Origin of the sequence: Caballeronia hypogeia (assembly GCF_001544875.2) — a bacterium.
GTDB lineage: Bacteria > Pseudomonadota > Gammaproteobacteria > Burkholderiales > Burkholderiaceae > Caballeronia > Caballeronia hypogeia.
The window spans coordinates 1-102,646 of the sequence record NZ_FCOA02000027.1; the positions used below are offsets into that span (position 1 = coordinate 1).

The 102,646-nt window shown below is 61.8% G+C and carries 110 protein-coding genes, 5 tRNA genes and 1 riboswitch; of the genes, 106 read left to right on the forward strand and 9 right to left on the reverse strand.

The features are described 5' to 3' along the window. Window positions 1-219: 219 nt before the first annotated feature. The 49 genes from AWB79_RS29020 to dsbD all read left to right on the forward strand — a co-directional run bounded on the left by AWB79_RS29020 (window position 220) and on the right by dsbD (window position 38,033). A tRNA-Tyr gene (locus AWB79_RS29020) sits at window positions 220-305 on the forward strand. A 30-nt stretch (window positions 306-335) separates the two neighbouring features. After that, window positions 336-409: transfer RNA gene (locus AWB79_RS29025), tRNA-Gly, on the forward strand. A 15-nt stretch (window positions 410-424) separates the two neighbouring features. Beyond that, window positions 425-499 (forward strand) — tRNA-Thr (locus AWB79_RS29030). A 61-nt stretch (window positions 500-560) separates the two neighbouring features. Further along, complete coding sequence (tuf, locus tag AWB79_RS29035) at window positions 561-1,751, forward strand: elongation factor Tu (RefSeq protein WP_061170913.1); 1,191 nt, start codon at window positions 561-563, stop codon at window positions 1,749-1,751. 67 nt (window positions 1,752-1,818) lie between these two features. Next, window positions 1,819-1,894: transfer RNA gene (locus AWB79_RS29040), tRNA-Trp, on the forward strand. 35 nt (window positions 1,895-1,929) lie between these two features. Next, the gene (gene secE / locus AWB79_RS29045) at window positions 1,930-2,310 is read left to right on the forward strand and encodes a preprotein translocase subunit SecE (RefSeq protein WP_061170914.1); all 381 of its coding nucleotides are present in this window, start codon (window positions 1,930-1,932) and stop codon (window positions 2,308-2,310) included. Between the two features lies 1 nt (window position 2,311). After that, window positions 2,312-2,869, forward strand: coding sequence for a transcription termination/antitermination protein NusG (gene nusG / locus AWB79_RS29050; protein ID WP_014192489.1), 558 nt, complete (start codon window positions 2,312-2,314; stop codon window positions 2,867-2,869). Between the two features lie 147 nt (window positions 2,870-3,016). Continuing rightward, complete coding sequence (gene rplK / locus AWB79_RS29055; RefSeq protein WP_061163555.1) at window positions 3,017-3,448, forward strand: 50S ribosomal protein L11; 432 nt, start codon at window positions 3,017-3,019, stop codon at window positions 3,446-3,448. After that, window positions 3,449-4,147 carry a 50S ribosomal protein L1 gene (gene rplA, locus AWB79_RS29060; RefSeq protein WP_061170915.1) on the forward strand — a complete coding sequence of 233 codons (699 nt, stop codon included), beginning with the start codon at window positions 3,449-3,451 and terminating at the stop codon, window positions 4,145-4,147. It begins immediately after the preceding gene. Between the two features lie 303 nt (window positions 4,148-4,450). Next, complete coding sequence (rplJ, locus tag AWB79_RS29065) at window positions 4,451-4,948, forward strand: 50S ribosomal protein L10 (RefSeq protein WP_061170916.1); 498 nt, start codon at window positions 4,451-4,453, stop codon at window positions 4,946-4,948. An 83-nt stretch (window positions 4,949-5,031) separates the two neighbouring features. Continuing rightward, window positions 5,032-5,406, forward strand: a complete 375-nt coding sequence (rplL, locus tag AWB79_RS29070) for a 50S ribosomal protein L7/L12 (protein WP_061170917.1) — start codon at window positions 5,032-5,034, stop codon at window positions 5,404-5,406. Between the two features lie 368 nt (window positions 5,407-5,774). Beyond that, window positions 5,775-9,881, forward strand: coding sequence for a DNA-directed RNA polymerase subunit beta (gene rpoB, locus AWB79_RS29075; protein ID WP_061170918.1), 4,107 nt, complete (start codon window positions 5,775-5,777; stop codon window positions 9,879-9,881). 21 nt (window positions 9,882-9,902) lie between these two features. Further along, the gene (rpoC, locus tag AWB79_RS29080; protein WP_061170919.1) at window positions 9,903-14,150 is read left to right on the forward strand and encodes a DNA-directed RNA polymerase subunit beta'; all 4,248 of its coding nucleotides are present in this window, start codon (window positions 9,903-9,905) and stop codon (window positions 14,148-14,150) included. A gap of 167 nt (window positions 14,151-14,317) precedes the next feature. Further along, window positions 14,318-16,165 carry a DNA helicase RecQ gene (gene recQ / locus AWB79_RS29085; protein ID WP_061170920.1) on the forward strand — a complete coding sequence of 616 codons (1,848 nt, stop codon included), beginning with the start codon at window positions 14,318-14,320 and terminating at the stop codon, window positions 16,163-16,165. 219 nt (window positions 16,166-16,384) lie between these two features. Continuing rightward, the gene (gene rpsL, locus AWB79_RS29090; RefSeq protein ID WP_006053290.1) at window positions 16,385-16,765 is read left to right on the forward strand and encodes a 30S ribosomal protein S12; all 381 of its coding nucleotides are present in this window, start codon (window positions 16,385-16,387) and stop codon (window positions 16,763-16,765) included. A 185-nt stretch (window positions 16,766-16,950) separates the two neighbouring features. After that, the gene (rpsG, locus tag AWB79_RS29095) at window positions 16,951-17,421 is read left to right on the forward strand and encodes a 30S ribosomal protein S7 (RefSeq protein ID WP_006053291.1); all 471 of its coding nucleotides are present in this window, start codon (window positions 16,951-16,953) and stop codon (window positions 17,419-17,421) included. Between the two features lie 119 nt (window positions 17,422-17,540). Next, the gene (fusA, locus tag AWB79_RS29100; protein WP_061170921.1) at window positions 17,541-19,643 is read left to right on the forward strand and encodes an elongation factor G; all 2,103 of its coding nucleotides are present in this window, start codon (window positions 17,541-17,543) and stop codon (window positions 19,641-19,643) included. Between the two features lie 68 nt (window positions 19,644-19,711). Next, window positions 19,712-20,902: an elongation factor Tu gene (gene tuf / locus AWB79_RS29105; protein WP_061170913.1), complete on the forward strand. Its 1,191-nt coding sequence runs from the start codon at window positions 19,712-19,714 to the stop codon at window positions 20,900-20,902. 137 nt (window positions 20,903-21,039) lie between these two features. Further along, a complete protein-coding gene (rpsJ, locus tag AWB79_RS29110) occupies window positions 21,040-21,351 on the forward strand; it encodes a 30S ribosomal protein S10 (RefSeq protein ID WP_006998489.1) in 312 nt (103 codons plus the stop codon). 220 nt (window positions 21,352-21,571) lie between these two features. Beyond that, on the forward strand, window positions 21,572-22,231 hold the full coding sequence (gene rplC, locus AWB79_RS29115; RefSeq protein ID WP_061170989.1) for a 50S ribosomal protein L3: 660 nt from the start codon (window positions 21,572-21,574) through the stop codon (window positions 22,229-22,231). After that, complete coding sequence (gene rplD, locus AWB79_RS29120; RefSeq protein ID WP_061170922.1) at window positions 22,231-22,851, forward strand: 50S ribosomal protein L4; 621 nt, start codon at window positions 22,231-22,233, stop codon at window positions 22,849-22,851. Before rplC ends, rplD begins: the two co-directional genes overlap by 1 nt. Next, on the forward strand, window positions 22,848-23,162 hold the full coding sequence (gene rplW, locus AWB79_RS29125) for a 50S ribosomal protein L23 (protein WP_035967599.1): 315 nt from the start codon (window positions 22,848-22,850) through the stop codon (window positions 23,160-23,162). Before rplD ends, rplW begins: the two co-directional genes overlap by 4 nt. 2 nt (window positions 23,163-23,164) lie before the next feature. Beyond that, on the forward strand, window positions 23,165-23,992 hold the full coding sequence (gene rplB, locus AWB79_RS29130; protein ID WP_061126158.1) for a 50S ribosomal protein L2: 828 nt from the start codon (window positions 23,165-23,167) through the stop codon (window positions 23,990-23,992). A gap of 10 nt (window positions 23,993-24,002) precedes the next feature. Continuing rightward, window positions 24,003-24,278, forward strand: a complete 276-nt coding sequence (rpsS, locus tag AWB79_RS29135) for a 30S ribosomal protein S19 (RefSeq protein WP_008343850.1) — start codon at window positions 24,003-24,005, stop codon at window positions 24,276-24,278. A gap of 12 nt (window positions 24,279-24,290) precedes the next feature. Continuing rightward, on the forward strand, window positions 24,291-24,620 hold the full coding sequence (gene rplV, locus AWB79_RS29140) for a 50S ribosomal protein L22 (RefSeq protein WP_007730533.1): 330 nt from the start codon (window positions 24,291-24,293) through the stop codon (window positions 24,618-24,620). 11 nt (window positions 24,621-24,631) lie between these two features. Further along, a complete protein-coding gene (rpsC, locus tag AWB79_RS29145) occupies window positions 24,632-25,426 on the forward strand; it encodes a 30S ribosomal protein S3 (RefSeq protein ID WP_061170923.1) in 795 nt (264 codons plus the stop codon). A 2-nt stretch (window positions 25,427-25,428) separates the two neighbouring features. Further along, window positions 25,429-25,845 carry a 50S ribosomal protein L16 gene (gene rplP / locus AWB79_RS29150; RefSeq protein WP_061170924.1) on the forward strand — a complete coding sequence of 139 codons (417 nt, stop codon included), beginning with the start codon at window positions 25,429-25,431 and terminating at the stop codon, window positions 25,843-25,845. Window positions 25,846-25,855: 10 nt separating this feature from the next. Then, window positions 25,856-26,050: a 50S ribosomal protein L29 gene (gene rpmC / locus AWB79_RS29155; protein ID WP_008343853.1), complete on the forward strand. Its 195-nt coding sequence runs from the start codon at window positions 25,856-25,858 to the stop codon at window positions 26,048-26,050. Beyond that, on the forward strand, window positions 26,047-26,319 hold the full coding sequence (gene rpsQ / locus AWB79_RS29160) for a 30S ribosomal protein S17 (RefSeq protein ID WP_008343854.1): 273 nt from the start codon (window positions 26,047-26,049) through the stop codon (window positions 26,317-26,319). The genes rpmC and rpsQ overlap by 4 nt, the downstream gene beginning before the upstream one ends. Window positions 26,320-26,615: 296 nt before the next feature. Continuing rightward, window positions 26,616-26,984 (forward strand): 50S ribosomal protein L14, encoded by a 369-nt coding sequence (gene rplN, locus AWB79_RS29165; RefSeq protein ID WP_006998478.1) that lies wholly within the window; start codon window positions 26,616-26,618, stop codon window positions 26,982-26,984. Window positions 26,985-26,993: 9 nt separating this feature from the next. Then, window positions 26,994-27,302 (forward strand): 50S ribosomal protein L24, encoded by a 309-nt coding sequence (gene rplX, locus AWB79_RS29170; protein ID WP_061170925.1) that lies wholly within the window; start codon window positions 26,994-26,996, stop codon window positions 27,300-27,302. Between the two features lie 14 nt (window positions 27,303-27,316). Beyond that, window positions 27,317-27,856 (forward strand): 50S ribosomal protein L5, encoded by a 540-nt coding sequence (rplE, locus tag AWB79_RS29175; protein ID WP_014192474.1) that lies wholly within the window; start codon window positions 27,317-27,319, stop codon window positions 27,854-27,856. Window positions 27,857-27,863: 7 nt separating this feature from the next. Further along, on the forward strand, window positions 27,864-28,169 hold the full coding sequence (rpsN, locus tag AWB79_RS29180; RefSeq protein WP_008343864.1) for a 30S ribosomal protein S14: 306 nt from the start codon (window positions 27,864-27,866) through the stop codon (window positions 28,167-28,169). Between the two features lie 14 nt (window positions 28,170-28,183). Next, window positions 28,184-28,579, forward strand: coding sequence for a 30S ribosomal protein S8 (rpsH, locus tag AWB79_RS29185; RefSeq protein WP_035506756.1), 396 nt, complete (start codon window positions 28,184-28,186; stop codon window positions 28,577-28,579). Between the two features lie 18 nt (window positions 28,580-28,597). Continuing rightward, window positions 28,598-29,128, forward strand: a complete 531-nt coding sequence (rplF, locus tag AWB79_RS29190) for a 50S ribosomal protein L6 (RefSeq protein ID WP_061170926.1) — start codon at window positions 28,598-28,600, stop codon at window positions 29,126-29,128. 12 nt (window positions 29,129-29,140) lie between these two features. Next, window positions 29,141-29,506, forward strand: a complete 366-nt coding sequence (gene rplR, locus AWB79_RS29195) for a 50S ribosomal protein L18 (protein ID WP_061170927.1) — start codon at window positions 29,141-29,143, stop codon at window positions 29,504-29,506. A gap of 14 nt (window positions 29,507-29,520) precedes the next feature. Beyond that, window positions 29,521-30,039: a 30S ribosomal protein S5 gene (gene rpsE, locus AWB79_RS29200; protein WP_061170928.1), complete on the forward strand. Its 519-nt coding sequence runs from the start codon at window positions 29,521-29,523 to the stop codon at window positions 30,037-30,039. 10 nt (window positions 30,040-30,049) lie between these two features. Then, window positions 30,050-30,232, forward strand: coding sequence for a 50S ribosomal protein L30 (rpmD, locus tag AWB79_RS29205; protein ID WP_006400644.1), 183 nt, complete (start codon window positions 30,050-30,052; stop codon window positions 30,230-30,232). Between the two features lie 29 nt (window positions 30,233-30,261). Next, complete coding sequence (gene rplO / locus AWB79_RS29210; protein WP_061170929.1) at window positions 30,262-30,696, forward strand: 50S ribosomal protein L15; 435 nt, start codon at window positions 30,262-30,264, stop codon at window positions 30,694-30,696. Between the two features lie 42 nt (window positions 30,697-30,738). After that, window positions 30,739-32,085 (forward strand): preprotein translocase subunit SecY, encoded by a 1,347-nt coding sequence (gene secY / locus AWB79_RS29215; protein WP_008343935.1) that lies wholly within the window; start codon window positions 30,739-30,741, stop codon window positions 32,083-32,085. 8 nt (window positions 32,086-32,093) lie between these two features. Then, entirely contained in the window at window positions 32,094-32,312 is a 219-nt protein-coding gene (infA, locus tag AWB79_RS29220) for a translation initiation factor IF-1 (protein ID WP_004521905.1), read from the forward strand. 21 nt (window positions 32,313-32,333) lie between these two features. Beyond that, complete coding sequence (rpmJ, locus tag AWB79_RS38555; protein WP_004199844.1) at window positions 32,334-32,450, forward strand: 50S ribosomal protein L36; 117 nt, start codon at window positions 32,334-32,336, stop codon at window positions 32,448-32,450. A 41-nt stretch (window positions 32,451-32,491) separates the two neighbouring features. After that, window positions 32,492-32,857 carry a 30S ribosomal protein S13 gene (rpsM, locus tag AWB79_RS29225; RefSeq protein ID WP_008344037.1) on the forward strand — a complete coding sequence of 122 codons (366 nt, stop codon included), beginning with the start codon at window positions 32,492-32,494 and terminating at the stop codon, window positions 32,855-32,857. A gap of 28 nt (window positions 32,858-32,885) precedes the next feature. Beyond that, the gene (gene rpsK / locus AWB79_RS29230) at window positions 32,886-33,290 is read left to right on the forward strand and encodes a 30S ribosomal protein S11 (protein WP_006052224.1); all 405 of its coding nucleotides are present in this window, start codon (window positions 32,886-32,888) and stop codon (window positions 33,288-33,290) included. 160 nt (window positions 33,291-33,450) lie between these two features. Next, window positions 33,451-34,074 (forward strand): 30S ribosomal protein S4, encoded by a 624-nt coding sequence (gene rpsD / locus AWB79_RS29235; protein WP_061170930.1) that lies wholly within the window; start codon window positions 33,451-33,453, stop codon window positions 34,072-34,074. A 136-nt stretch (window positions 34,075-34,210) separates the two neighbouring features. Further along, window positions 34,211-35,188 carry a DNA-directed RNA polymerase subunit alpha gene (locus tag AWB79_RS29240; protein ID WP_008344045.1) on the forward strand — a complete coding sequence of 326 codons (978 nt, stop codon included), beginning with the start codon at window positions 34,211-34,213 and terminating at the stop codon, window positions 35,186-35,188. A gap of 138 nt (window positions 35,189-35,326) precedes the next feature. After that, entirely contained in the window at window positions 35,327-35,722 is a 396-nt protein-coding gene (gene rplQ / locus AWB79_RS29245; RefSeq protein WP_008344047.1) for a 50S ribosomal protein L17, read from the forward strand. Window positions 35,723-35,890: 168 nt separating this feature from the next. Continuing rightward, window positions 35,891-36,223: a divalent-cation tolerance protein CutA gene (cutA, locus tag AWB79_RS29250; RefSeq protein ID WP_061170931.1), complete on the forward strand. Its 333-nt coding sequence runs from the start codon at window positions 35,891-35,893 to the stop codon at window positions 36,221-36,223. After that, entirely contained in the window at window positions 36,216-38,033 is a 1,818-nt protein-coding gene (gene dsbD / locus AWB79_RS29255; protein WP_074169447.1) for a protein-disulfide reductase DsbD, read from the forward strand. Before cutA ends, dsbD begins: the two co-directional genes overlap by 8 nt. Before the next feature lie 57 nt (window positions 38,034-38,090). Here dsbD and hemB read toward each other — a convergent pair whose 3' ends face one another. Both hemB and yihA read right to left on the reverse strand, forming a co-directional pair. Further along, a complete protein-coding gene (gene hemB / locus AWB79_RS29260; protein ID WP_061170932.1) occupies window positions 38,091-39,089 on the reverse strand; it encodes a porphobilinogen synthase in 999 nt (332 codons plus the stop codon). Between the two features lie 253 nt (window positions 39,090-39,342). Next, window positions 39,343-40,005, reverse strand: coding sequence for a ribosome biogenesis GTP-binding protein YihA/YsxC (gene yihA, locus AWB79_RS29265; RefSeq protein ID WP_061170933.1), 663 nt, complete (start codon window positions 40,003-40,005; stop codon window positions 39,343-39,345). A gap of 350 nt (window positions 40,006-40,355) precedes the next feature. Here yihA and AWB79_RS29270 point away from each other — a divergent pair, with 350 nt between their 5' ends. From AWB79_RS29270 to msrQ, 5 genes are all read left to right on the forward strand, one after another. Continuing rightward, entirely contained in the window at window positions 40,356-41,030 is a 675-nt protein-coding gene (locus AWB79_RS29270) for a c-type cytochrome (protein WP_061170934.1), read from the forward strand. 170 nt (window positions 41,031-41,200) lie between these two features. Continuing rightward, window positions 41,201-43,426, forward strand: a complete 2,226-nt coding sequence (locus tag AWB79_RS29275) for a cytochrome c biogenesis protein ResB (RefSeq protein WP_061170935.1) — start codon at window positions 41,201-41,203, stop codon at window positions 43,424-43,426. Between the two features lie 4 nt (window positions 43,427-43,430). Then, window positions 43,431-44,636 (forward strand): c-type cytochrome biogenesis protein CcsB, encoded by a 1,206-nt coding sequence (gene ccsB / locus AWB79_RS29280; RefSeq protein WP_061170936.1) that lies wholly within the window; start codon window positions 43,431-43,433, stop codon window positions 44,634-44,636. Window positions 44,637-44,770: 134 nt separating this feature from the next. Then, a complete protein-coding gene (gene msrP, locus AWB79_RS29285) occupies window positions 44,771-45,760 on the forward strand; it encodes a protein-methionine-sulfoxide reductase catalytic subunit MsrP (RefSeq protein WP_061170991.1) in 990 nt (329 codons plus the stop codon). Beyond that, window positions 45,760-46,404, forward strand: a complete 645-nt coding sequence (gene msrQ, locus AWB79_RS29290) for a protein-methionine-sulfoxide reductase heme-binding subunit MsrQ (RefSeq protein WP_061170937.1) — start codon at window positions 45,760-45,762, stop codon at window positions 46,402-46,404. Before msrP ends, msrQ begins: the two co-directional genes overlap by 1 nt. Window positions 46,405-46,455: 51 nt before the next feature. On the opposite strand, the gene lysA is transcribed toward msrQ, so the two are convergent. Both lysA and lptM read right to left on the reverse strand, forming a co-directional pair. Beyond that, entirely contained in the window at window positions 46,456-47,718 is a 1,263-nt protein-coding gene (gene lysA, locus AWB79_RS29295; protein ID WP_061170938.1) for a diaminopimelate decarboxylase, read from the reverse strand. A gap of 42 nt (window positions 47,719-47,760) precedes the next feature. Then, window positions 47,761-48,069: an LPS translocon maturation chaperone LptM gene (gene lptM, locus AWB79_RS29300; RefSeq protein WP_061170939.1), complete on the reverse strand. Its 309-nt coding sequence runs from the start codon at window positions 48,067-48,069 to the stop codon at window positions 47,761-47,763. Between the two features lie 35 nt (window positions 48,070-48,104). On the opposite strand from lptM, the gene cyaY reads away from it, so the two are divergent. Continuing rightward, window positions 48,105-48,422, forward strand: coding sequence for an iron donor protein CyaY (gene cyaY, locus AWB79_RS29305; protein WP_061170940.1), 318 nt, complete (start codon window positions 48,105-48,107; stop codon window positions 48,420-48,422). A 59-nt stretch (window positions 48,423-48,481) separates the two neighbouring features. Here cyaY and AWB79_RS29310 read toward each other — a convergent pair whose 3' ends face one another. Then, a complete protein-coding gene (locus tag AWB79_RS29310; RefSeq protein ID WP_061170941.1) occupies window positions 48,482-50,890 on the reverse strand; it encodes a penicillin-binding protein 1A in 2,409 nt (802 codons plus the stop codon). 259 nt (window positions 50,891-51,149) lie between these two features. Here AWB79_RS29310 and pilM point away from each other — a divergent pair, with 259 nt between their 5' ends. The 12 genes from pilM to ugpQ all read left to right on the forward strand — a co-directional run bounded on the left by pilM (window position 51,150) and on the right by ugpQ (window position 63,268). Further along, window positions 51,150-52,151 (forward strand): type IV pilus biogenesis protein PilM, encoded by a 1,002-nt coding sequence (gene pilM, locus AWB79_RS29315; protein WP_061170992.1) that lies wholly within the window; start codon window positions 51,150-51,152, stop codon window positions 52,149-52,151. Beyond that, window positions 52,148-52,816, forward strand: coding sequence for a PilN domain-containing protein (locus AWB79_RS29320; RefSeq protein WP_061170942.1), 669 nt, complete (start codon window positions 52,148-52,150; stop codon window positions 52,814-52,816). Before pilM ends, AWB79_RS29320 begins: the two co-directional genes overlap by 4 nt. Continuing rightward, window positions 52,813-53,694, forward strand: a complete 882-nt coding sequence (locus tag AWB79_RS29325; protein ID WP_061170943.1) for a type IV pilus inner membrane component PilO — start codon at window positions 52,813-52,815, stop codon at window positions 53,692-53,694. Before AWB79_RS29320 ends, AWB79_RS29325 begins: the two co-directional genes overlap by 4 nt. 26 nt (window positions 53,695-53,720) lie before the next feature. After that, window positions 53,721-55,226, forward strand: a complete 1,506-nt coding sequence (locus AWB79_RS29330) for a type IV pilus secretin PilQ (protein ID WP_061170944.1) — start codon at window positions 53,721-53,723, stop codon at window positions 55,224-55,226. 148 nt (window positions 55,227-55,374) lie between these two features. Next, the gene (locus AWB79_RS29335; RefSeq protein WP_374728571.1) at window positions 55,375-55,881 is read left to right on the forward strand and encodes a shikimate kinase; all 507 of its coding nucleotides are present in this window, start codon (window positions 55,375-55,377) and stop codon (window positions 55,879-55,881) included. Continuing rightward, window positions 55,881-56,978 (forward strand): 3-dehydroquinate synthase, encoded by a 1,098-nt coding sequence (gene aroB / locus AWB79_RS29340; protein WP_061170946.1) that lies wholly within the window; start codon window positions 55,881-55,883, stop codon window positions 56,976-56,978. Before AWB79_RS29335 ends, aroB begins: the two co-directional genes overlap by 1 nt. 42 nt (window positions 56,979-57,020) lie before the next feature. Then, complete coding sequence (locus AWB79_RS29345; protein WP_061170947.1) at window positions 57,021-58,244, forward strand: deoxyguanosinetriphosphate triphosphohydrolase; 1,224 nt, start codon at window positions 57,021-57,023, stop codon at window positions 58,242-58,244. A gap of 44 nt (window positions 58,245-58,288) precedes the next feature. Further along, a complete protein-coding gene (ugpB, locus tag AWB79_RS29350; RefSeq protein WP_061170948.1) occupies window positions 58,289-59,614 on the forward strand; it encodes a sn-glycerol-3-phosphate ABC transporter substrate-binding protein UgpB in 1,326 nt (441 codons plus the stop codon). Window positions 59,615-59,670: 56 nt separating this feature from the next. Then, the gene (gene ugpA / locus AWB79_RS29355; protein WP_061170949.1) at window positions 59,671-60,555 is read left to right on the forward strand and encodes a sn-glycerol-3-phosphate ABC transporter permease UgpA; all 885 of its coding nucleotides are present in this window, start codon (window positions 59,671-59,673) and stop codon (window positions 60,553-60,555) included. Next, window positions 60,552-61,397: a sn-glycerol-3-phosphate ABC transporter permease UgpE gene (gene ugpE / locus AWB79_RS29360; RefSeq protein WP_061170950.1), complete on the forward strand. Its 846-nt coding sequence runs from the start codon at window positions 60,552-60,554 to the stop codon at window positions 61,395-61,397. The genes ugpA and ugpE overlap by 4 nt, the downstream gene beginning before the upstream one ends. Before the next feature lie 16 nt (window positions 61,398-61,413). Beyond that, the gene (locus tag AWB79_RS29365; RefSeq protein ID WP_061170951.1) at window positions 61,414-62,499 is read left to right on the forward strand and encodes a sn-glycerol-3-phosphate import ATP-binding protein UgpC; all 1,086 of its coding nucleotides are present in this window, start codon (window positions 61,414-61,416) and stop codon (window positions 62,497-62,499) included. A 13-nt stretch (window positions 62,500-62,512) separates the two neighbouring features. Beyond that, the gene (ugpQ, locus tag AWB79_RS29370; protein ID WP_061170952.1) at window positions 62,513-63,268 is read left to right on the forward strand and encodes a glycerophosphodiester phosphodiesterase; all 756 of its coding nucleotides are present in this window, start codon (window positions 62,513-62,515) and stop codon (window positions 63,266-63,268) included. A gap of 34 nt (window positions 63,269-63,302) precedes the next feature. On the opposite strand, the gene AWB79_RS29375 is transcribed toward ugpQ, so the two are convergent. Further along, on the reverse strand, window positions 63,303-63,680 hold the full coding sequence (locus AWB79_RS29375) for an ElaB/YgaM/YqjD family protein (protein WP_061170953.1): 378 nt from the start codon (window positions 63,678-63,680) through the stop codon (window positions 63,303-63,305). A gap of 299 nt (window positions 63,681-63,979) precedes the next feature. Next, window positions 63,980-64,705: an OmpW/AlkL family protein gene (locus AWB79_RS29380; RefSeq protein ID WP_061170993.1), complete on the reverse strand. Its 726-nt coding sequence runs from the start codon at window positions 64,703-64,705 to the stop codon at window positions 63,980-63,982. 204 nt (window positions 64,706-64,909) lie between these two features. Here AWB79_RS29380 and AWB79_RS29385 point away from each other — a divergent pair, with 204 nt between their 5' ends. The 3 genes from AWB79_RS29385 to AWB79_RS29395 all read left to right on the forward strand — a co-directional run bounded on the left by AWB79_RS29385 (window position 64,910) and on the right by AWB79_RS29395 (window position 72,191). After that, window positions 64,910-65,617, forward strand: a complete 708-nt coding sequence (locus AWB79_RS29385; RefSeq protein WP_061170954.1) for a transposase — start codon at window positions 64,910-64,912, stop codon at window positions 65,615-65,617. A gap of 325 nt (window positions 65,618-65,942) precedes the next feature. Then, entirely contained in the window at window positions 65,943-70,646 is a 4,704-nt protein-coding gene (locus tag AWB79_RS29390) for a glutamate synthase-related protein (protein ID WP_061170955.1), read from the forward strand. Window positions 70,647-70,724: 78 nt separating this feature from the next. After that, the gene (locus AWB79_RS29395) at window positions 70,725-72,191 is read left to right on the forward strand and encodes a glutamate synthase subunit beta (RefSeq protein ID WP_061170956.1); all 1,467 of its coding nucleotides are present in this window, start codon (window positions 70,725-70,727) and stop codon (window positions 72,189-72,191) included. Window positions 72,192-72,257: 66 nt separating this feature from the next. Here the strand turns inward: AWB79_RS29395 and AWB79_RS29400 are convergent, their stop codons facing one another. Then, entirely contained in the window at window positions 72,258-74,000 is a 1,743-nt protein-coding gene (locus AWB79_RS29400; protein WP_061170957.1) for an ABC transporter ATP-binding protein/permease, read from the reverse strand. Between the two features lie 252 nt (window positions 74,001-74,252). After that, window positions 74,253-74,377: riboswitch (TPP riboswitch) on the forward strand. Between the two features lie 235 nt (window positions 74,378-74,612). Between AWB79_RS29400 and AWB79_RS29405 the strand changes: the two genes are divergently transcribed. From AWB79_RS29405 to tatC, 29 genes are all read left to right on the forward strand, one after another. Beyond that, window positions 74,613-75,758: an FAD-dependent oxidoreductase gene (locus AWB79_RS29405; RefSeq protein WP_061170958.1), complete on the forward strand. Its 1,146-nt coding sequence runs from the start codon at window positions 74,613-74,615 to the stop codon at window positions 75,756-75,758. 12 nt (window positions 75,759-75,770) lie between these two features. Continuing rightward, on the forward strand, window positions 75,771-75,968 hold the full coding sequence (gene thiS / locus AWB79_RS29410) for a sulfur carrier protein ThiS (protein ID WP_061170959.1): 198 nt from the start codon (window positions 75,771-75,773) through the stop codon (window positions 75,966-75,968). Window positions 75,969-75,992: 24 nt separating this feature from the next. Further along, the gene (locus AWB79_RS29415) at window positions 75,993-76,799 is read left to right on the forward strand and encodes a thiazole synthase (RefSeq protein ID WP_061170960.1); all 807 of its coding nucleotides are present in this window, start codon (window positions 75,993-75,995) and stop codon (window positions 76,797-76,799) included. Then, window positions 76,796-77,869 (forward strand): thiamine phosphate synthase, encoded by a 1,074-nt coding sequence (thiE, locus tag AWB79_RS38560; RefSeq protein ID WP_074169448.1) that lies wholly within the window; start codon window positions 76,796-76,798, stop codon window positions 77,867-77,869. Before AWB79_RS29415 ends, thiE begins: the two co-directional genes overlap by 4 nt. Before the next feature lie 97 nt (window positions 77,870-77,966). Next, window positions 77,967-78,782 (forward strand): ABC transporter ATP-binding protein, encoded by an 816-nt coding sequence (locus AWB79_RS29425; protein WP_061170961.1) that lies wholly within the window; start codon window positions 77,967-77,969, stop codon window positions 78,780-78,782. Continuing rightward, entirely contained in the window at window positions 78,779-79,546 is a 768-nt protein-coding gene (gene mlaE / locus AWB79_RS29430) for a lipid asymmetry maintenance ABC transporter permease subunit MlaE (RefSeq protein WP_061170962.1), read from the forward strand. The genes AWB79_RS29425 and mlaE overlap by 4 nt, the downstream gene beginning before the upstream one ends. Before the next feature lie 93 nt (window positions 79,547-79,639). Next, entirely contained in the window at window positions 79,640-80,188 is a 549-nt protein-coding gene (mlaD, locus tag AWB79_RS29435; RefSeq protein WP_061170963.1) for an outer membrane lipid asymmetry maintenance protein MlaD, read from the forward strand. Window positions 80,189-80,198: 10 nt separating this feature from the next. Continuing rightward, complete coding sequence (locus AWB79_RS29440; RefSeq protein WP_061170964.1) at window positions 80,199-81,131, forward strand: MlaA family lipoprotein; 933 nt, start codon at window positions 80,199-80,201, stop codon at window positions 81,129-81,131. Between the two features lie 124 nt (window positions 81,132-81,255). After that, on the forward strand, window positions 81,256-81,885 hold the full coding sequence (locus AWB79_RS29445; protein ID WP_061170965.1) for an MlaC/ttg2D family ABC transporter substrate-binding protein: 630 nt from the start codon (window positions 81,256-81,258) through the stop codon (window positions 81,883-81,885). Then, the gene (locus AWB79_RS29450) at window positions 81,882-82,178 is read left to right on the forward strand and encodes an STAS domain-containing protein (RefSeq protein ID WP_061170966.1); all 297 of its coding nucleotides are present in this window, start codon (window positions 81,882-81,884) and stop codon (window positions 82,176-82,178) included. The genes AWB79_RS29445 and AWB79_RS29450 overlap by 4 nt, the downstream gene beginning before the upstream one ends. Window positions 82,179-82,373: 195 nt before the next feature. After that, the gene (locus AWB79_RS29455) at window positions 82,374-83,300 is read left to right on the forward strand and encodes an ABC transporter ATP-binding protein (protein WP_061170967.1); all 927 of its coding nucleotides are present in this window, start codon (window positions 82,374-82,376) and stop codon (window positions 83,298-83,300) included. Next, window positions 83,297-84,052, forward strand: coding sequence for an ABC transporter permease (locus tag AWB79_RS29460; protein ID WP_061170968.1), 756 nt, complete (start codon window positions 83,297-83,299; stop codon window positions 84,050-84,052). Before AWB79_RS29455 ends, AWB79_RS29460 begins: the two co-directional genes overlap by 4 nt. Window positions 84,053-84,069: 17 nt before the next feature. Next, window positions 84,070-84,309 (forward strand): BolA family protein, encoded by a 240-nt coding sequence (locus AWB79_RS29465; RefSeq protein WP_061170969.1) that lies wholly within the window; start codon window positions 84,070-84,072, stop codon window positions 84,307-84,309. A 152-nt stretch (window positions 84,310-84,461) separates the two neighbouring features. Continuing rightward, window positions 84,462-85,733 (forward strand): UDP-N-acetylglucosamine 1-carboxyvinyltransferase, encoded by a 1,272-nt coding sequence (murA, locus tag AWB79_RS29470; protein WP_061170995.1) that lies wholly within the window; start codon window positions 84,462-84,464, stop codon window positions 85,731-85,733. Next, window positions 85,730-86,422, forward strand: a complete 693-nt coding sequence (gene hisG / locus AWB79_RS29475) for an ATP phosphoribosyltransferase (RefSeq protein ID WP_061170970.1) — start codon at window positions 85,730-85,732, stop codon at window positions 86,420-86,422. Before murA ends, hisG begins: the two co-directional genes overlap by 4 nt. Before the next feature lie 46 nt (window positions 86,423-86,468). Continuing rightward, on the forward strand, window positions 86,469-87,791 hold the full coding sequence (gene hisD / locus AWB79_RS29480) for a histidinol dehydrogenase (RefSeq protein ID WP_061170971.1): 1,323 nt from the start codon (window positions 86,469-86,471) through the stop codon (window positions 87,789-87,791). A gap of 73 nt (window positions 87,792-87,864) precedes the next feature. Then, window positions 87,865-88,938, forward strand: coding sequence for a histidinol-phosphate transaminase (hisC, locus tag AWB79_RS29485; protein WP_061170972.1), 1,074 nt, complete (start codon window positions 87,865-87,867; stop codon window positions 88,936-88,938). A gap of 32 nt (window positions 88,939-88,970) precedes the next feature. Continuing rightward, the gene (hisB, locus tag AWB79_RS29490) at window positions 88,971-89,558 is read left to right on the forward strand and encodes an imidazoleglycerol-phosphate dehydratase HisB (protein ID WP_008344136.1); all 588 of its coding nucleotides are present in this window, start codon (window positions 88,971-88,973) and stop codon (window positions 89,556-89,558) included. Between the two features lie 43 nt (window positions 89,559-89,601). Continuing rightward, window positions 89,602-90,222 carry a YchE family NAAT transporter gene (locus AWB79_RS29495; RefSeq protein WP_061170996.1) on the forward strand — a complete coding sequence of 207 codons (621 nt, stop codon included), beginning with the start codon at window positions 89,602-89,604 and terminating at the stop codon, window positions 90,220-90,222. Beyond that, entirely contained in the window at window positions 90,219-90,860 is a 642-nt protein-coding gene (gene hisH, locus AWB79_RS29500) for an imidazole glycerol phosphate synthase subunit HisH (RefSeq protein ID WP_061170973.1), read from the forward strand. Before AWB79_RS29495 ends, hisH begins: the two co-directional genes overlap by 4 nt. A 152-nt stretch (window positions 90,861-91,012) precedes the next feature. Continuing rightward, entirely contained in the window at window positions 91,013-91,765 is a 753-nt protein-coding gene (gene hisA / locus AWB79_RS29505) for a 1-(5-phosphoribosyl)-5-[(5-phosphoribosylamino)methylideneamino]imidazole-4-carboxamide isomerase (protein ID WP_061170974.1), read from the forward strand. Window positions 91,766-91,843: 78 nt separating this feature from the next. Then, window positions 91,844-92,617, forward strand: coding sequence for an imidazole glycerol phosphate synthase subunit HisF (gene hisF, locus AWB79_RS29510; protein ID WP_061170975.1), 774 nt, complete (start codon window positions 91,844-91,846; stop codon window positions 92,615-92,617). A gap of 3 nt (window positions 92,618-92,620) precedes the next feature. Then, a complete protein-coding gene (gene hisI / locus AWB79_RS29515; protein WP_061170976.1) occupies window positions 92,621-93,025 on the forward strand; it encodes a phosphoribosyl-AMP cyclohydrolase in 405 nt (134 codons plus the stop codon). Further along, window positions 93,022-93,390 (forward strand): phosphoribosyl-ATP diphosphatase, encoded by a 369-nt coding sequence (locus AWB79_RS29520; protein WP_061170977.1) that lies wholly within the window; start codon window positions 93,022-93,024, stop codon window positions 93,388-93,390. Before hisI ends, AWB79_RS29520 begins: the two co-directional genes overlap by 4 nt. Window positions 93,391-93,422: 32 nt before the next feature. Further along, complete coding sequence (locus tag AWB79_RS29525; protein ID WP_061170978.1) at window positions 93,423-93,806, forward strand: DUF4870 family protein; 384 nt, start codon at window positions 93,423-93,425, stop codon at window positions 93,804-93,806. Window positions 93,807-93,853: 47 nt separating this feature from the next. Further along, window positions 93,854-94,216 (forward strand): histidine triad nucleotide-binding protein, encoded by a 363-nt coding sequence (locus tag AWB79_RS29530; protein ID WP_061170979.1) that lies wholly within the window; start codon window positions 93,854-93,856, stop codon window positions 94,214-94,216. Window positions 94,217-94,368: 152 nt separating this feature from the next. Then, window positions 94,369-94,605: a Sec-independent protein translocase subunit TatA gene (tatA, locus tag AWB79_RS29535; protein WP_061170980.1), complete on the forward strand. Its 237-nt coding sequence runs from the start codon at window positions 94,369-94,371 to the stop codon at window positions 94,603-94,605. A gap of 34 nt (window positions 94,606-94,639) precedes the next feature. Continuing rightward, a complete protein-coding gene (tatB, locus tag AWB79_RS29540) occupies window positions 94,640-95,167 on the forward strand; it encodes a Sec-independent protein translocase protein TatB (RefSeq protein WP_061170981.1) in 528 nt (175 codons plus the stop codon). Between the two features lie 44 nt (window positions 95,168-95,211). Further along, window positions 95,212-95,991, forward strand: a complete 780-nt coding sequence (gene tatC / locus AWB79_RS29545) for a twin-arginine translocase subunit TatC (protein ID WP_061170982.1) — start codon at window positions 95,212-95,214, stop codon at window positions 95,989-95,991. Between the two features lie 118 nt (window positions 95,992-96,109). Here the strand turns inward: tatC and AWB79_RS29550 are convergent, their stop codons facing one another. After that, complete coding sequence (locus tag AWB79_RS29550; RefSeq protein WP_061170983.1) at window positions 96,110-97,336, reverse strand: S1C family serine protease; 1,227 nt, start codon at window positions 97,334-97,336, stop codon at window positions 96,110-96,112. Between the two features lie 20 nt (window positions 97,337-97,356). On the opposite strand from AWB79_RS29550, the gene AWB79_RS29555 reads away from it, so the two are divergent. From AWB79_RS29555 to AWB79_RS29585, 7 genes are all read left to right on the forward strand, one after another. Continuing rightward, the gene (locus tag AWB79_RS29555) at window positions 97,357-98,103 is read left to right on the forward strand and encodes a Nif3-like dinuclear metal center hexameric protein (protein ID WP_061170984.1); all 747 of its coding nucleotides are present in this window, start codon (window positions 97,357-97,359) and stop codon (window positions 98,101-98,103) included. Between the two features lie 217 nt (window positions 98,104-98,320). Further along, entirely contained in the window at window positions 98,321-98,941 is a 621-nt protein-coding gene (petA, locus tag AWB79_RS29560; protein WP_061170985.1) for a ubiquinol-cytochrome c reductase iron-sulfur subunit, read from the forward strand. Beyond that, window positions 98,942-100,324, forward strand: coding sequence for a cytochrome b (locus AWB79_RS29565; RefSeq protein WP_061170986.1), 1,383 nt, complete (start codon window positions 98,942-98,944; stop codon window positions 100,322-100,324). A 23-nt stretch (window positions 100,325-100,347) separates the two neighbouring features. Next, window positions 100,348-101,103, forward strand: a complete 756-nt coding sequence (locus AWB79_RS29570; protein WP_061170987.1) for a cytochrome c1 — start codon at window positions 100,348-100,350, stop codon at window positions 101,101-101,103. A 94-nt stretch (window positions 101,104-101,197) separates the two neighbouring features. Next, window positions 101,198-101,809: a glutathione S-transferase N-terminal domain-containing protein gene (locus tag AWB79_RS29575; protein WP_014192402.1), complete on the forward strand. Its 612-nt coding sequence runs from the start codon at window positions 101,198-101,200 to the stop codon at window positions 101,807-101,809. A gap of 61 nt (window positions 101,810-101,870) precedes the next feature. Continuing rightward, a complete protein-coding gene (locus tag AWB79_RS29580; protein WP_061170988.1) occupies window positions 101,871-102,380 on the forward strand; it encodes a ClpXP protease specificity-enhancing factor in 510 nt (169 codons plus the stop codon). 18 nt (window positions 102,381-102,398) lie between these two features. After that, window positions 102,399-102,474: transfer RNA gene (locus tag AWB79_RS29585), tRNA-Thr, on the forward strand. The last annotated feature ends 172 nt before the right edge of the window (window positions 102,475-102,646 follow it).

The following is a 102,646-nucleotide window of genomic DNA, read 5'->3' on the forward strand; positions in this document are numbered from 1 at the left end:
AGGACCGTGAAACGACTCCACGCCGATGATAGTGCGGATTCCCGTGTGAAAGTAGGTAATCGTCAGGCTCCTCATGCTTAAAGCAGAAAAAGGCCCCAGCTCGTTGAGTTGGGGCCTTTTTGCTTTTCATCGTACTATAAGTGAGAGCCTCGATTGTTTCGGGACGTAAGAAACGCTTGACAAGAGTGTGTTGTTACCCCATAATCGATAGTTCTCTGCGGAGGGGTGCCCGAGTGGCTAAAGGGGGCAGACTGTAAATCTGTTGGCTTACGCCTACGTTGGTTCGAATCCAACCTCCTCCACCAGAATTCAAGCGGTAAGGGAATCCAACCCAAGCGGGTGTAGCTCAATGGTAGAGCAGAAGCCTTCCAAGCTTACGACGAGGGTTCGATTCCCTTCACCCGCTCCAGTGTCGGTTTGTAGTGCCCATGTGGCTCAGTGGTAGAGCACTCCCTTGGTAAGGGAGAGGTCGGCAGTTCGATCCTGCCCATGGGCACCAGCTGTTCAGTCTAGTAAGTTGCGCGCGGCGCAAGGTGCGAAAATCCTGTTAGGAGTCGAAAATGGCCAAAGGTAAATTCGAGCGGACCAAGCCGCATGTGAACGTGGGCACGATCGGTCACGTTGACCACGGCAAGACCACGCTGACGGCAGCAATCACGACGGTGCTGACCAAGAAGTTCGGCGGCGAAGCAAAGGCGTACGACCAGATCGACGCAGCGCCGGAAGAAAAGGCGCGTGGTATCACGATCAACACCGCGCACGTCGAGTACGAAACGGCTAACCGCCACTACGCGCACGTCGACTGCCCGGGCCACGCTGACTATGTGAAGAACATGATCACGGGCGCGGCGCAGATGGACGGCGCAATCCTGGTGTGCTCGGCCGCTGACGGCCCGATGCCGCAAACGCGTGAGCACATCCTGCTGGCTCGCCAGGTCGGCGTGCCGTACATCATCGTGTTCCTGAACAAGTGCGACATGGTGGACGACGCCGAACTGCTCGAGCTCGTCGAAATGGAAGTGCGCGAACTTCTGTCGAAGTACGACTTCCCGGGCGACGACACCCCGATCATCAAGGGTTCGGCGAAGCTGGCGCTGGAAGGCGACGCGGGCGAACTGGGCGAAGTGGCGATCATGAGCCTGGCCGACGCGCTGGACACGTACATCCCGACGCCGGAGCGCGCGGTTGACGGTTCGTTCCTGATGCCGGTGGAAGACGTGTTCTCGATCTCGGGTCGCGGCACGGTGGTGACGGGTCGTATCGAGCGTGGCCTGGTGAAGGTCGGCGAGGAAATCGAAATCGTCGGTATCAAGCCGACGGTGAAGACGACCTGCACGGGCGTGGAAATGTTCCGCAAGCTGCTCGACCAAGGTCAGGCAGGCGACAACGTTGGTATCCTGCTGCGCGGCACGAAGCGTGAAGACGTGGAGCGCGGCCAGGTTCTGGCCAAGCCGGGTTCGATCACGCCGCACACGCACTTCACGGCTGAAGTGTATGTGCTGAGCAAGGACGAAGGCGGCCGTCATACGCCGTTCTTCAACAACTACCGTCCGCAGTTCTACTTCCGTACGACGGACGTGACGGGCTCGATCGAGCTGCCGAAGGACAAAGAAATGGTGATGCCGGGCGACAACGTGTCGATCACGGTGAAGCTGATCGCTCCGATCGCCATGGAAGAAGGTCTGCGCTTCGCCATCCGTGAAGGCGGCCGTACCGTCGGCGCCGGTGTCGTGGCAAAGATTATCGAGTAAGAGCCAGAGATCTTCTCGGTAGTTAGCGGTTTCGGGGTCGGCTAAACCGGTCGGCCCCAAATGGTTTAGGGGTATAGCTCAACTGGCAGAGCGTCGGTCTCCAAAACCGAAGGTTGGGGGTTCGATTCCCTCTGCCCCTGCCAAAATTCTTGCGCCAAGTGGCGCTGTTTAAGGTGTTATGGCGAATCCTTCCGTCGAAACTGTAAATACTTCCGGCGACAAGTTGATGTTGGTGGCGGGCGTATTGTTGGTCTTGGCCGGGTTCGTAGGGTTCTTCTGGCTGAATGGCCAAGAGTGGTACGTCCGCGGCGCAGCGCTTGCTGTTGGTGTTATCGCGGGTGTCGCAGTCGGTCTTTTCTCTGCGCCGGGCAAAGGCTTTATCGCCTTCGCCAAAGACTCGTACAAGGAAGTCCGCAAGGTGGTCTGGCCAACTCGCAAAGAGGCCACGCAAACAACCTTGGTGGTCTTCGCGTTTGTTCTGATCATGGCCATATTCCTTTGGCTTAGCGATAAGTCGATCGAATGGGTGATTTTCTCGGCGATTCTGGGTTGGAAATGATATGAGCGATACTCCGACATCCCCGAGCGGAAAGCGTTGGTATGTGGTGCACGCCTACTCCGGTATGGAGAAGAGCGTGCAACGCGCGCTTCAAGAGCGCATCGAACGCGCTGGCATGCAAGATCAATTCGGTCAGATTCTCGTCCCGACCGAAGAGGTGGTGGAAGTAAAAGGCGGTCACAAGTCGGTCACTGAGCGTCGTTTCTTCCCGGGCTACGTCCTGGTTGAAATGGAAATGACGGACGAAACCTGGCACCTGGTCAAAAACACGGCCAAGGTTACCGGTTTCGTTGGCGGTGCCCGCAATCGCCCAAGCCCCATCTCGCCGCGTGAAGTCGAAAAGATCATGTCGCAGATGCAGGAAGGCGTTGAGAAGCCGCGGCCGAAGACGCTTTTCGAAGTGGGTGAAATGGTCCGCGTGAAGGAAGGTCCGTTCACGGACTTCAACGGCAACGTCGAAGAAGTGAACTACGAAAAGTCCCGGGTCCGAGTTTCTGTCACGATTTTCGGGCGCTCGACACCGGTCGAACTCGAGTTCGGTCAGGTCGAAAAGCTTTAATCGAATACATCGCGCGTGGCTTTCGAGCCATCGCGCGATTCGCGCTTACGGTCCGCGTTATGACCGTTGAGGAGCGTCAGTACGCGGTAACGCAGAACGCGCGCTATCACTCACCGAACGCTCGCGCGTTCAGCAGAGGTTTTCAACATGGCAAAGAAAATCATCGGCTTTATCAAGCTGCAGATTCCTGCAGGTAAAGCCAACCCGTCGCCGCCGGTCGGTCCGGCACTGGGCCAGCGCGGCCTGAACATCATGGAGTTCTGCAAGGCGTTCAACGCGCAGACTCAGGGCATGGAGCCGGGTCTGCCGGTGCCGGTCGTCATCACGGCATTCGCGGACAAGAGCTTCACGTTCATCATGAAGACGCCGCCGGCTACCGTTCTGATCAAGAAGGCAGCCGCTGTGCAGAAGGGTTCGGCAAAGCCGCACACCGACAAGGTCGGTAACATCACCCGCGCTCAAGCGGAAGAAATCGCGAAGACCAAGATGCCTGACCTCACGGCAGCTGATCTGGACGCAGCCGTGCGCACGATCGCCGGCAGCGCGCGTTCGATGGGCATCACTGTGGAGGGCGTGTAAATGGCTAAGCTTTCTAAGCGCCTTCAGGCATTCGCAAGCAAGGTCGATCGCCAGAAGCTGTACGCGATCGACGACGCACTGGCTCTCGTGAAGGAATGCGCGAGCGCAAAGTTCGACGAGTCGATCGACGTTGCTGTTCAACTCGGCATTGACGCGAAGAAGTCGGACCAGGTCGTTCGTGGTTCCGTGGTTCTGCCGGCTGGTACCGGCAAGTCGGTTCGCGTGGCAGTCTTCGCGCAAGGCGACAAGGCTGAACAAGCTCGCGCAGCAGGCGCGGATGTGGTCGGCATGGAAGATCTGGCTGAGCAAGTCAAGGCCGGCAACCTGAACTTCGACGTCGTGATCGCATCGCCGGACACGATGCGCGTGGTCGGTACGCTGGGTCAGATCCTGGGCCCGCGTGGCCTGATGCCGAACCCGAAGGTCGGCACCGTGACGCCGGACGTCGCTCAAGCTGTGAAGAACGCGAAGGCCGGTCAGGTGCAATTTCGTGTCGACAAGGCCGGTATCATCCACGGCACGATCGGTCGCGCATCGTTCGAGCCGGCATCGCTGCGTCAGAACCTTTCGGCGCTGATCGAAGCGCTGCAAAAGGCAAAGCCGGCGACGAGCAAGGGCGTGTACCTGCGCAAGATCGCGGTGTCGAGCACGATGGGCGTTGGCGTTCGCGTGGATCAAGCCACGCTGGCGCAACAGTAAGAATCTTAGGCGCGGTCGAATGGCCGCGTCTCTTAAAGGGCTTTGGGCGGTTGTTTTGCAGCAAGTCAGCGGAGCAACCGGTTGTCAAAGACCGTTGGTGGCGGTGCAGTAAGCAGGCAGCGCCTTAATTCAAGCCAACGCAGATGGCGAACCCGAAACAGTTTTGCAGTGGTTGAAGTCGGTTGTCGAACGTCGTGAGACGATTCACCAATCGATCGAAATACTCCTAACAGTCGGACGCCGTTGTTGAACGTGGTGCATGAGGGTAGTTCGCCCGAGTGCATCGAATCTGGAGGTTTAACCGTGCCACTGAACAAAGAAGATAAGCAGGCAGTCGTCGCTGAAGTCGCCGCGCAAGTCGCGAAGGCTCAGACGATGGTGCTCGCTGAGTATCGTGGGATCACGGTTGGCGATCTGACCAAGCTGCGCGCGAAAGCGCGTGAGCAACAAGTGTATCTCCGCGTGTTGAAGAACACGCTGGCGCGTCGCGCCGTCGAAGGTACGCCGTTCGCTCCGCTGGCTGAGCAGATGACTGGTCCTCTGATCTACGGCATCTCGGAAGATGCCATTGCCGCTGCCAAGGTCGTCAACGACTTCGGCAAGAGCAATGACAAGTTGATCATCAAGGCTGGTTCCTACGAAGGCAAAGTGATGGACAAGGCAGGCGTGCAAGCGCTGGCCAGCATCCCGAGCCGCGAAGAACTGCTCTCCAAGCTGCTGTTCGTCATGCAGGCTCCTGTTTCCGGCTTTGCGCGCGCTCTGGCCGCGCTGGCTGAAAAGAAGCAGAGCGAAGCTGCGTAACGACCGCGCTTGGGCGCCAGTCGCTTAAGTTAGGCAAAGCTAGATCGCTAGCTCGATCCGAATTCAATTTAGGAGTATTTCAAATGGCAATCGCAAAAGAAGACATCCTGGAAGCCGTTGGCTCGATGTCCGTTCTGGAACTGAACGAGCTGGTCAAGGCGTTCGAAGAGAAGTTTGGCGTGTCGGCAGCTGCTGTTGCAGTCGCTGGCCCGGCAGGCGGCGGCGCTGCTGCTGCTGCTGAAGAGCAAACCGAGTTCACCGTGAACCTGCTCGAAGCAGGCGCGAACAAGGTTTCCGTCATCAAGGCAGTTCGCGAACTGACGGGTCTCGGCCTGAAGGAAGCGAAGGACCTGGTTGACGGCGCACCGAAGCCCATCAAGGAAGCGGTGCCCAAGGCTGCTGCTGAAGAAGCGAAGAAGAAGCTGGAAGACGCTGGCGCGAAGGCTGAAATCAAGTAAGTTTCATTGCGCTATGCGAAGGCTGGCGGTTTTTACCGCCGGCCTTTTTGTGCTTTATGGGGACGTCGTTTTGATGCCATTGGGCATGTAAAAATGTCTCGATAGAGGCCAAAGAAAACACCGCGGAGCGGAAGAAGTTTCCGATTGTTTTCTTTGTCTTCTGAAGCGACTGCAGAAGGCAAGTTTGGTCGGGTAGCGGGAAACACAGGCATCCGCTGCCGTCAGCCAGCGGTTGGTAGCGGCCAACCACCAAGCTTCTAGATTCGCGCGTCCTCCCCGGACACTCGCGCGGGTCTCAGTCGGTGAACACCGGGTCGTGACATCGAGGTATCCCGCCTCGGTAACACCCGCCGTGATTCGGAGATCGTATGCAATATTCCTTCACCGAGAAGAAGCGTATTCGCAAGAGTTTCGCGAAGCGCCCCATCGTTCACCAAGTTCCCTTTTTGCTGGCGACCCAGCTTGAATCATTCCAGACGTTTCTGCAAGCAGAGACGTCTTCTTCGCAGCGCAAGGCAGAAGGCTTGCAGGCTGCGTTCAGTTCTGTTTTCCCGATTGTCTCGCACAACGGTTTCGCGCGGCTCGAGTTCGTCAGCTACATGCTGTCGTCGCCCGCGTTCAACATCAAGGAATGCCAGCAGCGTGGCCTGACGTACTGCTCCGCGCTGCGCGCGAAAGTGCGTCTGGTTCTGCTCGACAAGGAATCCCCGAGCAAGCCGGTCGTCAAGGAAGTGAAGGAGCAGGAAGTGTACATGGGCGAAATTCCGCTCATGACGCCGACCGGCTCGTTCGTCATCAACGGCACTGAGCGCGTGATCGTGTCGCAGCTCCACCGTTCGCCTGGCGTGTTCTTCGAGCACGACAAGGGCAAGACGCACAGCTCCGGCAAGCTGCTGTTCTCGGCGCGGATTATTCCTTATCGCGGTTCGTGGCTCGACTTCGAATTCGACCCGAAAGACGTGCTGTACTTCCGCGTCGACCGTCGCCGCAAGATGCCGGTCACGATCCTGCTGAAGGCAATCGGCATGACGCCGGAGCAGATCCTCGCGAACTTCTTCGTGTTCGACAACTTCGGCCTGATGAGCGAAGGCGCGCAGATGGAATTCGTTCCTGAGCGTCTGCGCGGCGAAGTCGCGCGCTTCGATATCCAGGATCGCGATGGCAATGTCATCGTCACGAAGGACAAGCGCATCAACGCGAAGCACATTCGCGATCTCGAGAACGCCAAGACGAAGTTCATCTCGGTGCCCGAGGAGTACTTGCTTGGCCGCGTGCTGGCGAAGAACGTGATCGACCCCGAAACGGGCGAAGTGATCGCGAACGCCAACGAGGAAATCACCGAAACGGTGCTTGAGAAGCTCCGCGAGGCGAAGGTCAAGGACATCCAGACCCTCTACACGAACGATCTGGACCAGGGCCCGTACATCTCGTCGACGCTGCGTATCGACGAAACCGCCGACAAGATGGCTGCGCGCATCGCGATCTATCGCATGATGCGCCCGGGCGAGCCGCCGACCGAGGAAGCGGTCGAGGCGCTGTTCAACCGTCTGTTCTACAGCGAAGACGCGTACGACCTGTCGAAGGTCGGCCGCATGAAGTTCAACCGCCGCGTTGGTCGTGACGAGATCATCGGACCGATGACGCTGCAGGACGACGACATCCTCGCGACCATCAAGATCCTCGTCGAGCTGCGTAACGGCAAGGGCGAAGTGGACGATATCGACCACTTGGGCAATCGCCGCGTGCGTTGCGTCGGCGAACTCGCGGAGAACCAGTTCCGCGCGGGTCTCGTGCGTGTCGAACGCGCAGTCAAGGAGCGCCTCGGCCAGGCCGAAAGCGAAAACCTGATGCCGCACGACCTGATCAACTCGAAGCCGATTTCGTCGGCGATCCGCGAGTTCTTCGGTTCGTCGCAGCTTTCGCAGTTCATGGACCAGACCAACCCGCTGTCGGAAATCACGCACAAGCGTCGTGTTTCCGCACTAGGACCGGGCGGTTTGACGCGCGAGCGCGCGGGCTTCGAAGTCCGTGACGTGCATCCGACGCACTATGGCCGTGTGTGCCCGATCGAAACGCCGGAAGGTCCGAACATCGGTCTGATCAACTCGCTCGCTCTGTACGCGCACCTGAACGAATACGGCTTCCTCGAAACGCCGTACCGCAAGGTCGTGGACAGCAAGGTGACCGACCAGATCGACTATCTGTCGGCGATCGAAGAAGGCCGTTACGTGATCGCTCAGGCGAACGCGGCAGTCGGCGAAGACGGCACGTTGACCGACGAACTCGTGTCCTCGCGCGAAGCGGGCGAAACGATGATGGTCACGCCGGACCGCATCCAGTACATGGACGTGGCGCCGTCGCAGATCGTGTCGGTGGCCGCATCGCTGATTCCGTTCCTCGAGCACGACGACGCGAACCGCGCGTTGATGGGTTCGAACATGCAGCGTCAGGCCGTGCCTTGCCTGCGTCCGGAAAAGCCGGTCGTCGGTACGGGTATCGAGCGCACGGTTGCGGTCGACTCGGGTACGACGGTTCAGGCGCTGCGTGGCGGCGTGGTGGATTACGTGGACGCAGGCCGTATCGTGATTCGCGTGAACGACGATGAGGCTGTTGCAGGCGACGTCGGCGTGGACATCTACAACCTGATCAAGTACACGCGTTCGAACCAGAACACGAACATCAACCAGCGTCCGATCGCGAAGGTTGGCGACAAGGTTGCTCGTGGCGACGTGCTGGCTGACGGCGCATCGACCGATCTGGGCGAGCTCGCGCTCGGTCAGAACATGCTGGTCGCGTTCATGCCGTGGAACGGCTACAACTTCGAAGACTCGATTTTGATCTCGGAGAAGGTCGTTGCGGACGATCGCTACACGTCGATCCACATCGAAGAACTGAACGTCGTTGCTCGCGACACGAAGCTCGGACCGGAAGAAATCACGCGCGATATTTCGAACCTCGCGGAAGTGCAGCTTGGCCGACTGGACGAGTCGGGTATCGTGTACATCGGCGCGGAAGTCGAAGCGGGTGACGTGCTGGTCGGCAAGGTCACGCCGAAGGGCGAAACCCAGCTGACGCCGGAAGAAAAGCTCCTGCGCGCGATCTTCGGCGAGAAGGCCTCGGACGTGAAGGACACGTCGCTGCGCGTGCCGTCGGGCATGAGCGGCACGGTGATCGACGTGCAGGTGTTCACGCGCGAAGGCATCACGCGTGACAAGCGTGCGCAACAGATCATCGACGACGAACTGAAGCGCTATCGCCTCGACCTGAACGACCAGCTGCGCATCGTGGAAGGCGACGCGTTCTCGCGTCTCGCCCGTATGCTGAACGGCAAGATCGCGAACGGCGGTCCGAAGAAGCTCGCGAAGGGCACGGCGATCGACCTCCCGTACCTCGAAGATCTCGACCACTACCACTGGTTCGACATCCGACTGGCGGACGAAGAAGCAGCGGCACAGCTGGAAGCAATCAAGGACTCGATCGAGCAGAAGCGTCACCAGTTCGACCTCGCGTTCGAAGAGAAGCGCAAGAAGCTCACGCAAGGCGACGAACTGCCGCCGGGCGTGCTGAAGATGGTCAAGGTGTATCTCGCCGTGAAGCGTCGCCTGCAGCCGGGCGACAAGATGGCGGGCCGTCACGGTAACAAGGGTGTGGTGTCGAAGATCGTTCCGATCGAAGACATGCCGTACATGGCAGACGGCCGTCCGGCCGACGTCGTGCTGAATCCGCTCGGCGTGCCCTCGCGGATGAACGTGGGTCAGATTCTCGAAGTGCATCTGGGCTGGGCCGCGAAGGGTCTCGGCTGGCGTATCGGCGAAATGCTGCAGCGTCAGACCAAGATCGAGGAAATGCGCCAGTTCCTCACGAAGATCTACAACGAGTCGGGCCGTCAGGAAGAGCTGGAAAGCTTCTCCGACGACGAAATCCTCGAACTCGCGAGGAATCTGCGTGAAGGCGTGCCGTTCGCGACGCCGGTGTTCGACGGTGCGACGGAAGACGAAATGTCGCGCGCGCTCGATCTGGCCTACCCGGACGAAATCGCCACGAACCTCGGCATGACGCCGTCGAAGAACCAGGTCACGCTGTACGACGGCCGCACCGGCGAAGCATTCGAGCGCACGGTCACGGTCGGCTACATGCACTACCTGAAGCTGCACCACCTGGTCGACGACAAGATGCACGCACGTTCGACCGGTCCGTACTCGCTCGTCACGCAGCAGCCGCTGGGTGGTAAGGCGCAGTTCGGTGGTCAGCGCTTCGGTGAGATGGAAGTGTGGGCACTGGAAGCGTACGGCGCGTCGTATGTGCTGCAGGAAATGCTGACGGTCAAGTCGGACGACGTGACGGGCCGGACCAAGGTTTATGAGAACCTCGTCAAGGGCGACCACGTGATCGACGCGGGCATGCCGGAATCCTTCAACGTGTTGGTGAAGGAAATCCGCTCGCTCGGTATTGATATCGATCTGGACCGCAACTAATCGGACTACGGAGAGAAAGCAATGAAAGCTCTGCTCGATCTATTCAAGCAAGTCCAACAAGAAGAAGTTTTTGATGCGATCAAGATCGGCCTCGCGTCGCCTGACAAGATTCGTTCTTGGTCGTTCGGCGAAGTGAAGAAGCCGGAGACCATCAACTACCGCACGTTCAAGCCGGAGCGGGATGGTCTGTTCTGCGCGAAGATCTTTGGTCCGATCAAGGACTATGAATGCCTTTGCGGCAAGTACAAGCGCCTGAAGCATCGCGGCGTGATCTGCGAGAAGTGCGGCGTCGAAGTGACGCTGGCGAAGGTGCGTCGTGAGCGGATGGGCCACATCGAACTGGCCTCGCCGGTCGCGCACATCTGGTTCCTGAAGTCGCTGCCGTCGCGTCTGGGCATGGTGCTCGACATGACGCTGCGCGACATCGAGCGCGTGCTGTACTTCGAAGCATACGTGGTGATCGATCCGGGCATGACGCCGCTGAAAGCGCGGCAGATCATGACGGAAGAGGATTACTACAACAAGGTCGAAGAGTACGGCGACGAATTCCGTGCCGAAATGGGCGCGGAAGGCGTGCGCGAACTGCTGCGCGCGATCAATATCGACGAACAGGTCGAGATGCTGCGCACCGAACTCAAGAACACGGGTTCGGAAGCGAAGATCAAGAAGTATGCGAAGCGCCTGAAGGTGCTCGAGGCGTTCCAGCGTTCGGGCATCAAGCCTGACTGGATGGTGCTCGAAGTGCTGCCGGTGCTGCCGCCGGAACTGCGTCCGCTCGTGCCGCTGGACGGCGGCCGTTTCGCGACGTCGGACCTGAACGACCTGTATCGCCGCGTGATCAACCGTAACAACCGGTTGAAGCGTCTGCTCGAACTGAAGGCGCCTGAAATCATCGTCCGCAACGAAAAGCGGATGCTGCAGGAAGCCGTCGACTCGCTGCTCGACAATGGCCGTCGCGGCAAGGCGATGACCGGCGCGAACAAGCGTCCGCTGAAGTCGCTCGCTGACATGATCAAGGGTAAGGGCGGTCGTTTCCGTCAGAACCTGCTCGGTAAGCGCGTGGACTACTCGGGCCGTTCGGTGATCGTGGTCGGCCCGACGCTCAAGCTGCATCAGTGCGGTCTGCCGAAGCTGATGGCGCTCGAACTGTTCAAGCCTTTCATCTTCAACAAGCTGGAAGTGATGGGCGTTGCTACGACCATCAAGGCCGCGAAGAAGGAAGTCGAGAACCAGACGCCGGTGGTGTGGGACATCTTGGAAGAGGTGATCCGCGAACATCCAGTCATGCTGAACCGCGCGCCTACGCTTCACCGTCTCGGCATTCAGGCTTTCGAGCCGGTGCTGATCGAAGGTAAGGCGATTCAGCTTCACCCGCTCGTCTGCGCGGCGTTCAACGCCGACTTCGACGGTGACCAGATGGCCGTTCACGTGCCGCTGTCGCTCGAAGCGCAGATGGAAGCGCGCACGCTCATGCTGGCGTCGAACAACGTCCTGTTCCCGGCGAACGGCGATCCGTCGATCGTGCCGTCGCAGGATATCGTGCTGGGCCTGTACTACGCATCGCGTGAAGCGGTGAACGGCAAGGGCGAAGGCATGACGTTCACGGGCGTGTCGGAAGTGATCCGCGCGTACGAGAACAAGGAAGTCGAGCTGGCTTCGCGCGTCAACGTGCGTATCACCGAAATGGTGGCGAACGAGGACACGAGCGAAGGCGCGCCGAAGTTCGTGCCGAAGATTTCGCTGTACGCGACGACCGTCGGCCGTTCGATCCTGTCGGAGATTCTGCCGCCGGGTCTGCCGTTCACGGTGCTGAACAAGCCGCTGAAGAAGAAGCAGATCTCGCAGCTGATCAACACGGCGTTCCGCAAGTGCGGTCTGCGCGAAACGGTGATCTTCGCCGACCAGCTGATGCAGATGGGTTTCCGTCTTGCAACGCGCGCCGGTATCTCGATCTGCGTGGACGACATGCTCGTGCCGCCGCAGAAAGAGACGATCGTCGGCGACGCCGCGAAGAAGGTGAAGGAATACGACCGTCAGTACATGTCGGGTCTCGTCACCGCGCAGGAACGCTACAACAACGTGGTCGACATCTGGTCGGCGACGTCGGAAGCGGTCGGCAAGGCGATGATGGAGCAGCTCGCAACCGAGCCGGTCACGGATCGTGACGGCAACGAAACGAAGCAGGAGTCGTTCAACTCCATCTACATGATGGCTGACTCGGGCGCGCGTGGTTCCGCGGTGCAGATTCGTCAGCTGGCCGGTATGCGCGGCCTGATGGCGAAGCCGGACGGTTCGATTATCGAAACGCCGATTACCGCGAACTTCCGCGAAGGCCTGAACGTGTTGCAGTACTTCATCTCCACGCACGGTGCTCGTAAGGGTCTGGCGGATACGGCGTTGAAGACCGCGAACTCGGGTTACCTGACGCGTCGTCTCGTGGACGTGACGCAGGATCTGGTCGTCGTCGAAGATGATTGCGGCACGTCGAACGGCGTGGCGATGAAGGCGTTGGTCGAAGGCGGTGAAGTCGTCGAAGCGCTGCGTGATCGTATTCTCGGTCGCGTCGCGGTGGCGGACGTCGTCAATCCGGAAACGCAGGAAACGATTTACGCTTCGGGCGACCTGCTCGACGAAGACGCGGTCGAGAAGATCGAAAGCCTCGGCATCGACGAAGTGCGCGTGCGCACGCCGCTCACCTGCGAAACGCGTTATGGCCTGTGCGCCGCGTGCTACGGCCGCGACCTGGGCCGCGGCTCGCGCGTGAACGTCGGTGAGGCAGTCGGTGTGATCGCTGCTCAGTCGATCGGCGAGCCGGGCACGCAGCTGACGATGCGTACGTTCCACATCGGTGGTGCGGCATCGCGTGCGGCGGTGGCTTCGACGGTGGAAGCGAAGTCGAACGGTACGGTGCGCTTCACGGCCACGATGCGTTATGTCACGAATGCGAAGGGTGAGCAGGTCGTCATCTCGCGTTCGGGCGAGGCGATCATCGCGGACGACTTCGGTCGCGAACGTGAGCGTCACAAGGTGCCGTACGGCGCGACGCTGCTGCAGCTCGACGGCGCGCAGATCAAGGCCGGTGCGCAACTGGCACAATGGGATCCGCTGACCCGTCCGATCATCACCGAGTGGGGCGGTACGGTGAAGTTCGAAAACGTCGAGGAAGGCGTGACCGTTGCGAAGCAGATCGACGACGTGACCGGTCTTTCGACCCTGGTCGTGATCGACGTGAAGCGTCGCGGTTCGCAAGCCTCGAAGAGCGTGCGTCCGCAGGTGAAACTGCTCGACGCGAACGGCGAGGAAGTGAAGATCCCGAACACCGAGCATTCGGTGCAGATCGGCTTCCAGGTCGGCGCGCTGATCACCGTGAAGGATGGTCAGCAAGTGCAGGTCGGTGAAGTGCTGGCGCGTATCCCGGTTGAAGCGCAGAAGACGCGTGACATTACCGGCGGTCTGCCGCGCGTGGCCGAACTGTTCGAAGCGCGCTCGCCGAAGGACGCGGGTATTCTCGCGGAAGTCACGGGCACGACGTCGTTCGGTAAGGACACGAAGGGCAAGCAGCGTCTCGTCATCACGGACCTCGAGGGCAATCAGCACGAGTTCCTGATCGCGAAGGAAAAGCAGGTGCTGGTGCACGATGGTCAGGTCGTCAACAAGGGCGAAATGATCGTGGACGGCCCCGCCGATCCGCACGACATCCTGCGTCTGCAGGGTATCGAGGCGCTGTCGCGCTACATCGTGGACGAAGTGCAGGACGTGTACCGTCTGCAGGGCGTGAAGATCAACGACAAGCACATTGAAGTGATCGTGCGTCAGATGCTGCGCCGCGTGCAGATTACCGACAACGGTGATACGCGTTTCATCCCTGGCGAACAAGTCGAGCGTTCGGACATGCTCGACGAGAACGACAAGATGATCGCGGAAGACAAGCGTCCGGCTTCGTATGACAACGTGCTGCTCGGTATCACGAAGGCATCGCTCTCGACCGACTCGTTCATCTCGGCGGCGTCGTTCCAGGAAACGACGCGCGTGCTGACCGAAGCGGCGATCATGGGCAAGCGCGACGATCTGCGTGGCCTGAAGGAAAACGTGATCGTCGGCCGTCTGATTCCGGCCGGTACGGGTCTCGCGTTCCACAAGGCGCGCCGTGCGAAGGAGTCGTCGGATCGCGAGCGTTTCGACCAGATCGCAGCCGAAGAGGCTTTCGATTTCGGTACGCCGGAAACCCCGGCAGCGGAACAGCAGCAGCCGCATACGACCGGCGAGTAAGCTTCGCTTTGTCGCAGTAGCATCGAACCGCCCGGCCTCGGCTGGGCGGTTTTTTTTCGCCTGCACGGTTCGCCGCGTGGCCTCTGCCGTTCGGCCAACGCGGTTTTCACGCGTGCATGCGTTGGTAGAATTCGTTATCTCTCACGCCGCATTGCGTCTTTCCGCTCATGTCCCGTTCGCTCGAAATACTCAACGAAATCTTCGGCTATCCCGCGTTTCGCGGCCAACAGGCGGAGATCGTCGAGCATGTCGCGAACGGCGGCGATTCGCTCGTGTTGATGCCCACGGGCGGCGGCAAGTCGCTGTGCTATCAGATTCCATCGCTCGTGCGGCGCGAAGAAGGGTTCGGCGCGGGCATCGTCGTGTCGCCGCTCATCGCGTTGATGCAGGATCAGGTCGCCGCGTTGACCGAAGTCGGCGTGAGGGCGGCGTATCTGAATTCCACGCTGTCGGGCGCGGAAGCCGCCGCGACTGAGCGCGCGTTGCGCAATGGCGAGATCGATTTACTGTACGTCGCGCCCGAGCGCCTCATGACGCCGCGTTTTCTCGATCTGCTCGACAGCGCGCCGGTCGGGCTGTTCGCGATCGACGAAGCGCACTGCGTATCGCAATGGGGCCACGATTTCCGTCCCGAATACATTCAGCTTTCCGTGCTGCACGAGCGTTTTCCGGAGGTGCCGCGCATCGCGCTGACGGCAACCGCGGACGCCATCACGCGCGACGAAATCGTGCATCGGCTCGCGCTCGACGACGCGCGCATCTTCGTTTCGAGCTTCGATCGGCCGAATATTCGTTACCGGATCGTCGAAAAGGACAATGCGCGCTCGCAATTGCTCGACTTCATACGCGCCGAGCACACAAACAAGGACGGCACGACCGACGCCGGCGTTGTGTACTGCCTGTCGCGCCGCAAGGTCGAGGAAACCGCGGAATGGCTGAAAGGCCAGGGCGTTCGCGCGTTGCCGTATCACGCGGGCATGGAGTTCGAGATCCGGCAGAAGCATCAGGAGATGTTTCAGCGCGAGGAGGGCATCGTCATGTGCGCGACGATCGCGTTCGGCATGGGCATCGACAAGCCGGATGTTCGCTTCGTCGCGCATCTGGATTTGCCGAAGAGCGTCGAAGGCTACTATCAGGAGACCGGCCGCGCGGGCCGCGACGGCATGCCGGCGAACGCGTGGATGGCCTACGGTCTGGGCGATGTCGTGCAGCAGCGCAAGATGATCGACGAATCCGAGGCCGACGATGCGCACAAGCGCGTACAGACCGGCAAGCTCGACGCGCTGCTCGGATTGTGCGAGGTGGCGTCGTGCCGTCGCGTTCGACTGCTCGCTTACTTCGGCGAGGCGAGCAAGCCGTGTGGCAATTGCGACACGTGTCTGGAGCCGCCCGCATCGTTCGACGCCACGCGTGAGGCGCAGATGGCGCTGTCGTGCGTCTATCGTGCGCAGAAGGCGAGCGGTTTTCACTTCGGCGCGGGACATTTGATCGACATTCTGCGCGGCACTCGCAGTGAGAAAGTGCTGCAGCGCGGACATGAAAAGATTTCGACGTTCGGCGTGGGCGCGGCGCTCTCCGAAGCCGAATGGCGCGCCGTGTTCCGCCAATTGGTCGCGTTTGGCTATCTTGCCGTCGATCACGAAGGATTCGGCTCGCTCGTGCTGACCGACGCTAGCAAGTCGGTGCTCAAGGGTGAAGAGCCGGTCACGTTGCGCAAGTACGTGAAGCCGGTGCGTACGCGGCAGTCATCGGCTCGCACGGGCGAGCGTGCCGATCCGACCGCCGGCATGTCGCCGCGCGAGAAGTCGCGCTGGGAGCGTCTGCGCGCGTGGCGGGCGGAAACGGCGAAGAGCGACGGCGTGCCCGCCTATGTCATCTTCCACGACGCGACGCTGGCGGAAATCGCGCGAAGCGATCCCGACACCATCGAAGATTTGCGACACATTCCCGGCATCGGCGTGCGCAAACTCGAGCGTTTCGGCGACGAGTTGCTCGATGTCGTAGGCTCCGACTGACAACCTCCGCCGCAAAAGCCGCGGAAATCCCCGCAACGTATTGACCCAATTGGGATTTTCGGAATATCATGCTTGGTTCTCGTTCTTGGTCCGCCTTCGGATCCGGCTTAGGGCTGGATGCGCGATGTGGAATTCATCGGCGAGATTGTTAAACGCGCAATTCTTTTCGCTTTGCCCGTAAGAAGCTGCGCGGAAATTGTTCATTTTTAGGATTAGACAATGCCAACCATCAATCAACTGGTTCGCAAAGGCCGCACGTCGGAAACGACGAAGAGCAAGTCGCCGGCCCTGCAGGACTGCCCTCAGCGTCGTGGCGTGTGCACCCGTGTGTACACGACGACGCCGAAGAAGCCGAACTCGGCACTCCGTAAGGTCGCCAAGGTTCGTCTGACGAACGGCTTCGAAGTCATTTCGTACATCGGTGGTGAAGGCCACAACCTGCAAGAGCACTCGGTCGTGCTGATCCGCGGCGGCCGTGTGAAGGACTTGCCTGGTGTGCGTTATCACATGGTTCGTGGCTCGCTGGATACCCAGGGCGTCAAGGATCGTAAGCAGGCTCGCTCGAAGTACGGCGCGAAGCGTGCCAAGGCTGGCAAGTAAGTCGCCCGCCTGCAGTAGAAGAATCAGGTCGCCGCAAGGCGGTTTAGGCGGTGGTGCCGGAATTGCCGGTGCTATCGAGTAAGTGGTCACCCGGCCAAGCTGGTTTAGTCGAATAGATGGATCGGGTTAGTTGGTGGCCGCGGGGCGGGAAAATCCGCTCCAACTGAAAAAGTAAAGGAAGAATCATGCCGCGTCGTCGCGAAGTCCCCAAGCGGGAAGTGTTGCCGGATCCGAAGTTCGGCAACGTAGATGTAGCCAAGTTCATGAACGTGCTGATGCTCTCCGGCAAGAAGTCGGTTGCCGAGCGTATCGTGTACGGCGCTTTTGAACAAATCCAGACCAAGGGTGGCAAGGACCCGCTGGAAGTGTTCACGGTTGCGCTCAACAACGTGAAGCCGGTGGTCGAAGTGAAGAGCCGTCGCGTTGGTGGTGCCAACTATCAGGTTCCGGTCGAAGTGCGTCCCTCGCGTCGTATGGCATTGGCGATGCGTTGGTTGCGTGAAGCCGCGAAGAAGCGCAGCGAAAAGTCGATGGCCCTGCGTCTCGCAGGTGAACTCTCGGAAGCCGCGGAAGGCCGCGGCGGCGCAATGAAGAAGCGCGACGAAGTTCACCGCATGGCGGAGGCCAACAAGGCATTCTCGCACTTCCGTTTCTAAGCTCCCGCTCATAGGGCAAACGGAAAAATCAGGGCGGGTGCGCTACTCCAGGCGCCTCGCCCGTTTGTGTTAGAACGCACGGGCACTCGCTGGTGCGTTGACCGAAAAAGGATTCCAAAGTGGCTCGCAAGACACCTATCGAGCGCTACCGCAATATCGGTATTAGCGCTCACATCGACGCCGGCAAAACGACGACGACCGAGCGCATTCTGTTCTACACGGGCGTGAACCACAAGATCGGTGAAGTTCACGACGGCGCAGCAACGATGGACTGGATGGAGCAGGAGCAGGAGCGCGGCATCACCATTACGTCGGCTGCTACCACGGCCTTCTGGAAGGGCATGGGCGGCAACTACCCCGAGCACCGCATCAACATCATCGACACGCCGGGACACGTCGACTTCACGATTGAAGTGGAACGCTCGATGCGCGTTCTCGACGGCGCGTGCATGGTCTACTGTGCAGTGGGCGGCGTGCAGCCGCAGTCGGAAACGGTGTGGCGTCAGGCGAACAAGTACAAGGTTCCCCGTCTCGCGTTCGTCAACAAGATGGACCGTACCGGTGCGAACTTCTTCAAGGTCTATGACCAGTTGAAGAACCGCCTGAAGGCGAACCCGGTTCCGGTCGTGGTGCCGATCGGCGCGGAAGAAAACTTCAAGGGCGTCGTCGATCTGCTGAAGATGAAAGCGATCATTTGGGACGAAGCGTCGCAAGGCACGAAGTTCGATTACGTGGACATCCCGGCCGAACTCGTTGACACGTGCAACGAGTGGCGCGAAAAGATGATCGAGTCGGCTGCCGAAGCCAGCGAAGAGCTGATGGAAAAGTACCTCGGCGGCGAAGAGCTGAGCGAAGCGGAAATCGTCAAGGCGATCCGCGACCGGACCATCGCGTGCGAAATCCAGCCGATGCTGTGCGGCACCGCGTTCAAGAACAAGGGCGTGCAGCGCATGCTCGACGCCGTGATCGACTTCCTGCCGTCGCCGGTTGACATTCCCCCGGTCACGGGCGAGCTCGAAAGCGGCGAGAAGGGCGAGCGCCGTGCATCCGACGACGAAAAGTTCTCGTCGCTGGCATTCAAGATCATGACGGACCCGTTCGTCGGTCAGCTGATCTTCTTCCGCGTGTATTCGGGCGTCGTGAATTCCGGTGACACTGTGCTGAACGCAACCAAGGACAAGAAGGAGCGCCTTGGCCGTATTCTGCAGATGCACGCGAACCAGCGCGAAGAAATCAAGGAAGTGCGCGCGGGCGACATCGCGGCAGCCGTTGGCCTGAAGGAAGCGACGACGGGCGACACGCTGTGCGATCCGCAGCATCCGATCGTGCTCGAGCGCATGATTTTCCCGGAGCCGGTGATCTCGCAGGCCGTCGAGCCGAAGACCAAGCCGGACCAGGAAAAAATGGGTCTCGCGCTGAATCGTCTCGCACAGGAAGATCCGTCGTTCCGGGTTCAGACGGACGAAGAGTCGGGCCAGACCATTATTTCGGGCATGGGCGAACTGCACCTCGAAATCCTGGTTGACCGGATGCGCCGCGAGTTCAACGTGGAAGCGACTGTCGGCAAGCCGCAGGTTGCTTACCGCGAGACGATCCGCAGCAAGGCTGAAGATGTCGACGGCAAGTTCGTCAAGCAGTCGGGTGGTCGCGGCCAGTACGGTCACGCGGTCATCACGCTCGAGCCGAACGAGCAGGGCAAGGGCTACGAGTTCCTGGACGAGATCAAGGGCGGCGTGATTCCGCGCGAATACATCCCGGCCGTGGACAAGGGTATCCAGGAAACGCTGAAGTCGGGCGTGCTGGCAGGCTTCCCGGTGGTGGACGTGAAGGTGCACCTGACGTTCGGTTCGTACCACGACGTGGACTCGAACGAAAACGCGTTCCGCATGGCCGGTTCGATGGCCTTCAAGGAAGCAATGCGCAAGGCAAGCCCGGTCATCCTCGAACCGATGATGGCTGTGGAAGTCGAAACGCCGGAAGACTACATGGGCAACGTGATGGGCGACCTGTCTGGCCGTCGCGGTATCGTCCAGGGCATGGAAGACATGATTGGTGGCGGCAAGATTGTTCGCGCCGAAGTGCCGCTGTCGGAAATGTTCGGCTACTCGACCTCGCTGCGCTCGCTGACGCAAGGCCGTGCAACGTACACGATGGAGTTCAAGCATTACGCTGAAGCCCCGCGCAACGTCGCCGAAGCGATCATCAACGCCAAGGGTAAGTAATTCCCGCATGTAATTCGGCGCAAGCCACAAGCTTTAAACCGATAACCAAACTTTGAAAGAAGGTAATCATGGCAAAAGGTAAATTCGAGCGGACCAAGCCGCACGTGAACGTGGGCACGATCGGTCACGTTGACCACGGCAAGACCACGCTGACGGCAGCAATCACGACGGTGCTGACCAAGAAGTTCGGCGGCGAAGCAAAGGCGTACGACCAGATCGACGCAGCGCCGGAAGAAAAGGCGCGTGGTATCACGATCAACACCGCGCACGTCGAGTACGAAACGGCTAACCGCCACTACGCGCACGTCGACTGCCCGGGCCACGCTGACTATGTGAAGAACATGATCACGGGCGCGGCGCAGATGGACGGCGCAATCCTGGTGTGCTCGGCCGCTGACGGCCCGATGCCGCAAACGCGTGAGCACATCCTGCTGGCTCGCCAGGTCGGCGTGCCGTACATCATCGTGTTCCTGAACAAGTGCGACATGGTGGACGACGCCGAACTGCTCGAGCTCGTCGAAATGGAAGTGCGTGAGCTTCTGTCGAAGTACGACTTCCCGGGCGACGACACCCCGATCATCAAGGGTTCGGCGAAGCTGGCGCTGGAAGGCGACGCGGGCGAACTGGGCGAAGTGGCGATCATGAGCCTGGCCGACGCGCTGGACACGTACATCCCGACGCCGGAGCGCGCGGTTGACGGTTCGTTCCTGATGCCGGTGGAAGACGTGTTCTCGATCTCGGGTCGCGGCACGGTGGTGACGGGTCGTATCGAGCGTGGCCTGGTGAAGGTCGGCGAGGAAATCGAAATCGTCGGTATCAAGCCGACGGTGAAGACGACCTGCACGGGCGTGGAAATGTTCCGCAAGCTGCTCGACCAAGGTCAGGCAGGCGACAACGTTGGTATCCTGCTGCGCGGCACGAAGCGTGAAGACGTGGAGCGCGGCCAGGTTCTGGCCAAGCCGGGTTCGATCACGCCGCACACGCACTTCACGGCTGAAGTGTATGTGCTGAGCAAGGACGAAGGCGGCCGTCATACGCCGTTCTTCAACAACTACCGTCCGCAGTTCTACTTCCGTACGACGGACGTGACGGGCTCGATCGAGCTGCCGAAGGACAAAGAAATGGTGATGCCGGGCGACAACGTGTCGATCACGGTGAAGCTGATCGCTCCGATCGCCATGGAAGAAGGTCTGCGCTTCGCCATCCGTGAAGGCGGCCGTACCGTCGGCGCCGGTGTCGTGGCAAAGATTATCGAGTAAGATATCGGGCTTGCTCGATTTGAAGTCGCAGTAATGCAGTAAACCGGGGCCGGATGTCCGTCTCAACGGATATCCGGTCCTACGCTCTTTTGCCCATGTGCGGTGCAATACCGCCTCGCTCTTTTCAAGGAATCGTCATGCAGAACCAAAAAATCCGCATTCGTCTGAAGGCTTTCGACTATCGCCTGATCGATCAATCGGCAGCCGAGATCGTCGACACGGCGAAGCGGACTGGCGCGATCGTCCGTGGCCCGGTGCCGCTGCCGACGCGTATTCAGCGTTTTGACATCCTGCGTTCGCCGCACGTCAACAAGACGTCGCGCGACCAGCTCGAAATCCGCACCCACCAGCGCCTGATGGACATCGTCGATCCGACGGACAAGACCGTCGACGCGCTGATGAAGCTCGACCTGCCGGCAGGCGTCGACGTCGAAATCAAGCTGCAGTAAGTCCCAAAAGCTCTGCTGATCGGCAACAACAAGGTCGGACAGAGCTAAGTCTTTGATTGCTTGCAGGATTCGAAAAGCCTTGTTATACTCCAAGGCTTTTCGCGCCCATGCGCTTCAAAGGCGCAGAAAGTGGTGCAAGAATAGCCGACCCAGTTTCCCGTAACGAAGCCGGCATTTGTAAATCAGCCCCGACCAATCGCAGTTGGGAATGGAGAAAACGATGAGCCTTGGACTCGTAGGTCGCAAGGTTGGCATGACCCGTATCTTCACGCCTGAGGGGGATTCGATCCCCGTCACCGTGCTGGACGTGTCGGACAACCGCGTGACGCAGATCAAGACCGTTGAAACGGATGGTTATACCGCCGTTCAGGTTGCATTCGGTACTCGCCGCGCATCGCGTGTGACGAAGCCGTTGGCGGGCCACCTCGCCAAAGCCGGCGTTCAAGCCGGTGAAATCCTCAAGGAATTCCATATCGATGCAGCCAAGGCAGGCGAACTGTCGAACGGCGCTGTCATCGCTACGGATATTTTCGAAGTCGGCCAGAAGGTCGATGTGCAAGGCACGTCGATTGGTAAGGGCTACGCCGGCACGATCAAGCGCTACAACTTCGCATCCGGTCGCGCGACGCACGGTAACTCGCGTTCGCACAACGTTCCGGGTTCGATCGGTATGGCGCAGGATCCGGGTCGCGTGTTCCCGGGCAAGCGCATGACGGGTCACCTCGGTGACGAGACCGTCACGGTTCAAAACCTCGAAATCGCCCGCATCGACGCTGAGCGCAATCTGCTGCTCGTCCGCGGTGCTGTTCCGGGTGCGAAGGGCGGCAAGGTCTTCGTGACCCCGGCCGTCAAGACGCGTGCTGTGAAAGGAGCGAAATAATGGAACTTAAGCTCCTGAATGCCAATGGTCAGGAAGGCGCTGGCGTGAACGCATCGGACACCGTGTTCGGTCGCGATTACAACGAAGCCCTGATTCACCAGATCGTCGTCGCTTATCAGGCGAACGCACGTAGCGGCAACCGCGCGCAGAAGGACCGCGAGCAGGTCAAGCACACCACCAAGAAGCCGTGGCGTCAGAAGGGTACGGGCCGCGCTCGTGCCGGTATGTCGTCGAGCCCGTTGTGGCGTGGCGGTGGTCGTATCTTCCCGAATTCGCCGGAAGAGAACTTCTCGCACAAGGTCAACAAGAAGATGCATCGCGCAGGTCTGCGCTCGATCTTCTCGCAGTTGGCTCGCGAAGGCCGTATTGCAGTCGTCGAAGACTTCGTACTCGAAGCTCCGAAGACCAAGCTGCTGGCCGAAAAATTCAAGGCGATGGGTCTCGACTCCGTGTTGGTGATTACCGATACGGTCGACGAAAACCTGTACCTCGCGTCGCGCAACCTGGCCCACGTGGCAGTTGTCGAGCCGCGTTACGCCGACCCGCTCTCGCTGATCTACTTCAAGAAAGTGCTGATCACGAAGGCTGCGGTCGCTCAGATCGAGGAGTTGCTGTCATGAGCGAAGTTCGCAAAAACGATCATCGTTTGATGCAAGTTCTGCTCGCGCCGGTGATCTCCGAAAAGGCGACGCTGGTTGCCGACAAGAACGAACAAGTCGTGTTCGAAGTCGCACCGGACGCCACGAAGCAGGAAGTGAAGGCTGCTGTCGAGCTGCTGTTCAAGGTCGAAGTCAATTCCGTCAACGTGCTCGTCACGAAGGGCAAGGCAAAGCGCTTTGGCCGCTTCAACGGTAAGCGCAAGGACGTGAAGAAGGCGTACGTCTGCCTGAAGCCCGGCCAGGAAATCAACTTTGAAGCGGAGGCCAAGTAATCATGGCAATCGTGAAAGTTAAGCCGACCTCGCCGGGTCGCCGCGCGATGGTCAAGATCGTCAACAAGGATCTGCATAAGGGCAAGCCGCACGCAGCGCTGCTCGATTCGCAATCCAAGTCGGCGGGCCGTAACAACAACGGCCGTATCACCACGCGTCACCAGGGTGGTGGTCACAAGCAGCATTACCGTATCGTCGATTTCCGTCGCAACAAGGACGGCATCCCGGCAAAGGTCGAGCGTCTCGAGTACGACCCGAACCGTAGCGCGAACATCGCGCTGGTTCTGTACGCAGACGGCGAGCGTCGCTACATCATCGCGCCGAAGGGCGTGGCGGTTGGCGCACAGCTGATGTCCGGTTCGGAAGCGCCGATCCGCGCAGGCAACGCTCTGCCGATCCGCAATATCCCGGTCGGTACGACGATCCACTGCATCGAGATGCTGCCCGGCAAGGGCGCGCAAATGGCGCGTTCGGCTGGCACGTCCGCCATGCTGCTGGCTCGCGAGGGCGTCTACGCTCAAGTGCGTCTGCGCTCGGGCGAAATCCGCCGCGTGCACGTCGAGTGCCGCGCGACGATCGGTGAAGTGGGCAACGAAGAGCATAGCCTCCGTCAAATCGGTAAGGCTGGCGCGAACCGCTGGCGCGGTATCCGCCCGACGGTGCGCGGCGTTGCAATGAACCCGGTCGATCACCCGCACGGCGGTGGTGAAGGTAAGACGGCAGCAGGTCGCGATCCGGTGAGCCCGTGGGGCACGCCGACGAAGGGCTATCGCACCCGCAGCAACAAGCGCACGACGACGATGATCGTCCAGCGCCGTCACAAGCGTTAAGGAGTAGGCAATGACACGTTCTGCTAAAAAAGGTCCGTTCTGCGACGCTCATTTGCTGAAGAAGGTTGAAGCGGCTGCGTCTACGCGTGACAAGAAGCCGATCAAGACCTGGTCGCGTCGTTCGACGATTCTGCCGGACTTCATCGGTCTGACGATCGCTGTTCACAACGGCCGTCAACACGTTCCGGTGTACGTCACGGAAAACATGGTCGGCCATAAGCTTGGCGAGTTCGCACTGACCCGTACGTTCAAGGGTCACGCGGCCGACAAGAAGGCCAAGAAATAAGGGGCAATCAAGATGGAAGTGAAGGCAATTCATCGCGGTGCCCGCATCTCGGCGCAGAAAACGCGCCTTGTGGCTGACCAGATCCGTGGTCTGCCGGTCGACAAGGCGCTGAACGTCCTGACGTTCTCGCCGAAGAAGGCGGCGGGTATCGTCAAGAAGGTCGTGCTCTCTGCGATCGCGAATGCGGAACACAACGAAGGCGCCGATATCGACGAGCTCAAGATCACGAGCATCTACGTCGACAAGGCTGCTTCGCTGAAGCGTTTCACCGCACGCGCCAAGGGTCGCGGTAACCGCATCGAGAAGCAATCCTGTCACATCACTGTGACGGTCGGGAATTAAGGAGCCATACGATGGGACAGAAAATTCATCCGACTGGCTTCCGTTTGGCCGTCAGCCGCAATTGGGCTTCGCGCTGGTACGCGAACAACAACAATTTCGCGGCAATGTTGCAGGAAGACATCGGTGTTCGTGAATATCTGAAGAAGAAGCTGAAGAACGCTTCGGTTGGCCGCGTCGTCATCGAGCGTCCTGCGAAGAACGCGCGCATCACGATTTACAGCTCGCGTCCGGGCGTTGTCATCGGCAAGAAGGGTGAAGACATCGAACTGCTGAAGGCCGAGCTGCAAAAGCGCATGGGCGTTCCGGTTCACGTCAACATCGAAGAAATCCGCAAGCCGGAAACCGATGCTCAGCTGATCGCTGACTCCATCACGCAGCAGCTCGAGCGCCGGATCATGTTCCGCCGCGCGATGAAGCGCGCGATGCAGAACGCGATGCGTCTTGGTGCCCAGGGCATCAAGATCATGAGCGCGGGCCGTCTGAACGGTATCGAAATCGCTCGTACCGAGTGGTATCGCGAAGGTCGCGTGCCCCTCCATACGCTGCGTGCCGATATCGACTACGCGACGTCCGAAGCCAAGACGACGTACGGCATCATCGGCGTGAAGGTGTGGGTCTACAAGGGCGACACCCTCGGCCGTAACGAAGCGCCGGTCGTGGAAGAAGTGGCGGAAGAAAAGCGTCCGCGCCGTAACGCACGTCCGGGTGGCGATCGCCGTCCGCGTCGCGATGGCGAAGGCGGTGGCCCGGCAGGTGCACGCCGTGGCGGCCCGCGCCGTGGCGGTGACGCGAAGACTGGAGAATAACGATGCTGCAACCGAAACGCAGAAAGTATCGCAAAGAGCAAAAGGGTCGTAACACCGGCAAGGCGACGCGCGGCAACGCGGTGTCGTTCGGTGAGTACGGTCTGAAGGCCATCGGTCGTGGCCGTTTGACCGCGCGTCAAATCGAAGCGGCGCGTCGTGCAATGACGCGTCACATCAAGCGTGGCGGCCGGATCTGGATCCGTATCTTCCCGGACAAGCCGATTTCGCAAAAGCCGGCCGAAGTGCGTATGGGTAACGGTAAGGGTAACCCTGAGTACTACGTCGCTGAAATTCAACCGGGCAAGATGCTGTACGAAATGGACGGTGTCACCGAAGAACTGGCGCGCGAAGCGTTCCGTCTGGCTGCAGCGAAGCTGCCGCTGAAGACGTACTTCGTCGTCCGTCAGCTCGGCGCCTAAGGAGTAAATGATGAAGGCAACTGAACTTCGCCAGAAAGACCAGGCCGCGCTCAACAAGGAGCTGTCGGACCTGCTCAAGGCGCAATTTGGCTTGCGTATGCAGCTCGCGACCCAGCAGCTCACGAACACGAGCCAGCTGAAGAAGGTCCGTCGCGACATCGCACGTGTGCGCACCGTCATGACCGAGAAGGCGAACCAGAAATGAACGATAGCGTAAAAACCTCGCTCAAGCGGACGCTGGTCGGCAAGGTCGTCAGCAACAAGATGGACAAGACGGTCACCGTGCTGGTCGAGCACCGCGTGAAGCATCCGATCTACGGCAAGTACGTCGTGCGCTCGAAGAAGTATCACGCGCATGATGACGCGAACACGTACAACGAAGGCGATCTCGTCGAAATCCAGGAAACCCGTCCGATTTCGAAGACGAAGGCCTGGGTTGTGTCGAAGCTGGTTGAAGCCGCTCGCGTGATCTGAAGCCGAAGTTAGGCGATGCTGTAAGTAGTTGTATCGCAGTAAGTTTCGCTTGCAAGACCGGGATTATTTGTTATAATCTCGGTCTTCCCTCTTTGTGGGAGCCCCGTCGCGGGCGAAATTGGTGGGGGAAGCCGGCTTGGGCGCCAGCCTGAGTCGACAGATTCACCGGATTGCGATGGCGGGTTTCGTCTGCCGTTGCTGCCTGTTCTAACCCAAGCAGCCATTTGGCTGACGGGACCAAGACTGACCGGCTGTGCCATGGTGGTGCAATCGGATTAAGTTGGGAAAGATAAACCATGATCCAGACCGAAACTCGGCTTGAAGTGGCCGACAACACGGGTGCGCGTGAAGTCATGTGCATCAAGGTGCTCGGCGGCTCGAAGCGTCGTTACGCAAGCATTGGCGACATCATCAAGGTGACCGTCAAGGAAGCGACGCCGCGCGGACGCGTGAAAAAGGGCGAAATTTACAACGCCGTGGTCGTTCGTACGGCCAAGGGCGTGCGTCGCCAAGATGGCTCGCTCATCAAGTTCGATGGCAATGCCGCCGTTCTGTTGAACACGAAGCTCGAGCCGATCGGCACGCGTATTTTTGGGCCGGTTACGCGTGAACTGCGTAGCGAACGATTCATGAAGATCGTTTCGCTCGCGCCGGAAGTGCTGTAAGGAGTCGCGATGAACAAGATTCGCAAGGGTGACGAAGTCATCGTCACCACCGGCAAGGACAAGGGCAAGCGCGGCACCGTGCTGGCCGTTGGGGAAGATCGTGTGACGGTCGAGGGTATCAACCTCGTCAAGAAGCACGTGAAGCCGAACCCGATGAAGGGTACGACGGGCGGCGTGGAAGCCAAAACGATGCCGCTGCATATTTCGAACGTCGCATTGGTCGACGCGAACGGCAAGGCATCGCGCGTTGGCATCAAGGTCGAAGACGGCAAGAAGGTTCGCTTCTTGAAGTCGACCGGCGCCACGCTCAACGCCTGACGCGGAGTTAAAAAATGGCTCGTCTGCAAGAGATTTACAAAGAAAAGGTTGTGCCGCAACTGGTTGAAAAGTTCGGTTACAAGTCGGTCATGGAAGTGCCGCGCCTCACCAAGATCACCCTGAACATGGGTCTTGGCGAAGCCGTCGCTGACAAGAAGGTCCTTGAGCACGCCGTTGGCGACCTCACGAAGATCGCCGGCCAGAAGCCGGTTATCACCAAGTCGCGTAAGGCAATCGCTGGTTTCAAGATCCGCGAAGGCTACCCGATTGGCACGATGGTTACCCTGCGTGGCAATGCCATGTACGAATTCCTGGACCGTTTCGTGACGGTTGCGCTGCCTCGCGTGCGTGACTTCCGTGGCGTGTCGGGAAAGGCGTTCGACGGCCGTGGTAACTACAACATCGGTGTGAAAGAGCAGATCATTTTCCCCGAAATCGACTACGACAAGATCGACGCGCTGCGTGGGCTGAACATCAGCATCACGACGACTGCGAAGACCGACGAAGAAGCAAAGGCATTGCTCGCCGGCTTCAAGTTCCCGTTCAGAAACTGAGGTTACCGTGGCTAAACTGGCACTGATCGAACGTGAAAAGAAGCGCGCGCGCCTGGCAGCCAAGTACGCTCCGAAGCGTGCTGAGCTGAAGGCTGTGATCGACGACGCAAGCAAGTCGGACGAAGAGCGTTACCTCGCGCGTCTGGCGCTGCAACAACTGCCCCGTAATTCGAACCCCACTCGCAAGCGCAACCGCTGCGCGATCACGGGTCGTCCGCGTGGCACGTTCCGCAAGTTCGGACTCGCACGCGGCAAGATTCGTGAAATCGCTTTCCGCGGCGAAATCCCTGGCCTGACCAAGGCGAGCTGGTAATAGGAGAAACATAAATGAGCATGAGTGATCCTATCGCCGATATGCTGACTCGCATCCGCAATGCGCAGATGGTTGAGAAGGTTTCGGTGACTATGCCCTCGTCGAAAGTCAAGGTTGCGATTGCGCAGGTTTTGAAGGACGAAGGTTATATCGACGACTTCGCGGTGAAGGCTGAAGGTGCGAAGATCGAATTGAACATCGCGTTGAAGTACTACGCTGGCCGTCCGGTTATCGAGCGCCTCGAGCGCGTCTCGAAGCCTGGTCTGCGCGTGTACCGCGGTCGCAACGACATTCCGCAGGTCATGAACGGCCTGGGCGTTGCCATCGTCTCGACGCCGAAGGGTGTGATGACCGATCGCAAGGCGCGCCAGAACGGCGTCGGCGGCGAAGTCATCTGCTACGTCGCTTAACGCCTAAGGAGAAGATACATGTCTCGAGTAGGTAAAAGCCCGATCGCGCTGCAAGGCGCGGAAGTGGCGATCAAGGGCGACGTCATCACCGTGAAGGGTCCGCTCGGCACGATCTCGCAATCGGCTAACAAGCTGGTCGCCGTGACGAACGAAGATGGCACGCTGAAGCTGGCTCCGACGGACGAAAGCCGCGAAGCGAACGCGATGTCCGGCACGATGCGCGCCCTCCTGGCGAACATGGTGCAGGGCGTTACCAAGGGTTTCGAGCGCAAGCTGACGCTGGTTGGCGTTGGTTATCGTGCGCAAGCGCAAGGCGACAAGCTGAACCTGTCGCTGGGTTTCTCGCACCCCGTGGTGCACCAGATGCCGGAAGGCGTCAAGGCTGAAACCCCGTCGCAGACCGAAATCGTGATCAAGGGGATCGACAAGCAGAAAGTCGGACAGACCGCAGCAGAAGTGCGCGGCTATCGTCCGCCTGAGCCGTACAAGGGCAAGGGCGTGCGTTATTCCGACGAGGTCGTGATCCTCAAAGAAACGAAGAAGAAGTAAGGGTGCGCAATCATGGATAAGACTCAATCTCGCCTGCGCCGCGCTCGTCAGACGCGTATCAAGATCGCTGAGCTGCAGGTTCCGCGTCTGGCCGTGCATCGCACGAATACGCATATCTACGCGCAAGTGTTCTCGGCATGCGGCACGAAGGTCGTGGCAAGCGCCTCGACGCTGGAAGCTGAAGTGCGTGCTGAACTGGCCGACAAGTCGGGCAAGGGCGGCAACGTCACCGCTGCGACCCTGATCGGCAAGCGTATCGCCGAAAAGGCCAAGGCAGCCGGCATCGAATCCGTCGCCTTTGACCGCTCGGGTTTCCGCTACCACGGCCGCGTGAAGGCGCTGGCTGATGCGGCGCGCGAAGCCGGGCTCAAGTTCTAAGGGAAGAATTCGTCATGGCAAAGATGCAAGCGAAAGTTCAGGCTGACGAACGCGACGATGGCCTGCGCGAAAAGATGATTTCGGTCAACCGCGTGACCAAGGTCGTGAAGGGTGGCCGGATTCTCGGTTTCGCCGCACTGACCGTGGTTGGCGACGGTGATGGCCGCGTCGGCATGGGCAAGGGCAAGGCAAAGGAAGTTCCGGTTGCCGTTCAGAAGGCAATGGAACAAGCCCGCCGCAACATGTTCAAGGTGCCCCTGAAGAACGGCACGCTGCAACACGAAGTGCACGGTAAGCACGGCGCATCCGCAGTCCTCCTCGCTCCGGCGAAGGACGGTACCGGTGTGATCGCTGGCGGCCCGATGCGCGCAGTGTTCGACGTGATGGGCGTGCAAAACGTCGTGGCCAAGAGCCACGGTTCGACGAACCCGTACAACCTCGTTCGTGCGACGCTGGACGGCCTGCGCAAGCAGTCGACCCCGGCAGACATCGCGGCGAAGCGTGGTAAGTCCGTCGAAGACATTCTGGGCTAAGGTGGTCACCATGTCTGAAAAAACTGTCAAGGTTCAGCTCGTCAAGAGCCTGATCGGGACCCGCGAATCGCACCGCGCAACGGTGCGTGGCCTCGGCCTGCGCCGCCTGAACTCGGTTTCCGAGCTGCAGGACACGCCGGCAGTGCGCGGGATGATCAACAAGGTTTCGTACCTCGTTAAGGTCATCGCTTAAGCGCGACCCACGGATCCAAGGAGTTGAACATGGAATTGAATAACCTGAAGCCGGCAGAAGGCGCGAAGCACGCTAAGCGTCGCGTCGGTCGCGGTATCGGTTCGGGCCTCGGCAAGACCGCGGGCCGCGGCCACAAGGGTCAGAAATCGCGTTCGGGCGGCTTTCACAAGGTCGGCTTCGAAGGCGGTCAGATGCCTCTGCAGCGTCGTCTGCCGAAGCGTGGCTTCACCTCGCTGACGAAGGAATTCGTCGGTGAAGTGCGCCTGGCTGATCTGGAAAAGCTGCCGGTCGACGAGATCGATCTCCTGGCGCTGAAGCAAGCGGGTCTGGTCGGCGAGCTCATCAAGAGCGCGAAGATCATCAAGACCGGCGAAATCACGCGCAAGGTCACGGTCAAGGGTCTGACGGCAACGGCAGGCGCCCGTGCAGCGATCGAAGCCGCTGGCGGCTCGATCGCCGAGTAACTGGCTCATCGCCGTTACTAGCACTAGCATCGGAGAAGGTACTTGGCTAACAGCCCGAGTCTCGCAAAAACCGGTCGAAGCGCGGCGAAATTCGGCGATCTGCGTCGGCGTGCAGTGTTCCTGCTGCTGGCGCTGATCGTCTACCGCATTGGTGCGCATATTCCGGTACCCGGCATCGATCCGGATCAACTGGCGAAGCTGTTCCAAAGCCAGTCGGGCGGCATCCTGGGCATGTTCAACATGTTCTCGGGTGGCGCGCTGTCGCGATTCACGATCTTTGCGCTGGGCATCATGCCCTACATTTCGGCGTCGATCATCATGCAGTTGCTGTCGATCGTCTCGCCGCAGATGGAAGCGTTGAAGAAGGAAGGACAGGCGGGGCAACGGAAGATCACGCAGTACACGCGTATCTTCACCGTGGTTCTGGCGACCTTCCAGGCGTTCGGTATCGCAGTTGCGCTGGAAAATCAGCCAGCTCTGGTTCTGGACCCCGGCATGGTGTTCCGGCTGACGACGGTCGTCACGCTGGTGACGGGCACGATGTTCCTGATGTGGCTGGGTGAGCAGATCACGGAGCGCGGTCTCGGCAACGGCATTTCGATCATCATCTTCGGTGGTATCGCGGCGGGTTTCCCGAATGCGATCGGTGGTCTGTTCGAGCTGGTTCGCACCGGTTCGATGAGCATCATCTCGGCGATCATCATCGTGGTGCTGATCGCGGCGGTCACGTATCTGGTCGTGTTCATCGAACGCGGTCAGCGCAAGATCCTCGTGAATTACGCGAAGCGCCAGGTCGGTAACAAGATTTACGGCGGACAGTCGTCCCATCTGCCGCTGAAGTTGAACATGTCGGGTGTGATTCCGCCGATCTTCGCGTCGTCGATCATCCTCTTCCCGGCAACCATCCTGAACTGGTTCAGTTCGGGTACGCGCACCAACTGGTTCGCGAACACGCTGCACAATGTGGCCGAAGCGCTCAAGCCCGGTCAACCTGTGTACGTGCTGCTGTATGCGTTGGCGATCGTCTTCTTCTGCTTTTTCTACACCGCACTGGTGTTCAACAGCCGGGAGACCGCCGACAACTTGAAGAAAAGCGGTGCTTTCGTTCCGGGTATCCGTCCGGGCGATCAGACTGCACGGTATATCGACCGCATCCTCACGCGTCTGACGCTGGCCGGTGCGATCTACATCGTATTCGTGTGCCTGCTGCCTGAGTTTCTGGTGTTGCGCTGGAACGTGCCGTTTTATTTTGGTGGAACGTCGCTGCTGATCATTGTCGTCGTCACGATGGACTTCATGGCTCAGGTACAGTCGTACGTTATGTCGCAACAGTATGAGTCGCTGCTCAAGAAGGCAAACTTCAAGGGCGGCAACGTCCCGATGCGTTAATTAGGACTATGGCCAAAGACGATGTAATCCAGATGCAGGGTGAGGTCATCGAAAACCTGCCCAACGCTACTTTCCGGGTGAAATTGGAAAATGGCCATGTGGTCCTGGGGCATATTTCCGGAAAGATGCGGATGCACTACATCCGCATCCTGCCGGGCGACAAGGTTACGGTTGAATTGACGCCTTACGATCTGTCTCGTGCGCGGATCGTGTTCCGGGCGAAGTGATTTAGAAAAAAGGGTAATATCATGAAAGTGATGGCATCGGTTAAGCGCATTTGCCGCAATTGCAAGATCATCAAGCGCAAGGGCGTTGTGCGCGTGATTTGCAGCTCTGATCCGCGCCACAAACAGCGTCAAGGCTGAACGCCGCGCTTTTGCTTGCGCTTTTTGTTTGAGGAAAAACAATGGCTCGTATCGCAGGGGTTAACATCCCGAATCACCAGCATACCGAGATCGGCCTGACGGCAATCTTCGGCATCGGCCGCACGCGTTCGCGTGGCATCTGCACCGCTGCTGGCGTGGAATTTTCGAAGAAGGTCAAAGACCTCACCGACGCAGACCTCGAAAAGCTGCGTGACGAAGTGGGCAAGTTCATCGTCGAAGGCGATCTGCGCCGTGAAGTGACGATGAACATCAAGCGCCTGATGGACTTGGGTTGCTACCGCGGCATGCGCCATCGCAAGGGTCTGCCCCTGCGTGGCCAGCGTACGCGTACGAACGCACGTACCCGCAAGGGTCCGCGTCGTGCAGCGCAATCGCTGAAGAAGTAAGCGGAACTGACAGTTACAGGAAAACGTAATGGCTAAGGCTTCGAACAACTCCGCGGCGCAACGCGTTCGCAAGAAGGTCAAGAAGAACGTCGCCGAGGGCGTGGTTCACGTTCACGCGTCGTTCAACAACACCATTATCACGATCACCGATCGTCAAGGTAACGCGCTGGCATGGGCGACCTCGGGCGGTCAGGGCTTCAAGGGCTCGCGTAAGTCGACGCCGTTTGCAGCCCAGGTCGCAGCCGAATCGGCTGGCCGCGTGGCAATGGAATACGGCGTGAAGAACCTCGAAGTGCGGATCAAGGGCCCCGGTCCTGGCCGTGAATCGGCGGTGCGCGCGCTGCATGGTCTTGGCATCAAGATCACCGCGATCTCCGACGTTACGCCGGTCCCGCACAACGGCTGCCGTCCGCCGAAGCGCCGTCGTATCTAATACGCCGACGCAAACCGCATGTTTCCTGTCGATGCGTAAGTATCGGCGGGTTTCGTGCGTTATGCAGTTTTACTAAGCCCACCGTTCGACCCAAAGGGTTCGGACTAGCGCAGATCGAAGTACCTCGTTAGTCTGCGTGATCAATATTTAAGGATGCAAAGTGGCACGCTATACCGGTCCCAAAGCCAAGCTGTCCCGCCGTGAAGGCACCGATCTGTTCCTGAAGAGCGCACGCCGCTCGCTCGCCGACAAGTGCAAGCTCGACAGCAAGCCCGGCCAGCACGGCCGCATCTCGGGCGCGCGTACGTCCGACTACGGCACCCAATTGCGCGAAAAGCAAAAAGTGAAGCGTATCTACGGCGTTCTGGAGCGTCAGTTCCGCCGCTACTTCGCTGAAGCCGACCGCCGCAAGGGCCCGACGGGCGAAAACCTGCTGCAATTGCTCGAGTCGCGTCTCGACAACGTCGTCTATCGCATGGGCTTCGGCTCGACGCGCGCGGAAGCACGTCAGCTCGTGAGCCACAAGGCGATCATGGTGAACGGCCAAGTCGCGAACATCCCCTCGCTGCAAGTGAAGTCGGGTGACGTCGTGTCCGTGCGCGAACAGTCGCGCAAGCAGGCACGTATCGTCGAAGCCCTCTCGCTGGCGCAGCAAGGCGGCATGCCGAGCTGGGTGTCGGTCGACGAGAAGAAGTTCGAAGGCACGTTCAAGTCGATGCCCGAGCGTAGCGATATCGCCGGCGACATCAACGAAAGCCTGATCGTCGAATTGTATTCGCGTTAATCGCGGCGGTAATCGGATAGACAGCCGGGGGAGCCTGATTGCTCGTGGCAAGGGGTGGCCTCGGCTGTTTATTTTCAGGTTGTTACCGGTCAGCCTTATCGGTGTAACGAGCCGAGGGTATTGAAAAGGAAAACCTATGCAAACCAGTTTGTTGAAGCCCAAGATCATTGCAGTTGAATCGCTTGGTGAGAACCACGCGAAAGTGGTTATGGAGCCGTTTGAACGCGGCTATGGCCACACCTTGGGTAACGCGCTTCGGCGCGTGCTGCTGTCGTCGATGATCGGCTACGCGCCGACCGAAGTGACGATCGCAGGCGTCGTGCACGAATACTCGACGCTCGATGGTGTGCAAGAGGATGTGGTCAACCTGCTGTTGAACCTGAAGGGCGTCGTCTTCAAGCTGCACAACCGCGACGAAGTCACGGTGACGCTGCGCAAGGAAGGCGAAGGCGTCGTCACGGCCGGCGATATCGAACTCGCGCACGACTGCGAGGTCATCAATCCGGAACACGTGATCGCGCACCTGTCGAAGGGCGGCAAGCTCGACGTTCAGATCAAGATTGAAAAGGGCCGCGGCTACGTGCCGGGCAACGTGCGTCGTTACGGCGAAGAGTCGGCGAAGATCATCGGCCGCATCGTGCTGGACGCGTCGTTCTCGCCGGTTCGCCGCGTGAGCTATGCCGTGGAAAGCGCGCGTGTCGAACAGCGTACCGACCTCGACAAGCTCGTGATGAACATCGAGACCAACGGCGTGATTTCGCCGGAAGAAGCGATCCGCCAGTCGGCTCGCATTCTGGTCGATCAACTGTCCGTGTTCGCGGCGCTGGAAGGCACCGAAGCGGCAGCGGAAGCGCCGTCGCGCGCACCGCAGATCGATCCGATCCTGCTGCGTCCGGTCGATGACCTCGAACTCACGGTTCGTTCCGCGAACTGCCTGAAGGCCGAGAACATCTACTACATCGGCGATCTGATCCAGCGTACGGAAAACGAACTGCTGAAAACGCCGAATCTGGGCCGCAAGTCGCTGAACGAGATCAAGGAAGTGCTCGCTTCGCGTGGCCTGACGCTCGGTATGAAGCTCGAAAACTGGCCGCCGGCCGGTCTCGACAAGTAAGACCAGAGTCGAAGCGTTGTTGTCAAAGACGCGGATTTTGCTTTAAAATCCGCGTCTTGCTTTTCTCCGACCGGCCCGTGCCCCGAATCAGGGAGCAATAGAAGAGCTGGCTCTAAACTCGTTATAGGAAGCTGAAAAATGCGTCACAAGCATGGTCTGCGGAAACTGAACCGCACGAGCAGCCATCGTCTGGCAATGCTCCGCAATATGTCGAATTCGCTCATCGAGCACGAAGTCATCAAGACGACGCTGCCGAAGGCCAAGGAACTGCGCAAGGTTGTCGAGCCCCTCATCACGCTGGGCAAGAAGCCGTCGCTCGCGAACCGCCGTCTGGCGTTCAACCGCCTGCGCGATCGTGATTCCGTCGCGAAGCTGTTCGACGTCCTCGGCCCGCGCTACGCGAACCGCCCGGGTGGCTACCTGAGCATCCTGAAGTTCGGTTTCCGCGTCGGCGACAACGCACCGATGGCGCTGGTCCAGCTGATGGATCGCCCGGAAGTCGAAGAGACGGAAGAAGTGCAAGAAGCGGAATAAATCCCGTCTTCGGTTGTTAGTAGAAAGGCCAGGCTCGAAGTCTGGCCTTTTTGCTTTGTGCGTGTTCCATTTTTGCCGCGACCCTTCAGCGCGCCGGAGCGTAAAAGTGCGTGCCAGCCGCCGATGCTACGATACGTAATTGGCCTGCTCGCCTTCACGGAGTCCTGTGTGAACGTTCCCGTCGTTTTGATGTTGTCGACGCTGCCCGATGCCGCCGCAGCCGATGCGCTCGCGCAGGCGGTTCTGGAAACGCGGCTCGCCGCGTGCGTGACCAATCTGGGCGCGGTGTCGTCGCAATATCACTGGAAGGGCGCGCTGGAGTCGTCGCAGGAAGTGCAGTTGCTGTTCAAGACGAGCGTCGCGCGCAGCGATGAGTTGCAGCGCTTCATCGACGTCCGGCATCCGTATGAAACGCCCGAAATCCTCGTCTGGCAGGTCGATGCCTCGCCGGGCTACGGTCAGTGGGTCAACGTAGAAACGCAGCGTCCTCTTCATGTTTGAGTTTTCTCGTCTCATCACGCGGCGGTTTTTCGGCGCGTTCCTGTTCCTGATCGCGTTCGCGCTGCTCTCCGGCGCCGCGCGCGCAGCCGACGATTTCCTCGATCCCGACGTCGCGTTCAAGTTCAGCGCGACCGAAAAGCCCGGCGAAATCGATGTCCGCTACAAGATCGCGGACGGCTATTACATGTACCGCGAGCGCTTCGCCTTCGCGGTGAAGAGCGGTGATGCGACGATCGGTGCGGCGCAATTGCCTGCCGGAAAGGTGCACTTCGATCAGACGTTCAACAAGGACGTCGAGACGTATCGCGGCGAGTTGCTTATCCGCATTCCGGTCACGGAGGCGAAGGGTCCGTTCGAACTGGCGGTGACATCGCAAGGTTGCGCGGATCAGGGCATCTGTTATCCGCCGATGGAAAAGACGTATCGCGTGCGCGGCGATGCGCTTCAGCCGGCCGGTGTCGCTCCGAGCGCGCCCGCGACCGATTCGCAAACCTCGTGGTTCGAGCGCGTGACCAGCGCCGATTACGCGCAATCCATGCTCGAAGGCGGCGGATTTTTCACCATCGTCGGACTGTATTTTCTGGCGGGCGTGGTGCTGAGCTTGTTGCCGTGCTCGTACCCGATGATCCCGATTCTTTCCGCGATCATCGTCGGCGAAGGCGCGCGCGTGACGCGTTCGCGCGGATTCGCGTTGTCGGTGTCGTATGTGATCGGCATGGCGCTCGTCTATACGGTGCTCGGCGTGGCCGCGGCGCTGATCGGCCAGAGTCTCGGTGCGTGGCTGCAGAATCCGTGGGTGCTCGGCGCATTCGGCGTGCTGCTCGCGGCGTTCGCGATCGCGCTGATTTCGGGCGTGGATATCGCTTTGCCGGCGCGCTGGCAGAGCGGCGTGAACGAGGCGTCGCAGAAGCGCAGCGGCGGCAAGTTCGCGGCGGTCGCGGTAATGGGCGCGCTTTCCGCGCTCGTTGTCGGCGCGTGCATGACGGCGCCGCTGTTCGCCGTACTCGCGTTCATCGCGCATACCGGCAACGCCGTGCTCGGCGGTTCGGCGCTCTTCGCGATGGGCGTCGGACTCGGCGTGCCGCTGCTGGTCATCGGATTGGGCGCGGGCGCGATCCTTCCGCGCGCCGGCGCGTGGATGGACGGCGTGAAGGTGTTCTTCGGCGTCGTCCTGCTTGCGGCGGCGCTGTGGATCGTGTGGCCGGTGCTCGGCGTCGTCGCGCAAATGCTGCTCGCGGCGCTCTGGCTGCTGATCGCGGCGGTGTCGCTAGGGCTGTTCGCGCCGGCTGCGTCGGGGAGCGTCTGGACGCGACTCGGACGCGGGCTCGGCGCCGCGTTCGCGATCTGGGGGGCAGCAGTGCTCGTCGGCCTCGCTGCGGGTTCCACGGATCCGCTGCGCCCGCTCGCGGTGCTGGCTTCACGCGGGGATTCATCGTCGGCCGCTAGCACGCAAGCGCAAGGACCGACGTTCGCGCCGGTGCGCTCATCATCGGAACTCGATTCGGCGGTCAAGGCTGCCGCGAAACCCGCGATGCTCGACTTCTACGCCGACTGGTGCGTGTCGTGCAAGGAAATGGAGAAGCTCACATTTTCCGACGCCCGCGTGCAGGCGCGTCTCGCGCAACTGAATCTCCTGCGCGCGGACGTCACCGCCAACAACACGGACGACCAGGCCCTGCTCAGGCGCTTCAAGCTGTTCGGCCCGCCCGGCATCATCTTTTTCGATGCGCAGGGCAACGAGGTTGCGCGCGTGGTTGGCTACGAGTCGGCGGACAGGTTCCTGAAGAGTCTCGACAAAGTCAGCGGATAAACAAAAAGGGCGATGCATTCGACGCATCGCCCTTTTCACATCCGACGCCCGGTCGTGTTACTTCGACGCCCGCAGGATGCGCGCGGCGTCCAGCGCGAAGTACGTCAGCACGCCATCCGCGCCCGCGCGCTTGAACGCTAGCAGCGCTTCCATCATCACCTTGTCGTGATCGATCCAGCCGTTCTGTGCGGCGGCCTTGATCATCGCGTACTCGCCGCTCACCTGATACGCGTACGTCGGGAAGCGGAACTCGTCCTTCACGCGGCGCACGATATCGAGATACGGCATGCCGGGCTTGACCATCACCATGTCCGCGCCTTCCTCGATATCCATGCGCACTTCGCGCATCGCTTCGTCGGTGTTGGCGGGGTCCATCTGATACGTCATCTTGTTGCTCTTGCCCAGATTCGCGGCCGAGCCGACGGCATCGCGGAACGGGCCGTAGAACGCCGACGCGTATTTCGCCGCGTAAGCCATGATGCGCGTGTGGATATGGCCGTCGCTTTCCAGCATTTCGCGAATCGCGCCGATGCGCCCGTCCATCATGTCCGACGGCGCGACGATATCCACGCCCGCCTCAGCCTGCACGCGCGCCTGATCGACGAGGATTTCGCTCGTTTCGTCGTTCTTCACGTAGCCTTCTTCGTCGAGCACGCCGTCCTGGCCGTGGCTCGTGTACGGATCGAGCGCGACGTCGGTGAGCACGCCGAGCATCGGGAAGTTTTTCTTCAACTCGCGCACGGCGCGCGGAATCAGGCCTTCGGGATTGGTGGCTTCGCGGCCATCCGGCGTCTTGAGCGACGGCTCGATAGCCGGGAACAGCGACAGCACCGGCACGCCCAGTTCGACGCACTGCTCGGCGACCTTCATCAGCAGGTCGACGGACGTGCGCTCGACGCCGGGCATCGACGCGACATCTTGCCGCACGTTCGTTCCCTCGACGATGAACACCGGATAAATGAGATCGTTCGTCGTGAGGACATTTTCGCGCATCAGCCGACGCGAGAAGTCATCGCGGCGCATGCGGCGCGGGCGATGGTGGGGATAGAAGCTCATGGTTCGACTCGAATTGGATGGTCTTCAGGGGAGGTCGAAAACGTGTTTCGAAACGCGTAAAGCCTTGCCGAACAAGTACTTGGCGGCGTCTGAAACCGTTTTGAGACAATGGTATATCATACCGATCGAGCGAGGCGCTTGCCGCCGGACTCCCCGCTTCTCCTCCCTGAGCGGGTGCCTGTCGATATTCGATTAGGCTATTAACCCGCCGTCATGCGGCGGGTTTTTTTATGCCGCCGCCATTCGGCGAACGTCACTCGGCGGCGTCTTCTTCCGCGTTCTTGCCCGCTTCCTCAGGGATCAGCCAGCTTTCGATCTTTTCATGCGCTTCATCGAGACCCACGCGCTTCATCGCGGAGAAAAGCTGCGTGGTCAGCTCGCCGCGATAACCCGCGTCCCTGAATTCAGCGAAAGACTTCTTGGTCGCGCGCAGGGCGTTGGTCATCTCCTGTCGCGTCAATTTGTCGCATTTTGTGAGGAGCGCGTGGATCGGCTTACCGGTGGGCGCGAACCAGTCGATCATGATGCGATCGAGATCGGTCAGCGGGCGGCGCGAATCCATCATCAGGATCATGCCGCACAGTTGCGCGCGGCTCTGCAGATACGTGGACAGCAGCCGTTGCCAGTGCTCTTTCGCGGCGCCCGGCACTTCGGCGTAACCGTAGCCCGGAAGATCGACGAGAAAGCCGGTCGGCGCGTCTTGCGGGCCGACCGAAAAGTAATTGATGTGCTGCGTGCGCCCCGGTGTCTTGCTCGCGAACGCGAGCCGCTTCTGGTTGCACAACACGTTGATAGCGGTCGATTTACCCGCGTTGGAACGTCCACCAAAGGCGATTTCGGGCTGCGGCGTGGGCGGCAGGTCGCGCAGATGATTGACGGTCGTGAAGAAGCGGGATTGGTGAAGCAGAAATGACATTGGCGGACCCAATCGAGTGAGGGGTGAATACCAGAAGCCTTGAGAAGCCGGCGAATACTGGGCATGCCCCGACTGGCGTCTTTGCGTGTAGCGGGTTATTGTACAATACGACGGATTTTTAAAGATCAGCACGGGCACGCAAGACCCACGCCGCAGGCTTCACCCACAGCTTTGCACGGGATCGGAGTAAGGCGCTAAAGCGCCAACTCTTATCGACAGGAGCGAGACAGTTTCGGGGCACTTTTTGAGCCTCTTCGTTCAGCGAGTTCGGGTATCTTGCGGCGATAATCGGTCGCCGTCGTTTTTTGCAGAACCTCACATTCTCACAAGACGAAAAACAGGGTACGCGAATGAACCGACTGTACAGGTCTCTGGTGGTGATTCGGGCAGCGGCGGCTTTCGGTGCAGGTTTGAGTGGTTTAGCGGTAGCGGTGTCAGCGAGCGCGGCGGAACCCGCGCAACCGGCGAAGCCGGATGTGGCGAGGGGGCAGGCCATCGCAACCCAGGTGTGCGCGGCGTGTCACGCAGCGGACGGAAACAGTGCCGGAGCGGCGTTTCCGAAACTCGCGGGCCAGCACGCGGAATACATCGTCAAGCAACTGAAGGATTACAAGACGCAGCCGGGCGCGAAGGCACCGGCGCGCAACAATCCGATCATGGCGGGCATAGCGGGCGCGCTGTCGGATCAGGACATGTTGAACGTCGCGACATACTTCTCCCAGCAGAAGGCCAAGCCCAACTACGCGCGCGACAAGAATGACGTCGCGCTGGGTCAGAAGATTTATCGCGGCGGCATCGCGGACAAGGGCGTGCCGGCGTGCGCGGCGTGCCACGGCGCGACGGGCATGGGCATTCCGGTGCAGTATCCGCGGCTGTCGTGGCAGTGGGGCGATTACACGGTGGCCCAGTTGAACGCCTTCGCATCGGGGCAGCGCAACAACAGCGAGCCGATGCACCAGATTTCCTCGCGCCTGAACGAAGCGGAGATGAAGGCGGTGGCGGATTACATCGCCGGTTTGCATTAACCGCAGCAAGCAGCGTCCAGCGGTTCCCAGCCAACACGGGAGCCGCCCACAAACACGAAGCCGGTCCCGGATATCCGAGAAGACCGGCGCGAAAACAAGAAAAGGGTGGGACGTCGGTCTGTCAGACCGCCAGCGTCTCCACCCTTTTTTGCTGTCCAGTCGGAGTTTGAATGAGCGTCACCACATCGGGTATGCAGTCGAAGTCGAGTCGCCGCGCAGTCAGGCATTTCGTCGAACTCGTGAGTTCCATGCGCTTCGCCATCGCGCTGCTGGTCATCCTGGCGATCGCGAGCATCATCGGCACGGTGCTCACGCAGGACGATCCGTATCCCAACTACGTCAATCAGTTTGGCCCGTTCTGGGCGGACATCTTCCGGGGCTTGAGCATCTACACCGTGTATAGCGCATGGTGGTTCATGCTGATCCTCATCTTCCTCGTGATCTCGGTTTCGCTGTGCGTGATCCGCAACAGCCCGAAGATGATCGCGGACATCAAGAGCTGGAAGGATCGCGTGCACGAAGGTGGCCTGCGCGCGTTCCACCACAAGGGCGAGTTCACGGTTTCGAGCAACCGCGCGCAGACGGCCGCGACGCTCGAGCGTCTCGCCGCCAAGATGGGCTATCGCACCGTCACGCGGCAGACCGACAACGGAGCGACGCTCATCGCGGGCAAGCGCGGCGCGATGACGAAGATCGGATATATCTCGGCGCATCTGGCGATCGTCGTGATCTGCATCGGCGGGCTGCTCGACAGCAATCTGCCCATCAAGCTGCAGATGTGGATGTTCAACAAGACGCCGATCAACTCCAACGCCGTTATCAACGACATTCCGCCGGAGCATCGCCTGTCCACGTCGAACCCGACGTTCCGCGGCTACGCGTGGGTGCCGGAAGGGCAATACGTCGGCACGGCGATTCTGAACCAGCAGGACGGCTCGATCATTCAGGATCTGCCGTTCTCCATTCAGCTCAACAAGTTCATCGTCGATTACTACTCGACCGGCATGCCGAAGCTCTTCGCGAGTGACATCGTCGTGATCGATCACAAGACCGGCAAACGCATTCCGGCGCGCGTCGAGGTGAACAAGCCGTTCACGTACGACGGCGTGTCGATCTATCAGTCGAGCTTTCAGGACGGTGGCTCGAAGCTCGAAATGACCGCGTGGCCGATGACCGGCGGCAGCGCGAAGACCGCGCCGTTCAGCGGCACGATCGGCGGCACGGCGCCCATCGGCGCGCAGTTCGTGGGCGCGCAGGGCGAGACGGTCGAGTTCACCGATTTCCGAGCGATCAACGTCGAGAACATGACCGACGGCAACGGCGCGCCCGACGCGCGCGGCGTCGGCAAGAAGGAGACGCTGCGCGACGCGTTCGACGAACGTTTAGGCTCCGGCGCGAAAACCTCGAAGCCGACCGATCTGCGCAATATCGGCCCGTCGGTGCAATACAAGGTGCGCGGCACGGACGGCCAGGCGCGCGAATACAGCAACTACATGCTGCCGGTCGATGTCAGCGGCCAGCGCATGTTCCTCGCGGGCATGCGCCTGAGCCCGAACGATCCGTTCCGTTATCTGCGCATTCCCGCCGACGAGCAAGGCACCGTCAAGCAGTGGATGGATCTGCGCGCCGCGCTCGCCACGCCTGCGACGCGCGCCGAAGCGGCGCATCGTTTCGCACTGCGCTCCGTGCCGCAGGAAAACGGCGATCTTCAGAAGCATCTGGAAGAGAGCGCCAATCGCGTGCTGAATCTGTTCGCCGGCGTGGACGAAAACGGCAAGGCAGTCGCGAATCCTCAGATGATTGGCGGTTTCCAGAGCATCGCGATGTTCATCGACCGCTCGGTGCCGAAGGGCGAGCAGGAGAAAGCCGCCGGTCTGTTGATGCGCATGCTGGAAGGCGCGATGTGGGACGTATGGCAGATTTCCCGAGAGCAAAACGGCCTTCCCGCGGCTAAAGTGGATGAGAAGAACTCGGCGTTCGTGCAGGCGTCCATCAATGCGCTTTCTGACAGCTTTCTGTACGGTTCGCCGGTCTTTCTGCAACTTGACAACTTCAAGCAGGTGCAAGCTTCGGTATTCCAGTTGACGCGCGCGCCGGGCAAGAATCTGGTGTATCTTGGCAGCCTTCTGCTGGTCGTCGGCATTTTCGCGATGTTCTACGTGCGCGAGCGCCGGCTCTGGTTCTGGCTCAAAGATGCGGGACAAGGCGGCGCGAGCGTGCTGATGGCGATGTCCACCGCGCGCCGGACCCTCGACTTCGAAAAGGAATTCGTGCGTACGCGCGCGCAGATCGCTGCGGCGCTCGGCGCGAAGCCGTCCGATCCGTCCCCGGCATCCGGCGCTGCCACGGCGCAAACGCAATCCGAGGCTTCGAGCTCGGAAGTTTCAACACGGTAAGATCATGGACCTTTCTCAGACTTCCTCCCACGCATCCGCCAAGATGGAACGTCCGGCGCCGGGCGGATTGCCCGATGTCGCCACGTTCGACGACCGTCCGTTCCTGCGGCGCCTCACGCCCATCGACTGGCTGTTCGCCCTCGCGATGGTCGCGGGCGCGGGCTTCGCGCTGAATCGCTATCACGCGTACATGGACGTGTACGACACGGCCGTGCTGATCGGCGCGGTGCCGACTTTTACTGTGCTCGGCTGGCGCTGGAAACCAGTGCGTCTGCTGATCGCGATGATCGCGATCATGTCGCTCTTCTCGATCCAGCTCTACCAGCACGATCTGGCGCGCGCCGACACCAATTTCTTCCTCAAGTACTTCCTGTCGAGCCAGTCCGCGATCCTGTGGATGAGCGCGCTGTTCATCCTCGCGACGCTGTTCTACTGGATCGGCCTCGTGACGCGCTCGCAGACCGGAGGCGCGATCGGCTCGCGCATGACCTGGGTCGCGGTGCTGATGGGCTTCACCGGCATGATGGTGCGCTGGTACGAGTCGTACATGATCGGCACGGACGTCGGTCATATTCCGATCTCGAATCTGTATGAAGTGTTCGTGCTGTTCTGCCTGATCACGTCGCTGTTCTATCTCTACTACGAGCAGCATTATTCGACGCGCGCGCTGGGCGCGTTCGTGCTACTCGTGATCAGCGCGGCGGTCGGGTTCCTGATGTGGTATTCGATCGCCCGCGACGCGCAGCAGATTCAGCCGCTCGTGCCCGCGCTGCAAAGCTGGTGGATGAAGATCCACGTGCCGGCGAACTTCATCGGTTACGGCAGCTTCGCGCTCTCCGCGATGGTGTCCGTCGCGTATCTCGGGAAGCAGCGCGGCTTCATGGCGGATCGCCTGCCGTCGCTCGAAGTGCTCGACGACGTGATGTACAAGTCGATCGCCGTCGGTTTCGCGTTCTTCACCATCGCGACGATTCTCGGCGCGCTGTGGGCCGCGGAAGCGTGGGGCGGCTACTGGAGCTGGGACCCGAAGGAAACCTGGGCGCTGATCGTCTGGCTGAACTACGCGGCGTGGCTGCACATGCGCCTGATGAAGGGCCTGCGCGGCGCGGCGGCGGCATGGTGGGCGCTCACCGGCCTGGTCGTCACGACGTTCGCGTTCCTCGGCGTGAACATGTTCCTCTCGGGCTTGCACAGCTACGGCAAGCTCTGATTGGCCGACGTCGACGCGAAAAGAACCGCCATGCATCGCGCTGGCGGTTTTTTTTCGTTTTGCGCTGGAATACGGGTATTGAATCTGCTGTTCTCCTCGTATGGGCGATCAGCGCCGCAATGGAAGGAATGCACATGTGGATCAGACGAAACCGCCATCTCTACGGCGGTGATATCGCGGGTCATGAAATCACACCGCGCGAAGTGTTTGAAAATCGCCGCCGCGCGCTGCGCTCGCTCGGCGCGCTGGCGGCGACCGGTCTTGCCGGCGCGAGCGGCATCGCGCACGCGACGCTGACATCGCCCGACGCGAAAGGCCAGAAGCTCGCCGCGACGACGAACCCGAAATTCGTTGCGATCGACAAGCCCACGCCGTTCAAGGACATCACCTCGTACAACAACTTCTACGAGTTCGGCACCGACAAGGGCGATCCCGCCGATCACGCGGGCACGCTGCGGCCGCGGCCGTGGAAGGTGTCGGTGGAAGGCGCGATCAAGAATCCGAAGGTCTACGACATCGATGAAATTCTGAAGCTCGCGCCGCTCGAAGAACGCGTGTACCGGCTGCGCTGCGTCGAAGGCTGGTCGATGGTGATTCCGTGGATCGGCGTCTCGCTGTCGGAGCTGATCAAGCGCGCCGAGCCGACGGGCAACGCGAAGTACGTGCAGTTCATCACGCTCGCCGATGCCTCGCAGATGCCCGGACTTTCCACGCCCATCCTCGAATGGCCGTACTCCGAAGGTCTGCGCATGGACGAAGCGATGAATCCGCTCACGCTGCTCACGGTCGGCCTGTATGGCGAAGTGCTGCCGAATCAGAACGGCGCGCCGGTGCGCGTCGTGGTGCCGTGGAAGTACGGCTTCAAGAGCGCGAAGTCGCTGGTGAAGATCCGCTTCGTCGAGAAGCAGCCGCCGACGAGCTGGAACCTCTACGCGCCGACCGAATACGGCTTCTATTCGAACGTGAACCCAAACGTCGATCATCCGCGCTGGAGCCAGGCGACGGAGCGGCGCATCGGCGAAGACGGCTTCTTTCAGCCGAAGCGCAAGACGCTGATGTTCAACGGTTACGGCGATCAGGTCGCGTCCTTGTATCAGGGCATGGATCTGAAGAAGAACTTCTGATGTCGAGCGCAACGGATATCAAAGGTGTTCGTGCGCGCGTGGCGTCGCCGCCGCGCTGGGTCGCGCCGGTCAAGATCGCGGTGTTCGTGGCGATGCTGTTTCCGCTCGCGCGTCTCGTGTTCCTCGGTGTCAACGGCGGTCTGGGCGCCAATCCGATCGAGTTCATCACGCGCTCCACCGGCCTCTGGACGCTCGTATATCTCTGCATCACGCTGGCGATCACGCCCCTGCGACGCATGACCGGCATCACGGCGCTCGCGCGCTTTCGCCGGATGATCGGCCTGTACGCGTTCTTCTTCGCGGTGATGCACTTCACGACCTACATCTGGTTCGACAAATGGTTCGATGTCGCCGAGATGGTGAAGGACATCGGCAAGCGGCCGTTCATCACGGTCGGCTTCGCGGCATTCGTGCTGCTGATACCGCTCGCCGCGACGTCCCCGAAAGCGATGGTGCGCAAGCTCGGGCGACGCTGGCAGATCTTGCATCGCGCGATCTATCTCATCGCCGCGCTCGCGATCCTGCATTTCTGGTGGATGAAGGCAGGCAAGCACGATCTCGAGTTGCCGAAGATTTATGGCTCGATAGTGATCGTGTTGCTGGGCTGGCGTGTGATCGCCTGGCTGAAAACACGACGGGCATAAAAAAAAAGCGATGCCCTCGGAGCATCGCTTTTTCATTGGAGCACGAAAGTTTCAGTCCGGCAGAATCGATTCGCCGGCGAACAACTGCCGCACTTCCTCACGCTCGCGCACGAGTCGCGCGCGTTCGCCGTCTACCATGATTTCCGCGGCGCGCGGGCGCGTGTTGTAGTTCGAGCTCATCACGAAGCCATACGCGCCCGCCGAACCCACGGCGAGCAGATCGCCCGGCTCGACGGCCAGTTCGCGATCGCGCCCGAGCCAGTCGCCGCTCTCGCACACCGGACCGACGACGTCGTACGTGTGCGCGGGCGCATCGCGCTCAACGACCGGCACGATGCGATGGAACGCCTCGTACATCGCGGGGCGCGCGAGGTCGTTCATCGCGGCATCGACGATGGCGAAATTCTTTTCTTCGCCCGGCTTCAGGTATTCCACACGCGTGAGCAACACGCCCGCATTGCCGACCAGCGAACGGCCTGGCTCGAAATACACTTCGCGTTCGCCGTGGCCGCGCTTTTCAATGTGATCGAGCAGCGTCTTCACGAATTCGCCGATATCGGGTGGCGTTTCGTCGTCGTAGGTGATGCCGAGACCGCCGCCGACATCGACATGGCGAATGCTCATGCCGTCCGATTCGATCTGCGCGACGAGGTCGAGCAGCTTGTCGAGGGCGTCGAGATACGGGCTGATTTCGGTGATCTGCGAGCCGATATGGCAATCGATGCCGACGACATCGAGATTCGCCATTTGGTGCGCCTGCGTGTAGGTCGCACGCGCATCGCTGAAGGCCACGCCGAACTTGTTCGATTTCAAGCCCGTGGAAATGTACGGATGCGTTTTCGCATCGACATCGGGATTCACGCGCAGCGACACGGGCGCTTTCTTGCCGAGCGACTTCGCCACGTCATTGAGCGCGTGCAGCTCGGGAATCGACTCGACGTTGAAGCACTTCACGCCCAGTTCGAGCGCCTCGCGCATTTCCGCCGCCGTTTTGCCGACGCCCGAAAACACCGTGTTTTCCGCGCGGCCGCCCGCCGCCAGCACGCGCGCCAGTTCGCCCGACGACACGATGTCGAAGCCTGCGCCCATGCGCGCGAACACGTTGAGCACCGCGAGATTGCTGTTCGCCTTCACCGCGACGTGCACGGTCGCCTTGCGGCCGGCGCAGGCGTCGGCGTAAGCGTGATAGGCGCGCGTCAGCGCATCGCGCGAATAGACATAGAGCGGCGTGCCGAACTGCTCCGCGAGCGATGCGGCTGAGACGCCTTCGACGTGAAGCACGCCGTCGACGTAGTGGAATGCGGAATCGTTCATGCGTGGAATCGAAAATGCGCCGATGAGGCGAGGGCTGGCGGATCAGTAAGCGGACGAAGCGGCTTTCGGCGCCGATGCGGCGTTGGGTCCGGTCTTCAAATCCGTTTCGGGCGAAAGCGATAGCGGCTCGCCCGATGTATCCGGAACGGTGCCTCGGCGCGCTGCGGTTTCACTGCCCGGATTCACATCCGAAGGCGGCGTATTCTGGAGATCGGCGGGACGTTGCGGGAGCGGCGGCACAGTTGGCATGTAGAGCGGACCGCGTTGTCCGCAACCGCCGAGCGTGAGTGTGGCCGCGGCGCCGAGGCTCAAAGCCGCTACAATCGCGCTCATCCTGAAAACGACACGCATGACCGTCCCTGTACATAGAATCGATGGAGTTTAGCATGACAGACCAGGAATACCTGACGCTGGCGGAGGCCGCGCTGACCGCCATCGAGCGTGCGGTTGATGAAGCCGACGCCGATATCGAATTCGAGCGCAGCGGCAACGTGCTCACGCTGGAATTCGAAAACCGCACGAAGGTGATCGTCAATTTGCAGCCGCCGAAGCACGAAATCTGGCTCGCGGCGAAGGCGGGCGGATTCCACTACAAATACGTCGACGGCGCGTGGCGCGACACGCGCGACAACAGCGAATTCTTCGCTACGCTCAGCAAGTATTCGACAGAGCAGGCAGGCGAGCCGATCCGCTTCAAGGCGTAAAAAAAGCGAGCGGTTCTTTCGAGCCGCTCGCTTGGCGTTTCATGTGTCGCCGGGCCCGGTCAGTGGCCCTTGAACAGATTCATGATGTCCTGCTTTTCCTGCTCGCCGACTTCCGGCGCGGGCGCCGTCACGCCCGACACGCCTTCCTGCGGCGGCGCCTGACTCACGCCGATGGTCGCAACGAAGCCGTGGCCCGGCGTCATGTCGTCGTAGTAAAGCTCGTTGCCGAGCGACGTGATATCGGGCGGCATCGTCGGCTTGTACTCGGGCACGCCCTTGAGTGCCGTGCCCATGTAGTCCATCCACACCGGCAGCGCGAGTCCGCCGCCGGTTTCCTTGTCGCCCAGGCTGCGCGGATTGTCGTAGCCGATCCAAGCGACCGCCACCAGCGTGCGCTGATATCCGGCGAACCATGCATCGCGCGAATCGTTCGTCGTGCCGGTCTTGCCGGCGAGATCGCCGCGCTTCAACTGATTCGTTTTCGCGCCCGTACCGTGCTGCGCGACGCTCTGCAACAGGCTGTTCATGACGAACGCGTTACGCGGCGTGATCGCGAGCGGCGCGCTCTGCTGCGCGACGAGCGGCTGCGGATGCGAGACGACGCGCCCGTAGGGATCGGTGATATCGGCGATCAGATACGGATTCACGCGATAACCGCCGTTCGCGAACACCGCGTAACCGGCCGCCATCTGCAGCGGCGTGACGAGACCCGCGCCGAGCGCCATCGGCAGATAGGCGGGATGACGGTCAGCGTCGAAGCCGAAATGCGTGATGTACTGCTGCGCGTACTTCGTGCCGATGTGACTCAGAATGCGGATCGACACCATGTTCTTCGAACGCTGCAGCGCCGAGCGCATGGTCATCGGGCCGTCGAAGCCGCCGCCGTAGTTCTTCGGCTCCCACGCCTGGCCGCCGGTTTCCGCCGCGCTGAAGAACAGCGGGCCGTCATTGATGATGGTCGCGGGCGAAAGTCCCTTCTCCAGCGACGCCGAGTAGATGAACGGCTTGAAGCTCGAACCCGGCTGACGCCACGCTTGCGTCACGTGGTTGAACTTGTTCTTGTTGAAGTCGAAGCCGCCGACCAGCGCGCGGATCGCGCCGTCCTGCGGCACCATCGAAATGAGCGCGCCTTCGACTTGCGGCAACTGCGTGATGATCCAGTTGCCGTCGTCGTTCTTCATGAGACGTACGATCGCGCCCGGACGAATGCGCGCGTTCGGCTGCGCCTTGGGGCCGAGCGCGAACGCGACGAAACGCAGGTCGTTGCCGCTGATCGTCGCCGTATTGCCGTCGATGAAACTCGCCTTCACTTCCTTCGGACTCGCCGACGTGACCACCGCCGCGACAATTTCGCCGTTGTCGGGATGCTCGGCGAGCGCGTCGTCGATGGCCTGCTCACGGTCGTCCGCATTCGCCGGCAAGTCGATATAGCCTTCCGGTCCGCGATAGCCGTGGCGGTGCTCGTAGTCCATCAGACCCTTGCGCACCGCGCGGTAGGCGGCGTCCTGATCGGCGGAATCGATCGTCGTGACGACGTTCAGACCGCGCGTGTACGCTTCCTCGCGATATTGCGCGTACATCATCTGACGCACCATTTCCGCGACGTACTCGGCGTGCACGCTGAATTCGCGCCCTTGTCCCTTCACGACGAGCGGCTGTTTCGCCGCCTGCTCGAACTGGTCCTGCGTGATGAAATTCAGCTCGCGCATGCGCTGCAGGATGTATTCCTGACGCACCTTCGCCCGCTTCGGATTGACGACCGGGTTGTACGCCGAAGGCGCCTTCGGCAGACCCGCGAGCATCGCGGCCTCGGCGAGCGAGATATCCTTCAGATCCTTGCCAAAGTAGACCCGCGCCGCGCTCGCGAAACCGTACGCGCGCTGCCCGAGATAGATCTGATTCATGTACACCTCGAGAATCTGATCCTTCGTCAGCGCGCGCTCGATCTTGTATGCGAGCAGCATCTCGTAGATCTTTCGGGTGTAAGTCTTTTCGCTCGACAGGAAGAAGTTGCGTGCGACCTGCATCGTGATCGTGCTCGCGCCCTGCGATGCGTGGCCGTTGGTCAGCGCGACCGAGCCCGCGCGCAGGATGCCGGTGAGATCGACGCCGCCGTGATCGTAGAAGCGCGCGTCTTCGATCGCGAGCACGGCTTTTTTCAGATGATCGGGCACGTCCTGGATGCGCACGACGCTGCGGCGCTCTTCGCCGAATTCGCCGATCAATACGTGATCGGCCGTGTAGATGCGCAGCGGCACCTTCGGCTTGTAGTCGGTGAGCGCTTCGAGCGAAGGCAGATTCGGCATCGCGACGACGAGCGCGTAGCCGAGCACCAGCCCCGCGCACACGATGAGCGCGAATACGCTGACGAAAAAGCCTAGCAGGAGCCTCGCCCACCACGGGCGCTTGGCTTTCTTTTGCCTCTCGGGCGGCGTGGACGGCGAGTTGGTCGGGGAAGAGGATTGCATAGAACCACCAAAAACAATCTCGCGATTATAGCCGCCTGACTTTTGGACTTTTCTTAACGCTTACAGTACGCGGCGGACACGCCGGTTTGCCGCTGTCTTCAAGATACGCGCGATCGTGCGCGGAATCATCTTCTTATCGTGCGTTGGTTTCGCGTTAGCCATTCGGCCGAATGTTCGCCACCGGCGAGCGTCGCGAAAATCCTTTCACGTCAAGCGCCCGAACGGTTCGGTGCGCAAGTGAATGTGGAAGGAGCAGGTCATGAGCAAAGAAAAAGCGCTGCGCGGAAAGATGCTGACCGTCACGCGGCGCTATGCGGCGGGTATCGATGTGGACGAAGACGGCGTGCGGCTCGCCATCGTCAGCCGGCGGCTTCGGGCAAACGCGTCGGTGTGCATCGAGCATCTGGGACTGGTGCCGCTGCCGTCGGGCGCGGTGATTGACGGCGAGTTCGTGGACCGCGCGGCGATCGTGTCGGCGTTGCGCGAGACCTTCGGGCGCGTGCCTCCGAATGGCGCATGGCGGGCGCTGCGCTGTGCGATGGGCTTGCCGGCGTCGGCGACGCTCACGACCCAGGTACCGCTCGCGCGCGTCCTCGATGCATCCAGTTCCACCGCGGCAGAGATCGGTGACGATCCGCGCGGCGTGCTGGAGCCCGCCGTGCTCGCCGAGGCCGAGCGGGCGTCGGGCATCGAGCGCGGCGCGCTGGCGGTCGACTGGTCGGTGCAGACGCGCGAAGACGGCCAGGCGCAGGTGTCGATCGCCGCTACGGCGCGGCGGCATGTCGAGGCGCGCGTCGAGACGGCGGCGGAGGCGGGCGTTGCGCTATCGGCCATCGACGGCGAGCCGGCCGCGGCGCTGCGCGCGATGCGCCATACCGGCTCGGTCGAACTTCACGACGACGCGCGCTATCTCGTCTGCTGGCTCGAAAGCGCGGGGCTGCACGGCTGGCTGGTCGGCCCGCGCGGCGTCGAGAACGAGGGTCGCTATCCGGCGCCGGAGTACCGGAGCATCGCGGAGGCGCTGCACGATCTTGCGGGCGAGGACGCGCCGCTCGATTGCATCTACGCAGGCGGGCGCATCGAGTTGCTGGCGCACGCGGGTGTGCCGCTACCGGTGCTGGGCAAGACCTTCGGCTGCCCGGCATTGCCGTTCGAGGCCGCGCCGCACGGCAACGGCGCATCCGAGATCGAAGCCCCGCACCGGCATTCGCCGCGCTTCGCGGTCGCGTTCGGGCTTGCATTGCGCGAGGTGATGCAATGACCGCCGCCCTTCTCGATGGATTCAACCTCTTGCCGCATCGCGCGCGCAAGCGCCGTGAAATCCGGCGTCAGCGACTCGCGCTGCTCGGCGCGCTGAGTCTCGCCGGCTGCGCGGCCGTGGGCGCCGTCGCCGGCTGGGACATGTTCGAGCGCGCGCGTCTCGACGAGCGGCGCATCGCGCTGGAGGCATCGTTGCGCGCTTCCGGCGGGCAGATGGAGGAGCACACGCGGCTCGTTCGCGCCGAAGCCGAGCGGCGCCGCGCGCGCGACGCCGCCCAACGGCTGGCGTTGCCGCGCGACCGGTTCCTCGCGCTGCTCGAGGCGCTCGCGGATGCGCCGCCGCAACGAGGCGTCGCGCTGCAACGCGTCTCGCAGCGAAACAACGAAGTGGAGCTTGCGGCGCTTGCTCCCGATTCGCACACGGCGGCGCTCTGGCTCAAGCGGCTGGAGCGGCTGAACGGCGTGCGGGCAGTCGAAGTGACCGAGATGAAGCGTCGCGCGGAAATGGCGCCGCCCGGCAAGCGCAAGGCAATGACAGCTTTCGCGGACCGACCCGAGCACTATGAATTCATCGCACTCGTGCGCTATGCGCCGGACGGCTCGCATGCCGAAGCGCGTCCGGTCCTCGCTGCGGATCAACCGGCGACACACGGGAGGCGCCCATGAATGCAATGTCGATGCATCGCGCAACCCGGAAGCATCCGCGCGATTCCTTCGCGTGGAGGCTTCCGCTGCACCACTGGTCGTTGCTTCGAACAACGATCGTCGGCGTCGCTCTGGCGCTGATCGTTTTCGTGCTCGGCGCGAGGGCATGGCGCGTGTCGGATGCGAGCCAGTTCGAACTCAGCCGCGCGGGGTGGTCGGCGGCGCAGGCGAAAGCACAGGACGCGCGGCGCATCGCGGCGGAACTGCCGGCGTTGCGCGCGCGAGTGGCGTCGGCACGTACGGAGCCGGAGCGCTGGAGCGCCGCCGACGCATTGCGCGCCAGTGCAGATCTGGCGGCGCAGAGCGGGCTGAGAGTGGCGCAGATCGAGCCCGCGACGGCGCGGAGCGCCGATCCGAAAGCGGTCGAGCCCTTTCCGGAGCGTGTGCTCAAGCTCCACGCGGAGGGCACGTTCGCGGAGATGCGGCGCTTTCTGGAGGCGCTCGCCGGTTTGCCGCGGCTCATCGTGCCCGGGGACGTGCGGATCAGGCGACAGGCGGACGCGCTCGTCATCGAAACGGCTTTGCGCGTGTTCGAAACGCTGCCGCCCGCGGCTGTGACGACAACGGCGGAAATCGCCGCGCGCGCGAATGCGTTTGTCATCGACCCGTTCGGCAATGCGGACGCGGGCCTGCAAGGCGGCGACATGCTGCTGGTGGGCACGTTCGTCGGGCGTCGCCGCGCGATGGCGCTGCTGCAGAGCGGCCGCGATGTCGACGGTTTCGCGCCGGGTGCGAAGATTGGCGACGAGTGGCTCGGTCGCGTCGTGCCGAGAGCGGTCGAACTCGCTCGCCGCGATGGCGCGTCGCGCAAGCTGACTCTCGTGGAGGATCGCCCGTGATCCGATTCACGCAGCTTTCACGCACGATGGCGGGCGTTGGTCTGGCCGCGCTTCTGTTCGTTCACGCGCCGCTGGCGGCCGAAAGCGCCGATGCAATCGTCGCGCCGTTGCCGCCGCTGCCGGGCCTTTCCGAGGCTTCATCCGGCGATCCGCACGTGACTGCCGTGCCGGGCGAGGAGCCGCCGGGAAAGCCCACTGCGGTGACGGAAGACGCGCTCGAAGGTCCGCCGGTTCCGCTCGCTCCGCCCGCGCGGCTGAGCGTGTTGCCGTCCTCGTCCTCGTCCTCGTCCTCGTCCTCGTCTGCGGGCGCGCGGCCGCCTGCCGACGACGGCAAGCCGATCACGCTCGATCTGAAGAACGCCGATCTCGGCGCCGCGCTGCATGCGTTCGCGCGTTTCGCGGGCGTGAACATCGTCGCGAGCGAGAAAGTGCGCGGGCAGGTATCGATGAATCTCGTCGCCGTGCCGTGGCGGCGCGCCTTCGACACGCTGCTCGAAGTCCACGGCCTCGCGATGGAGCAGCACGACAACGTGATCTGGGTCGCGCCGATCGCCGAGCTCGCCGCTCGCGAAAAGCTGCGCTTCGAGGCCCACGCGCGCGCGGCCGATCTCGAACCGCTCGCGAGCCGCACGTTCGTGCTGCGCTATTCGCGAGCGGAGGAGCTGCGCAAGATGCTGAGCGGCTCGGGCAGCCAGCGTGTGCTGTCGAAGCGCGGTTCCGCGATCGCCGACACCCGCACGAATCTGCTCTTCGTCACTGATCTCGATGCGCGTGTACAGCAGATCGCCGAGCTGATCGCGCTGATCGACCGATCGACGCCGCAGGTCATGATCGAGGCGAAGATCGTCGAGGGCGAAGCGGGACTGTCGCGCAATCTTGGCGTCAGGCTCGGCGTCGCGGCGCAGGGCGACCCCGCGACCGGTTTGGCGGGCGGCAAGGACGGTGTGGTATACGATTTGTCGGCGGGGCCGATCAGCGGTTTCGACGCGGCGACGGCCGGTCTTACGCTGTTCGTTGCGCAGGCCACACGGCTGCTCAATATTGAACTGAGCGCGCTGGAGGCGGAAGGGCGCGGACAGATCGTCTCGCGGCCGCGCGTCGTCACGGCGGACCGGGTCAAATCCATCGTCGAGCAGGGCATGGAGGTGCCGTATCAGGCGAAGGTCGGCAACGGCATGTCGGGCGTGCAGTTTCGACGCGCAACGCTCAAACTGGAGGTCGAGCCGCAGATCACGCCGCACGGGCACGTCATTCTCGATCTAGACATCACGAAAGACAGTGTCGGCGAGCAGACCGCGAACGGGCCTGCCATCCACACGAAGCACGTGCAGACGCGCGTGGAAGTAGAAAACGGCGGCACAGTGGCGATCGGCGGCATCTATTCGGACGACGAGCGCAACGACACGACCGGGGTGCCGGGGCTGTCGAAATTGCCGCTGATCGGTTGGCTGTTTCGCAACGAGGCGCGGCGCGCGTCGAAGAGCGAACTGGTCATATTGGTCACGCCGCACGTTATCGCGTCGGGCAGCTGAAGCCGACGAGTCAAGGCTGACGGGCGGCGCGACTCGACAAAGCGGGCGGTTTGCCCTTAAGCTGCCGCACGAACAAATCGCATCGAACTGGAAGGAAACCGAGTTGCAGGAAGGGCACGCGAACGCGAACATCTTTTTCGTCGGACTCATGGGGGCGGGTAAAACCACCGTGGGCCGTGCGGTTGCGCGCCGTCTGCAGCGCTCGTTCATCGATTCGGATCACGAGATCGAGGCGCGCACGGGCGCCCGCATTCCAGTGATCTGGGAGCTCGAGGGAGAAGCGGGTTTCCGCCAGCGCGAGGCGAATGTCATCGACGAACTGTCGCAGCGCAGCGGCATCGTGCTCGCCACGGGTGGCGGCGCGGTGTTGCGCGCCGAGAATCGCGAACATCTGAAGAATCGCGGCATCGTCATCTATCTGCGCGCCAATCCGCACGATCTCTGGCAGCGCACGCGGCGCGACAAGAACCGGCCGCTGCTGCAGACCGAAGACCCGCGCGGCAAGCTCGAAGCGCTCTTTCAGACGCGCGATCCGCTGTATCACGAATGCGCGCATTTCGTCGTGGAAACGGGGCGGCCGACCGTGAACGCGCTCGTCAATATGGTCCTGATGCAACTGGAGGTCGCCGGCGTCGTCAAGTCGCCCGAGTCATAATGCCCGCCATGAATATCCCTACGATCACCGTCAGCGTCGAACTGGGCGAGCGCGCCTATCCCATTCATATCGGTGCGGGCCTGATCGGCCGCACGGAACTGTTCGCGCCGCATATCAAGGGCGCGTCGGTGGCGATCGTCACCAATACGACCATCGATCCGCTCTACGGCCATCAACTGCGCGCCGCGCTCGCGCCGTTCGGCAAGAAAGTGACGACCGTCGTGCTGCCGGATGGCGAGGCGCACAAGAACTGGGAAACGCTCAACCAGATTTTCGACGCGCTCCTCACCGAACGCGCGGACCGCAAGACCACGCTGATCGCGCTCGGCGGCGGCGTCGTGGGCGACATGACCGGTTTTGCCGCCGCGTGCTACATGCGCGGCGTACCGTTCATTCAGGTGCCGACCACCTTGCTGTCGCAAGTGGATTCGTCGGTGGGCGGCAAGACGGGCATCAATCATCCGCTCGGCAAGAACATGATCGGCGCGTTCTATCAGCCGCAAGCCGTGATCGCCGACATCGCCGCGTTGCATACGCTGCCGCCACGCGAACTGGCCGCGGGGATCGCCGAAGTCATCAAGACCGCCGCGATCAAGGACGCCGAATTCTTCGAGTGGATCGAAGCGAACATCGACGCGCTCAACGCTCAGGACGAAAGCGCGCTCGCGCATGCGGTGAAGCGCTCGTGCGAGATCAAGGCGTCGGTGGTGGCGTCGGATGAGCGCGAAGGCGGGCAGCGCGCGATCCTCAATTTCGGCCACACCTTCGGCCACGCGATCGAAGCCGGTCTCGGCTACGGCGAATGGCTGCATGGCGAAGCAGTAGGCTGCGGCATGGTGATGGCGGCGGACCTTTCCGTGCGCCTCGGCAAGCTCGACGAAGCCGCGCGCGCGCGACTCGTGCGCGTGATCGAGGCGGCGAAGCTGCCGGTCGTCGCGCCCAGCCTCGGCGACGACCGCTACGTCGATCTGATGAAAGTCGACAAGAAGGCCGAAGCCGGCGAGATCAAATTCATTCTGCTGACCCGCTTCGGCGCGACCGAGATCACCGGCGCGCCCGATCAGGCGGTGCGCGCGACACTCGCCGCCAGCGTCTGATCCGCGCGAGGCGGCAACCACCACGACGATGCGGAGCAGCCGGTGAGCGAACGAGAACATCAACTTCCGCCGGGCGCGCCATCTTCGCTCGCACTCGAAGCGCATCTCGCACCGTACGCGGCGCATTCGTCGCAATCGCGCGGACGTCGCTTCGCCGAGCCGCCGCCCGCCGCGCGCACCGAGTTTCAGCGCGACCGCGACCGCATCGTGCATTCGACCGCGTTTCGCCGGCTCGAATACAAGACGCAGGTGTTCGTCAATCACGAAGGCGACCTGTTTCGCACGCGCCTCACGCACAGTCTGGAGGTCGCGCAGATCGCGCGTTCGGTCGCGCGCAATCTGCGGGTGAACGAAGATCTGGTCGAAGCCATCTCGCTTGCGCACGATCTCGGACATACTCCGTTCGGCCACGCCGGACAGGACGCGCTGCACGAATGCATGCGCGATCACGGCGGCTTCGAGCACAATCTGCAAAGCCTCGCGGTGGTCGATCAGCTCGAAGAGCACTATGGCGCGTTCAATGGCCTGAATCTTTGCTTTGAGACGCGCGAAGGCATTCTCAAGCATTGCTCACGCGAGAACGCGCGCAAGCTCGGCGACCTCGGCGAGCGCTTTCTTACGGGCAAGCAGCCTTCGCTCGAAGCGCAGATCGCCAATGTCGCGGATGAAATCGCCTACAACAATCACGATGTCGACGACGGCCTGCGCTCCGGCCTCATCACGCTCGAACAGCTTTCCGAAGTGAGTCTGTGGCACACGCACTTCGAAGCGGCGCGCGCCGATTATCCGAACATCGAAGGGCGCAGGCTGATTCACGAGACCATCCGGCGCATCATCAATACGCTGATTGTCGATTTGATCGAGTCGACGAACCGCAATCTGCAGCGCGTCATGCCGCAGTCGCTCGACGATGTCCGCAACGCGCCGACGCTCGTCGCGCATGGCGATGAAGTCGCCGCGCAGGCGGCGCAACTCAAGCGCTTTCTGTTCAAGAACCTGTACCGGCACTATCGCGTGATGCGCATGGCCAACAAGGCGAAGCGCGTCGTGACCGGACTATTCGAAGCCTTCACCGAAGACCCGCGTCTGTTGCCGCCTGCGTATCAGGCGCGTTTGCCGGTCGCGGAGGAATCGGCGAACGACGCGCCTTCGTCGGGTCATGGCGACAGCTCGCAGGCGCGGCTCGTTGCGCATTACATCGCGGGCATGACCGATCGCTATGCATTGAAAGAGTATCAACGCTTATTTGTCATCGACAACAACTAAGATCGCGCGCTTTACTGCGTGAATCATCAAAAGGAGACTCATCGATGAGCTGCAAGCCCTTGTTCCCCACGATCTCGGCCGCGGCCGTTCTGGCGTTCGGCGTCAGCACAGCCGCTCACGCCGCCACGGAAATCCAGTTCTGGCACGCAATGGAAGCCGCGCTCGGCGAGCGCGTGAACGACATTGCCAGCGACTTCAACAAATCGCAGAGCGATTACAAGATCGTCCCCGTGTTCAAGGGCACGTATGACCAGACGCTCGCGGCGGGCATCGCGGCGTATCGCAGCGGCAACGCGCCGGCGATCCTGCAGGTCTACGAAGTCGGCACCGCAACGATGATGCAGGCGAAGAAGGCCGTTCTCCCGGTCTACGACGTGTTCAAGCAAGCCGGCGTGCCGCTCGACGAAAAGGCCTTCGTGCCGACCATCGCCGGTTATTACAGCGATGCGAAGACCGGTCATCTCATCTCGATGCCGTTCAACAGCTCGACGCCCGTTCTCTACTACAACAAGGACGCGTTCAAGAAGGCCGGTCTCGATCCGAACCAGCCGCCGAAAACCTGGGCCGATGTCGAAGCCGACGCGAAGAAGATCAAGGCCGCCGGTTATTCGTGCGGTTATTCGTCGGGCTGGCAGAGCTGGATTCAGCTCGAGAACTACAGCGCATGGCACGCCGCGCCGTTCGCAACGAAGAACAACGGCTTCGACGGACTCGACGCCAAGCTCGAATTCAACAAGCCGCTGCAGGTCGCGCATATCCAGTTCCTGCAGAACATGGCGAAGGAAGGCACGTTCACCTACGTGGGCCGCAAGGACGAGCCGGTGTCGAAGTTCTATAGCGGCGACTGCGGCATCATCACGAACTCGTCGGGCTCGCGCGCGACCATCGCCAAATATGCGAAGTTCGATTACGGTGTCGGCATGATGCCCTACGACGCGAACGTGAAGGGCGCGCCGCAAAACGCGATCATCGGCGGCGCGAGTCTGTGGGTGCTGTCTGGCAAGGACCCGGCCGTGTACAAGGGCGTCGCGAAGTTCCTCGCGTATCTGACGACGCCGGAAGTCGCGGCGAAGTGGCATCAGGACACGGGCTATCTGCCGGTCACGCACGCCGCGTATGAACTGACGCAAAAGCAGGGCTTCTACGACAAGAACCCGGGCGCGGACATCGCCATCAAGCAGATGATGAACAAGCCGCCGCTGCCGTACACGAAGGGTCTGCGTCTGGGCAACATGCCGCAGATCCGCACGATCGTCGACGAAGAGCTCGAACAGGTCTGGGCCGACAAGAAGACCCCGCAACAGGCGCTCGACGCCTCCGTGCAACGCGGCGACGAATTGCTGCGCCGCTTCGAAAAGACCGGCAACTAAGCCACTTTGAGCCACGCGCCCGCGCAGTCGCGGGCGCGCCGTTCAGGACACATCGAATGGAAAAACGGTCTCGTTTCGATACGAGCGTGTTGCCGTATCTGCTCGTCGCGCCGCAGCTCGCGATCACCGCGCTGTTCTTTCTGTGGCCCGCGGGCGAAGCGTTGTGGCAGGCCACGCAAAGTCAGGATGCGTTCGGCACGTCGAGCGAATTCGTCGGCTTGCAGAACTTCAGGCAACTGTTCGCCGATCCGCTCTACCTGTCGTCGTTCAACACGACAATGATCTTCTGCGCGCTCGTCACCGTGTCGGGTCTCGTGATCTCGCTACTGCTCGCCGCATGCGCCGATCGCGTGACGCGTGGCGCCAAGGCGTATCAGACGTTGCTCATCTGGCCGTATGCGGTCGCACCCGCGATCGCCGCCGTGCTGTGGTCGTTCCTGTTCAATCCGAGCATCGGGCTGGTGACATACGCGTTGAGCAAGCAGGGCATCGTGTGGAATCACGCGTTGAACGGCACGCAGGCGATGTTCCTCGTCGTGCTCGCGTCCGTGTGGAAGCAGGTCAGCTACAACTTCCTGTTCTTCTATGCGGGCTTGCAGGCGATTCCGCAATCGCTGATCGAAGCCGCGGCTATCGACGGCGCGGGTCCGGTGCGTCGCTTCTTCGGCATCGCGCTGCCGCTCCTGTCGCCGACGAGCTTCTTCCTGCTGGTCGTGAATCTCGTGTATGCGTTCTTCGACACCTTCCCCGTCATCGATGCCGCGACCGGCGGCGGTCCCGCGCAATCGACCAAGACGCTCATCTACAAGATTTTCGCGGAAGGCTTTCAAGGACTCGATATCGGTAGCTCGGGCGCGCAATCGGTCGTGCTGATGGTGATCGTCGTCGCATTGACAGTCGTGCAATTCCGCTTCGTCGAACGCAGGGTGCAATACTCATGATCGAGAACCGTCGCGGCTTCGATATCTTCTGTCATGCGGTGCTGCTCGCGGGCGTCGCGCTGATCGTGTTCCCGGTGTATGTCGCGTTTTGCGCGGCCACCATGAACTCGAAGGAAGTCTTCAGCGTGCCGCTTTCGCTCGTGCCGAGCACGCATCTCATCGAGAACGTCGCGCATATCTGGAAGTACGGTAGCGGCAACGCGGCCGCGCCGTTCGGCCTCATGCTGCTCAACAGCCTGGTGATGGCGCTGGTCATCTCCATCGGCAAGATCGCGGTGTCGATCGTGTCCGCGTATGCCATCGTGTTCTTCCGCTTCCCGCTGAAGAACCTCGCGTTCTGGCTGATCTTCATCACCTTGATGCTGCCCGTCGAAGTGCGCATCTTTCCGACGGTGCAGGTCGTCTCGTCGATGCATCTGTCGAACACGTACGCGGGCCTCACGCTGCCGCTGATCGCGTCGGCGACCGCGACGTTCCTGTTCCGCCAGTTCTTCATGACCTTGCCCGACGAACTGATGGAAGCGGCGCGCATCGACGGCGCGGGGCCGCTGCGCTTCTTCTGGGACGTCGTGCTGCCGCTCTCGAAGACGAACATCGCGGCGCTCTTCGTCATCACGTTCATCTACGGCTGGAACCAGTATCTCTGGCCAATTTTGATCACCAACGAAGTCTCGCTGCAGACGGCGGTGGTCGGCATCAAGAGCATGATCGCGTCGGGCGATACCGCGACCGAATGGCATCTCGTGATGACGGCGACGCTGCTCGCAATGCTGCCGCCGCTCGCGGTCGTCCTGACGATGCAGCGCTGGTTCGTGCGCGGACTCGTGGACTCGGAAAAATAACGGAGACATCGGATAGATGGCAGCGCTGAATCTCAAAGGCGTCAAGAAAACATACGACGGCTCGAACTACGTACTTCATGGCATCGATGTCGCGATCGAGGACGGCGAGTTCGTCGTGATGGTCGGTCCGTCGGGCTGCGGCAAGTCCACGCTGCTGCGCATGGTCGCGGGGCTCGAAAGCGTGTCGGACGGCGCGATCGAAATCGGCGGCAAGGTCGTGAACAAGCTTGAGCCGAAGGATCGCGACATCGCGATGGTGTTTCAGAACTACGCGCTCTATCCGCACATGAGCGTCGCGCAGAACATGGCGTATGCGCTGAAGATCGCAGGCACGGACAAATCGGCGATCGACCAGCGCGTGGCGAACGCCGCGCGTATTCTGGAGCTCGAGCATCTGCTCGCGCGCAAGCCGCGTGAATTGTCGGGCGGGCAGCGTCAGCGCGTGGCGATGGGCCGCGCGATCGTGCGCGAGCCGGCGGTCTTTCTCTTCGACGAGCCTTTGTCGAACCTCGACGCCAAGCTGCGCGTGCAGATGCGCCTCGAAATCCAGCGTCTGCATGCGCGGCTCGCCACGACGAGCCTTTACGTCACGCACGATCAGATCGAAGCGATGACGCTCGCGCAGCGCGTGATCGTGATGAACAAGGGCCACGCCGAGCAGATCGGCGCGCCGACCGAAGTGTACGAAAGGCCCGCGACGGTGTTCGTCGCGAGCTTCATCGGCTCGCCGGCGATGAATCTGTTGGAAGGACGTTTGTCGGATGACGGCGCGGCGTTTCAGATTGCGGGTGACGGGCCGGCGGTGCCGGTGAGCGGCGCGACCGGCGTGACGGATACGATGCACGGCCGCGAGTGGATCGTGGGCATTCGTCCCGAGCACATGACGCCGGGCAACGCGAACGCGCCCAAGGCGACGCTCGATGTCGATTCGGCCGAACTGCTCGGCGCCGACAACCTAGCGCACGGCCGGTGGGGCAAGCACGACGTCGCGGCGCGCCTGCCGCACGAGCATCGGCCGCAGCGCGGCGAGCGGCTGGAAGTGTCGTTGCCCGCGCGGCATTTGCATTTCTTCGATCCGTCGACCGGACTGCGCGCGAACTAGTGGAGGCGATGCGATGAGAACCTGGCCTTATCCTCCGATCGTCGCGCATCGCGGCGGCGGCAAGCTCGCGCCGGAGAACACGCTCGAAGCCATCGACGTGGGCGCGCGCCTCGGCCACAAGATGATCGAGTTCGACGCGAAACTTTCCTCCGACGATGTCGTGTTCCTGCTGCACGACGACGCCGTGGATCGCACGTCGGACGGGCACGGCGCGGCGAAGTCGATGACCTACGCGCAACTCGGCGCGCTCGACGCGGGCACGTGGTTCGGCGCGGAGTTCGCGCACGCGCGCATGCCGACGCTCGCGCAGGTGCGCGAACGCTGCGCCCGGCACGGCCTCGCGGCGAATATCGAGATCAAGCCGAGTCAGGGGCGTGATGTGGAAACGGGGGTGCTCGTCGCGCGCGAGGCGGCGAGTTTGTGGGCGGATGCCGAGCCGCTGCCGCTGTTGTCATCGTTTTCATACGCGGCGCTGGAGGCTGCTCGCGATGTCGCGCCGAACCTGCCGCGCGGCATGCTCTACGAGCGCGTGCCTGCCAACTGGCATACGCAGACCGCGGCGCTGTCGTGCGTTTCGCTGCATGCGAATCATCAAGCGCTAGACGCTGCCCTCGTCGCGCAAATCAAGGATGCCGGGCTTCGCATTCTCGCCTACACCGTGAACGACCCGGGGCGCGCACGGCTGCTCGCGCAATGGGGAGTCGATGCGATCTGCACGGATCGCATCGACCTCATTGGCGCGGACTTCCTGGACGTGTCGTCCGATTGATCGCGCGAAGCGCGTAGTACGTGAGCGTGAATCGTCAGCGCACGCGCGCCAGCAGCACGCCGGCGACGAGCGCGAGCCCGCCGACCAGCACGATGGTCTGCCAAGGCTTTTCGTGGATGTAATTGTCGGCGTCTTCGAAGACGGCGCCGGCGCGTTCTCGCAGCGCCGCCTGCGTATCGTTCAGACGTGCGCGCGCGCTGTCGAGGCGCTCGCCAATCTGCGCGCGCAACGCGGCGGCGTCGGCCGATGTGCCGTGTGAGAGCGTGTCTTCGAGTTCGCTAAGCAGCGAACGCAGTTCGGAACCGATGTCCTCGGCCGCTTCACGTCCATGCCGCGCGATGCGGCGGGCCCGGCGGCTCGTGGAAGTCCATGAATCTCCGATGGCGTCTCGCGTATTAGGCAATGCGTTCATAGATCGCTCCGTCGATGGATGAGTCGTGGATGACCCGCGCGTGGAGGCGGGGAAAGTTCATCATGCAGCAAATTCGATGCCGATGCCGCGATCGTGCGCGATGCCTCGGTAAGCACGACCGCGCCGCACGATACGCGCGCATCGTCGCGTAAGAACTGCAAGCGATGACGCTTTTAAAAGGTCACATTTACAAGTTCGATGAAAAAGAAAACGCCGGCATGCGTTAAACATGCCGGCGCTTTCTCTCTTATTGCAATGCTGCCTGAATCGTCATTCTGCTGAGAATCAGCAGAACTGCTTTAGAAGCGATAGCCTACTCGCAAATACGTGACGATTGGGTTGAGCGTGATTTTCGCCTTGGACTGAGCATTCAGCGTTCCGACGGGCGTTTGCGCCTGCGTGTTCAACGTCGCCGTAGCCTTCAAAGGAATGAAGGACACGGAAAACCCGGCGAACCAGTGTTCTGTGAAATTGTAAGTCGCACCGAGATTAAACACGGGCGCCCACGAACTATCCGTGTCTACCGTGGTCGGACCATGCAACACCGAGCCTTCGAATTGCTGGTTCGTGATTTGCGCGTCGGTGAACCAGGTACGTGTCACGCCAAGGCCGACGAACGGGCGGAACTTCGCCGTGGGAGCATTGAAGAAGTATTTGAACAGCAGCGTCGGACTCCACTGCTTGGCGCTGCCGAGCTTGCCGTACTGCGAAAGGTTGCCTTTGCCTTCGAGGTCGAACGTCGGCGGCACGCCCATTTCGAGTTCGGCTGCAATATGGTCGGTGGCGAAGTAACCTACGGTGAAGCCAACGGTGTCAGCACTCGAGATACCGGCGCCTGTGCCGGGAACATCGATATTGACGGGAGATCCGCCTACACTTGTTTCTTTGAGCGGACCGCTGCTGTCTTGCGGTGCAAAGTGAAACCAGCCTGCTGTTGCATAGAACGACCCAGCGGATTGGGCATGTGCCGCGGTGGACAGACACGCTAATGCGGCGATCCCCGTTACGACTTGTTTTATTTTCAATTTGTGCTCCTCCAAAAAGCACGCTCATTATGAACACAACATTTCACATAAACCATAGCGGTGCCGTAGAGCATTCTCCCTAGGGCAAAGAGCGGCTTTGGGGCTTCGTTGCACGGCAATTGCATGCGTTTCGTCATGCCGCCGCGACGGCTCCGAGAGGCCCCCGAACGGGGTAACAGAAACGCGACCAACGGAATATCCAGCATGGCACGGCTTGCACGACTCTACGTTCCCGAACAGCCGCAGCATGTCATCCTGCGTGGTCTCGACCAGCAACCCGCCTTCGTCGACGACCAGGACTACGAGCTCTTCATCGACTGCTTGAGGACTGCTTCACGTGATCATCACCTCTCCATCCATGCCTATGCGCTGATGCCGCAAGCGGTGCATCTGCTCGTCACGCCTCGCGACGAGTCCAGCTTGCCCAAAGCGATGCAGGCCGTAGGACGTCGTTACGTAGCGCACTTCAATCGTCGTTACATGCGGCGCGGCACGTTGTGGGAAGGACGCTATCGAGCCACGGTCATCGAGGGCGAGCGCTACTTCCTGCTCGCCACGCGGGTCGTCGAGATGGCGCCGGTGCGCGCGCAACTCGTCGCGGCGCCGCAAGACTACAAATGGTCCAGCTTCCGTCATCACACCGGGCTTACGCTCGATGGTCTGATCACTGACCATCCGCTCTTCTGGTCGCTCGGCAACACGCCGTTCGAGCGACAACATGCATACAAGGAGCTGTGCGAACAACCGCTCGACGAACGCGAAGCCAACCGTTTGCTGCAAGCCACCCTCAAAGGTTGGGTGCTCGGCAGCGATGCGTATCGCGAGTGGGCGTCGCATGCCGCGAACCGCCGGGTGTCGCCGCTGCCGCGCGGCCGGCCCCGCAAGATCCGCGAAACTCCACAGCCTCAATAACGGCGTTCCGCCGCGAACCTGAAGCAAAAAATGAAACGGCGTCTCGAATTTTCGGAGCTCGCCGTTTCTTTTTTATGAAGATCGATGAGGCCCCAATATATTCGGGCCCGTTTGCACCATATCGATAATTGGTGTCATATCATCAAGTTTTATTTGCCATCGCTTTGATTCGTCGCGTATATTTCGATTTCCGGCGATTGCCGCGGTGCAGCGTGCCGCGCACGACCGTGCAGTGCGACACATACAAGCTGAAAAAACACGTCGCAGGCGACAAGAAAATGGTTCAACGGCCGAGTCGGCCCCTCACAGTAGAGACGGTGTCCCCATGAACGATCATCAGCAACCGGCAGCCGGTTCGCTTCCCGCCGCGCAGGGCATGTACGACCCTGCGAACGAACACGACGCGTGCGGCGTCGGTTTCGTCGCCCATATCAAGGGGAAAAAGAGCCACGAGATCATTCAGCAGGGTCTCAAGATTCTCGAAAATCTCGATCACCGCGGCGCGGTCGGGGCCGATCCGCTGATGGGCGACGGCGCCGGCATCCTGATCCAGGTGCCGGACGGCTTCTATCGCGAAGAAATGGCCAAGCAGGGCGTGACGTTGCCGCCGGCTGGCGAATACGGCGTCGGCATGATCTTCCTGCCGAAGGAACATGCGTCGCGTCTCGCGTGCGAGCAGGAGCTCGAGCGCACGGTCAAGGCCGAAGGCCAGGTCGTGCTCGGCTGGCGTGACGTGCCCGTCGATTCCAACATGCCCATTTCGCCGACCGTGAAGGCGAGCGAGCCGCTGATCCGTCAGATTTTCATCGGCCGCGGCAAGGATATCGTCGTGACGGACGCGCTCGAGCGCAAGCTGTACATCATCCGCAAGACGGCGAGTCATCGGATCCAGGCGCTCAAGCTCAAGCACGGCAAGGAATACTTCGTGCCGTCCATGTCGTCGCGCACCGTCGTGTACAAGGGCTTGCTGCTGGCCGGTCAGGTCGGCGTGTATTACCGCGATCTGCAGGACGAGCGCGTGGTTTCCGCGCTCGCGCTCGTGCACCAGCGCTTCTCGACCAACACGTTCCCGGCGTGGGAACTCGCGCACCCTTATCGCCTGATCGCGCACAACGGTGAAATCAACACCGTGAAGGGCAACGTCAACTGGCTGAACGCCCGCACGGGCGCGATCGCCTCGTACGTGCTCGGCGACGATCTGCCGAAGCTCTGGCCGCTGATCTACCCGGGCCAGTCGGACACGGCATCGTTCGACAACTGTCTCGAACTGCTGGTGATGGCCGGCTACCCGCTCGTCCACGCGATGATGATGATGATTCCCGAAGCCTGGGAACAGCACACGCTGATGGACGACAACCGCCGTGCGTTTTACGAATACCACGCCGCGATGATGGAGCCGTGGGACGGCCCCGCCGCGATCGCGTTCACGGACGGCCGCCAGATCGGCGCGACGCTCGACCGTAACGGCCTGCGTCCGGCGCGCTATATCGTCACCGACGACGATCTCGTGATCCTCGCTTCGGAATCCGGCGTGCTGCCCATTCCCGAGTCGAAGATCGTCCAGAAGTGGCGTCTGCAGCCGGGCAAGATGTTCCTGATCGACATGGAGCAGGGCCGCATCATCCAGGACAAGGAACTGAAGGACAACCTGTCCAACGCCAAGCCGTACAAGAGCTGGATCGAAGCCGTGCGCATCAAGCTCGACGAGATCGAGCCGAAGGCGGAAGACGTCGAAACGCAACGCCGCGAAGCGGCCGTGCTGCTCGATCGTCAGCAGGCGTTCGGCTACACGCAGGAAGACCTCAAGTTCCTGATGGCGCCGATGGCGCAATCGGGCGAGGAGGCGGTCGGTTCGATGGGCAACGACTCGCCGCTCGCGGTCATGTCCAACAAGAACAAGACGCTCTACAACTACTTCAAGCAGTTGTTCGCGCAAGTGACGAACCCGCCGATCGACCCGATCCGCGAAAACCTGGTGATGTCGCTCGTCTCGTTCATCGGTCCGAAGCCGAACCTGCTCGACACGACCAACATCAACCCGACGATGCGCCTCGAAGTGTCGCAGCCCGTGCTCGACTTCAAGGACATCGCGAAAATTCGCGCGATCGATCAGTACACCGGCGGCAAGTTCAGCTCGTACGAACTGAACATCGTGTATCCGGCGTCGTGGGGCAAGGAAGGCATCGAAGCGCGTATCGCGTCGTTGTGCGCGGAAGCCGTCGATGCCGTGAAGTCCGGCTACAACATCCTGATCGTGTCGGACCGCCGTGCCGACCGCGATAACGTCGCGATTCCGGCGCTGCTCGCCACGTCCGCGATCCACTCGCATCTCGTGCAGCACGGTCTGCGCACGAGCACGGGTCTCGTCGTGGAAACGGGTTCGGCGCGCGAGACGCACCACTTCGCGCTGCTCGCGGGCTTCGGCGCGGAAGCCGTGCACCCGTATCTCGCGCTGGAAACGCTCGCCAATATGGCCGAAGGCCTGAAGGGCGATCTGTCGGCCGAGAAGGTGATCTACAACTTCACCAAGGCAGTCGGCAAGGGCCTCCTGAAGGTCATGTCGAAGATGGGCATTTCGACGTACATGTCCTACACCGGCGCGCAGATTTTCGAAGCGGTCGGTCTGTCGTCTGAACTGGTGGAGAAGTATTTCAAGGGCACGGCGTCGAAGGTCGGTGGCATCGGCATCTTCGAAGTGGCGGAAGAAGCGATCCGCCTGCATCGCGACGCCTTCGGCGACAACCCGGTTCTCGCGAACATGCTCGACGCGGGCGGCGAATACGCCTACCGCGTACGCGGCGAAGAGCACATGTGGACCCCGGACGCGATCGCCAAGCTGCAACACTCGGCGCGCAGCAACTCGTATCAGACGTACAAGGAATACGCGCACATCATCAACGACCAGACGAAGCGTCACATGACGTTCCGCGGTCTGTTCGAGTTCAAGGTCGAACCGACGAAGGCGATTCCGCTCGACGAAGTGGAATCGGCGAAGGACATCGTCAAGCGCTTCGCGACCGGCGCGATGTCGCTCGGCTCGATTTCGACCGAAGCGCACGCCACGCTGGCGGTCGCGATGAACCGCATCGGCGGCAAGTCGAACACGGGCGAAGGCGGCGAGGACGAAACGCGTTATCGCAACGAACTGCGCGGCATTCCGATCAAGAACGGCGACACGCTTCAATCGATCATCGGCAAGGAAGTCATCACGGACATTCCGCTGAAGGACGGCGATTCGCTGCGCTCGAAGATCAAGCAGGTCGCGTCGGGCCGTTTCGGCGTGACGGCGGAGTATCTGTCGTCGGCCGACCAGATCCAGATCAAGATGGCGCAGGGCGCGAAGCCGGGCGAAGGCGGTCAGTTGCCGGGCCATAAGGTTTCGGATTACATCGGCAAGCTGCGTTACTCGGTGCCGGGCGTCGGCCTCATTTCGCCGCCGCCGCACCACGACATCTATTCGATCGAAGATCTCGCGCAGCTCATTCACGATCTGAAGAACGTGAATTCGTCGTCGAGCATTTCGGTGAAGCTCGTGTCGGAAGTCGGTGTCGGCACGGTTGCAGCCGGTGTCGCGAAGGCGAAGGCGGATCACGTCGTGATCGCCGGCCACGACGGCGGCACGGGAGCGTCGCCCTTGTCGTCGCTGAAGCATGCGGGCACGCCGTGGGAACTCGGTCTCGCGGAAACGCAGCAGACGCTGGTGCTGAACCGCCTGCGCGGCCGCATTCGCGTGCAGGCCGACGGCCAGATGAAGACCGGCCGCGATGTCGTGATCGGCGCGCTGCTCGGCGCGGATGAATTCGGCTTCGCGACGGCGCCGCTCGTCGTCGAAGGCTGCATCATGATGCGCAAGTGCCATCTGAACACCTGCCCGGTCGGCGTCGCGACGCAAGATCCTGTGCTGCGCGCGAAGTTCTCCGGTCAGCCGGAACATGTCGTCAACTTCTTCTTCTTCGTCGCGGAAGAAGTGCGCGAGATCATGGCGCAGTTCGGCATCCGCAAGTTCGACGATCTGATCGGCCGCGTCGATCTGCTCGACATGAAGAAGGGCATCGACCACTGGAAGGCGAAGGGTCTCGACTTCTCGCGCATCTTCTATCAGGTGCCGGTGGCCGAAGACGTCGCGCGCAAACATGTGGATGTGCAGGATCACGGTCTCGAGAAGGCGCTGGATCACGTGCTGATCGAGAAGTCGAAGGCGGCGATCGAGAAGGGCGAGCACGTGTCGTTCATCCAGCCGGTGCGCAACGTGAACCGCACGGTCGGCGCGATGCTGTCCGGCATGATCGCGAAGAAGCACGGCCACGACGGCCTGCCCGACGACGCGATCCACATTCAGCTGAAGGGCACGGCGGGTCAGAGCTTCGGTGCGTTCCTCGCGAAGGGCGTGACGCTCGATCTCGTCGGCGACGGCAACGACTACGTCGGCAAGGGCCTGTCGGGCGGACGAATCATCATTCGCCCGACCAACGACTTCCGCGGCAAGTCCGAGGACAACATCATCTGCGGCAACACGGTGATGTACGGCGCGATCGAAGGCGAATCGTATTTCCGCGGCGTCGCGGGCGAGCGTTTCTGCGTGCGTAACTCGGGTGCGACGGCGGTCGTCGAAGGCACGGGCGATCACGGCTGCGAATACATGACGGGCGGCACGGTGGTCGTGCTCGGCGAGACGGGCCGCAACTTCGCGGCGGGCATGTCGGGCGGCATCGCGTTCGTGTACGACCCGGACGGCGCGTTCGCCGGCAAGTGCAACAAGTCGATGGTCTCGCTCGATCCGGTTCTGCAACAGGCCGAACAGGAACGCACGGTGGACCGCACGCTGTGGCACACCGGCAAGACCGACGAAGCGCTGCTCAAGGGCCTGATCGAGCGTCACTTCCAGTTCACCGGTTCGCCGCGTGCGAAGTCGCTCCTCGAAAACTGGGATTCGGCGCGCCGTCAGTTCGTGAAGGTTTTCCCGACCGAGTACAAGCGCGCGCTGGGCGAGCTTGGCGCGAAGAAGGGCAAGGAAGCCGTCGCGGCTTAAGGCCAGTTTTAAATATAGAAGGCCTTCCCGATGCGAGTGCATCGGGAAGCAGGTCCCTCACTGTACATAGAGAAAGAAATGGGCAAGGCAACCGGTTTTCTCGAGTTCGAACGCCGCCACGAGGCGTACGAAGCACCGCTGACCCGCGTCAAGCATTACAAGGAATTCGTCGCCGCGCTGACCGATGAAGATGCGAAGGTTCAAGGCGCGCGCTGCATGGACTGCGGCATTCCGTTCTGCAACAACGGCTGTCCGGTCAACAACGTCATTCCGGACTTCAACGATCTCGTGTTCCAGCAAGACTGGAAGAGCGCGATCAACGTGCTGCATTCGACCAATAACTTCCCGGAGTTCACGGGCCGCATCTGCCCGGCGCCGTGCGAAGCGGCTTGCACGCTCGGCATCAATGACGATCCGGTGGGCATCAAGTCGATCGAGCACGCGATCATCGACAAGGCGTTCGCCGAAGGCTGGGTCGTGCCGCAGCCGGCGAAGCACAAGACGGGTAAGAAGGTTGCCGTCGTGGGTTCGGGCCCCGCAGGTCTGGCCGCTGCACAGCAACTCGGGCGCGCGGGTCATGACGTGGTCGTGTTCGAGAAGAACGATCGTATCGGCGGTTTGCTGCGTTATGGCATTCCCGACTTCAAGCTCGAGAAGTGGCTGATCGACCGTCGCATGCGCCAGATGGAAGCGGAAGGCGTGTCGTTCCGTACCAACGTGTTCATCGGCAAGGACGCGCTGCCGGAATACATCGCCAACACGGCGAAGGAAACCATCACGCCGGACGAGCTGAAGGAACAGTTCGATGCGGTCGTGATCGCGGGCGGCTCGGAAACGCCGCGCGATCTGCCGGTGCCGGGGCGCGAGCTCGAAGGCATCTACTACGCGATGGAATTCCTGCCGCAGCAGAACAAGGTCAACGCGGGCGACAAGCTCACGGATCAACTGCTCGCGAAGGGCAAGCATGTCGTGGTGATCGGCGGCGGCGATACGGGTTCGGATTGTGTGGGCACGTCGAATCGTCATGGCGCGAAGGGCGTGACGCAGTTCGAGCTGCTCGCGCAACCGCCCGAAGAAGAGAACAAGCCGCTCGTGTGGCCGTACTGGCCGATCAAGCTGCGCACGTCGTCGTCGCATGAGGAAGGTTGCGAGCGCGACTGGTCGGTGGCGACGAAGCGTTTCGAAGGCAAGAACGGCAAGGTCGAGAAGCTGATTGCGGTGCGCGTCGAATGGAAGGGCGGCAAGATGGTCGAAGTTCCGAACTCCGAGTTCGAACTGAAGGCCGATCTCGTACTGCTCGCGATGGGCTTCACCCAGCCGGTTTCGCCGGTGCTGGACGCGTTCGGCGTCGAGAAGGATGCGCGCGGCAACGTGCGCGCGGCGACCGAAGGCGACAAGGCGTATTACACGTCGGTGGACAAGGTGTTCACCGCGGGCGATATGCGTCGCGGTCAGTCGCTGGTGGTGTGGGCGATTCGTGAAGGGCGTCAGTGCGCGCGTTCGGTCGATGCGTATCTGATGGGGTCGAGCGAGTTGCCGCGCTAAGCGAGCTCTGCAGGAACGAAAAGGCCACGCGAATGCGTGGCCTTTTTGCTTTCGGGAGCGGGCGGCTCAAGCCTCCGCCATCGCCCTTTCGATCTCGATCTTGTAATCATGGAACATCGCCACCGACTCGCGATGCGCCACGCTCAGGATAGCGGCCTTCGGCAGGCGCTCGGTCAGCGTGTTGTAGATATGCAGTTCGTTGTCGGCATCGAGCGCGCTGGTGGCTTCATCGAGGAACAGGAAGTCCGGCTTGTGCAGCAGCACGCGCGCCGCAGCCAGACGTTGCTGCTCGCCCGGCGAGAGACTGCGTGCCCAGTGCGCGCTCTCGTCCAGCCGGCCCGCATACGCTTCCAGATTGCACAACCGCAACGCTTCACGCGATTCGTCGTCAGTGAACGTGCCGCCCGGCGACGGATACGAAAGCGCGGCGCGCAGCGTGCCGATCGGCAAATAGCTCATTTGCGGAATGAACATCAGCTTCGCGTCGACGGGCGCGTCGATCGTGCCGTCGCCGAACGGCCACAGGCCCGCGAGCGCGCGCATCAGCGTGCTCTTGCCCGAACCGGACGGTCCGACCACGAGCCAGCGCGATCCCGGTTCGATCGAGACATCGGCCACGCGCGAAAGCGGCGAGCCGTTGGGCAGCGCGAGCATCAGGCCACGGGTCGTGAGCGCCAGGGTGCTCGTGTAATGCAGATTGATGCCGCCGCGCTCGGTGGCCGGCGAGGTTTCCTCGCGGATATGCGTCGAGCGCATCACGCGCTTGAATTCGCGAAGACGATTCACCGTGGCGCGCCATTCGACCAAGGTCGAATAACTGTTGATGAACCAGGAAAACGAATCGCTGACCGTGCCGAACGCCGATGAAATCTGCATCAGCACGCCGAATGAGAACGCGCCGGCGAAATAGCGCGGCGCCGCGACCATGATCGGGAAGATGATGGCGATCTGCCCGTAGAAACTCAGCACGAAGGTCATGCGCTTCGTGTACTTCATGATCATCCACCAGTTGTCGCGGATGCGCTGGAAGATGGTCTTCGCGTTGGCGGTCTCGGTCGCGATGCCGTCGTAGAACGCGATCTGCTCGGCGTTCTCGCGCACGCGGATCAGGCCGAAGCGGAAATCCGCCTCCACTTTCTGCTGCTGATAGTTGATCGACACCAGCGGATGCCCGACCTTCTGGATGATGAGCGAGCCGAGAATCGCATAGAGCGCGGCGGCCCAGACCATGTAGCCCGGAATGGTGATCGGCGTGGCGCCGAGCGAGAAGGTCAGCGCGCCCGCGAGCGTCCAGAGAATCGTGATGAAGGTGACGAGCGTGACGAGCGTCGAGAGCAGGTCGAGGGACAGCGAGAGCGTGGTCGTCGCGAAGGATTGCAGGTCGTCGGAGATCCGCTGGTCGGGGTTGTCGGCCAGGCGGTCGCGCTCGATGCGGTAGAACGCCTTGTCGCCGAGCCATTGTTCCAGAAACCGGTTGGTGAGCCACTGCCGCCAGCGGAACGCGAGCATCTGACGCAGATATCGGCCGTAGACCGCGAGCAGGATGTATGCGAACGCGAGGCCCGTGAAGATTAGCAGCAGATGCGGGAAGTCCTTGACGTTCTTGTTCTGCAGCGCGTTGTAGAAGTCCGCGTTCCAGCTGTTGAGACGCACGTTGATCCACACGACTGTCATGTTGATCGCAATGATCGCAACGAGCAGGCCCCACGCGACGCCGCGCTCCTCGGAGACCCAATACGGCTTGATGAGGCTCCACGCCGAGACTTGATCGGCCTTTTGCTGCGAGTTCTGGGTAGGCGAGTTGGTCATTTGTTTCCTGCTTGTGCGCCGGACGGGCGGCGGGTTGTTTCGTCATGCAGCCGTTTTCCGGCGCGCGGCGGCATGCGCGCAGCCTGTTCGCGGCCCCGCAAATTGTTCCGGGGTTCTCTTAACGCTCACTTAATATCGCGCGATCGTTCGGTGAACCATGTTCGCGGCATTGTGCCAGAGTGCCGCCGGGCGCGAAAAAACCCGGGGCAATCCCGGTTTGCAGCGCCTTCGCCTTTCATGTTCTAATGACCTCCGACGAAACAGGGGTGCTTCGCGTGCATCGGCGGCCAGAACGGTTGTCAGCGCGGCGAGGCTGAGAGAGACCCTTTGCACCCGATCCGGGTAATACCGGCGAGGGAAGTTTCCGGAGAACGCGCGACACCCGCGCCATTCCTCCAGTCTCTTCCGAGTAACTGTCTTTGCCGTCCGGCGCGCGCTGTTTCCATCGGCGACGTTCCGGGCCGGTCTCTCTCCGCTGAATTCGTCCTTGTGATGTGCCGCCGCGCCCGCATGGCCGAGATCGCGTATTGCATCTCCTCGTGCTGCGCAGCGTTACGCATGTGACCGGAGCAAGCGCTCAAGCGCCAGTTCTGGTCGACAGGAGACATCGAATTGAACAGGATCGAACAGGGTGGCGCGTGCCGGCCCGATTTCGCCGTGGTCGGCGGCGGGCTCGTCGGACGGCTCGTCGCGTGGCGGCTCGCGGGCGCCGGGCACGAGGTCGCGCTATACGAACGCGGTGACGCCGCAGGCACGCAGTCGGCTGCGTGGGTGGCCGCCGCCATGCTCGCGCCGCTTGCCGAAGCAGCGGTCGCGGAGCCGCTCGTCGTCGGGTTGGGCGTCGCATCGCTCGAACGCTGGCCGCGTCTCATCGCGCAATTGCCGGAACCGGTGTTCTTTCAGCGCAACGGCACGCTCGTCGTCTGGCACGGCGCCGACCGCGCCGAAGCGCCGCTCTTCGAACGCCGGCTGCGCGCCAATTCGCCCGCCGAATTGCTCGAAGGCGGCTTCGTGAAGCTGGCAGGCGCGCAGGTCCCGCAAGCGGAACCCGCGCTCGGCGCGCGTTTTGCGCAAGGCTGGCTGTTGCCGAACGAAGGGCAACTGGATAACCGCCAGGCGTTGAGCGCGCTCGCCGCCGGGCTCGAGGCGCGCGGCGTGCGCACGCACTGGAACACGGCCATCGAAGCCATGCCCGACGCGCGCTGGGTCATCGATTGCCGCGGACTCGGTGGCAAGCCCGCGTGGCCCGCGCTGCGCGGCATCCGCGGCGAGGTCGCGCGCGTGCACGCGCCGGGCATCGGCTTGACGCGTCCCGTGCGGCTCCTGCATCCGCGCTATCCGCTCTATATCGCGCCGAAGCAGAACGATCTATACGTGATCGGCGCGACCGAAGTGGAAGGCGAAGACATGTCGCCCGTCAGCGTGCGCTCGGCGCTCGAACTGCTGAGCGCCGCGTTCGCGGTGCATCCGGGCTTCGGCGAGGCGCGCATCCTCGAATTGAACTCACATTGCCGGCCAACCTTGCCGGATCATCGGCCGGCCGTCGTCTGGGACGGGGTGCAGACCTTGCGCGTGAACGGTCTGTACCGACACGGCTTCATGATCGCGCCGGAGGTAGCGGAAGTGGCGTGCCAACTGGCCGAGGCGCTCGTTTCTGGCGATGTCGGCAGCGCCGACAGCTTCGCCGATTTCCGCGCCGCCGCGCGCTGGCCGGAACTGCTGCACGGCGAATGCATGGCCGCGTCGGCGCTCCAGTAATCAGGAACAAACATGAACATCCACATCAATCAGCGTGTCTTCGATCTGCCCGACGCCGCCACCGTCAACGAGGCGCTCGCCGCTTTCGGCGCGAAGCCGCCGTTCGCCGTCGCGCTGAACGGCCAGTTCGTCGCGCGCGGCCAGCACGCCACGAAGACGCTCGCCGCCGGCGACAAGCTCGATGTCGTGTCGCCCGTAGCGGGCGGCTGAACCATTAAACCGAAGGATCGAACCATGACCGTATCCACCGCCGACGTCCTCACGCTCTACGGCGAGGCGTTTCCGGGCCGTCTGCTGCTCGGCACGTCGCGTTATCCGTCGCTGCAATCGCTCTCCGACTCCATCGACGCCGCGCGGCCCGGCATGGTCACCGTCGCGCTGCGCCGTCAGTCGGAGACGGGCGAAGCCGGTTTCTTCGATGTCCTGAAGCGCCACGGCGTCGCGCTGCTGCCGAACACGGCGGGCTGCCAGAGCGTCGATGAGGTGCTGACGACCGCGTATATGGCGCGCGAGGTGTTCGAGACGCCGTGGATCAAGCTCGAACTGATCGGCGACGACTACACGCTGCAGCCGGACCCGATCGGCCTCGTGGAAGCGGCGGCGAAGCTGATCCGCGACGGCTTCAAGGTGCTGCCGTACTGTACGGAAGACCTGGTGATCGGACGCCGCCTGCTCGACGCGGGCTGCGAAGCGCTGATGCCGTGGGGCGCGCCGATCGGCACCGGCCGTGGCGTGACGAATCCGTACGGCCTGCGCACCTTGCGCGAGCGTCTGCCGGACGTGCCGCTGATTGTCGATGCGGGTCTCGGGGTGCCATCGCACGCGTGTCAGGTGATGGAGTGGGGCTTCGACGGCGTGCTGCTCAATACGGCAGTGTCGCAGGCGACCTTCCCGCCGCAGATGGCGCGCGCATTCGCGCTGGGCGTCGAAGCGGGGCGCACCGCGTTCCTCGCCGGGCCGATGGCCGAGCGTGACAGCGCGCAGGCGAGCACGCCGGTCGTCGGCATGCCGTTCTGGCATCAGGACGGAGGTGCCGCGTGAGCCTCCTGAATCGCGAAGTGTTCTGGCCGCCGGCGGACGAGCTGATCGAAGTCGCCGAGCGCATCCGCGCGCGTCTGGGCGAGTGGCCTGCCGCCGAGACGCGCTGGCGAATCTGCCTGGCTATTCCGGAGACGCCGAAAGCGGACGATCTGATTGTCTTCACCGAGCCCGAGCAGACAATTGCGGCCGGCGACGCGGCGGTCCTCGAAGCGCACGATGGCCGCGTCACGCTGCATCGTGGCGGCGAAAGATTCGCGCTCGAAGGCGAATGGTCGGATGATTGGCTCGCGGCGCTCGCCGCGTTCCTCGACTGCAATTTCGAGCCGCACGACGCGCTCACGCTCGCGCTGGCGTGGCGCTCGGGCGATGAAAACAAGGACGACGCGTGGCCTGTCGATTTCGCGACCTTCCCGCGCGTGGCCGATCTGCCGCCCGCGCCCGAAGGCGGATTTCCGGCGTGTCCGGACCGGCTGGGGCTTTACCCCGTGCTGCCGAGCGCCGAATGGGTCGAGCGCGTTCTCGATCTCGGCGTGCGCACCACGCAACTGCGCCGCAAGACGACCGATCCGGCCGATCTGAAGAACGAAATCGCACGTTCGGTCGCGGCGGGGCGTCGGCATGACGCGCAACTCTTCATCAACGATCACTGGCGCGAGGCGATCGAGGCCGGCGCTTACGGCGTGCATCTGGGTCAGGAAGACGTCCAGACGGCCGATCTGAACGCCATCGCTCGAGCCGGCCTGCGCCTTGGTCTGTCGACGCACGGTTACTACGAGATGCTGCGCGCGCTGCATTTCCGGCCGAGCTACCTCGCGCTGGGCGCGGTGTTCCCGACCACCACGAAAGTCATGCCGACCAAGCCGCAAGGTCTCGCGCGGCTTGCGCGCTACGTGCAACTGCTGTCGGGGCGCGTGCCCCTCGTCGGGATCGGCGGTATCGACATGAAAGCGATGCCTCCCGTGCTCGCGACGGGGGTCGGCAGCGCGGCGGTCGTGCGCGCGGTGACCGAAGCATCCGACACGGCGGCTGCGGTCTCGACGCTGCAACAAATGTTTTCAAGTCAACGGTGAAAACTCCCAAAACCACGCGGGCACCGACCTAGGCAAAGCACCGATTGCGCGCAGGCCCTATAATTCGGCCTCTTGCGTCAACGGAATCTCTTACCCAGTGCCTGCTTCTTCCGAGACCCTGCTAGAGCTACGCGAGGTCGACTTCGGCTACGGCGACCGGCTCATTCTGTCGAACCTGAACATGCGTTTCACGCGTGGGCAGGTCGTCGCGGTCATGGGCGGCTCCGGCTGCGGCAAGACCACGACCTTGCGCCTGATCGGCGGTCTCGTGAAAGCGAGCCGGGGTCAGGTGACGTTCGGCGGACAGGACGTCGGCGCGCAGACGCGCGACGGCCTGTACGCGCTGCGTCGCAGGATGGGCATGCTGTTCCAGTTCGGTGCGCTCTTCACCGATCAGACCGTGTTCGAAAACGTCGCCTTTCCGCTGCGCGAACACACCGATCTGCCGGAAGCGCTGATCCGCGACCTCGTGCTGATGAAGCTGAATGCGGTCGGTCTGCGCGGTGCGCGCGATCTGGCGCCGTCGGAGATTTCGGGCGGCATGGCGCGCCGCGTGGCACTCGCCCGCGCGATCGCGCTCGATCCCCAATTGATGATGTACGACGAGCCTTTCGCCGGTCTCGATCCCATTTCGCTCGGCATTACCGCGCAGCTCATCCGCACGATCAACGACGCGCTCGGCGCCACCTCCATTCTGGTCACGCACGACGTGCCGGAATCCTTCGCGATCGCCGATTACGTGTATTTCATCGCGAACGGCGGGATTCACGCCGAAGGCACGCCGGCAGAACTGCGCGCGTCGCAGGACCCGACCGTGCGCCAGTTCATCGACGGCACGCCGGACGGCCCGTTCAAGTTCCACTACGCGAGCACGCCGCTCGCGGCGGATTTCGGCATCGGAGGGCAGGCATGATCAGCGCGCTCGGACGCTGGGTGCTCGACGGTTTCGGCACCGCAGGCTACGCCACGCGCATGTTCCTGCGCCTCGTGCTTGAATTCTTCCCGCTGCTGCGCCGCCCGCGCCTTGTCACGAAGCAGATCCACTTCGTGGGCAATTATTCGCTGGTGATCATCGCGGTGTCGGGTCTGTTCGTCGGCTTCGTGCTCGGCTTGCAGGGCTACTACACGCTGAGCCGCTACGGCTCGGAACAGGCGCTCGGCCTGCTCGTCGCGCTGTCGCTCGTGCGCGAGCTCGGTCCGGTCGTGACCGCGCTCCTGTTCGCAGGGCGTGCGGGCACGTCGCTGACCGCGGAAATCGGCCTGATGAAAGCCGGCGAGCAACTCACGGCGATGGAAATGATGGCGGTCGACCCCCTGCGCGTGGTTGTCGCGCCGCGCATGTGGGCGGGCATCGTCGCCATGCCGGTGCTCGCGGCCATTTTCAGCGCGGTGGGCATTCTCGGCGGCTATGTCGTCGGCGTGATGCTGATCGGCGTCGATCCGGGCGCATTCTGGTCGCAGATGCAAGGCGGCGTGGACGTGTGGCGCGACGTCGGCAACGGCGTGATCAAGAGCATCGTGTTCGGTTTCGCGGTGACGTTCATCGCGCTGTTCCAGGGCTACGAGGCGAAACCCACGCCGGAAGGCGTGTCGCGCGCGACGACCAAGACGGTCGTCTACGCGTCGCTCGGCGTGCTCGGGCTCGATTTTCTGCTGACCGCACTGATGTTCAGCTAATGCACCAGGCGCGGACGCCCGGCCGGGCGCGCGCGTTGTGAAGGGCACAGACCGTCACACGCCATCCGCGCAAAGATTCTCTTTGGGAAGACGATGAAAAAGACTGCTCTCGACTTTTGGGTCGGCATGTTCGTGGTGCTCGGTTTCGTAGCGCTGCTCTTTCTCGCGCTGAAGGCGGGCAACATGAGCTCCCTGTCGTTCCAGCAAACCTACGCGGTGAAACTCAAGTTCGACAACATCGGCGGCCTGAAGGCGCGCGCGCCCGTGAAGAGCGCGGGCGTGACGGTCGGGCGCGTGGGCAGCATCGGCTTCGACGAGCACACGTATCAGGCCGTCGTCACGATCGATATCGATCAGCAATACAAGTTTCCGAAGGATTCGTCCGCGAAGATCCTGACTTCGGGTCTGCTCGGGGAGCAATACATCGGCCTCGAACCGGGCGGCGACGATCAGATGCTCAAGAGCGGCGACACCATCTCGATGACGCAATCGGCCGTGGTGCTCGAAAACCTGATCGGCCAGTTCCTTTACAACAAGGCAGCGGATTCGGGCGCGTCGAAGGCACCATCGGCGCCGGCGGCGCCCGCTCCGGCGTTTCCGGGTGCGGCAAGCGCCATGGGCGCATCGGGCGCGGCTCAATAAGGAGAAAAAAATGCAGGCCATGGGGATGCGGCGCGCAATCATGATCGCGTGCGCAGTGGCGCTCACGGGTTGCGCGACGGTGACGACGCCGACCAAGGGCGACCCGTTCGAAAGCTACAACCGGACGATGTTCACGGTCAACGACACTGTCGACAAGTACGCGCTGAAGCCGGTGGCGAAGGGTTACGTGTGGGCCGTGCCGGAGCCGGTGCGCAACAGCGTGACCAACTTCTTCTCGAATATCGGTGACGTCTATATCGCCGCGAACAACCTGCTGCAGTTGAAGATCGCGGACGGCGTGTCGGACATCATGCGCGTCGCCATCAACACGGTGTTCGGCGTCGGCGGTCTGTTCGACGTCGCGACCATCGCGAAGCTGCCGAAGCACGCGGGCGATTTCGGCCTGACGCTCGGCCACTACGGCGTGCCCTCCGGCCCGTTCCTCGTGCTGCCGCTGCTCGGGCCGAGCACGGTGCGTGATTCGGCGGGCCTGATCGTCGACTATTACGGCAATCCTCTCACGTACGTGAGTCCGAGTTCGGTGAGCTGGGCGCTCTACGGCGTGAATCTCGTCAACGTGCGCGCGAATCTGCTGGGCGCAACTGACGTGCTGGCGGACGCCGCCCTCGACAAATACTCGTTTGTGCGTAATGCGTATCTGCAGCGCCGTCAGTATCTGATTTCGGGCGGCGGCGACGAGAGCATGCCGGATTACGGCGAAGCGCCGCTGCCGAATTACGGCGATGAAGGCGCGGCTGCAGCGGAAGGCGCGTCGGCGACGGCGGCGCCTGCCGCACCGGCATCGGCTGCGGAAAGCGCGACACCCGCATCGGGCACGGCGGCTGCACCTGCTCCGGCGAGCGAACCCAGCAGCACGGTGCCGGGCAACCAGTACGTGCCGCCGCGCGCGCCGCCTGGATTCCCTTCATTCCGCTTGCGTTGAGCGGGGTTTCGCTAACGCGCGGTAACATATCTAACGACATTTCTTACGCTTTGGAGCACGCGCCGCCTGAACTCGGTCCGGACGGCGCGCTCAAACCGAAGCCTCTATCTCTGCAGGGTTTGCGATGAAAAAACTATTTCTTCTTCCCCTCTTCGCCATGTTCGTGGCGTTCTGCAACACGGCGTCGGCCCAGTCCGTCGATGCGAGTTCGCCTGACGTGTTGATCAAGACCGTCACGCAGCAAGTGCTCGACGAAATCAAGTCGGACCCGAAGATCCAGTCGGGCGACATCAGCAAGATCACCGAGCTCGTCAATCAGAAGATCCTGCCTTACACGGACTTCACGCGCACCACGCGTCTCGTGATGGGCCGCAACTGGAACAACGCGACGCCGGAGCAGCAGAAGCAGATCGTCGAGCAGTTCAAGATGCTCCTGATCCGCACGTACTCGGGCGCGCTCGCGCAAGTGCGCAACCAGACGGTTCAGTACAAGCCGTTCCGCGCGAATCCTGACGACACCGACGTCGTGGTGCGCTCGGTCGTGATGAACAACGGTCAGCCGGTCGAACTCGACTATCGCCTTTACAAGACGGCGCAAGGCTGGCGCGTTTACGACATCAACGTGCTCGGCGCGTGGCTGATTCAGGCATATCAGCAGCAGTTCAACGAGCAGATCTCGCAGAACGGCGTCGGCGGTTTGCTGCAGTTCCTCACGCAGCGTAACCAGCAGCTCGCGAGCGGCAAGGCATCGTGAGCACGCAGGCGCAGGTCGCAAGCGGCGGCCGTTTCCAGACCGCCGCAACCTTGACCCACGAGAGCGCGAAGGCCGCGCTCGAGTCGGGTCTGTCGCGCATCGCGTCGGGCGCGACCGAAGTCGATTGCGCGCCGCTCACGCAATTCGATTCCTCCGCGCTCGCCGTGCTGCTCGCATGGCAGCGCGCCGCCGCGGCACGCGGCGCTGCGCTTGCCGTCGTCAATCTTCCTTCCGGGCTCGTGAGTCTTGCGCGAGCCTACGGCGTCGATACGCTCCTCACCTTCCGACATTGATCCTGCATTGAAGCAATGCAGCAGCGGCACGTCTGCCGCTGCGATCAGGATCGCTCCGAAGTCGGCCCCCGCCGCTTTGCCCTATAATCAAACGTTTTTTTCGCGCCCGAACCCGGCCCTTTTTGTCTGAGCCGAGTCCGCCAAGCGAAACTCCGCACAATCGAGGCGCCGCCGCGCGAGGCGCGCGCACTGTCCATGTCAGCCATAGAAATCCGAAACGTCAGGAAGCGCTACAAGGAGCTCCAGGCGCTCAAAGGCGTGAGCCTCACGGTGGAAGAGGGCGAGTTCTTCGGCCTGCTCGGCCCGAACGGCGCGGGCAAAACCACGTTGATCAGCATTCTGGCGGGCCTGGCGCGCGCCGACAGCGGCACGATCTCCGTGCGCGGTCACGATGTCGTCAGCGACTTCCGGGCGGCGCGTCGAGCGCTCGGCATCGTGCCGCAGGAACTGGTGTTCGATCCGTTCTTCACGGTGCGCGAGTCGCTGCGCATCCAGTCGGGCTATTTCGGCCTGCGCAACAACGACGACTGGATCGACGAAGTGATGGCCAATCTCGATCTCACCGAGAAAGCCGACGTCAACACGCGCGCGCTGTCCGGCGGCATGAAGCGCCGCGTGCTGGTGGCGCAGGCGCTGGTGCATCGGCCGCCGGTGATCGTGCTGGACGAGCCGACCGCGGGCGTCGATGTCGAATTGCGTCAGACGCTCTGGAAGTTCATCTCGCGCCTGAATCGCGAAGGCCACACCATCGTGCTGACGACGCACTATCTCGAAGAAGCCGAATCGCTGTGCGACCGTCTCGCGATGCTTCGCCGCGGCGAAGTCGTCGCGCTCGAGCGCACGAGCACGCTGCTGCAGCGTTTCGCGGGCATGCAGTTGTATCTGCGTTTTTCGAACGGCGTGTTGCCCGCCGAGCTTCGTTCGCTGGAAGTCGATCCGAACGCGGTCGGCGGCGCGCAACACTTGCTGCGCCTGTCGAGCTACGACGACGTCGAGCCGATTCTCGCGAAATGCCGCGCCGCCGGCTGCACGTTCGATGAAATCGAAGTCCGCAAGGCCGATCTCGAAGATGTCTTCATGCAGGTGATGAACGGGCCGGAAGTGGTCGAGGGACTTTCATGAGCGGTTTCCAGACGTTGTTCTACAAGGAGCTGCTGCGCTTCTGGAAGGTGTCGTTTCAGACCGTGCTCGCGCCGGTGATCACGGCGCTTTTGTATCTGACCATCTTCGGTCACGCCCTGTCGGGACACGTACAGGTATATCCGGGCGTCGGTTACACGAGCTTTCTCGTGCCCGGGCTCGTGATGATGAGCGTGCTGCAGAACGCGTTCGCGAACAGTTCTTCGTCGTTGATTCAGTCGAAGATCACCGGCAATCTGGTGTTCGTGCTGCTGCCGCCCATCGCGCATTGGGAAATGTTCTTCGCTTATGTGCTCGCGTCGGTCGTGCGCGGTCTGAGCGTGGGTCTGGGCGTGTTCATCGTGACGATATGGTTCATCCCGATGTCTTTTTCCGCGCCGTTCTACATTATTGCGTTCGCGATCCTCGGTTCGGGCATTCTCGGCACGCTGGGTCTGATCGCGGGCATCTGGGCGGATAAATTCGACCAGCTCGCCGCGTTTCAGAACTTCCTGATCATGCCGCTCACGTTCCTTTCCGGCGTGTTCTACTCGACGCACACGCTGCCGCCGCTGTGGCGCGCGGTGTCGCATCTGAATCCGTTCTTCTACATGATCGACGGCTTTCGCTACGGCTTCTTCGGCCTGTCCGATGTCAATCCGCTGGTGAGCCTCGGCATCGTCGGAGCATTTCTGGCCGTGCTGGCGCTGATCGCCGTGCGACTGCTCGCGAGCGGCTACAAGCTGCGTCACTAATTCAAGGAGACTCTCACATGTTGCCGACTCCGGAGCAGGTGAAGGACTACATCGCTGGCGGCCTCGCCTGCCAGCATCTCGAAGTGGAAGGCGACGGCCAGCACTTCTTTGCAACCATCGTGAGTGATGCGTTCGTCGGCAAGCGGCTGATCGCGCGTCATCAACTGGTTTATGCGGCGCTCGGCGAGCGCATGAAACAGGAGATTCATGCGCTCAGCATGAAGACCCTCACCCCCGACGAGTGGAAATCGGCCTGAATCCACCCGGCGAAGCCAACTCAGGTCATACGACTCAACCAAGCAACACCGGCATCACCGGCAGACAAAGGCTGTACATAGTGCGATTCATTCAAGATAACCGCGGCGCCGAATCCGGCACTGCAGGAAGCTCGGTCGAAGGACAAGCAAGCATGGATAAACTGGTCATCACGGGGGGCAGCAAGCTCTCCGGCGAAATCACCGTCTCGGGCGCGAAGAACGCGGCTTTGCCCATTCTCTGCGCGAGCCTTCTCACTGCCGACGACGTCCATCTGTCGAACGTGCCGAATCTCCAGGACGTGCGCACGATGGTCAAGCTGCTACGCCAGATGGGCGTGCAGTCCGAAGTGTCCGGCGACGGCCGCGTGAGCCTGAACGCATCGAAGGTCGACAAGCTGATTGCGCCGTATGAAATGGTCAAGACCATGCGCGCGTCGATTCTTGTACTCGGGCCGCTGGTCGCGCGCTTCGGCGAAGCGAAGGTGTCGCTGCCCGGCGGCTGCGCGATCGGTGCGCGTCCGGTCGATCAGCACATCAAGGGCCTGCAGGCGATGGGCGCCGAGATCAACATCGAGCACGGCTTCATCGAGGCGCGCGCGAAGCGTCTGAAGGGCGCGCGCATCATCACAGACATGATCACGGTCACCGGCACCGAAAACCTGCTGATGGCGGCGGTGCTGGCCGAAGGCGAGACGGTCATCGAGAACGCGGCGCGCGAGCCGGAAGTCTCCGACCTGGCGCACCTGCTCGTGAAGATGGGCGCGAAGATCGACGGCATCGGCACGGATCGTCTGGTGATTCAGGGCGTCGACAAGCTGCATGGCGCGAAGCACGACGTCGTGCCGGATCGCATCGAAGCGGGCACGTTCCTGTGCGCGGTCGCGGCCGCGGGCGGCGACGTCACGCTGCGTCGCGTGAGCTCGCATCTGCTCGACGCAGTAACGGCCAAGCTGCGCGAGGCTGGCGTCAGCATCGAGGAAGGCGACGACTGGATGCGTGTGCGCATGAACAAGCGCGCCGACGCGGTGAACATCCGCACCTCCGAATACCCCGCGTTCCCGACCGACATGCAGGCGCAGTTCATGGCGCTCAACACGATTGCGAACGGCACCTCGCAAGTGGTCGAGACGATCTTCGAGAATCGCTTCATGCACGTGCAGGAGCTGAACCGTCTCGGCGCGAGCATCACGATCGACGGCAATACCGCGCTCGTCGCGGGCGTCGAAAAGCTCTCGGGCGCGAAGGTGATGGCGACCGACCTGCGCGCGTCCGCGAGCCTCGTGATTGCCGCGATGTGCGCGGACGGCGAGACGCTCATCGACCGCATCTACCATCTGGATCGCGGCTACGACCGCATGGAAACGAAGCTGACGGCTGTGGGCGCGAACGTGCGCCGCATCAAGGGCAGCGGGAGCGAGCAATGAGTTCGGTGCCACAGACGTCTTCCTCGGTCGAACCCAGCGCGCCGCTCACGCTCGCGCTTTCGAAAGGGCGTATCTTCGAGGAAACCTTGCCGCTGCTCGAAGCGGCCGGCGTGCAGGTGGCCGAAGATCCTGAAAGTTCGCGCAAGCTGATCCTGCCGACCACGAACCCGAACCTGCGCGTGATCATCGTGCGCGCGACCGATGTGCCGACTTACGTCGAATACGGCGCGGCGGATTTCGGCGTGGCGGGCAAGGACGTTCTGATCGAGCACGGCGGCAGCGGCCTGTATCAGCCGGTCGATCTGGACATCGCGCGTTGCCGCATGTCGGTGGCGGTGAAGGCGGGCTTCGACTATGCGAACGCGGTGCGCCAGGGCGCGCGCCTGAAGGTCGCGACCAAGTACACGGAAACCGCGCGTCAGCATTTCGCGGCGAAGGGCGTGCACGTCGATCTGATCAAGCTGTATGGCTCAATGGAGCTCGCGCCGCTCGTGGGTCTGGCCGATGCAATCGTCGATCTGGTCAGCTCGGGCGGTACGCTCAGGGCGAACAACCTCGTCGAAGTCGAAGAGATCATGCAGATTTCCTCGCGCCTCGTCGTGAACCAGGCGGCGCTGAAGCTCAAGCGCGCGGCGCTCAAGCCGTTCCTGGACGCCTTCGAGCGCGCCACGGTCAGCAAGGGAAATTAGGCGGGCCGCACGCGGCGGCGCGCCATCAGCAAAACGGAAAACCAGCATGTCTATCAAGATTCGCAAACTCGATTCCAGCACCGGTGGTTTTCAGAAGGCGCTGCGCGCGGTTCTCGCGTTCGAAGCGAGCGAAGATGAAGCAATCGAGCGCTCGGTCGCGCAAATCCTCGCCGATGTAAAAGCGCGGGGTGACGTGGCCGTGCTCGAATACACCAACAAGTTCGATCGCCTGAAGGCCGACAGCGTCGCGGCGCTCGAACTGCCGCTCTCCGAAATGGAAGCCGCCCTCGAAGGCCTGGAGCCGAAACGCCGCGCGGCGCTCGAAGCGGCGGCGGCGCGCGTGCGCGGCTATCACGAGAAGCAGCGCATCGAGTGCGGCAGCCATAGCTGGCAATACACCGAAGCCGACGGCACCGTGCTCGGCCAGAAAGTCACGCCGCTGGATCGCGCGGGTATCTACGTGCCGGGCGGCAAGGCGGCGTATCCGTCGTCGGTGCTGATGAACGCGATTCCGGCGCGCGTCGCGGGCGTGAAGGAAATCGTCATGGTCGTGCCGACGCCCGATGGCGTGAAGAATCCGCTCGTGCTTGCGGCGGCGCTGATCGGCGGCGTGGATCGCGTGTTTACGATCGGCGGCGCGCAGGCGGTCGCGGCGCTCGCCTACGGCACGGAAAGCGTTCCGGCGGTCGACAAGATCTGCGGCCCGGGCAACGCATATGTCGCATCGGCGAAGCGTCGCGTGTTCGGCACCGTGGGCATCGACATGATCGCGGGGCCATCCGAAATTCTCGTGATTTGCGACGCCACCACCGATCCGCGCTGGGTCGCGATGGACCTGTTCTCGCAAGCGGAGCACGACGAGCTCGCGCAATCCATCCTGCTATGCCCGGACGACGACTTCATCCAGCGCGTGGAAGACGCGATCGTCGAACTGTTGCCGTCGATGCCGCGTCGCGATGTCATCCAGCGTTCGATCGAAGATCGCGGCGCGCTCATCAAGGTGAAGGACATGGCCGAAGCGTGCGCGATCGCGAACGACATCGCGCCGGAGCACCTGGAGATTTCCGCGCTCGATCCGCATCAGTGGGCCGCGCAGATTCACAATGCGGGCGCAATGTTCCTCGGTCGGTATACGAGCGAAAGCCTCGGCGATTACTGCGCCGGTCCGAACCACGTGCTGCCGACTTCGCGCACGGCGCGTTTCTCGTCGCCGCTCGGCGTGTACGATTTCATGAAGCGTTCGAGCGTGATCGAAGTGAGCGCGGAAGGCGCGCAGACGCTCGGCGAAATCGCGGCGGAACTGGCTTACGGCGAAGGCTTGCAGGCGCATGCGAAGAGCGCCGAGTATCGAATGAAAAACATCGGCTGAAGCGGGCCGGTCCGAACGAACGAGGCGGCCTGAGAGCCGCCATCCAGAACCGGTGAGAGAGCGCCGGGAAATCATGACGACTGCACAAGACATCATCCGTTCCGACGTCCTCGCGATGACGAGCTATCCCGTGCCCGATTCCACGGGCCTGATCAAGCTCGACGCGATGGAGAATCCCTACACGCTGCCCGCCGATCTTGCGCAAAAGCTTGGCGAGCATCTGGCGGGCGTCGCGCTGAACCGCTATCCCGCGCCGCGCCCCGCCGAATTGCTTGCGAAGCTCAAGCGCGCGATGAACGTGCCCGCACGCTGTGACGTGCTGCTAGGCAACGGCTCGGACGAACTGATCAGCATGCTGTCGGTCGCGTGCTCGAAGCCGGGCGCGAAGGTGGTGGCGCCGGCGCCGGGCTTCGTGATGTATGAGATGTCGGCGAAGTTCGCGCATCTGGAGTTCATCGGCGTGCCGCTCAACGCCGACTTCACGCTCGACGCCGACGCGCTCATCGCCGCCATCGAAGAACACGCGCCCGCGCTCGTCTATCTCGCGTATCCGAACAATCCGACCGGCACGCTCTACGAGGACGCCGACATGGAGCACGTGATCGCCGCGGCGAAGAAGAGTCTCGTTGTGATCGACGAGGCGTATCAGCCGTTCGCGGAGAAAAGCTGGATGCCGCGCGCGGCGGACTTCGACAACGTCGTCGTGATGCGCACGGTGTCGAAGCTCGGCCTCGCCGGCATCCGGCTCGGCTACATGGCGGGACGCCCCGAATGGATCATTCAGTTCGACAAGGTGCGTCCGCCGTACAACATCAACGTGCTCACGCAGGCGACCGCCGATTTCCTGCTCGATCACCTTGACGTGCTCGACGCGCAGGCCGCCGAATTGCGCGCCGAACGCGCGAAACTCGCGCGCGAAGTCGCCGCGTTGCCGAACATGACGGTGTTCCCGAGCGCGGGCAACTTCCTGCTCGTGCGCGTGCCGGATGCGGCCGTGGCTTTCGAAACCCTTCTGACTTCGCGGGTTTTGATCAAAAACGTGGGTAAAATGCATCCATTGCTGGCTAATTGCGTGCGTTTGACGGTCGGCACGGCCGAAGAAAACGCGCAAATGGTCGCGGCGCTCAAAAAACTCGCGCTCAACTGAATCCCACTCTCGACAAGTTCCAAGGAATCACCATGCGCATTGCGGAAGTCGTTCGCAACACCAGCGAAACGCAGATCCGTGTGAAGCTCGATCTGGACGGCACCGGCAAGCAGAAGCTCGCCACCGGCGTCCCGTTCCTCGATCACATGCTCGACCAGATCGCCCGTCACGGGCTCATCGATCTCGACATCGAAGCGCATGGCGACCTCCATATCGACGATCACCATACCGTCGAAGACACGGGTATCACGCTCGGGATGGCCATTGCGAAGGCCATCGGCGACCGCAAGGGCATTCGCCGCTACGGCCATTCGTACGTGCCGCTGGACGAAGCGCTGTCGCGCGTCGTCATCGATTTTTCGGGGCGGCCGGGGCTGGAGTTCCACGTACCGTTCACGCGCGCGCGCATCGGCACGTTCGACGTCGATCTCACCATCGAATTTTTCCGTGGCTTCGTGAATCACGCGGGCGTGACGCTGCATATCGACAATCTGCGCGGCATCAACGCGCATCATCAGGTCGAGACCGTGTTCAAGGCGTTCGGCCGCGCGCTGCGCATGGCCTGCGAAGTGGACGAACGCGCGGCGGGGCAGATTCCGTCGACCAAGGGCAGCCTCTGATCGACGCACGCGGGTTCGGCGCGTGAAACGCGTCGAAAGCACGATGGATCTGTTCAAGTCGTTTATCTCATTGCTCGCGCTGATCAACCCGATCGGCGCGATACCGTTTTTTCTCAGCCTCACCTCGCAGCAATCCGACCTCGAAAGACGCAACACGATTCGCGTCGCCTCGATTTCGGTGTTCTGCGTGATCGCTGTGACGGCGCTGCTCGGGCAGCAGATCATCGCGTTCTTCGGCATTTCGGTCGGGTCGTTCGAAGTGGGCGGCGGCATCATCATGCTGCTCATGGCGATCAGCATGTTGAACGCGCAGGTCGGCAACGCGCGCTCGACGCCGGAAGAACGCATGGAAGCCGAGGAGCGCAACAGCATCGCGGTCGTGCCGCTCGCGATTCCGCTGCTCACCGGCCCGGGTTCGATCAGCACGGTGATCGTCTATGCTGCCAATGCGCAGCATTGGTACGACCGCTTCGGGCTCGTCTTGCTGGGCGCGATCATCGCGGGACTGTGCTTCGGCGCGCTGAATCTGGCGGAGCCGATCGCGCGCGTGGTCGGGCGCACCGGAATCAATATCGGCACGCGTCTCATGGGTTTGATGTTGTCCGCGCTGGCGGTGGAGTTCATCGTCAACGGGTTGAAGGCCTTGATGCCATCTTTGAAATGAAAACTTCGATTGCGATTGTTGATTACGGAATGGGCAACCTGCGCTCGGTGTATCAGGCGCTGAAGAAGGCTGCCCCCGAGGCGGATGTGGCGATCGTCGCTCAGCCCGAAGGCATCCGCGCGGCGGATCGCGTGGTGCTGCCCGGTCAGGGCGCGATGCGCGACTGCATGGGCCATCTGGCCGAATCCGGCCTGCAGGAAGCGGTGATGCAGGCGGCGCGCGAAAAGCCGATGCTCGGCGTGTGCGTCGGCGAGCAGATGCTGTTCGACTGGAGCGAGGAAGGCGACACGAAGGGACTCGGCCTGCTGCCCGGCAAAGTGGTGCGCTTCCAGCTCGACGGCCTGCTGCAGGACGACGGCTCGCGCTTCAAGGTGCCGCAGATGGGCTGGAACCGCGTCCGGCAAACGCAGCAACACCCGATCTGGGACGGCGTCGCGGACGGCGCGTTCTTCTATTTCGTGCACAGCTATTACGTGGTGCCGGACAATCCGGCGCACACCTCGGGCGAAACCGTGTATGGCGGCGCTTTCACGTCGGCGGTGGCGCGCGACAATATCTTCGCGACTCAGTTTCATCCGGAGAAAAGCGCCGACGCCGGCCTGCGCCTGTACCGCAATTTCGTGCACTGGAACCCGTGAAACGCCGCGCACGCCTAGCGTTTTCGCTGATTACGACGTGCGCATGACCGTTGCAAGACTTGTACTACACTAGCGAGACGGCCGGCGGAAAGGCATTAAAGACCGCACCCGCGCCGTTTTGATCAACTCCACCCAGAAAATACGCGATACCTATGCTGCTCATTCCGGCCATCGATCTTAAGGACGGTCAGTGCGTGCGCCTCAAGCAGGGCGATATGGACCAGGCGACCATTTTTTCAGAAGATCCGGCAGCCATGGCCCGACATTGGGTCGATCGCGGCGCGCGGCGTCTGCATCTGGTCGATCTGAACGGCGCCTTCGCCGGCAAACCGAGAAACGGCGACGCGATTCGCGCGATCATCGACGAAGTGGGCAACGAGATTCCAGTGCAACTGGGCGGCGGCATCCGCGATCTCGAAACCATCGAGCGCTATCTCGATGACGGCCTCTCGTACGTGATCATCGGCACGGCGGCGGTGAAGAATCCCGGCTTTCTGCAGGACGCGTGCAGCGCGTTCGGGGGACACATCATCGTCGGACTGGATGCCAAGGACGGCAAGGTCGCAACCGACGGCTGGAGCAAGCTGACCGGCCACGAAGTCGTGGACCTCGCGCGCAAGTTCGAGGACTACGGCTGCGAGTCGATCATCTACACGGATATCGGCCGCGACGGCATGCTTCAGGGCATCAACATCGAAGCGACCGTGCGTCTCGCGAAAGCGGTGAAAATTCCGGTCATCGCGAGCGGCGGGCTGTCGAGCATCGCGGATATCGAATCGCTTTGCGAAGTCGAGGGTGACGGCGTCGAAGGTGTCATCTGCGGCCGCGCGATCTACTCCGGCGATCTCGATTTCAAGGCCGCTCAAACGCGCGCCGACGCGCTGCGCGAGGCCGACGGCGCTTGAAAACGCCCGGGCGCGAGCACATCTGAGCAGCACAACGGGCGGCCGCGACGCCGCCCTTACTTCGTAAGTGGCAAGAACATGGCTCTCGCTAAACGCATCATTCCCTGTCTCGACGTGACCGCGGGCCGCGTCGTGAAGGGCGTCAATTTCGTCGAACTGCGCGACGCGGGCGATCCCGTCGAAATCGCGCGCCGTTATGACGATCAGGGCGCCGACGAACTCACGTTCCTCGACATCACGGCGACTTCCGATCAACGCGATCTCATTCTGCCGATCATCGAAGCGGTCGCCTCGCAAGTGTTCATTCCGCTGACCGTCGGCGGCGGCGTGCGCGCGGTCGAAGATGTGCGCCGGCTGCTCAACGCGGGCGCGGACAAGATCAGCATGAATTCGTCGGCGGTGGCGAATCCGCAGCTCGTGCGCGATGCGTCGGACAAGCACGGCTCCCAGTGCATCGTCGTCGCGATCGACGCGAAGCGCGTGTCGGCCGAAGGCGAAGCGTCGCGCTGGGAAGTGTTTACGCACGGCGGCCGCAAGGCGACGGGCATCGACGCGATCGAATGGGCGCGCAAGATGGCCGAGTTCGGCGCCGGCGAAATCCTGCTCACCAGCATGGACCGCGACGGCACGAAATCGGGCTTCGATCTCGCACTGACGCGCGCCGTGTCGGACGCGGTGCCGGTGCCGGTGATCGCATCGGGCGGCGTCGGATCGTTGCAGCATCTGGCGGACGGCATCGTCGAAGGTCACGCGGACGCGGTGCTCGCCGCGAGCATCTTCCACTACGGCGAGCACACGGTCGGCGAGGCCAAGCGCTTCATGGCCGATCAGGGCATCTCGGTGAGGGCGTAAGCGATGAGCACCGAAAGCAACTGGCTCGACAAGGTGAAATGGGACGCGAACGGCCTCGTGCCGGTCATCGCCCAGGAACACACGACCAACGACGTGCTGATGTTCGCATGGATGAACCGCGAGGCTCTGGCGAAGACCATCGAACTCAGGCGCGCGGTGTATTTCTCGCGTTCGCGTCAGCGCCTGTGGTTCAAGGGCGAGGAATCGGGCCACGTGCAGCACGTTCACGACGTGCGCCTCGATTGCGATGAGGACGTCGTGCTGCTGAAGGTCGAGCAGGTCTCGGGCATCGCGTGCCACACCGGCCGCCATTCCTGTTTTTTCCAGAAATTCGAAGGCACGGCGGAAAACGGCGAGTGGGTCGCTGTCGAGCCGGTCCTGAAAGACCCCGAAAACATCTACAAATGACGCAAGCCAATACGCTGGACACGCTGCTGCGCCTCGCCGCCGTCATCGACAGCCGCAAGGGCGGCGATCCGGAACAATCCTACGTTTCCCGACTCTTTCACAAAGGCGACGACGCGGTCCTGAAGAAGATCGGCGAGGAAGCGACGGAAGTCGCGCTCGCCGCGAAGGACGCGCGCCACGGCGGCGCCAAGCAGGCGCTTGTCGGGGAAGTCGCCGATTTGTGGTTTCATTGTCTCGTGATGCTGTCGCATTTCGACCTGAGCCCCGCCGACGTGATCGCGGAACTGGAAAGACGCGAAGGTTTGTCGGGGATCGAGGAAAAAGCGCTGCGCAAGTCGCGCGAGCGCGAGCAGAACGGCGGCTGACGAGCAGCACGCTTCACGAAGGAGGGGCAAGCATGAACCGGCCTTACGAACCGTATCCGCCGCCTGTCGTTCAGGATTCGACCGATCCGCGCAACATGCGCACGTTCACGCATATCCTTTATGCGCTGTACGCCTTCTACTGGCTGACTGGCGGGCTCACCGGCCTCGTCGCCATCATCCTCAACTACATCAAGCGCGGCGATGCGGCTGGCACGCCGTATGAGGACCACTTCACCTGGCAAATCCGCACGTTCTGGTGGGCGGTGCTGGGTCACCTGATCGGCTTCGCGACGCTCTGGATCGGCGTTGGCTTTCTGATTCTCGGCGCGGTCAGCATCTGGACCCTCTACCGCATCATCAAGGGCTGGCTGTATCTCTACGAAAACAAGACGATCGAACCGCGCGCCTGGTTCTGATCCGACTTTGATCATCCATGCCCGGCAACGGGAGACACGGGACATTCATGAGTCAAGACAACTGTATTTTTTGCAAGATCGCTTCCGGGCAGCTTCCGAGCACGAAAGTCTATGAAGACGATGAGTTCGTCGCCTTCAACGACATCAATCCTGCCGCGCCGGTTCATGTGCTGGTGATCCCGCGCAAGCATATTGAAACACTTTCGCATTGCACAGAAAGTGACAGTCCGCTACTTGGTAGAATGGTAAGTCTCGTCGGACGTTTGGCAAAAGAACTCGGGGTCTCCTACACGGGAGGCGACACCGGCTTTCGCACGGTAATCAATACCGGACCGGGCGGCGGGCAGGAGGTGTATCACATCCACGCGCATTTGTTAGCCGGCGAGCGCCCGTGGCGCCGAATGGGGTAATGCTGCAATCTTTGTTTGCATTCTCCTTTCCAATGAAATATTGGGCGAGCAAAATCGATAGTTGAAGCTGAGGCGGTCTGCCTCGGCTGGCCGCGAGGCCGATCTTCCGCCACCGGTATCCAAATCGGGGTGGAATCACGGAGAGTTTTATCATGGGTTCGTTAAGCATTTGGCATTGGTTGATCGTTCTGCTGATCGTGGCGCTGGTTTTCGGCACGAAGAAACTGCGTAATATCGGCGGCGATCTCGGCGGTGCGGTGAAGGGCTTCAAGGAAGGCATGCGCGAAGGCGAGACGCCGGCAAATCCTGCCGATCAGCGCGAACTGCCGCGTAACGGCGCGGTGGACGTCGAGGCGAAGGACAAGTCCCGTTCGAGCGACTATCGCTGATTCGGCTCGACCGTAACCTTCCACTTTTCGTTCAATGCTCGATCTCGGTCTGACCAAAATGGCGGTCATCGGCGTCGTGGCGCTGGTGGTCCTCGGGCCAGAGCGCCTGCCCGGTGTCGCGCGCACGGCGGGAGCGCTCTTCGGGCGCGCGCAGCGCTACATCAACGACGTCAAGTCGGAGGTGGCGCGCGAAATGGAACTCGATGAGCTCAAGAAGATGCGCACCGAGTTCGAAACCGCCGCATCGAACGTCGAATCGTCGATTCACGACACGCTCAAGCGCCACGAGTCCGAGCTGAACGATGCGTGGAACGAGGGCACGTCGGTCGCACCGAGCATTGCCGGGGGCGGTGCGGAATCGGCGGACAGCGCCGCATCCGACAAACCCTGGGTGAGTACGTCCGCGTCGACGGCCAAACGCAAGAACTGGCGCGTCAAGCAAAGCGCGATCCCCAACTGGTACAAGCGCACGACCTCGCGTCGCACGCGGGTTCAATCGGGCGCGGCGCGCGTCGCTCGCCACACGCCCGCCACCTTGCGCCGGCCGACGAAGTTCTTCTGAGCGAGTCGCGCTTCCTTCATCGATGATTCCTACCGAGGGCCGGCGTGAGCGACCCGCAACAAACTAAAGAAGAGCCCGTCGAAGAGACGTTCATTTCGCATCTGGTCGAATTGCGCGACCGCATCATCCGCGCGGGCGCTTCGGTCGTCGTGGTGTTCATCGCGCTGGTGTACTGGGCGCCGGACATCTTCAAGCTGCTGGCGCGTCCGCTGATGCAGAACCTGCCCGCCGACGGCAAGATGATCGTCACCGACGTGACCGGCTCGTTCTTCGTGCCGATGAAGGTAACGATGCTCGTCGCGTTGGTGATCGCGCTTCCTATCGTGCTGTATCAGCTCTGGGCGTTTGTCGCGCCCGGTTTGTATCAGCACGAGAAGAAGTTGGTCGCGCCGCTCGTGTTCAGCAGCTATGCGCTGTTCCTGTGCGGCATGGCGTTCGCGTATTTCGTGGTGTTTCCGACCATTTTCCGCGTGATGGCGCACTACAACGCGCCGCTCGGCGCGGAAATGACCACGGATATCGACAATTACCTGAGCTTCGTGCTGACCATGTTCATCGCATTCGGCGTAACGTTCGAGGTGCCGATCGTCGTCGTGCTGCTCGCGCGCATGGGCGTCGTGTCGATCCAGAAGCTCAAGCAGATTCGTCCGTATGTGATCGTTGGCGCGTTCGTGATTTCGGCGGTCGTCACGCCGCCGGACGTGTTCTCGCAACTGATTCTCGCGATTCCGCTCATCATTCTTTATGAGGCGGGCATCGTCGCGGCGCGGCTCATGATCGGCAAGGACGGCGTCAAGAACGAGGAAGCGCCGGCGGAACAGTGATGGCGGGTGCGGCGGATTGTCGCGTTGCGCGCCGGTCTGGCCGATGAGTTTCACGCGATAAAAAAAGGCAGCTTCGATTTCGCCGAAGCTGCCTTTTTGCTTTTGCGCCGTGGCGATTTCATTCGTCGCCCTGGTCGCCTCCGTCGCCCTGATCTTCATCCGGCATCTGCGGGGCGCGCGGCGGGGCGGGACGCTTGCCGATCATCACGTTGACGTCGAGCTCCTTGTTCTTGCGCATCAGATGCACCTTCACCGACGTGCCCGGCTTGATCTGCGCGACGACGTTCAAGAGACGCGTGGTGTCGGTGATGGTGTCGTCGTTGATGGACACGAGAATGTCTCCCGGCTTGATGCCCGCCTTGTCGGCCGGGCCGCCCTGCAGCACGCCCGCGACGATCGCGCCGGACTTCTGATCCAGCCCGAACGATTCGGCGATCTCCGGCGTCACGTCCTGCGGCTCGACGCCGATCCAGCCGCGGGTGACCGAGCCGGTCGTGATGATGCTCTCCAGCACGCTGCGCGCGGTCGACACGGGAATCGCGAAGCCGATGCCGAGCGAGCCGCCGCTGCGCGAATAAATCGCAGTGTTGATGCCGAGCAGATTGCCGTTCACATCGACCAGCGCGCCGCCCGAGTTGCCGGGGTTGATGGCCGCGTCGGTCTGGATGAAGTTCTCGAACGTGTTGATGCCGAGGTGATTGCGCCCGAGCGCGCTCACGATGCCCATCGTGACCGTCTGGCCTACGCCGAACGGATTGCCGATCGCGAGCACGACATCGCCCACGCGCGTCTGATCCATCCGGCCGAGCGTGATGGTCGGCAGATTGGTCATGTTGACTTTGAGCACGGCGAGGTCGGTTTCCGGATCGACGCCGATCACTTTCGCGCTCGACGTGCGACCATCGGCGAGCGCGACTTCGATTTGATCCGCGCCGTCGACGACATGCTGGTTCGTTAGAATGTAACCTTCCGAGCTGACGATGACGCCAGAGCCGAGATTCGACGCAGGCGGCTCGTCGCTCTTGCGCTTGTTCTTGTCACCGAAGAAGTAGCGGAACAGCGGGTCTTTCGCGCGCGGGTCGGGCGGCAGGTTGCCGTCCTTGCTGGAGAACACGTTCACGACGGCCGGCATCGCTTTCTGCGCGCCTTCCGCATAGGACGATTGAACGGGGCGTGAGCCGATGCTCGGCGCCACTTCCTGCAACGCGACGATCGGCGCGGCAAGCTGCTTGCCGAATTGGCCTTGACGTTGAAGCCACTGCGGTTTCAAGGTCGCGATGATGAACATCAGGGCCAAAAGCACGGTGACCGCCTGGGCAAAAAACAGCCAGAAGCGTCTAAGCATTTGAAGGGATAGAGGAATTCATGGATCGGATCGAACTCGAATTGTATCTGAACAATCTGCTGGAAATCGGCCGCTTCAAGGACTATTGCCCGAACGGTCTGCAGGTTGAAGGCGCGCGCCGCGTCCACAAGATCGCGACCGGCGTGACGGCCTCGCTGGCCTTCCTGGAAGCCGCGCTGGAATGGGGCGCGGACTCCGTGCTCGTGCATCACGGCTACTTCTGGCGCAACGAGGCGCCGCAGATTACCGGACGCAAGCATCGACGTCTGCGCACGCTGATCGCCAACGACATCAATCTCTTCGCGTACCATCTACCGCTCGATTCGCATCCGGAGCTGGGCAACAACGCGCAGATCGGCGCACGGCTCGGGCTGATCGCGGATAGCCGTTTCGCCGATCAGGATCTCGGCTGGGCGGCGACGCTCGCCATGCCGCTTTCCCTCGAACACTTCAGCGCGATGGTTGAGAACGCGCTCGGCCGCAAGCCGCTCGTGTTCGGCGATACAAACAAGGAATTGCGCCGTGTGGCATGGTGCACGGGCGGCGCGCAAGGTTATTTCGAGGAAGCCATCGCGGCCGGCGCTGACGTCTATCTGAGCGGCGAAGTCTCCGAGCAGACCATGCATATCGCGGCGGAATCGGGCGTGGCGTACATCGCGGCCGGCCATCATGCGACCGAGCGTTACGGCGTGCAGGCGGTGGGCCAGCACTTGTCCGAGCAGTTCGACATCGAACATCTTTTTATCGATGTCGATAATCCTGTTTAATACGCTATTAAGCCGTCCGGCGCATTATTGGCGCTTGCAGTTGCCTTAAATGAATGCTTCACGAGATTGCGCGAAAAACGTGGGGAAAACCCTGAAGCATCAATCACTTCGAGTGATTTTTGCTAACTGGCCCTTGTAAATGCTAACTCCATTCGCGCACACTAACGGCGGAACACTGATGTGACGGTATAAATCCAACTCAGAAGTGGGGCGTGTGATGCGAGACAAGGAAGAAAAACGCGTCGACGGCGGCCGCCGTACCTGGCTGATTGCGACGACCGTAGCAGGTGGTTTCGGAGGTGTGGCAACCTTAGTTCCTTTCGTGGGGTCGTTTGCTCCATCGGAGAAGGCCAAGGCGGCGGGCGCGCCCGTCGAGGTCGATATCAGCGGACTCAAGCCGGGCGAGATGATGACCGTCGCCTGGCGCGGCAAGCCGGTGTGGATTCTCAACCGCACCGACGAGATGCTGGCGGACGTGAAGAAGGCCGACAACGAAGTGGCCGACCCGAAGTCCAAGATGGAATTCACGATGCCGTTGCCGGAGTACTGCAACAACGAGTATCGATCGCGCGCCGATCACAAGAATATTCTCGTGGCGGTGGCCGTGTGCACGCATCTGGGCTGCACGCCCACACCGCGTTTTCAGGAGGGTGCCCAACCCAATCTCCCCGATGACTGGCCGGGCGGTTTTCTTTGCCCGTGCCACGGCTCCACCTACGATCTGGCGGGCCGCGTCTTCAAGAACAAGCCTGCGCCGCAGAATCTGGACATTCCACCGTTCATGTTCACTTCAGCGACGCAACTCGTGATCGGCAAGGACGAAAAGGGAGAGGCGTAAATGGCGACCGCAGACAAGGAAGTGGAGACAACGGGGCTGACCGGTTGGATCGACCGCCGGTTTCCGATGACCTCGACCTGGAAGAAACACGTATCCGAGTACTACGCGCCGAAGAACTTCAACTTCTGGTATTTCTTCGGCTCGCTTGCGTTGCTGGTGCTGGTCAATCAGATCGTCACCGGCATTTTCCTCACGATGAACTACAAGCCCGACGCGACGCTCGCGTTCGCCTCGGTCGAGTACATCATGCGCGAGGTGCCGTGGGGCTGGCTGATCCGCTACATGCATTCCACGGGGGCGTCGATGTTCTTTGTCGTCGTCTATCTGCACATGTTCCGCGGGCTGATGTACGGCTCGTACCGGAAACCGCGCGAGCTGGTGTGGATCTTCGGCTGCGCGATCTTCCTGTGCCTCATGGCCGAAGCCTTCTTCGGCTATCTGCTGCCGTGGGGGCAGATGTCGTTCTGGGGCGCGCAGGTGATCGTGAACCTGTTCTCGGCGATTCCGTTCATCGGGCCGGATCTGTCGCTATGGATTCGCGGCGACTACGTGGTGTCGGATGTCACGCTGAACCGCTTCTTCGCGTTCCATGTGATCGCGATTCCGCTGGTGCTGATCGGGCTCGTCGTCGCGCACCTGGTCGCGCTGCACGAAGTCGGCTCGAACAATCCGGACGGCATCGAGATCAAGGCGAAGAAGGACGCGAACGGCATTCCGCTCGACGGCATTCCGTTCCATCCGTACTACTCCGTGCACGACTTCATGGGCGTGTGCGTGTTCCTGCTGATTTTCGCGGCGATCATCTTCTTCGCGCCGGAAATGGGCGGTTACTTCCTCGAAGCCAACAACTTCGTGCCGGCCAATCCGCTGCAGACGCCGTCGGAAATCGCGCCGGTCTGGTACTTCACCGCGTTCTACGCGATGCTGCGCGCCACCACCGACCCGTTCAAGATCGTGCTGATGATCGTGATCGCGTTGCTCGGCCTGCTCGCGCTCGTGAAGGCGCGCGGCAAGTGGAAGCTCGGCTTGCCGGTGCTCGCCGTGCTCGTGCTGATCTTCATGGCGCTTACCGAATCGAAGTTCTGGGGCGTGGTGGTGATGGGCACGGCCGTGGTGTCGCTGTTCTTTCTGCCGTGGCTGGACAGGAGCCCGGTGAAGTCGATCCGTTACCGGCCGCTGTTCCACAAGGTTTTCTACGCGATCTTCATCTTCGCGTTCCTGATGCTCGGCTTCCTCGGCACGCGACCGCCATCGCCGGCCGCGACGCTGATCGCGCAAATCTGCGCGCTGATCTACTTCGCGTTTTTCCTCGGCATGCCTTTCTGGACGCCGCGCGGCAAGTTCAAGACGCCGCCTGAGCGTGTGCACTACAAACCTCACTGAGCGCACGTCCGGAGACGAATACGATGAAAAAATGGCTCTCTGCAATATCGATGATCGGCGCGCTGATGTTCGTGTTCGGCGCGGCGCCCGTGCACGCCGAGGAAGAGGCGGTGCTCGATCGCGCGCCTGACAGTTCGGACAATCTCGCGTCTTTGCAGCACGGCGCGCAGATCTTTGTAAACTACTGCCTGAATTGCCACAGCGCGACCCTGATGCGGTACAACCGGCTGACCGATCTCGGCATCAGCGAGAAGCAGATCCAGGAAAATCTGCTTTTCACGACCGATAAGGTTGGCAACACGATGTCGATCGCCATGCGCCCGGAAGACGCGAAAGCGTGGCTCGGCGCGGCGCCGCCGGATTTGTCGGTGGAAGCGCGGGCGCGCGGCAACGACTGGCTCTATACCTACTTGCGGAGTTTCTATCGGGATCCGACACGTCCGACCGGATGGAATAATCGCGTCTACGAGAATGTCGGCATGCCGCATGTGCTGTGGACGCTCCAGGGCATTCGCGATGCGAAATTCGAGACCGATACGGACGAGAAGACGGGTGAAAAGGTAAGAAGATTCGTGGGTTACACTCAGGTAACACCTGGTGCCCTGTCGTCCGTGGATTATGATTCTAGTGTGGCCGATCTGGTTTCGTACATGTCGTGGATGGCGGAACCCGCGCAGCAGACGCGGAAGCGGCTCGGCGTCTGGGTTCTGCTGTTCCTGGCGCTCTTGAGTTTCCTCGCGTGGCGCCTGAACGCGGCATACTGGAAAGATATTAGATAGCGCGCCTTCGAAGGCGTGGGTCGGCGCGATGGCGTTTTCGTCAAAGGAAACGTCACGGCCGGCCTTTCGAGTTTACTGAAGGAACTTTAAAAACATGATGGTTCTGTATTCCGGCACTACTTGCCCCTTCTCCCAGCGCTGCCGGCTGGTGTTGTTCGAAAAGGGCATGGATTTCGAGATTCGCGACGTTGACCTGTTCAACAAGCCGGAAGACATCGCGGTGATGAACCCGTACGGCCAGGTGCCGATTCTCGTCGAGCGTGACCTGATCCTGTACGAGTCGAACATCATCAATGAATATATCGACGAGCGTTTCCCGCATCCGCAACTCATGCCGGCGGACCCGGTGCAGCGCGCTCGCGCGCGTCTGTTCTTGCTGAATTTCGAGAAGGAGCTGTTCGTTCACGTAGGCACGCTCGAGAACGAGAAGGGCAAGGCAGCAGAAAAGAATCACGAGAAGGCGCGCGGCGCGATCCGCGATCGCCTGACGCAACTCGCGCCGATCTTCCTGAAGAACAAGTACATGCTGGGCGAAGAGTTTTCGATGCTCGACGTCGCGATCGCGCCGCTGCTGTGGCGCCTGGATCACTACGGAATCGAGCTGTCGAAGAATGCGGCGCCGTTGATGAAGTATGCCGAGCGGATTTTCAGCCGTCCGGCGTATATTGAAGCGCTGACGCCTTCCGAAAAGGTGATGCGTCGATAGTTTGAGTGCGTTGGGACGCGGCGGCGCAGTTTGCGGGTCGCATTCCGACAGAGGAAAGTTGATGCAAGAGATTTCCACCAAGCCATATTTGCTTCGTGCACTGTACGAGTGGTGCACGGACAATGGTTTCACGCCCCACATCGCGGTCCGCGTCGATGCCGCGACGCGCGTCCCGCGTCAGTTCGTGCGCAACGACGAGATCGTGTTGAACATCAGTTTCGAGGCGACGAGTCAGCTTCAGATGGGCAACGAGTGGATCGAGTTCAGCGCCCGCTTCTCCGGCAAGTCGCACAAGATCGAAGTGCAGGTGGCGAACGTGCTCGCGATCTACGCGCGAGAGAACGGGCAGGGCATGGCGTTTCCGGTCGAGCCGGCTTCCCATTCGGGCGCAGATCTGACGGCGGCTCCCATTGCTTCGCGGCCAGCGGAGCGTGAGGCGCGACAGGTCGAGGAGTCGGCGAGGCCGCGGACGGATTCCAAGCCGACGTCGCAACCCGAGGAGCCGCAATCGGGAGTCGACGAGGACGCTTCGAAATCGCCTGTGCGTTCTCACCTCAAAGTCGTTAAATGAAGTAGAATCTCGGTCTTCGCCGGCTTAGCTCATCTGGTAGAGCAGTTGATTTGTAATCATCAGGTGGCGGGTTCGAGTCCTGCAGCCGGCACCAAGACTTACGCCGACGGGTCGTGAGATGTCCGCACGACCCGTTTGCTTTGAGTTGGTTTGAATGTGTAGGTTGAGTCAATAAGAATTGCTTCAAAATCTTGTTGACGAAAGCCGAAACGTTCTTCATAATCTCGTTTCTCTGCTGCTGACAACGCAGCGACGCAAGGCGGAAG

Bases quoted from the DNA above. Each gene is read 5' to 3' on its own strand.
- recQ (WP_061170920.1), top strand. From the start codon at position 14,318: ATGTCCCGTTCGCTCGAAATACTCAACGAAATCTTCGGCTATCCCGCG.
- rplC (WP_061170989.1), top strand. From the start codon at position 21,572: ATGAGCCTTGGACTCGTAGGTCGCAAGGTTGGCATGACCCGTATCTTC.
- AWB79_RS29335 (WP_374728571.1), top strand. From the start codon at position 55,375: ATGGGGGCGGGTAAAACCACCGTGGGCCGTGCGGTTGCGCGCCGTCTG.
- AWB79_RS29415 (WP_061170960.1), top strand. From the start codon at position 75,993: ATGACCGTATCCACCGCCGACGTCCTCACGCTCTACGGCGAGGCGTTT.
- AWB79_RS29275 (WP_061170935.1), top strand. From the start codon at position 41,201: ATGAGCGTCACCACATCGGGTATGCAGTCGAAGTCGAGTCGCCGCGCA.
- AWB79_RS29495 (WP_061170996.1), top strand. From the start codon at position 89,602: ATGGATCTGTTCAAGTCGTTTATCTCATTGCTCGCGCTGATCAACCCG.
- AWB79_RS29525 (WP_061170978.1), top strand. From the start codon at position 93,423: ATGAACCGGCCTTACGAACCGTATCCGCCGCCTGTCGTTCAGGATTCG.
- AWB79_RS29520 (WP_061170977.1), top strand. From the start codon at position 93,022: ATGACGCAAGCCAATACGCTGGACACGCTGCTGCGCCTCGCCGCCGTC.
- AWB79_RS29575 (WP_014192402.1), top strand. From the start codon at position 101,198: ATGATGGTTCTGTATTCCGGCACTACTTGCCCCTTCTCCCAGCGCTGC.
- rpoB (WP_061170918.1), top strand. From the start codon at position 5,775: ATGCAATATTCCTTCACCGAGAAGAAGCGTATTCGCAAGAGTTTCGCG.
- rplA (WP_061170915.1), top strand. From the start codon at position 3,449: ATGGCTAAGCTTTCTAAGCGCCTTCAGGCATTCGCAAGCAAGGTCGAT.
- rpsC (WP_061170923.1), top strand. From the start codon at position 24,632: ATGGGACAGAAAATTCATCCGACTGGCTTCCGTTTGGCCGTCAGCCGC.
- ugpE (WP_061170950.1), top strand. From the start codon at position 60,552: ATGATCGAGAACCGTCGCGGCTTCGATATCTTCTGTCATGCGGTGCTG.
- AWB79_RS29400 (WP_061170957.1), bottom strand. From the start codon at position 74,000: ATGACCAACTCGCCTACCCAGAACTCGCAGCAAAAGGCCGATCAAGTC.
- AWB79_RS29330 (WP_061170944.1), top strand. From the start codon at position 53,721: ATGGCGGGCGTTGGTCTGGCCGCGCTTCTGTTCGTTCACGCGCCGCTG.
- murA (WP_061170995.1), top strand. From the start codon at position 84,462: ATGGATAAACTGGTCATCACGGGGGGCAGCAAGCTCTCCGGCGAAATC.
- msrP (WP_061170991.1), top strand. From the start codon at position 44,771: ATGTGGATCAGACGAAACCGCCATCTCTACGGCGGTGATATCGCGGGT.
- AWB79_RS29570 (WP_061170987.1), top strand. From the start codon at position 100,348: ATGAAAAAATGGCTCTCTGCAATATCGATGATCGGCGCGCTGATGTTC.
- mlaD (WP_061170963.1), top strand. From the start codon at position 79,640: ATGAAAAAGACTGCTCTCGACTTTTGGGTCGGCATGTTCGTGGTGCTC.
- AWB79_RS29465 (WP_061170969.1), top strand. From the start codon at position 84,070: ATGTTGCCGACTCCGGAGCAGGTGAAGGACTACATCGCTGGCGGCCTC.
- rpsQ (WP_008343854.1), top strand. From the start codon at position 26,047: ATGAACGATAGCGTAAAAACCTCGCTCAAGCGGACGCTGGTCGGCAAG.
- rpmD (WP_006400644.1), top strand. From the start codon at position 30,050: ATGTCTGAAAAAACTGTCAAGGTTCAGCTCGTCAAGAGCCTGATCGGG.
- rplN (WP_006998478.1), top strand. From the start codon at position 26,616: ATGATCCAGACCGAAACTCGGCTTGAAGTGGCCGACAACACGGGTGCG.
- AWB79_RS29310 (WP_061170941.1), bottom strand. From the start codon at position 50,890: ATGCAATCCTCTTCCCCGACCAACTCGCCGTCCACGCCGCCCGAGAGG.
- AWB79_RS29580 (WP_061170988.1), top strand. From the start codon at position 101,871: ATGCAAGAGATTTCCACCAAGCCATATTTGCTTCGTGCACTGTACGAG.
- rpsK (WP_006052224.1), top strand. From the start codon at position 32,886: ATGGCTAAGGCTTCGAACAACTCCGCGGCGCAACGCGTTCGCAAGAAG.
- AWB79_RS29455 (WP_061170967.1), top strand. From the start codon at position 82,374: ATGTCAGCCATAGAAATCCGAAACGTCAGGAAGCGCTACAAGGAGCTC.
- rplV (WP_007730533.1), top strand. From the start codon at position 24,291: ATGGAAGTGAAGGCAATTCATCGCGGTGCCCGCATCTCGGCGCAGAAA.
- rpsE (WP_061170928.1), top strand. From the start codon at position 29,521: ATGGCAAAGATGCAAGCGAAAGTTCAGGCTGACGAACGCGACGATGGC.
- rpsH (WP_035506756.1), top strand. From the start codon at position 28,184: ATGAGCATGAGTGATCCTATCGCCGATATGCTGACTCGCATCCGCAAT.
- AWB79_RS29550 (WP_061170983.1), bottom strand. From the start codon at position 97,336: ATGCTTAGACGCTTCTGGCTGTTTTTTGCCCAGGCGGTCACCGTGCTT.
- AWB79_RS29390 (WP_061170955.1), top strand. From the start codon at position 65,943: ATGAACGATCATCAGCAACCGGCAGCCGGTTCGCTTCCCGCCGCGCAG.
- thiS (WP_061170959.1), top strand. From the start codon at position 75,771: ATGAACATCCACATCAATCAGCGTGTCTTCGATCTGCCCGACGCCGCC.
- dsbD (WP_074169447.1), top strand. From the start codon at position 36,216: ATGTTTGAGTTTTCTCGTCTCATCACGCGGCGGTTTTTCGGCGCGTTC.
- hisB (WP_008344136.1), top strand. From the start codon at position 88,971: ATGCGCATTGCGGAAGTCGTTCGCAACACCAGCGAAACGCAGATCCGT.
- tuf (WP_061170913.1), top strand. From the start codon at position 561: ATGGCCAAAGGTAAATTCGAGCGGACCAAGCCGCATGTGAACGTGGGC.
- AWB79_RS29325 (WP_061170943.1), top strand. From the start codon at position 52,813: ATGAATGCAATGTCGATGCATCGCGCAACCCGGAAGCATCCGCGCGAT.
- hisF (WP_061170975.1), top strand. From the start codon at position 91,844: ATGGCTCTCGCTAAACGCATCATTCCCTGTCTCGACGTGACCGCGGGC.
- tatA (WP_061170980.1), top strand. From the start codon at position 94,369: ATGGGTTCGTTAAGCATTTGGCATTGGTTGATCGTTCTGCTGATCGTG.
- rplK (WP_061163555.1), top strand. From the start codon at position 3,017: ATGGCAAAGAAAATCATCGGCTTTATCAAGCTGCAGATTCCTGCAGGT.
- hisG (WP_061170970.1), top strand. From the start codon at position 85,730: ATGAGTTCGGTGCCACAGACGTCTTCCTCGGTCGAACCCAGCGCGCCG.
- secE (WP_061170914.1), top strand. From the start codon at position 1,930: ATGGCGAATCCTTCCGTCGAAACTGTAAATACTTCCGGCGACAAGTTG.
- rplL (WP_061170917.1), top strand. From the start codon at position 5,032: ATGGCAATCGCAAAAGAAGACATCCTGGAAGCCGTTGGCTCGATGTCC.
- aroB (WP_061170946.1), top strand. From the start codon at position 55,881: ATGCCCGCCATGAATATCCCTACGATCACCGTCAGCGTCGAACTGGGC.
- ugpB (WP_061170948.1), top strand. From the start codon at position 58,289: ATGAGCTGCAAGCCCTTGTTCCCCACGATCTCGGCCGCGGCCGTTCTG.
- rplQ (WP_008344047.1), top strand. From the start codon at position 35,327: ATGCGTCACAAGCATGGTCTGCGGAAACTGAACCGCACGAGCAGCCAT.
- rplO (WP_061170929.1), top strand. From the start codon at position 30,262: ATGGAATTGAATAACCTGAAGCCGGCAGAAGGCGCGAAGCACGCTAAG.
- rplX (WP_061170925.1), top strand. From the start codon at position 26,994: ATGAACAAGATTCGCAAGGGTGACGAAGTCATCGTCACCACCGGCAAG.
- tuf (WP_061170913.1), top strand. From the start codon at position 19,712: ATGGCAAAAGGTAAATTCGAGCGGACCAAGCCGCACGTGAACGTGGGC.
- rplR (WP_061170927.1), top strand. From the start codon at position 29,141: ATGGATAAGACTCAATCTCGCCTGCGCCGCGCTCGTCAGACGCGTATC.
- nusG (WP_014192489.1), top strand. From the start codon at position 2,312: ATGAGCGATACTCCGACATCCCCGAGCGGAAAGCGTTGGTATGTGGTG.
- rplB (WP_061126158.1), top strand. From the start codon at position 23,165: ATGGCAATCGTGAAAGTTAAGCCGACCTCGCCGGGTCGCCGCGCGATG.
- rpsM (WP_008344037.1), top strand. From the start codon at position 32,492: ATGGCTCGTATCGCAGGGGTTAACATCCCGAATCACCAGCATACCGAG.
- AWB79_RS29240 (WP_008344045.1), top strand. From the start codon at position 34,211: ATGCAAACCAGTTTGTTGAAGCCCAAGATCATTGCAGTTGAATCGCTT.
- AWB79_RS29445 (WP_061170965.1), top strand. From the start codon at position 81,256: ATGAAAAAACTATTTCTTCTTCCCCTCTTCGCCATGTTCGTGGCGTTC.
- msrQ (WP_061170937.1), top strand. From the start codon at position 45,760: ATGTCGAGCGCAACGGATATCAAAGGTGTTCGTGCGCGCGTGGCGTCG.
- rplW (WP_035967599.1), top strand. From the start codon at position 22,848: ATGAGCGAAGTTCGCAAAAACGATCATCGTTTGATGCAAGTTCTGCTC.
- tatB (WP_061170981.1), top strand. From the start codon at position 94,640: ATGCTCGATCTCGGTCTGACCAAAATGGCGGTCATCGGCGTCGTGGCG.
- AWB79_RS29270 (WP_061170934.1), top strand. From the start codon at position 40,356: ATGAACCGACTGTACAGGTCTCTGGTGGTGATTCGGGCAGCGGCGGCT.
- ugpQ (WP_061170952.1), top strand. From the start codon at position 62,513: ATGAGAACCTGGCCTTATCCTCCGATCGTCGCGCATCGCGGCGGCGGC.
- rplF (WP_061170926.1), top strand. From the start codon at position 28,598: ATGTCTCGAGTAGGTAAAAGCCCGATCGCGCTGCAAGGCGCGGAAGTG.
- hisA (WP_061170974.1), top strand. From the start codon at position 91,013: ATGCTGCTCATTCCGGCCATCGATCTTAAGGACGGTCAGTGCGTGCGC.
- AWB79_RS29530 (WP_061170979.1), top strand. From the start codon at position 93,854: ATGAGTCAAGACAACTGTATTTTTTGCAAGATCGCTTCCGGGCAGCTT.
- hisI (WP_061170976.1), top strand. From the start codon at position 92,621: ATGAGCACCGAAAGCAACTGGCTCGACAAGGTGAAATGGGACGCGAAC.
- cyaY (WP_061170940.1), top strand. From the start codon at position 48,105: ATGACAGACCAGGAATACCTGACGCTGGCGGAGGCCGCGCTGACCGCC.
- AWB79_RS29395 (WP_061170956.1), top strand. From the start codon at position 70,725: ATGGGCAAGGCAACCGGTTTTCTCGAGTTCGAACGCCGCCACGAGGCG.
- yihA (WP_061170933.1), bottom strand. From the start codon at position 40,005: ATGTCATTTCTGCTTCACCAATCCCGCTTCTTCACGACCGTCAATCAT.
- infA (WP_004521905.1), top strand. From the start codon at position 32,094: ATGGCCAAAGACGATGTAATCCAGATGCAGGGTGAGGTCATCGAAAAC.
- mlaE (WP_061170962.1), top strand. From the start codon at position 78,779: ATGATCAGCGCGCTCGGACGCTGGGTGCTCGACGGTTTCGGCACCGCA.
- rpmJ (WP_004199844.1), top strand. From the start codon at position 32,334: ATGAAAGTGATGGCATCGGTTAAGCGCATTTGCCGCAATTGCAAGATC.
- AWB79_RS29385 (WP_061170954.1), top strand. From the start codon at position 64,910: ATGGCACGGCTTGCACGACTCTACGTTCCCGAACAGCCGCAGCATGTC.
- rpsS (WP_008343850.1), top strand. From the start codon at position 24,003: ATGACACGTTCTGCTAAAAAAGGTCCGTTCTGCGACGCTCATTTGCTG.
- AWB79_RS29375 (WP_061170953.1), bottom strand. From the start codon at position 63,680: ATGAACGCATTGCCTAATACGCGAGACGCCATCGGAGATTCATGGACT.
- rpmC (WP_008343853.1), top strand. From the start codon at position 25,856: ATGAAGGCAACTGAACTTCGCCAGAAAGACCAGGCCGCGCTCAACAAG.
- ugpA (WP_061170949.1), top strand. From the start codon at position 59,671: ATGGAAAAACGGTCTCGTTTCGATACGAGCGTGTTGCCGTATCTGCTC.
- hisH (WP_061170973.1), top strand. From the start codon at position 90,219: ATGAAAACTTCGATTGCGATTGTTGATTACGGAATGGGCAACCTGCGC.
- rpsG (WP_006053291.1), top strand. From the start codon at position 16,951: ATGCCGCGTCGTCGCGAAGTCCCCAAGCGGGAAGTGTTGCCGGATCCG.
- AWB79_RS29365 (WP_061170951.1), top strand. From the start codon at position 61,414: ATGGCAGCGCTGAATCTCAAAGGCGTCAAGAAAACATACGACGGCTCG.
- hemB (WP_061170932.1), bottom strand. From the start codon at position 39,089: ATGAGCTTCTATCCCCACCATCGCCCGCGCCGCATGCGCCGCGATGAC.
- AWB79_RS29565 (WP_061170986.1), top strand. From the start codon at position 98,942: ATGGCGACCGCAGACAAGGAAGTGGAGACAACGGGGCTGACCGGTTGG.
- lptM (WP_061170939.1), bottom strand. From the start codon at position 48,069: ATGCGTGTCGTTTTCAGGATGAGCGCGATTGTAGCGGCTTTGAGCCTC.
- rpoC (WP_061170919.1), top strand. From the start codon at position 9,903: ATGAAAGCTCTGCTCGATCTATTCAAGCAAGTCCAACAAGAAGAAGTT.
- AWB79_RS29460 (WP_061170968.1), top strand. From the start codon at position 83,297: ATGAGCGGTTTCCAGACGTTGTTCTACAAGGAGCTGCTGCGCTTCTGG.
- hisD (WP_061170971.1), top strand. From the start codon at position 86,469: ATGTCTATCAAGATTCGCAAACTCGATTCCAGCACCGGTGGTTTTCAG.
- lysA (WP_061170938.1), bottom strand. From the start codon at position 47,718: ATGAACGATTCCGCATTCCACTACGTCGACGGCGTGCTTCACGTCGAA.
- rplE (WP_014192474.1), top strand. From the start codon at position 27,317: ATGGCTCGTCTGCAAGAGATTTACAAAGAAAAGGTTGTGCCGCAACTG.
- AWB79_RS29320 (WP_061170942.1), top strand. From the start codon at position 52,148: ATGACCGCCGCCCTTCTCGATGGATTCAACCTCTTGCCGCATCGCGCG.
- hisC (WP_061170972.1), top strand. From the start codon at position 87,865: ATGACGACTGCACAAGACATCATCCGTTCCGACGTCCTCGCGATGACG.
- rplD (WP_061170922.1), top strand. From the start codon at position 22,231: ATGGAACTTAAGCTCCTGAATGCCAATGGTCAGGAAGGCGCTGGCGTG.
- AWB79_RS29440 (WP_061170964.1), top strand. From the start codon at position 80,199: ATGCAGGCCATGGGGATGCGGCGCGCAATCATGATCGCGTGCGCAGTG.
- pilM (WP_061170992.1), top strand. From the start codon at position 51,150: ATGAGCAAAGAAAAAGCGCTGCGCGGAAAGATGCTGACCGTCACGCGG.
- rpsL (WP_006053290.1), top strand. From the start codon at position 16,385: ATGCCAACCATCAATCAACTGGTTCGCAAAGGCCGCACGTCGGAAACG.
- rplP (WP_061170924.1), top strand. From the start codon at position 25,429: ATGCTGCAACCGAAACGCAGAAAGTATCGCAAAGAGCAAAAGGGTCGT.
- AWB79_RS29555 (WP_061170984.1), top strand. From the start codon at position 97,357: ATGGATCGGATCGAACTCGAATTGTATCTGAACAATCTGCTGGAAATC.
- rpsJ (WP_006998489.1), top strand. From the start codon at position 21,040: ATGCAGAACCAAAAAATCCGCATTCGTCTGAAGGCTTTCGACTATCGC.
- ccsB (WP_061170936.1), top strand. From the start codon at position 43,431: ATGGACCTTTCTCAGACTTCCTCCCACGCATCCGCCAAGATGGAACGT.
- petA (WP_061170985.1), top strand. From the start codon at position 98,321: ATGCGAGACAAGGAAGAAAAACGCGTCGACGGCGGCCGCCGTACCTGG.